Consider the following 113298-nt stretch of genomic DNA (forward strand, 5'->3'; position numbering starts at 1 on the left):
ATGGCGAAATTGGGGATCAGGGACATACCTTGGAGTTACCTGCGCTGATGTTTCACGTTATCCACAAGATGCGGGCGGCCGTGCGAAAAATCAACGTCTGCGCGGCCCGCATTGCACCTTCCATGAAAAAGGCCAGCGCAAGGCTGGCCCGGGCAGTGGCTGGAGAGCACGTTTTTACTCGGCCGCACGCGCTCTGCGGCGGCGTGTGGCAATCGCCAATGCGCCCAGGGCGGCAGACAGCGTTGCCAGCGCACCGGCGCCCAGGGTGGGTACGGGCGCGGCGCCATTGACGGGTGGCACGGCCCCCTGCGCGATGATGCTGGTTTGCGCGGTGTTGTTGAGGAGCGCAGCGTCCACCTCACCGGTCACACCCGTCACGACCGCATCCACGCTGTAGGTACCCGGTGCCGAAACGGTCACGGGGATGTTCAGTGGCCCTATGCTGCCGCCAGGGGCAATCGGGCCGCCTGCAGTGGCCAGGTTGCAGGTCACCTGCTGGGGCGTTGCCGCCGTACAGCCAGCAGGCAGGCTGGCGCCCGCCGTCACCTGCACGTTGGTGGGCAGGGTGACGGTGAGCGTGCCATCAGCCACATCGCCAGCAGCGCCGTTGTTGGCGACCTGTACCGCCAGCACCTGGGGGGTGCCCACGCCAAAGGGTGCTGCAGGCCCGCTGATGGCCGGTACGGCGTCCGGCGCCAGGGCCAGCGCGGTGATGCTGGTCTGGGCCGTGTTGTTGAGCAAGGCGGCGCCGGTCTCGCCGGTCACGCCCGCCACGGTCACATCCACGTTGTAGGTGCCGGGGGCCGAAACAGTGACGGGAATGCTCAGCGGCCCCAGGGTGGCGCCAGGGGCAACCGGGCCCATGCCTGCGGCAGCCAGGTCGCAATTGACCTGCTGTGGCGATACGGCAGTACAGGCGGCTGGCAGGCCGTTGCCGGCCTGCACATTGGCGGGCAGGTTGATGGTGAGCGTGCCGTCGGCCACATTGCCGCTGCCGCCCTGGTTGGACAGGTTGACGGCCAGTGTCTGTGGTGTGCCTACATAGAAGGGGGCGGCCGGTCCGCTGACGGCGGGAACGGCATCGGGCGCCAGCGGCTTGGGGCAGCCTGCGACGGTCTGCGGCAGGCCCCAGCGGCTGGTGACGCCTGCGGGCAATGCGATATTGCCCCGTGCAAATCCAATGTTGGCAACCAGCGCTTCGTCTGGATTGGCAATGCGGGTGAGCGATGGGTTGTTTGCCTCGTGAGCGATCCACATGGCACCATCCGGCCCACGCCGCACATGGCCGCCGCCCCGAATATCCCCGGTAACGCCGACGGATTCTTCACTGGCCTTGATCGTCGCAGCATCCCCGGTGCTCACGTCATAACGGTACAACTGGCCCGGGTAGATGTTCGATACGTACAGGTATTTGCCGCTGGGCGAAAAATCGGCTGCATACGCCGAGCCTGTGGTGCCTGCGTGCCAGCTGGCGATTTCGGTGGCCTGGCCGGTTTGCGCATTGAAGCGCATGGTCCGGACGATGTTGCTGGAGTTTGAACCCTGAACACTGGTTGCAACAGCGAACTGTGTCAGATCCTTGTTGAAATAGATGCTACCAAAGAGGTTGCCGACGTCTTCCGACAATGTGGAGACCACCGGAGCGCCCACAGGCCCGTTGCTGTCAAACAGTTGTGCAACCAGGTTTCGGGTGCCATAGCTGGTCGTCATCACCCAATAGCCGGTGCCGTCGCTATTGGGCACGGCAGAAAGGGTTTCGTTGCTGGAAATGCCGCCGGGAACGGTGATGTTCTTGCTCGTCACCGCGCCCAAGCCGCCATTGGCGGTCATATCCACTATCGAGTACAGCAGGGTGCCAGGAATGCCAGCAGCCGCCCCCGAAGTAGCGACCACGAAGTATTTGCCCGGTACATCTGGTGCGGCAAAGGCCACCACCACCTGTACAGCGCTCAGGTTGCCAGTGATGCCGCTGCCATTGGCCATGACTACCTGGTTGCGGTTGTAGACACTGCCTTCACCGACCCAGAACTGCAAGGTGCCATTGGCGTCAGTTACGACGGTGGAGCCTTCCTGCACGTTGGACACGGTAGCCGGACTGGCCGTGATGGTGGGCAGCGCAGTGCCGGACACGCCAAAATCCATTGCGATCTTGTTGCCGGCAAACCAGTATCGTTCTGTTGCGCGCACCTGAGTAGGTGTGCAGTTTTGTAAGGGGTTGGTGCCGGTTTGGGCCCAGGCCTGGGTGGCAGCCACGCCCAGCAAGGCCAGCGGCAGGACTTTTTGCAAAAATTTCATGGATTCCTCTCCGTTTTTCGTGAGCCGACCACCATGCGTCTTGAAAACGCTATTTGTGCGATCGCTTACTTATTGAGTAAATTTATTTCTAAATAATTTTATGTTAATAATTAATTTCATAAAATTAATTAACAATTCTTATAAATAGGACCGAATGACAAAAGCATCCACGCGGTTCAAGTCGCCATGCACCTACGCGGGCAGGGGCCTCGTGGGCTGGCCGATAATTGATGAAGTTGCCTTATGCATGCATGCCGGTTCCGGTCATGCAGCCTGTCTGTCCTGTGAACCGCTCCTTGTCCCCTGAACACCTCCACCCCGCTGCTGCTGCGCCGTTTTCCGAGCGCGACTTTCGTGATGCGCTGGGTCGCTTTGCCACCGGCGTGGCGGTGGTGACGGCGCTGGCGCCCGACGGCGCGAAGGTGGGGCTGACGATCAGTTCGTTCAACTCGGCATCGCTGGCGCCGCCCCTGGTGCTGTGGAGCCTGATGAAGACGGCCACCTCGATGCCGGTGTTCGAGGCCGTGAGCCACTATGTGGTGAATGTGCTGGGCGCGCCGCAAAAGGAGCTGGCGCTGCAGTTCAGCCGCAAGGGCGTGGACCGCTGGGCGGGGGTGGACTGGCAGCAGGGCGCCAGCGGCCTGCCTGTGCTCGATGGCGCGATTGCCACGTTTGAATGCAGAAGCCGCAGCCGCCACGATGCAGGCGACCATGTGATTCTGGTGGGCGAAGTCGAGCACTGCAGCTACCGGACCGGCGTGGCGCCGCTGCTCTACCATGGCGGGCAGTTCTATACCGAGCAGCTGCTCTGACGGTTCCGCATCTAGGCATTTCAAAAACAAAACCCGTAGGCGGTAACCGCTGCGGGTTTTGGTGTTTTTGGCCTCTGACGCTTTACCAGTAGGCACTATGTGCTATTGAAACGATAGTTATTTTTCGACAAAGGCGCGTTCGACGACGAAGTCGCCAGGGGTGGAGGTGTTGCCTTCCTTGAAGCCGCGCGATTCGAGCAGTTCCTTGAGTTCGGCCAGCATGGCAGGGCTGCCGCAGAGCATGACGCGGTCGGTGTCGGGGTTCAACTCGGGCAGGCCGATGTTTTGGGGGAAGGTGCCGGCATTGATCTGGTTGGAGATGCGGCCCTGGTTGCGGAAAGGCTCGCGCGTGACCGTGGGGTAGTAGATCAGCTTGTCCTTGACGATTTCGCCCAGGAATTCGTGGTTGGGCAGGTCTTCCTCCAGCAGCTGCTGGTAGGCGAGCTCCTGCACCTGGCGCACGCCGTGCACGACGACCACTTTCTCGAAGCGCTCATAGGTTTCGGGATCGCGCGCCACCGACAGCCAGGGTGCCAGGCCCGTGCCGGTGCCGATCAGGTACAGGTTCTTGCCGGGCAGCAGGTAATCCACCAGCAGGGTGCCGGTAGGCTTCTTGCCGACGATGATGGTGTCGCCCACCTGGATGTGCTGCAGCTTGCTGGTGAGCGGGCCGTTGTCCACCTTGATCGACAGGAACTCCAGGTGCTCTTCATAGTTGGGGCTGGCGATGGAGTAGGCGCGCAGCAGGTTCTTGCCGTCGACCTTGAGGCCGATCATGGTGAAGTGGCCGCTGGAGAAGCGCAGCGCCGGGTCGCGCGTGGTGGTGAAGGAAAAGAGGCGATCGGTCCAGTGGTGGACGGAGAGGACACGTTCTTCGAGAAAAGCGCTCATGACAATGCAGGTTCAAAAATGGCTGCTGCAAAGGGCGCGAAGATGGCGCTGCGGCAGTCTGGGTTGGTCTTGGAGCATGCGGAAGATCTTCTGGCGCCATTGCTGAGGATCGGAACACGCCCTGCTATATCTATAAACGCTATTGTTCACTATTCATACAACTTAAACGTCATATGGGCATATCGTCGTGTTCATATCAGGGGCTTCACCGCTCTGGGCGCGGGTCGCGCGTGGCCGCTTGACTGTGGAATTTTCCGCACACCCCGCCGCTGGTCCGCACTTGCGGCGAAAATAGCCCGCCAAAGGCGTGCCCGGCTTTGTGGGGTGGCGCAGGACCGGTTCTTTGAGTTCAGGAGACTTATCCCATGACAACCCGTTTGGCAATGCGTGCTGTGGCCTGGTCCGCAGCCCTGGTGTGTTCGGCTGGTGCCCATGCAGAAGGCACCATCAAGATCGGCGAGATCAACAGCTACAAGAACCAGCCTGCGTTTCTGGAGCCCTACAAGCGCGGCATGGAGCTGGCGATTGACGAGGTGAACCAGGCGGGCGGCGTGGGCGGCAAGAAGCTGCAGCTGATCACCCGTGACGACAACGCCAACCCCGGCGATACCGTGCGCGTGGCCGAAGAGCTGATCGCACGCGAGAAGGTCGACGTGCTGGCGGGTGGCTTTCTGTCGAACACCGGCATGGCGCTGACCGATTTTGCCAAGCAGAAGAAGTTCTTCTACCTGGCCACCGAGCCGCTCACCGACAAGATGGTGTGGAGCAATGGCAATGCCTATACCTTCCGCCTGCGGCCATCGACCTATATGCAGGTGTCGATGCTGGTGGAAGAGGCCTTGAAGCTGAAGAAGAAGCGCTGGGCACTGGTCTACCCCAACTACGAATACGGCCAGTCGTCGGTCGCCACCTTCAAGGCCAAGATGAAGGCGGCGCAGCCCGATATCGAATTCGTGACCGAACAGGCCACGGTGCAGGGCAAGGTCGACGCGGGCAGCGTGGTGCAGGCGCTGGCCGACGCCAAGCCCGACGCCATCTTCAACGTGCTGTTTGCCACCGACCTGACCAAGTTCGTGCGCGAAGGCAATACGCGCGGCCTGTTCAAGGACCGCCCGGTGGTGAGCGTGCTGAGCGGCGAGCCCGAGTACCTGGATGCCTTGAAGAGCGAAACGCCCGATGGCTGGATTGTGACGGGCTACCCGGTGCACACGCTCAAGACGCCCGAGCACAAGGCTTTCTTCGACGCCTACCAGGCCAGGTACAAGGATTACCCGCGCCAGGGATCGGTGGTGGGCTATGCGGGCATCAAGTCGCTGGCCGAAGGTATCAGGAAGGCGGGCAGCACCGAGACCGAGGCGCTGGTCAAGGCCTTCGAGGGGCTGGAAGTGGTTTCGCCCTTTGGCAAGATCACCTGGCGCGCCCAGGATCACCAGTCGACCATGGGCGCCTACGTGGGCCGGCTCAAGAAAGTGAAGGGCAAGGGCGAACTGGTGGACTATGTGTACCGCGATGGCAAGGATTACCTGCCTTCGGACGAAGAGGTGAAAAAGCTGCGGCCGAATCCATGAAGCACTTCCTGTGCCGCTGCGCGGCGGCGCTTCCTCGCTGTTTCGCAGATCGTGAAATATCCTCTCCCTGTGGCGCTGCACGCGCTCCAGCCCCTGCTGTGCGATATGGCGTGGCTGGGAAGCGGGTGGCATGAGCTTTTCCGGCCTGTTGGTTCAATTGCTGGGTGGTCTGGCTGGGGCCTCGTCGCTGTTTCTGGTGGCGGCGGGCCTGTCGCTGATCTTTGGCGTGTGCCGCATCGTCAACTTCGCCCATGGCTCGTTCTACATGGTGGGGCTGTATGCCGCCTATGCCATTGCCGAGGCGCTGCTGCCGCTGGCAACCTGGGGCGAAGGCTGGGCGTTCTGGCTGTCTATTCCGCTCGCTGCCCTCGGGGTGGGGCTGCTGGGTGCGGTGGTGGAGGTGGTGCTGCTGCGCCGCATCTACAAGGCGCCAGAGCTTTTTCAGCTGCTGGCCACGTTTGCGCTGGTGCTGGTCATCAAGGACGCGGTGCTGTGGCTGTGCGGGCCCGATGAGCTGCTGGGTCCGCGTGCGCCGGGCCTGGGCGGCGCGGTCGATATCCTGGGTCGGGCCTTTCCTTCTTATGACCTATTTTTGATAGCGGCTGGGCCAATGGTACTGGGTGCTACCTGGCTTTTATTGCACAAGACGCGCTTTGGCATGCTGGTGCGCGCCGCCACCCAGGACCGGGAGATGGTGGGCGCGCTGGGCGTGCGTCAGGCCTGGCTGTTCACCGCAGTGTTTGCCTTGGGCGCGGCGCTGGCGGGCCTGGGCGGCGCGCTGCAACTGCCGCGCGAGCCCGCCACGCTGGAGCTGGATCTGCAGACCATCGGCTCAGCCTTCGTGGTGGTGGTGGTGGGCGGCATGGGATCGCTGACGGGTGCCTTTGTGGCCGCGCTTCTGGTGTCAGTGGTCAAGGCCGTTTGCGTGTGGCTGGGCGTGGTACAGATTGCCGGGGTGAATGTCGCCTTTCCGCAGCTGACCCTGATGGTGGATTTTCTGGTGATGGCCGTGGTGCTGGTGGTGCGGCCCTGGGGCCTGTTTGGCAAGCCGCAGGCGGCTAGCCGCGTGCAGGGCCTGCGCGAGCGACCCCTGCACCCGCTGCAGCCGGCGTTCTGGGCTGCGGGTGGGGTATTGTTGCTGGGTCTGCTGGCGCTGCCGTGGGTGGTGGGAGCCGATTCGTACACGCTGGTGCTCCTGGTCGATCTGCTGATTGCCGCCCTGTTTGCCGTGAGCCTGCATTTCCTCATGGGCCCGGCGGGCCTGCACTCGTTTGGCCACGCGGCCTACTTTGGCCTGGGGGCCTATGGCGCGGCCCTGCTGCTGTCGGCGCTGCATTTGCCCATGGAACTGGCGCTGCTGCTGGCGCCCCTGGCCGCTGCCGCAGGCGGCCTGCTGTTTGGCTGGTTTGCCGTGCGGCTGACCGGGGTGTACTTTTCCATGCTGACCCTGGCCTTTGCGCAGATCACCTGGGCCACCACCTTCCAGTGGGATTCCGTCACCGGCGGCAGCAATGGCATGACGGGCGTGTGGCCCGCCGCCTGGCTGGAAGACAAGCGCTGGTTCTACCTGCTGACGCTGGCGCTGGTGGCCGCAGGCGTGCTGTGGCTGTGGCGCGTGCTGTATGCCCCGCTGGGCTATGCGCTGCGGGCCGGGCGCGATTCACCGCTGCGGGCCGAGGCGATTGGCATTCCGGTTGCCAAGGTGCAATGGCTGGGCTTTGTGCTGGCTGCGGGCGTGGCCGGTCTGGCGGGCGCGCTGTTTGCTTTTTCCAAGGGCAGCATCTCGCCGGAAACCATGTCGGTGGCCAAATCCGTTGATGGGCTGGTGATGGTGCTGCTCGGCGGTGTGCAGACCCTGGTGGGCCCGGTGGTGGGCGCGTTCAGCTTCACGTGGCTGCACGATGTGCTGGCCCGCAATACCGACTACTGGCGCGCGGCGCTGGGCGGCGTGATTTTGCTGCTGGTGCTGATCTTCCCGCAGGGCATTGCAGGCTACGCGGCGCAGTGGAGCGCCTGGTGGAAAGCGCGGAGCGAGGCCACGCTTCGCTAGCGCGAGGCAAGGCTTGCCAGCGCCAGATTGGCGATGGCCGCCGCCGCTGGCGTGGCCCGGCCATGGGCCACCTGGGCGAACAGCTCGGTAGCCATCTGCCCCACGCAACGGCCCGCTTGCCATACGGGCATGGAAAGCGGCAGCAAGGTGATGTTCTGCTGCGCCTGCGCCATGAAGGGATCGGCCGAGGCGACGCGCTCCACGCGCCATTGCGCATCCACATGCAGGGCGTCGGCGGCTGCGGGCTCCACTGGGATGACATCTGTCAATTGCAGCATCTGGTAGCGGGCAGGGTGCGCTGTTTGGTCCAGCGCGGCGCGCAGCATGCTTTGCACACATTCCGCCACCGCCGGTGTGGGCTGGATGGCATTGTGCAGAAATGCAAAGCCGGCCTGCGCCTCATCCGTGCTGTGCCATAGGCCTGCGCCTGTATCGCCGCGCTGCTGCACGCGCGCACTGTTGCCGCAGCCGATCTGGCCCAGTGCATTGATGGCAATCAAGCCTGCATCGGCCTGGGGGTGGGCAGCCAGCACCTGATCGACGGCTGCCTGGGGGTGCAGGCCGGTGGCCAGCAGGGCGAGCACACGCTGGTTCAGCGGCTCCTGGTGGATGGCGCCGGGGCGGTTGGGCAGGCGGTGCCCGGTGACCAGGCCCACGCCGTCGCGCCCCGGCAGAAACTGCATGAGCGGCTCGGGCCGCTCTGGCCCGCTGGTGATGACTGCGGCGTGCGTGGCTGCCAGCCATGCAGGCGGAATCTGCAGCGCCGTGATGCCGCCTTGCTGGCCCCAGCAGTGGTGCGCCTGGCCAGCCGCGTCAATGACCGCAAATACCGCAAAGCCGCCGATCTCGCCCCGGCCCAGCAGTTCCGCCGCGATTACCGCCTGCCGCACGGCGGCGCCCGCCTGTGGCCCGTGGGCCGCGATTCCTAAGGTCATTCCACCCCTGCCATGGTGTGTACAAAGCGCAGATCATCGCAAAGAACGGCGGGGCTGAACAGCAGGCGCTGCCCTTAGAACGTGTTTACATGCGCCGAGGCCAGAAAAAACGCCCTGGGCGTATGGCCGCAGGGCGCTGGTGGTGGCTTGGGAATGGATCGCTGTCAGAGGCGCCTCAGGCGCCGCAGGCCTTGCTGCCCTTGGCGGCGTGCATGCCCTTGGCCTTGGCGTCGGCCTCGCTCATGTATTCGCCATTCTTCGTAGTGCCGTAGTAGCGGTCGCCCTGGCAGTGGTAGACCTTGGTGTTGTTGTTGGCCCAGACCTTGCCTGCGCCGCCGCCGGGGGCTGCGGTCTTGGCGGGCGCCGGTACTGCTCCTGCCTTGGGAGCGGCTGCCGCAGGTGCAGCCGCTGCTGGCGCTGCTTTTGCCGCTGCTGCGGGTGCAGCGCTGGCGCCACCGCTCTTGTCAATGCCTTTGTGGCCCTTGCATGCGCCCTTGGAGGTTTCTGCCTGCACGCTGGTGCCATCCTTGCACAGGAAGGTCTGCATGGCTGCAGCGGGTTTGGCGGCGGCAGCGGGCGCCGCAGCGGCGGCCGGGGTTTGTGCAAAGGCGGCGGCGGTGCCGCACAGGGCGACGGTGGCGATCCAAGCTTTCCATGTATTGCGCATAAAGCACTCCTGTTATCGGTGTGAAGGCTGTTGACTGCCAGGTGCTGGACAATTGCCGCACCCAAAGGCTATGCCATGCTGCGCCTGTGGCGTGCAAAAAACAAGTGCAGGCGAGATGTGCGCCGACAGGCGGCTGTCACTTGTTTGCAGTTGGCGACACGGCGGCAGGTGTGGCAAGGCCGGGATACAGGGTCTGCAGCCCCTGCTGCAGGCATTCGCCCAGCAGCAGTTGCAGCGATTGCAGGTGGGCGCTGCGGGTGGCATCGGCCATGGGCGCATCCTTTTCCTGCGCGCCGATGGCCGCCCACAGCGCCTGCCACTGGCTGGCATGGGCCTGCACGGCAGCCTGCACGGCGTCGTTCCACTGTGCGGGTGCGCCGGGGCTGGTATAGCGGCCACGCCCCCGGCCAAAATGCGATATCACCACGTACTTGAGCAGTGCCTGGCTGGCCAGCGCCGTCAGATAGTCGGGCGACAGGCGAAAGCGTTGTTCCTCCTGGTCAAACACCTTGTTGGCACCCCAGGCAGCGCCGGCAAAGGTGATGGCGCCCACCAGTGCGCCCACCAGTGCGCCTGCGCCCAGCGTCATGCCGCCGGCCACCATGTCGGCGCCCAGGCCGGTGGCAGCGCCCGCCGTGACTGCGCCCCACAGACTGGCGCTTTGCGGGTCGATGGGGGTGCTGATCTTGAGCTGGTCCTTGAGCTGCTGCTGGATCTGGCTGGCGGCCTGGCCGTCGAGATGATGCAGCGCAAGCAGGGTTTGCGTGCTGGCAATGTCGGCCTGCTGCAGAGACTGCGTGAGCCGCTGCATGGCAGCAGCCTGCTGCGGGTTGATGGCGTCGTCGGCGGCGGGTTTGCCGCGCACCGCCTGGGTGACCTGGGTCAAGGTATTGCCGAGCTTGCCCCAGGCGCGCTGCCACAGCTTGCTGTCTTCGGCCTCGGCCACTTCCTGCGCGGCTGCGGCATGCAGCAATTGTTCGGCCAGCGCCTGCAGGCTGGCGGATTCGCGCTGCCGCTGGGCGCTGGCGCGCTCGTGCAGCAGGCGCAGGTACGCGGGTTGCTTGGCATCGGGCAGCAGCGGTGTGATTCGCTCCAGCACCTGCTTTTCGTGCCACCAGCTGCGGGTGAAGGCGTCCAATACCTGCACGCCTTTGACGGTGCCTGCAAACTCGGCCGTCGCCGCGCGCCAGCGCTGCAGGTCGGCGGCCGTCTGCGCGGCAGAGGTGTCGCTACCGATCTGGTTGAGCAGCACCAGCACGGGTTTGTCCATCCACTGCAGGATACGCATTTCACTGGCCCAGTAGCCGGCGTCCTGCGGGTCCTCGGCAGCGTTCACCAGGTAGAGCATCACATCGGCATGGTCGCGCGCGGCCAGTAGGGCGCGCTGGCTCATGTAGAAGGGCTTGTCGCGCCAGCGGTCCCACACATTCGACAGGAACCAGCCCAGCGGATTGCCTTGCTGGCGCAGGCGGTTGTAGAGGCGCAGAGAATCGCCAAAGCCCGGTGTGTCCCACAGCCACAGCGTATCGCCCTGGGCCGTGCGCTGCAGCAGGTAGCGCTGCGATTCACTGGTGACGTGGGCGGCATCCTGGATTTCGCCCACATCGCCCTCCACCAGCGTGCGGGCGAGCGTGGTCTTGCCGATGTTGGTGTGCGACAGCAGGCACCACTGGATGGATTGATCGTTGTTGGTGGAGGAGGGCGTTGCGGTATCTGCGGTCATGGATGAATACTACAAAATCAGGAGCTGGTGGCGCTGATCAGGTGTGCGGTAAAGCCATTCTGCCTTGCGAAATCTTGCCACAGGGCTTCGCGCTCCTGCAGACGCCGGGGCGCGCCGCTGTTGCGCGCGGCGAAGTCGGCGGTCCACAGCCACAGCTGGCTGCTGCTGCCATGCCGCCGGTGCAGTTGGGCCAGCAACTCTGCGTGGATTTCGGCCTCGGGCGTGGCGGCCAGGTTGACCAGCAGCACCGTCTGGGCGGGCGCAGCCGTGCCCATGTCGGGCAGCGCAGCGCCATAGGCGAGGCCGGGGCGCCAGGTGATGCCGGCCCCTGCGCCGTAAAGCGTGGCGGCATGGTGCTCCACGGCAACCTTGCGCTGGGGGGTGATTTCCATGCTGTAGGGCACGATCACCAGTTGCGTGGCCAGGCCGCCAAAATCGCGCTGCAGGCTGGCAAAGTAGGGCTGGTTCAGCGGCAATGCCATGTGGCTGGCCAGCCAGCGCCCGCGCAGGCCCTGCCACAGCGCCAGCAAGAGGCGCGGCACGATCACCAGCACGGCCAGCAGCGCGGTATAGGCCCAGACCCAGCGCTCGCCAACGCCCATGGTTGGCAGCTGCGCCCCGGTGGCCGCTGGGCGGTCATTGCTCACCCAGCCCTGCAGGGGCTGGATATCGGACAGGCTCCAGGGGCTGGTCAGCTGCAGCCACTGTGTGGGGGCAAACAGGGCGTTCAGCCATTGCTGCACCTGGGCGGCAGACAGGAAGGTACTCTCCCAACCCACCTGGTATTCCCGTGTCAGCCCGGTGATCCACAGCGATGCGAGCGCCCCTGCGGCCATGGCCGCCGCACCCAGGTGCAGCCACAGCAGCCACTGCGCATGGCGCGCGGGCCGGCTGATCTGCCACCAGTTGCGCTCAAAGGCCAGCGCCATCCGGCGCAGGGTGGTGCCGCGCAGCCCCGGCATGGCCTTGCCACGCAGGCGCTGCAGCCAGCCGGGCGGGCCGTCGCCGGGCTTGCCACTGTCTGCAGGGGCGCTTTGGGCGGGTTGCAGAACCGCGGTGGCCTGGCGGCGCGGCCGGGCCAGGCGCAGCGCGCCGTGCAGCACCGTCCACAGATACACCAGCAGATTCCACAGCACGATGCCCAGGAGCGAGAGCGACAGCAGATCGACCCGGTGCGGATCGGTGATGCGGTGGCTGACGAAACCCGCCACCAGCGCCCCGATCAGGATGGCGGCAGGCGCCCAGCGCGCCATGGCGGGAGGCGCCTGCCACAACTGCCGTACATCGGCGGGCAGGTTGCTGGCGGCAATGATGCGCGCTGCCCGCGTCTGCAGGAACTGCCCGAACGCGGCCTGGCCGGCCCTGCCTTCGGTGGCGGGCTGGCCCAGCGCATGCAGCACCTCCTGCGTGATGGCCTCGCGCCGTGCGGCATCGGGCAGGGCGTCGCTTGGGGCAGCGGTTTCCATGGCGTGGGCAAAAACGATGTCGCGAACGGCGTCAGCTTTCATGGGGCTATTGTGGCATCGGGAAAACCTGCAAGGTTTTCGCCTTTGCGCTGTGGTATCAACGATGGTTAACCCAGCCATTTCCACCAAAGAGAGAGACAAAGGATGACGACCATGCAATTTGCGCCCATGCCCGATGCGGACGGTTTTTTTGGCGACTATGGCGGCCAGCTGGTGCCGCCGCATCTGAAGCAGGCGATGGACGACATCTCCCAGGCCTACGACAAGATCGTGCAGCGCCAGGATTTTCAGGATGAGCTGCAGCACCTGTTCCAGGATTACGTGGGCCGGCCCAGCCCCATCTTCCACGCCCGGCGCCTGTCCGAGCAGCTGGGCGGCGCGCAGATTCACTTGAAGCGCGAAGACCTCAACCACACCGGCGCCCACAAGATCAACCATTGCCTGGGCGAGGCGCTGCTGGCCAGGTTCATGGGCAAGACCAAGGTGATTGCCGAAACCGGCGCGGGCCAGCATGGCGTGGCGCTGGCCACCGCCTGCGCGCTGGTCGGTATTCCATGCGAAATCCACATGGGGCAGGTCGATATCGAAAAAGAGCACCCCAACGTCACCAAGATGCGTATCCTGGGCTGCAAGCTGGTGGCGGTGACGCGTGGGCAGGCCACCTTGAAGGACGCGGTGGACAGCGCGTTTGAAGAGTACCTGAAGGACCCGACCAACTTTCTGTATGCGATCGGCTCGGTCGTCGGCCCGCACCCCTTTCCCAAGATGGTGCGCGATTTCCAGTCGATTGTGGGCCGCGAGGCGCGCGAGCAGTTCCAGGCGAGGCACGGCAGGCTGCCTGACTACGTGACAGCCTGCGTGGGCGGAGGCTCCAACGCCATGGGCATCTTCACGGCGTTCCTCAATGACGCAGGCGTGAAGCTTGTCGGTGTGGAGCCCGCAGGCGAGGGCGTGGACAGGCCCGGCAAGCATGCTGCCACCCTGTCGGTGGGCAAGCCTGGCGAAATCCACGGCATGAAATGCTATGTGCTGGAAAACGCCGACGGCTCGCCTGCTGCCGTGCACAGCATTGCCTCGGGGTTGGATTACCCGGGTGTGGGGCCGCAGCACAGCTACCTCAAGGACATCGGCCGTGTCGACTACCAGGCGGTGGACGACAAGGAGTGCCTGAACGCCTTCATGACACTCTCGCGCGTCGAAGGCATCATTCCTGCACTGGAAAGCTCCCACGCGGTGGCCTGGGCCATGCGCATGGCGCCCACGCTGGGCAAGGGCGCGAACATTCTGGTCAACCTGTCCGGGCGGGGCGACAAGGACGCGGACTACGTCGCCCAGAAGCTGGGGTTGTAATGGCGGCAGCGCAGGGCGCTGTATACAGAACACCGATGATGGGGAGCCGAAAGGCTCCCTTTTTTCATGGTCCGTCTGTCGCGGACGCTACAGCAAATACACAAGAGGTATTTGGATATGTGAAATTAGTATTTGTATTATGCATACTGAAGGCTTCAAAATTCAGTTTTTGCATTCAACACGATGGAACTCCGTCAGCTCGAGGCTTTTGCGGCCGTGATCTCCACCGGCAGCGTGACTGCCGCAGGGCGCCTGCTGGGCCGCTCACAGCCCGCCATCAGCCGCCTGGTGCAGGAGCTGGAGCAGGAGATTGGCTACGCGCTCTTCAGCCGCAACGGCCCGCGTGTCACGCCTACCGAGCAGGGCTTTCTGCTGTATGAGGACGTCGCCCATGCGCTGCAGAGCCTGCAGCACATCCGCCAGCGCGCCAGCGAGATCGCGCAGGGCAGCCAGCGGCCCCTGAACCTTCTGGCCACGCCAGCCCTGGCTGCCGGCCTGGTGCCGCAAGCGCTGGCGCAGATGGGGGCAGAAGCTGCAGACAGCATCTCGCACATCCGGGTGCGCAGCGCTTCGCCCGAGCAGGTGGCGCACGGCGTGCTCACCGGTGCGGCCCAGATGGGCGTGAGCAGCCTGCCGCTCGAGCATCGCGGCCTGCAGGTGCACTGGATCGGCCGTGCCGCCTGCGTGGCGGTGCTCCCGCAGGGCGACCCGCTGGCAGACCTGGAGGTGGTGCCGCTGGCAGCCCTGGCCGACCGCCGGCTCATCACCATGACCAACCCCTACCGCTTGCGCGGCCGGCTGGACGATGCCTTTGCGGCAGCGCGCCCGGGCGCGCAGCGCGGCAAGACCCAGTTCATGGAAACCAATGCCTCGGTCAACGCCATTGCTGCCGTGCGTGCCGGCCTGGGCGTATCGGTGCTGGAGCCGGTCACTGCGCTGGGCCTGCCGCTGCAAGGCGTGGTGGTGCGCCCGCTCGATACCGAGATTCCCTTTCTCTTCGGCGTGGTCACCCAGCAGGCCGCGCCCTGCACACCGGCGATGGATGCGCTCTGCCAGACCCTGACCGATGTGGCGCAGCGCCTGCTGCCGGGTTTTGTATTGCACGACGCGCGCGACCATGCAGCGCTATTGGAAGAAATGCTGCCGCCCGGCCAGCTGCCAGCGCCTGCCGCCCAAGAATCCTCTGAGAACCACGAATGACACACGACACCATACTGCCGCCCCAGGGGCTGGACGCGCTCGAAGCCCGGGTGCACCAGGACCTGGCCTGGCTTGACCTGCCCGCCAAGGACTGGGTGCCCGAGACCATGCTGAACGGCGAGCCCGTGCTGCCGGTGGCCATCATCGGCGGCGGCATGTCCGGCATGGCTGCCTGCGCGGCGCTGCGCTTCATGGGCGTGCAGGCCGAGATTTTCGACCAGTCGCCTGCAGGCTTTGAAGGCCCTTGGGCCACCACGGCGCGCATGGAAACCCTGCGCTCGCCCAAGCAGCTCACCGGCCCGGCGCTGGGCAAGCCTTCGCTCACCTTCCGCGCCTGGTTCGAGTCGCAGTTCGGGCTGGAGGCCTGGGATGCGCTCGACAAGATTCCGCGCCTGCAGTGGATGGACTACCTGCGCTGGTTCCGCAAGGTGTTGGCGCTGCCCGTGCACAACGCGCACCGCGTGCTGGCCGTGCGCCCGCGCGGTGATGGCGTGGTGCAGCTCGATCTGCACAGCCCCGAAGGTGAGCGCACTGTGTTTGCCCGCCACGTGGTGCTGGCCACCGGGCGCGACGGCCTGGGCGGTGCCTACGTGCCCGCGTTCGCAGGCGACCTGCCGCGCGAGCGCTGGGCGCATTCGTCCGACACGATGGACTACCACCAGCTCGCTGGCAAGCGCGTGGGCGTGGTGGGGGCGGGTGCCTCGGCCATGGACAGCGCCGCCACGGCGCTGGAGAGCGGCGCAGCCAGTGTGGAGCTGCTGATCCGCCGCAGCGACATTCCGCGCGTGAATAAGGGCAAGGGTGCGGGCAGTCCCGGCCTTACCCACGGCCACCTGCGCCTGCCAGACGCATGGAAATGGAAGATTCGCCACTACATCAATGTGCAGCAGGTGCCTCCGCCACGCGGCAGCACGCTGCGCGTGTCCCGCAACGCCCATGCCCATTTCAACCTGGGTACGGCCATTGAGCGCATGGAGTGGACGGGCGAGGAGATTCGCGTGCATACCTCCAAGGGGGTGTTCCACCTGGATTTCGTGATCTTCTCCACCGGTTTTCGCATCGACTGGACGTCGCGCAGCGAATTTGCGCCCTTTGCCGCCCATGTGCGCAACTGGAGCGACCGTTTCGAGCACCCGCAAGGGGAAGACGACCAGGAACTGGCCGACTCGCCCGACCTGGGGCCCGCCTTCGAGCTGCAACCCAAAACGCCAGGCGCCTGCCCGGGTCTGGAGCGCATCCACGCGTTCTCTTACCCTGCTGCGCTCACGCACGGCACCGTCTCGGGAGATATTCCGGCCATCAGCGTGGGCGCAGAGCGCCTCGCGCAAGGCATTGCGAGCACGCTCTACGCCGAGGATGTGGAGTGGCACTTCGAAAAGCTGCAGGCTTTCAGTGAGCCGGAGGTGTTTGGCGACGAGTGGACGGCCGCACTGCCGCCCGCGCAGCGCACCGTGGAAGAGAGCACGTCATGATCGGCTGGCTGCTGCGCCGTGTTGCGCAGGCCCTGGTGGTGGTGCTGTTGATGACGGTGATCGTCTTTGTGGGCCTGCACGCCATCGGCAACCCGGTGGACATCCTCATCGGCCAGGATGTGGATCAGGTCGAGCGCGCGCGCATCATTGCCGAGCTGGGGTTTGACCAGCCGCTGTGGCGCCAGTACCTGGGCTTTCTGAATGGTGCGCTGCACGGCAACCTGGGCGCGAGCTTCGTCTACAACGTGCCGGCCATCCAACTCATCCTGCAGCGCTTGCCCGCCACGCTGGAGCTGGCCATTGCGGCGCTGATACTGGCCGTGCTGCTGGGCGTGCCGCTGGGTCTCTTCGCCGGGCTGTATCCGGAGAACTGGTTTTCCAAATCCATCATGGCGGGCAGCATCGTGGGCTTTTCGCTGCCCACGTTCTGGGTCGGCCTGATGCTGATCATGACCTTCAGCGTGTCGCTGGGCATGCTGCCGTCCAGCGGGCGTGGCCAGACCGTGGAATTTCTGGGCGCACAGTGGTCGTTCCTCACGCTCGATGGCCTGCGTCACATGCTGCTGCCGGCCATCAACCTGTCGCTGTTCAAGATTTCGCTGGTGATCCGCCTCACACGGGCTGGCGTGCGCGAAGTGCTGCCGCAGGACTGGGTGAAGTTTGCGCGCGCCAAGGGCCTCTCGCCGATGCGTGTGGTGGGCATGCACGTGCTGCGCAACACACTGATTCCGCTGGTGACGGTGTTGGGCCTGGAGCTGGGCTCCACCATCGCCTTCGCCGTGGTCACCGAAAGCATCTTTTCCTGGCCCGGGGCTGGCAAGCTCATTCTCGACAGCATCAACGCACTGGACCGCCCCGTGATCGTTTCCTACCTCGTGGTGGTGGTGTGCCTCTTCGTCACGCTCAACCTGATCGTAGACATCCTCTACAAGGTGCTCGACCCGCGCGTGCGCCTGGAGACCGCCGCATGAGCCACAGTGCCAACCTCACTTCTGCTGCCGCCCCCGTGCGCCAGCCCTCGCCATGGCGCGAGCACATGGCCGATTTCATGGCATCGCGCCTGGCGGTCTTCGGCCTGGTGGTAGCCGTGGTGCTGATTCTGGCTGCGCTCGTGGCGCCCTGGATCACTCCGCAGAACCCCTATGACCTGCAGCAGCTCGATGTGCTCGATGCTCGCCTGCCACCGGGGTCGCCCAACGGCCTGGACACCTTCCGCTACATGCTGGGCACCGACGGCCAGGGACGCGATCTGTATTCCGCCATTCTGTACGGCCTGCGCATCAGCCTGATGGTGGGCGTGGGCTCCGCGCTCATCGCGGGCGTGGTGGGCACGCTGCTGGGCCTGCTGGCTGCGTATGCCGGTGGGCGAACCGACACCATCATCATGCGGCTGGTCGACCTGATCCTCTCCTTCCCCTCCATCCTGGTGGCGATGATGATCCTGGCCTACCTTGGCAAGGGCGTGGGGAACGTGGTGCTCACGCTGGTGATCCTGGAGTGGGCCTACTACGCCCGCACGGCACGCGGCCAGGCGCTGGTGGAGCGCAGGCGCGAATATGTCGAAGCCGCGCGCTGCCAGGACATTCCCGGCTGGCGCATCATGGTGCGCCACATCCTGCCCAACTGCCTGCCGCCGCTGATCGTCATCGGCACGCTGCAGATTGCCCGCGCCATCACGCTGGAGGCCACGCTGAGCTTTCTGGGCCTGGGCGTGCCGGTGACCGAGCCCTCGCTCGGCCTGCTCATCTCCAACGGCTACCAGTTCATGCTGTCGGGCCAGTACTGGATCAGCTTCTATCCGGGCATTGCCCTGCTGGTCACCATCGTCGCCATCAACCTGGTGGGCGACCGCCTGCGCGACGTGCTCAACCCGAGGAACACACGATGAGCAGCACGCCCACCCTGCAGGTGCGCAACCTGCGCACCGAATTCGACACCCGCGCAGGTGTACTGCGCGCGGTGAACGATGTGTCGTTCACGCTGGAGCGTGGCCGTATCCTGGGCCTTGTGGGCGAGTCCGGCTCGGGCAAGTCCGTAACGGGCTTTTCCATCATGGGCCTGGTCGATGCCCCGGGCCGCGTGAGCGGTGGCGAGGTGCTCTTCCAGGGCCGCGACATCTCCAGGCTGCCCGCACGCGAGCTGCGCGCCCTGCAGGGCAACCGCATCGCGATGATCTTTCAGGACCCGATGATGACGCTCAACCCCGTGTTGCGCGTGGACACGCAGATGATCGAGGCCGTGCGCGCCCATACCAGCGTGAGCCGGGCGCAGGCCCGCGAGCGCGCCCGCGAGACGCTGGCCATGATGGGCATTCCCAGCCCCGATGAGCGCCTGCAGGCCTACCCGCACCAGCTCTCGGGCGGCATGCGCCAGCGCGTGGCCATTGCGATTGCCATGCTGCACCGGCCGGATCTGATCATCGCGGACGAGCCCACCACGGCGCTGGATGTGACCATTCAGGCGCAGATACTCTCCGAAGTGCAGAAGCTCGCGCGCCAGCACGGCACCTCGCTGATCTGGATCACGCACGATCTGTCGGTGGTGGCGGGCCTTGCCGACGAAGTGGCTGTGATGTACGCAGGCCGCATTGTCGAGCAGGGCGATGTGGACGCGGTGCTCGACCGGCCCCTGCACCCTTACACCGCAGGCCTCATCGGCAGCCTGCCTGCCAACAACCGGCGCGGCACACGCCTGCAGCAGATTCCCGGCATGACCCCCAACCTGCTGCATCTGCCAGCGGGCTGTGCATTCGCCGCCCGCTGCGCACGCGCCACTGGTGCCTGCACGGTGCAGCCCGAGCAGACCGAACCGGTCGCAGGCCGCCTGGTGCGGTGCTTTCATCCGGCGCTGGAGCAGCACGCATGAGTACTTCTGTGACGAATTCCCCAATCCCAGTCACCACGCCCGTGGTGGAGCTGCGCCAGATCAGCAAGCGCTTTGGCGAGCAGCCACCGGGCCTGGCAGGCCGTGTGCTGCAAGGCCTGGGGCTGGAAAAACCCCATCCCGTGACGCGTGCGGTCGACCATGTCGACCTCATCGTGCGCCCTGGCGAAGTGGTGGGCCTGGTCGGTGAATCGGGTTGCGGCAAATCCACGCTGGGCCGCATTGCGGCGGGCCTGCTGCCTGCTTCGGATGGCGAAGTGCTGTTCGATGGCAAGCCGATCGGCAGCATGAGTGCCCAGGAGCGCCACGCGGTGCGCCTGAAGATCCAGATGATTTTTCAGGACCCCTACGCCAGCCTCAACCCGCGCCTGCGTGTGGACGAGATCGTGGGCGAGGGCGCGCGCATCCACGGACTGGTGGACAAGGCGGGCTTTGATGACTACGTGTGCGCGCAGATGGAGCGCGCCGGGCTCGACCCGGCCCTGCGCAGCCGCTATCCGCACCAGTTCAGCGGCGGCCAGCGCCAGCGCATCGGCATTGCACGCGCGCTGGCCGTGCAGCCCACCATGCTGGTGTGCGACGAGGCCGTGGCCGCGCTGGATGTGTCGATCCAGGCGCAGATCCTGAACCTGTTCATGGACCTGCGCGAGCAGCTGCATCTCACCTATCTGTTCATCAGCCACGACCTGGGCGTGGTCGAGCACATCTCCGACCGCGTGGTGGTGATGTACCTTGGCCGTGTGATCGAGTCGGCGCCTGTCGAAGAACTCTTTGCGCGGCCCAACCATCCGTACACCCAGGCCCTGCTGGCGGAGGTGCCCAACATGAATGCACGGCATCGCACCTATTCGGCCATCCAGGGAGAAATCCCCAGCCCGCTCAACCCGCCCGGTGGCTGCCACTTTCACCCCCGCTGCCCGCGCGCCATGGCGCGCTGCAAGGTGGAGGCACCGCAGCTCAAGGGCATTGCCATCCAGCACCTGAGCGCCTGCCACCTCAACGACGCGGCCTGAAGGCCGCCTGCAGCGCCCATCGCCATTCCGTTCCACACCGCCAACGCCTTTTTCCGATTTCAACAGGAGCCCGCCATGAAACGCATCGTCCTCTCCTCCCTCACCGCTGCCTTGCTGTCTGCAGGCCTGGCCGTCCATGCACAGACCCTGAACATCGGCTTTGCCGACCCGGTCTCGTCGATGGACCCGCAACTCAACAACCACGCAGGCGACCGCTCGGTGGACCTGCACTTCTGGGATCTGCTGGTGCAGAACAACCACAACAAGCTGCAGCCGGGCCTGGCCGCCAGCTGGAAGAACCTCGACCCCAAGACCTGGGAGTTCAAGCTGCGCACCGATGTGAAATGGCAGGACGGCAAGCCTTTCACCGCCGATGACGTGATCTTCTCCTACCAGCGCGCGCGCTCCGTGCCCGGCAGCGTGGCCACGTTCGCGGGCTACCTGCGCACCGTCGAATCGGTGACTGCCAAGGATGCGCACACACTCATCATCAAGACCAACATTCCCAATCCCGATCTGCCGCTGAACCTGGCTTCCGTGCACATCGTGAGCAAGCATGTGGGCGAGAAGGCCTCCACCGAAGACTACAACTCCGGCAAGGCAATGGTGGGCTCAGGCCCGTACAAATGGGTCTCCTACACACCGGGCGACCGCGTCGTGATGCAGCGCAGCGAAAGCTACTGGGGCGACAAGCCCCAGTGGGAAAAGGTGAACTACCGCTACATCAACAACGCCGCATCGCGCACCGCTGCGCTGCTGGCGGGCGATGTGGATGTGATCGACAAGGTCTCCGTCTCTGACCTGGCACGCCTCAAGAGCGCGCCCAATGTCACGGTCTACCCTTACGACGGCTTGCGCGTGATGCTGCTGCAGCCAAGCTTCAACCAGGCGCCCAACCCCTTCATCACCGACAACGCGGGCAAGCCCCTGGCCAAGAACCCGCTGCTCGACCAGCGCGTGCGCCAGGCTCTGAACCTGGCCATCAACCGCGGCGCCATCGTGGACCGTATCCTGCAGGATGCTGCCACCGAAGCCAACCAGTGGATGCCCAAGAACACCTATGGCTACAACCCGGATATCAAGAACATCCCGTTCGATGCCGCGCGCGCCAAAAAGCTGCTGGCCGATGCCGGTTTCCCCGAGGGCTTCAAGCTCACCATGCATGTGCCCAACGACCGCTATCCGCAAGGCCCGGAAACCGCGCAGGTGGTGGCGCAGTTCTGGACGCGCATCGGCGTGAAGACCCAGGTGGAGGTGGTGCCATGGGCGGTGTATTCCGGCCGCGCCAACAAGAACGAGTACGCCATGAGCATGCTCGCCTGGGGAAATGGCACGGGCGAGGCCAGCTATGCGCTGGTGAATGTGCTGGCTTCGGTGGACATCAAGAAGGGCCTGGGCGCCTCGAACTGGGGCCACTACAGCAACCCCGCTGTGGACAAGGCGCTCACCGACTCCACCGAGGAATTCGACACGGCCAAGCGCGAGGCGATCCTGCGCCAGTCGGCCAAGACCGTCTCTGACGATGTGGGCATCATTCCGCTCTTCCACTACCGCAACATCTGGGCGGCGAAGAAAGGTCTGAAGGTCACGCCGGTGAGCAGCGACCGCACCACGGCTGCCATGGTCACCAAGGCAGACAAGTGATGCCTGCGCTGCAAGTCACGGTAGACGAGGCCGATGGCCTCATCGATCTGCCCCGGCGCATTGCGGTGCGGCACGCAGTGCCTGGCGAAGCGGTGGAGATCTCCGCCGAAACATTGCGCAGCGGCGTGCTGTGGCGCGCGAGCGCCATTTTTCTGGCGGGTGCCGACGGCACGGTCGATCTCGCGCGCGATGCGCCGCAATCGGGCAGCTATGCGGGCGCGGACGGCATGGGCCTGATCTGGTCGCAAAGCCCGGTGGATTCCAGCAGCCGCGAGCTGTTCAACCAGCCTGTGGCCGAGCCGCTGGTCACGCAGCTCATGGCCCGCACCGCTGGGGCGCAGGCACAGGCGATGTTCATCCAGCAGCTCGCCGGGCCGGGGGTGAGGCGCCGCGAGGTGCATGAAGAAGGCCTGGTGGGCACGCTGTACCTGCCTGCGGGTCCTGGGCCGCATCCGGCGGTGCTGATCCTCAACGGCTCGGGCGGCGGCATCAACGAGCCGCGTGCGGCGCTGTACGCATCGCACGGCTATGCGGCCTTGGCGCTCGCGTACTTCAAGGCGCCGGGTCTGTCGGATTACATCTCCAACACGCCGCTGGAATACTTTCAGCGCGGCTTGCAATGGCTGCGCCGCACGGTGCGGCCCGCGCACGATTTTGTGGCGCTGAGCGGCCAGTCGCGTGGCGGTGAGCTGGTACTGCTGCTGGGTGCAACCTTCCCGCAGGAGGTTTCGGCCGTTGTGGGCTACGTGCCCAGTGCCTTTGTGCACAGCGGCCAGAATGCCTGCGACCCGAAGATCGGCCGTGAGGGCCCGACATGGCTTTTGGGTGGCAAGCCGCTCACGCACCTGTGGGAGAACAACCGCAGTGCCAGCTGGGCACCGTACGACGATGGCCCCGAGCCGCGCCGCCATGACCTGGCCATGCGCACCGCGCTGCAGGACCCGGAGGCGCTGGCGCGTGCACGTATCCGCGTCGAAGACATCGCAGGGCCGGTGATGCTGCTGTCGGGCACCGACGACGGCTCCTGGCCTTCGAGCATCTACGCAGGCATCGTGCGCGACAAGCTCGCCGAGGTGCAGCACCCGCACGATGTGCAGTGGCTGGATTTCGAGCGCGCCGGCCACGCGATTCTCTTTCCCTATGTGCCGACCACGCAGCTGGTCTACGCCCACCCGGTGTCGGGCAAGGTCAGTACCGGCGGCGGCAACCCGGCCGACAACGCGCATGCCGATGCCGCGTCGTGGCAAGGGGTGCTCCGTTTTCTCGAACGCGCGGTGCAGGCACGTGCCAATGTTGCCCATGCATCAGCCATCCACTCATAAATCCAAGGAGTCCTGTATGACCACCCCTGTCTCCGATGACCTGATCGACCGGCTGGTTGGCCTGGTGCCGGGCAGCCGTACCTATGCGGCGCGCCACCAGCGCGAGAAGGTTGCCGCAGCCACCCAGGGCAGCTACAACGCGCTGTTCGATCCGGCACTGCCCGATCTCACACTCACCGAGCGCTTGCTGGTGGCGCTGTACGCCAGCCGCCTGACGCCTGCGCCCGAACTGGCCGCGCATTACCTGGAGCGCCTGCAGCAGGCGCAGGCCGATGCCGCACTCATCCAGGTGGCCGAGGCCGGCGAGCCGCAAGACGCCGAGCGCCTGAACCAGCCGCGACTGGCCGCCATCCTCTCCTTCACCCGCACGTTGATCGAAAAGCCGGTGGAAGGCGACAAGGCCGCCTTGCTGGCTTTGCCTGCAGCGGGCATCAGCACACCCGCCGTGGTGGCGCTGTCGCAGATGATTGCCTTTCTTTCCTACCAGGTGCGGCTCGTTGCCGGCCTCAAAGCCATGAAAGCATCCGAGGAGGCACACGCATGAGCACGCCCGCAACTTTCCAACCCGCCACGGTCATCCGCTCCCACGGCTTCACCAACGAGTCGCTCGAATGGAAGGCCTGGCTCGATGTGGTCCAACTGGGCGAGGCCACGCCCGATCAGATGGCGGTTCTGGAAGAAAGCCATCCCAAGGCCAAGACCTCGGACTACTACCTCTTTCTGGTGCACCAGCCCCGCATCCTGCGCGAGCGCTCCACCGCTTTCAACGCCATCATGTATGCGCCGGGGGGCCTTTCGCGCGCTGAGCGCGAGCTGGGTGCCACGGTGGTCTCGCGTATCAATGGCTGCGTGTACTGCGGCTCGGTGCATGCACAGCGCTTTGAGCAATTGGCCAAGCGCAGCGACACCATTGCGCAGGTGTTCGAGCAACCTGAGACCGCAGGCACTACAGCCCGCGAAAAAGCGATCGTGCAGTTCTCCATCAAGATCACCGAGCAGCCCGCCGCGCTGGATGCGGGAGACATCGATGCACTCCAGGCTGAAGGTCTGAACGAGGGCGAGATTCTTGACCTGCTGCATTCCGACGCCATCTTCGCCTGGGCCAACCGCCTGATGCTGAACCTGGGCGAGCCGCTGCTGCCCGCCTGAAGCGCATTTTTGACAGCGTGATTATCCAGCCGCGCTGAGCAAGGCGCGTCGGTACTGGATGGCCTCGGCCACGTGGGCGGGCGAGACCGCTGTCGATTGCGCCAGATCGGCAATCGAGCGGGCCACACGCAGCGCGCGGTGTACGCCGCGCGCCGACCACCCCAGTTTGGCTGCCGCATTCTGCAGCAATTGCAGTGCGGCGGGCTCGGCCTGGGCGTGTGCATCGAGCGCCTGACCCTGTAGTTGCTGATTGGGCGTGCCTTGCCGGGCAATTGCCATGGCGCGGGCAGCAGCCACCCGTTCGCGGATGGCGGCCGAGGGCTCGCCGGGCGGGGCTGTCAATAGTTCATCCGCAGGCAGCGGCGTCACCTCGATATGCAGGTCGATGCGGTCCAGCAGAGGGCCACTGATGCGGGATTGGTAGCGGCTGACCTGATCGGGCGTGCAGCGGCAGGCGCGCTGGCGCGAGCCGCGAAAGCCGCACGGGCAGGGGTTCATCGCGGCAATCAGTGTGAACCGGGCTGGAAAGCTGGCCTGCTGTGCAGCACGGGCAATGGTGATGTGGCCTGTCTCCAGCGGCTCGCGCAGGGCTTCGAGCGCGGCGCGCGGAAACTCCGCAAACTCATCCAGGAAAAGAATTCCATGGTGCGCGAGCGAAATGGCGCCGGGTTTGGGCGGGCTGCCGCCGCCCACCAGGGCGACTGCGCTGGCGGTATGGTGCGGTGCCATCGTGGTGCGCTGGCCCCAGTGGCGTGCATCAAAACGGCCCACCAGGCTGTGCAAGGCGGCGTTTTCCAGGGCTTCGGCAACCTGCAGCGGCGGCAGCAGTCCGGCAAAGCGCTGGGCCAGCATGGATTTGCCCGCGCCGGGAGACCCGAGCATCAGCACATTGTGTCCGCCGCTCGCTGCAATCTCAAGGGCGCGCTTGCTGGCCGCCTGGCCTTTGACGTCACGCATGTCGAAGGCGTCCGCATCGGGCCGCTGGGTCTGCGGGGGCACGCGGCTCCACTGGCTGCGGGCTGCGTCTTCCGTGCTGGCACTGGCCGGGGCAAAGTGCTGCACCACATCGAGCAGGTGTTCTGCGCGGTAGACCTCGGCGTCCGGAACCAGGGCAGCTTCTTCCGCACTGCCCGGCGGCAGCACCTGGCGCACCTGCTGGCCGCGCTGGTGCAGATCCATGCTGGCGGCCAGGGCTCCGCGCACCGGGCGCAGCGCGCCGGACAGCGACAGCTCGCCAGCAAATTCATAGTGGGCGAGCTGGCTGGCATCGATCACGCCCGAAGCTGCGAGAATGCCGACGGCAATTGCGAGATCGAATCGGCCCGATTCCTTGGGCAGATCGGCAGGCGCGAGGTTGACGGTGATGCGCTTGTTGTGCGGAAACTCCAGCCCGCTGTTCTGCAGCGCCGAGCGCACGCGCTCGCGAGCCTCCTTTACTTCCAAGTCAGCCAGACCCACCAGCGTGAAGCTGGGCAGGCCATTGGCCAGATGCACTTCGACAGAGACGGTGTGGGCGGTCAAACCCACCAGTGCACGGCTGTGCACCACGGCGAGACTCATGCGGATCATCCTTTGCACCAAATTGGTGCGATTGCCTGCTTCTGAGACGGACAGGGCTGCTTTCAGCATGGCGAAAGCCGTTATTTCGGGCAAGCAGCAGCCGCCAGGAGGCGTGGATGCGTCGCCCGGGCGATACAGGCGGTAGCCAACTGCCTGCCGGAAGGCGCCACACTTTCAAAAACCATAGCGCACAGCGCTTTCTGGATCAGCACGAGGCGGTGATGAACTTTGAAGCTGGCACGCTCTGTGCATTGCATCGGCCATACGAGATCAACAATAAGGAGTGTGGCAATGGCTGAAAGCAAGCGGGGATGGGCGGTATGGATCGGGGCTGTGTGCATGGTGCTGCCGATGGCGGCCAGTGCGCAGCTGACGGCCAATGTGGGTCTGACGACCAACTACAAGTTCCGTGGACAGGATCAAAAGACATCGAGCGCCCGCTGGGTCAAGCCGGCGCTGCAGGGAGGGGTGGATTACACGTTCGGCGAATCCGGTTTCTACGTGGGCAACTGGAATTCGACCGTGCAATGGCTGGACGGCAACCGGGTGGAAATGGATTTCTACGGTGGCTACAAGTTCAAGGCGGCCGATGTGGATTGGGACGTGGGTCTGCTGACCTATGTGTACCCCGGCAATACCACCGGCAACACGACCGAACTGTATGGCGCTGGTACCTATGGCCCGGTGACGGTCAAGTACTCGCACACCGTGTCGAAGGATTACTTCGGCTGGGCGGGCAACAAGATCGATGGATCGATGAAAGGCCGCAACACCGGCTACCTGAATGTGGCGTTTGCGCAGGAGGTGGCGCCCAAGACTACGCTGAAGGTGTCTGTGGGCTACACGCGGTTTTCCAGCGATATCAAGGATCTGGGCGTGCCCAATTACCTGGATTACAGCGTGGGCGGCAGCTATGACCTGGGAGACGGCCTGTCGCTCAGCGCCGCCTGGGTGGGTGCCAACAAGACCGGTGATTTCGGGTTTGTGAACAAGGGCCGTGCGATTGTCAGCCTGGCCAAGACGTTTTGATGCTGCACCGCTGCAGCGCATGAGAAGGAGTAGCTATGAACATGAAACTGGTAGTGGCGGTGATCAAGCCCTTCAAGCTCGATGAAGTGCGAGAAGCACTGTCCGACATTGGGGTGCAAGGCATCACGGTCAGCGAAGTCAAGGGCTTTGGCCGCCAGAAGGGCCACACCGAGCTGTACCGCGGCGCCGAGTACGTGGTTGATTTCTTGCCCAAGGTCAAGCTGGAAATCGCGGTTGGCGAAGACCTGGTGGACCGGGTGATCGAAGCGATTGAAAACGCGGCGCGCACCGGCAAGATCGGCGACGGCAAGATCTTTGTGTCGACGCTGGAGCAGGTGGTGCGCATCCGTACTGGTGAAACCGGAACGAATGCGCTCTGAAAGATAGCAATCTGTGCTTGAAGGAAAAAAGCGCTAGAGGCCAACTTATCTAAAAGGTGTGAATAACATGCGACGACTACTTTCTCTGGCAGGGGCAGCGGCAGCGGCGGTTGCCGCTGGCAGCGCCATGGCAGCCGATGCGGCGCCTGCACTCAACAGCGGCGATACGGCGTGGATGCTGACATCCACCATGCTGGTGATCCTGATGGTGATCCCGGGCCTGGCGCTGTTCTACGGCGGCCTGGTGCGCAGCAAGAACATGCTGTCGGTGCTGGCGCAGGTGTTTGTGATCTTTTCGCTGATCACGGTGCTGTGGGCGGTGTACGGCTACTCGCTCGCCTTTGCGGGAGAAGGCAACTTTTTCGGCGGCTTCGACAAGGCCTTCCTTGCGGGCATCAAGCCCGACACCTTGTCGACGGCGCTGGCCACCATTCCAGAGTTCGTGTTCGTCTCGTTCCAGTCCACCTTCGCTGCCATCACCGTGGCGCTGATCGTGGGTGCATTCGCCGAGCGCATCAAGTTCTCTGCCGTTCTCCTGTTCTCGGTGCTGTGGTTCACCTTCAGCTACATCCCCATGGCGCACATGGTGTGGGGCGGCGGCCTGCTGGCCAAGGACGGGGCGCTCGACTTTGCTGGCGGCACCGTGGTGCACATCAACGCGGCCGTTGCTGGTCTGGTGGGTTCGTACATGGTGGGCAAGCGCATCGGCTTTGGTCGCGAAGCGCTGGCACCGCACAGCCTGACGCTGACCATGGTGGGTGCATCGCTGCTGTGGGTGGGTTGGTTCGGCTTCAACGCAGGCTCGGCGGGAGCCGCCAACGGCATTGCCGGCCTGGCGTTCATCAACACTATTCTGGCCACGGGCGCCGCAGCGATGGGCTGGATTGCCGCCGAAGCACTGCACAAGGGCAAGGCCTCGATGCTGGGCGCCGCATCGGGCGCAGTGGCCGGGCTGGTCTGCATCACGCCTGCTGCGGGTCTGGTGGGGCCCATGGGCTCGATCATCATGGGCGCCATCGCCGGGCCGCTGTGCCTGTGGGGCGTGTCGGGACTCAAGCGCATGCTCAAGGCCGACGACACCTGCGACGTGTTCGGCGTGCACGGCGTGGGCGGTATTCTGGGCGCGATCCTGACGGGGGTGTTCTGTGCGTCCAGCCTGGGTGGCGTGGAGCCGGAAGGCTACAACATGGCCCACCAGGTGTGGGTCCAGGTCAAGAGCGTGCTGATGACCCTGGCGTGGTCTGGCGTGGTGGCAGCGGTGTCGTTTGCCGTCTGCAAGTACACCATCGGGCTGCGGGTGTCGGAAGAGGCCGAGCGCGAAGGCCTGGACATCAGCACGCACGGCGAGGTGGCCTACAGCCGCTGATCGTTCCACATACTCCTTGGGAGGCTGGACGGGCGAAGAGCCCGACCGGCCTTTTTTTACTTGCGCTGCTCTGCAGCTGTGCGCGGCACCGTGCTGTGCAAGGCGTTTATTCCGTTGCGACGGTAGCTGCGATTGCAGGCTCGGGCCACAGGGCCAGGCCTCCTGCCAGGCTGAAGGCCTGGTGGTGTCCCAGGCGTCGCAGCGCACGGGCGGCCTGGGCGCTGCGGTTGCCGCTGCGGCAGTAGAACACCACGGGCGTCTCGGCAGGCAGTGCCAGCCATTGGGGCAGTGCATTGAGCAGGCCGGACAGCGGCACCGCCTGGACGCGGTCGTCTCGCTCCAGCCCGGGTGCGCTGCCCAGCTGCTGCTCATAGGGTTCGCGCACATCGACCAGCAGCGGCGGGGTGCCTGCCTGCCGCAATGCCTGGGCCTGCTCCATGGGCAGCTCGACATGCGTCGACTGCGTACAGGCATCCACGCGGGCGCCGCAGGCCATGGTCTGGTACGCGGTAGGCGCCAGGTCGTGCTCCAGCGCCTCCTTGGCAGCGGCAAAGGCTGCTGCATCCAATTGGCCCTGCAATACGCCGGCCAGCAGCGGCTGGGCCGTGCACTCCACCCCCAGCGTGCAGGCAAAACGGTCTTCGTAGTCATGCCCAGGCAGCAGCAGCGTGTGCGGGCCAACGGCCTGCTCCAGCGTGCGCAGCGAGCCAGCGTAGGCGAGTGGCTCGCTCTGGGCAAAGTCGCTGCGGCCCAAGGCGCCGGGCATCACGGTATCGCCCACGAAGGCAAGGCGCAATACGTCACCTTCGTGCAGCAGGTACGCGGTGGAATCGGCTGTGTGCCCCGGCAGCGCCAGGCGCGTGAGGCGGTGGGCACCCAGCGCGATCTGCGCAGCGCCCTCGGGCCAGCCCAGCGCATCTGTGGCGCCTTCCGCCTGCAACTGGTGTGGCAAGGCTGCGCGCAGCTCGGGTGCGGAGGATTGGTGGTCGCCGTGGCTGTGGGTGTCGACAACCGCAGCCACCGTGAATTCCCGGCAGCGCACCCATTGGGCAAGGCGGTCCACCAGCTCGGGCAGCGGATCGATCACCACGCAGCGCTGGCTGGCGGCGTCGGCCAGCAGGTAGCAGCAGGCGCCATCGACGACAAAGCGCGTCAGCAGGGGAACTGCACCGTGTTCAGTGGCCTGCGGGGCCTCCATGATGCAGTTGGTGCGCAGTGCGGCGCCACAGGCGCGGATGCGGGCACAGGCTTCGTCGATCATCGCGGTGGAGTCTGCTGCGCCGAAGGACATGCGCACGGCGGCGGCCGTCTGCCATGCGGGCAGGCCCATGGCTTCGAGCACATAGCTGGGCTGCGCCTTGGATGCGCTGCAGGCCGAACCTCCGCTCACGCGCAGACCTGCGGCGTCAAACAGATCAAGCAGCAGCTTGGAGCTGAGCCCCGGCACCGCAAAATTCAGCGTGGTGGGCAGGCACAGCGCGGGTGGTGCGTTGAACACCAGGCCGGCAAACGCCTCGTTCAAGGCCAAGGCCAGCCGGCTGCGGTGATCGGCCAGTGTGGCGGCATCGGCAAAGGTGGCGCCATCCTGCAGCGCCTGCAGCACTGCACCCAGCGCGGCGATGCCGGCCATGTTCTCGGTGCCAGCACGCAGTGCGCCTTCCTGGCCACCACCGGCCAGCAGCGGGGTGAATGGCGCGCCTTCACGCACATAGAGCATGCCCACGCCCTTGGGCGCATAGAGCTTGTGGCCGGAGAAGGGCGCGTAGTCGATGCCGCGCTCCAAAGGTTTGAGCGCCAGCTTGCCCAGTGCCTGCACACCATCCACCAGCCACAGTGCGGGGCTGCCCAGCATTGCGCCTGCAATACCGTCCAGGTCGCTGACCACACCTGTCTCGTTGTTGGCTGCCATGGTGCAGACCAGGCCTGCAGTGGGCGCTTGCGCGCGCAGCCAGTCCAGGTCATGGCGTCCATCCGTGCCCACCGGAATGGCCTCGATCGGCAGGTGCAGGCCCAGCACCGCATTCCAGTGCTTGAGTGCCTCGGGTACGGCCTTGTGTTCGGTGGCGCCATACAGCAATTGCAGCGCAGTCGTGTCGCCGGCATCCTTGCGCTGGCGCAGGGCAGTCAGGGCCGACAGCACGGCGGTCTGGATGCCCTCGGTCGCACCGCTGGTGAACAGCAGCTGTCCGGTGGGCACACCCAGCACGCGGCGTGCGGCAGCGCGCACTTCGTCCAGCAGTGCGCGGGCCTTGAGTCCGCTGCCGTGGATGCTGCTGGGGTTGCCGTAGGCATCGCCCATCACGGCCATGGCGGCGGCGCGGGCCTGTGGGAGGACGGGGGTGGTGGCGTTGGCGTCGAGGTAGATTTCCATACGCAAATTGTCGGGCCGAGGCCAGGGCATACGTATGCAAATTCAGCTGTTTGTGGCACTATATTTGGAAACATATTCCAATAATCATGCAAAAGATAAAACTGGATTCCATTGATCGCAAGCTGCTGGAGTTGCTGCAGGCTGACGCCGAGATCCAGGTCGCCGATCTGGCGGCCCAGGTGGGTCTGTCGGCCACGCCATGCTGGCGCCGTGTCCAGCGGCTCAAGGAGGCCGGTGTCATCAAGCGTCAGGTGGTGCTGGTGGACCGCGACAAGGTGAATGTGGGCGTCACCGTGTTCGTTGCGGTGCGCACCAGCACGCACAGCCAGGAATGGTTCGAGCGTTTTCGGGGTGCGGTGCAGGCCATTCCCGAGGTGGTGGAGTTCTACCGCATGAGCGGCGATGTGGATTACCTGCTGCGCGTGGTGGTGCCCGACATTGCCGCCTATGACAAGGTCTACAAGCGGCTGATTGCCGACACCCAGCTGTTCGATGTGTCGTCCAGCTTTGCGATGGAGGAGCTGAAGTTCACCACCGCGCTGCCGCTGTCCTATATTCCCTGAACGCGTGCGGTGGCACAGAAAATGCAAGGCAGGCCCATGTTTCTCGTTTTTTCCGAAGGAAAGCCATGATCTGGCATACCGTGATCAGCCAGCCGTTTGCGTTGGGAGAATCACCTTTCTGGCAGGCCAGTGGTGGTGTGCTGTATGGGGTGGACGTGGCGGGCAGAAAGCTGTGGCGCACCATGCCCGGATCGGGCTACCTTGACCGCTGGGACATGCCCGCCGAGCCCGGTTGCATTGCCCCGGCCCGCAGCGGCGGCGCGCTCGACGGCTGGATCGTGGTGCTGCGCGACCGCATCTGCCGCGCCACGGACTGGGGCGGCACCTTGCACGACATTGCCCGCCTGCCTATCGACCCGGCCACCGAGCGTGGCAACGATGGCCGTTGCGATGCACAGGGCCGCCTGTGGGTGGGCACCATCCACGAGCCAGCCAGCGGCGCGCGCCAACCGGTGGGGGCGCTGTACTGTGTGGATGCCAGCGGAGGCACCACAACGGTGCGCAAGGTGCTGGGCGGTGTGGCCAACGCCAATGGCCTGGCGTGGTCGCCCGACCGACGCACCATGTACTGGGCCGATACGCCCACGCACACCGTCAGGCGCTATGCCTGCGACGTGAATGGCAACCCGCAAGGAGAAGGGGACGTATTCATCCAATTCGACGGCAAACCCGAAGGCTGGACGCCAGGCGAGCCCGGCTACGGCGGGCGGCCCGACGGCGCTGCGGTAGATGTGGATGGCAACTACTGGTGCGCCATGTACGAAGGCGGGCGTGTGCTGCAGATATCGCCGCGTGGCGACATCCTGGCCAGCCACACCACGCCCATGCTCTGCCCCACCATGCCCTGCTTTGGCGGCAGTGACGGCCGCACGCTCTACCTGACATCGGCCCGCCATGGCCGCAGCCCGCAGGAGCTGGCCCAGCTGCCGCTGTCGGGCTGCGTGTTTGCCATGCGCGTGGGCGTGGCCGGGTTGCCTACGCAGCCTTGGCGCGAGCTGGAGCACGGGTTTTAGAGCGGCTAACACAACCCTTGATACGTCGTTGCTTCGCCTTGTCGTACGTCTGTACTGCCTGCGGCTTCGCGCCTCGTCTCAACCGCAAATCTGCGATTTGCTGGGTTGTGTTAGCGGCTCTTAGGCCTATTTCCGCCGCAACGCTTTCTTGAGCGGGCGACAGCCCTTGCAACTGCGGCTACCATCGGGCCATGGACCAAGCTGTGGCTGCCTCTCATCACCCCACCGTGCTCGACTGGCAGGAGCGCGTTCGATCTGCCCATGCCCACAAGGCGCCGCTGCGCATACGTGGGGGCGGCAGCAAGGATTTTTATGGCGTTCGCCTGGGTGGCGAACTGCTGGATACGCGCAGCTACAGCGGCATCGTCAGCTACGAGCCGAGCGAGCTGGTCGTCACCGTGCGCAGCGGCACGCCGCTGGCCGAGCTGGAACAGGTGCTGGCCGAACGTGGCCAGTGCCTCGCATTCGAGCCCCCGCACCTGGGCGTCGGTGTCACGCAGGCTACAGTGGGCGGCATGGTGGCGGCAGGCCTGTCGGGGCCCGCGCGTGTGTCGGCAGGTGCCGTGCGCGACTACATCCTCGGCCTGTCCATGATCAACGGCGTGGGCGAGCACCTCACCTTTGGCGGCCAGGTGATGAAGAACGTGGCGGGCTACGACGTATCGCGCCTCATGGCAGGTGCCTGGGGCACGCTCGGCCTGCTCACCGACATCAGCATCAAGGTGCTGCCCATGCAGCGGGCCCAGGCCACCTTGTATTACGAATGCAGCCAGCAGCAGGCCATCGACATGCTGGCGGGCTGGCGCGCGCAGCCGCTGCCCATCAACGCCAGCCTGTGGCAGTCGGGCGGCAGCAGCGACAGTGGCCACCTGCTGGTGCGCCTGCGCGGCGCCATGGCTGCCGTCGAGGCGGCGCTCAGCCACATGGGCGGCACCATGCTCGACCATGCCCAGGCCGATGGCGCCTGGCTGGCATGCCGCGAGCAGCAGTTGCCCTGGTTCACGCAGATGGAAGCCGACCACGCGCTGTGGCGGCTGTCGGTTCCGGCCACCACCCCGGCGCTGCCCTGCACCGAACAGGCCATTCAACCGCTGATGGAGTGGGGCGGCGCGCTGCGCTGGGTGCAGGCGCCCATGCAGCATGCCGCTGCCTTGCACGCCATGGCCGCCAGTGTGGGCGGCAGCGCGGTGTGCTTTCGGCCCGGCGAGGCCGTGCGCTGGGCGTCGTCCGACGATTTTGGCTATACGCCCGCTTCCCCGGCGCTGCGCCAGGTGCAGCAGCGTCTCAAGCAGGCGTTTGACCCGAACGGCATCTTCAACCCCGGCCGCCTGGGCGACTGGGCCATCAGCTGAATCCGCTAATCCAGGTACCCCTGCACCATGCAAACCCAATTAGCCCCCGAGTTCAAGAACACCCCCGAAGGCCAGGAGGCCGAAGCCATCCTGCGCAAGTGCGTGCACTGCGGCTTCTGCACCGCCACCTGCCCCACCTACCAATTGCTGGGCGACGAGCTGGACGGCCCGCGTGGCCGCATCTACCTGATCAAGCAGGTGCTCGAAGGCCAGGAGCCCACCCGCAAGACGCAGGAGCACCTGGACAGGTGCCTGACCTGCCGCAACTGCGAATCCACCTGCCCCAGCGGCGTGCAATACGGAAAGCTGCTGGACATCGGCCGCCACATCGTCGATGATAAGGTGGAGCGCCCGCTGGGCGAGCGCGCCGCCCGCTGGGCGCTGCGCACAGGCATGACATCGAAGGCCTTTGGCGCAGCAGTGGCGTTGGGCCGCATTGCCAGGCCGCTGCTGCCCGGCGGCTTGAAGGACAAGCTGCCCAAGGCACCGAGCGCGGGCCGCTGGCCGTCGCGCGAGCATGAACGCAAGGTGATGATGCTGGCCGGTTGCGTGCAGCCTGCCATGTTGCCCAACATCAATGCTGCCACCGCGCGCGTGCTCGATGCCGTGGGCATCCAGACGCTGGTGACGCCCGCCGCCAAATGCTGCGGCGCGGTGCAGCAGCACCTGAGCGACCCGCAGGGGGCGCTGGAGCAGGCGCGCGCCAATATCGACGCCTGGTGGCCCTGGGTGGCCAAAAAGCAGATCGAAGCCATCATCAGCACGGCTTCGGGCTGCGGTGTCATGGTCAAGGACTACGGCCATCTGCTGCGCCATGACGGGGAATACGCCGAGCGCGCCGCCACCATCAGCGCACTGGCGCGCGACCTGAGCGAGCTGCTGCCCGCCATGCTGCCGGAGCTGGAGCAGCGCCTCCAGGGCAGGCTGCAGGTGCCCGATGCCCCGCTGGCCTACCATCCGCCCTGCACGCTGCAGCACGGCCAGAAGCTGCGCGGTGGTGTCGAATCCAGCCTGCGGGCCCTGGGATTCGATATTCGCGTCTCGCGTGTCGAATCGCACCTGTGCTGTGGCTCGGCGGGCACCTACTCGCTGCTGCAGCCCGAAATTTCGCACCAGCTGCGCGATCGCAAGATCAATACCCTGAACGAGGCCTGCAGCCAGGAAACACCGCCCGCAGCCATTCTGTCGGCCAACATCGGCTGCATCACCCATCTGCAGGCAGGCACCGAGGTGCCGGTGCGCCACTGGATCGAGGTGATCGACGATGCGCTGCAGGCGGCGCAGCCCGCTCGCTAACCAGTAATCGTACCTGCTATCGCCAACTGCGGCGCGGCGCAAGCGCCCGGCGCGCTATTGCCGGTCAACCGCCAGGGCCATGCCGTCCTTGCGCGGATCGGAGGCGCCGCAGAGCCGCCCGTCCGGCAGGCGCAGGATGCACTGCGCGCCGCCAAAATCGCTGCGCCCGCCCAGTTCGCCCTCGTTGCCCGGCTCGCGGTAGCCTGCTGCGCGCAGGGCGGCGGTGACTGCTTTTGGCGTGCCTGCCTCCACGGCCAGCACACGCTGCCCCTCCAGCCGCCAGCGTGGCCGGTTCAGCGCAGCCTGCGGGGCTTCGCCGCCCGCCAGCATGCGGGTGAGCAATTGCACCTGGCCTTGCGGCTGCATGGCGCCGCCCACCACGCCGATGACGGCGAGGAACTGGCCGTTACGGGTCACTGCGCCCGGCACCACCGTGTGGTAGGGTCGCTTGCCCGGCGCAGGCCCGTTGATGTGACCGGGCTGCGCAAAGCCATGGCCCCGGTTTTGCAGTACAAAACCGCCTTCGGCCACGGCAAGGCCGGAGCCAAAGCGTTTGAAGATGCTGCTCATCAAGGTGATGGCAAAACCATCGCCATCGACCACGGTGGTACAGACGGTGTTGCCCGCCGGGTCGGCCACGGTCTGCTTGGCATATTCCATGGCCGCTTCCATGGCCTGCACCATGCGCACGGCGTCTTCAGGCTGGTCGGCCTGTGGTGGCTGGCTCTCCAGGGCCTGCAGGGCATGGAGCACGGCCACGCCATGGGTGTTGGGCGGGCATTCATGCACCTGGGCGCCGCAGAAATCGGCGCTGACCGGAGTGCAGAAGTGGCCATGGTGCGCCGCAAAATCGGCAGCAACCAGCACGCCGCCGTGGTGCTGCATGGCGCGCTCGGCGGCCAGGGGAATGTGCCCCTCGTAGAAGGCGCTGGGCCCCTGCGCGGCGATCTCGCCCAGCAACCGGGCCAGTGCGGGGTTCTCAAAACGCTCACCGGCCTTCGGAGGGTGCTGCGCGCGGTAGAGTGCGGCGCTGGCAGGGTCGCTGGCGATCACCTGCTGAAACAGGGCCCACTCGCGCGCGGCCACGGGCGCCACCGCAAAGCCGTCGCGCGCAGCATTCACGGCTGCATCGAACAGACTGGCCCAGGGGCGCTTGCCATAGCGTTGGTGCAGATCCCACCAGCCCTGTACGGCGCCGGGCGTGGTGACGGAGAGCGGATGGCGCTCGGGAATCTTCTGGCCGGGCAGGGCCTCGACCCTTGCCGCAGTCAGGCCGAGCGGCGCGCGACCCGTGCCGTTGTAGCTGATGGGTGCCTGCCCTGGGGGCACCAGCATGGCAAGCAGGTCGCCGCCCACGCCGGTGGCCATGGGCTCGACCACGCCAAGTACCGCATCGGCGGCAATGGCGGCATCCACCGCCGAGCCACCTGCCAGCAACTGGGCCTGTGCGGCCTGTGCGGCCAGCGGGTGGCCGGTCGCCACCATGGCGCCGCTGCCCACCACACCCAGCAATGGTTCGCCTGCCATCTCAGGCGCCCCAGAGCGCCACGGCGGTGAACACGGCGGCAATCAGGCCCAGCACCACGGGGATGAGCAGGGCGCGGGCCAGCTCCAGCACATTGACCCGCGCAAACCCGGCTACGGCGATCAGTGACGACCAGGCGATCAAGGTGCCGCCGCCCGTCCATACCGCGCCCATCTGGCCCAGGGCCGCCAGGGCAGAGACATCCATGCCCGAGGCCGGGCCCAGCGCGCCCGACAGGGTGCCGGTCAGCGGCAGTCCCGCGAAGCCGGAGCCGTCGATCCCGGTGATCATGCCCATGATCAGCACACCAAACGACACCAGCAACTGGCTGTCGGGAATCAGGTGCTGGCTCGCCTTGACCAACTCGAACAGCAGGTCAGGCACCGGCTGGCCCGGAGCAATGCCCAGGATGGGGCCTGCGGTCTCGTGCGAACCGATGAAGAAGAAACCGGCAATCGGCAGCACCGCGCCCATGGCCTTGAAGGCAAAGACGAAGCCGTCGGTGATGTGGTCGGCCGCGGTATCGAGCATCTTGCGAAAGCCATTGCGCGCCGTGGTGGCCCAGATCATCAGCAAGGCCGCCACGCCGCCGATCAGCATGGCGGCATCGCCGCCTTTGAGGTCAGGCGCGCCCTGGATGAACTTGGGGCCGAGCATGACCAGAATCACGATGAGGAAGGCGAGCGGCGTGACGACCGCAAACAGCTTGGAGGCGCCCTCGGTGCTCTTGGTCTTCTTGAGGGCTGCTTCCAGCTCCGAATTGGTGCCCAGGTCGTCGTCGTGCGCCGTGCCCTGGGCGATTTCGGCCTTGTTGAAGGTGCCGCCGCCTTCTACCTGGGCGTTGATGCCGACGGGGTTCAGCTCCCAGCGCTCCAGCAAGGCGTTGTTGCCCGGCACGATGTATTTGCGGATCTTGAAGTACGACAGGAAGAGGGCAATCATGCCCACCACCCAGGACAGCAGCAGCGCCTTGTCGCCCACAGCCACCGCGCTGATGCCGCCTGCGGCCTTGGCGCTGATGCCGGGCGCCACGCCAATCACATAGTCGGACGACAGCGCCATGCCCTGGCCTGCAATGGCGATGGCCATGGCCCCCGCTATGGGTGGCAGGCCTGCGGCAATGGCAGCGGGCAGCAGCACGGCGGCCACCAGCGGCACGGCAGGGGTGGGCCAGAAGAACAGCGAGATCAGGTAGGTGACCAGCGCCAGGATGAAATACGCCGTGTGGCCGTTTTTCATGACGGCGCGAAACGGCTTGACCATTCGGATGTCCGAGCCCAGGTCCTTGAGGGAGTTGAGCAACGCCGTCATCAGCGCAATGATCAGGAAGATGTTGAACAGCTCCTTGGCTGCAACCATGCTGGCACTGAAAATGCTACCAATGCCGGTGATGGCACTGCCGCTCCAGGCAAAGGCCACCACGATGGTGGCAATCAGCGAAGGCACCACCACGTTTGCGCGGAAGGCCATGGTAAGAATGATGACCAGCACCCCGGCCAGATAGGCCCAGTGCGCGGCACCGATTGAAACTGACGGATCCATCGTGGCTACTCCTTGGTATGATTCAACAGCCAATTTGTATACTAAATACAAAAAAGCAAAATATCATCAGGGAATACCAGATATGTTGCGCCGCATCATTTAATTAACCCGGGTTTAAAAGCAATTTTCCATATGATTCGTATACAAAACTGGATGATGGGAACAATACTTCATTCCATCTGAAGCCTCGTCTACGTCATGCTTTGTGGTCGGGTTGAAAAATTTATCATTTAAATTTTGTTTAAAAACAATGTGCTTTTTCGCCGGGTGAGCAAGCTTAGATAGGGTGGGGTTATTGGCGTAGCTGTAGTTCTTGTATTCGTACATTGGATACACTAGGGTTAACACTAGGCATGCAAGGACACTGCGCTATGAAATCCGTATCCCTTCCCGTCAACTCCCGCGAAGCCGCCATGCAACAGCTGACGGCTGTGGTGCAGCCTGTGCTGCCTGCCTCGCTGTCGCTGCTCTCGCGCATCGAGTCCGCTTTCGTCAACTGGCAGGCCAAGCGCCTGGCCGAGATGCCTGCCGAGCGCCTGTGGGCACAGGCCATGCAGGACACCCGCTCGTTCGCAGAAATCCGCCGTTCTGCACGTTGATACGACGAGCGCCTTGCGCGGGTTTCTGAATCTTCGTCAAAACGCGGCGCTTGAGTTGTATCCAAAGCCGGTGGAGTAGCGCCTGGGCATGTAAACTGGTGCGCGGCCCCAGCTTCGGCGGTGGCGCGCTGCCGGTGTATCCTGCCGGGCGCGTGCGCCGTGTTGCCCGCCACCGGCCTGCCATGGCGGATGCACTCTTGCCTGCCCTACCAGGGCTGGCAGGGGCTGGGGAATACCACGTATCGATCGGACCGACTTTCATGCCCATTGCCACCGGAGACAAAAAAACAGGACTCAACCACTCGCCGCTGACCCAGCAACTGGTGGAAGCGCTGCGCGAGAAGATCATGTCGGGTGAGCTGGCCTCGGGCGAGCGCCTGGTGGAGGAGCGCCTGTCGGAGGAGTTTGCGGTATCGCGCATGCCGGTGCGCGAAGCGCTGCGCCAACTGGCCTCCAGCGGCCTCGTGATCATCGAGCCGCGCCGGGGCGCCTCGGTGGCTAAGTTCCATGGCGATCTACTGCGCGAACTGGTGGAAGTGCGCGCCACGCTCGAAGCGCTCAATGCGCGCCTGGCCGCCAAGCGCCATGACCCCCAGCAGATTGCCGAGCTGGAAGCGCTGCTCGCCGAAGGCGTGAAAAATGCCCATTCCGGCGACGACGAGGTGCTGGCCACGCTGAACCAGAAGTTTCACTCCGCGCTGGGCAAGGTGGCGGCCAATTCGGTGCTGCAGGAAGTGATGCTGTCCCTGCGCGACCGCACCGCCGTGCTGTTTGCACCGCGCAGCCGCGAACGTGCGCCGCAGAACTGGGAAGAGCATGCCGCTATCCTGCGCGCGGTGATCAAGGGCGATCCCGAGCTGGCGGGCCTGCTGGCCGCGCGCCATATCTACAACGCGGCGGGCATTGAGCCTTGATATGGTTTTGTAGAGCAACCGGGCCTTGGTGCCCACCCAGAGCGCGCTAGGCGCTCTTTTTTTGATAGTTCTGGTGGTTTTGGTAGGCAAGACCGGCCAGCGCGATGTCTTCCAGACCCACGCCCACGGCCTTGTAGAGGCGAATGCCCGCACCGCCGCGCGCGCCGGCATGCTTGCCGCAGACGATATCGCCCAGTTCCACCACCTTGCTGGCCACCTGCAGCGCTGGGTCTGCAAGCACCAGGTCGCCCGCCTCGGCCAGCGCCTGCTTTTTCCATTCCACTGCGATCTGCGACGCGCGCGCCAGGGCGGCGTCGTCGAGTTCGCGCGTATGCGGCAGGCTGGAGCCAATCGCCGCCACAAAAGCGCCTTCTGCGATGCGCTGCCCGGCAAACAGCGGGTCTTTGGAGCGCGAGGCGGTGACGACGATCTCGGCGTCGGCCACGCCATCGGTATCGCGCACGCGGGTGACCTGGGCACCGGTGAGGTGCGCCAGGCGCTCAGCCAGGTCGTCTGCTGCGTAAGGATCGAACACTGCTATGCGCCGCAGCCCCAGGCGGCGCACCAGCTGCTGCGCGTGGGCCATGCCCTGTACACCCGCCCCGCACAGAAACAGCTGCTGCGGCTGGGCAGGGGCCAGATGCTCTGCCGCCAGCACCGTGGTTGCCGCCGTGCGCAGGCGGGTGATGGCATTGGCCTCCATCGTGGCAAGCGGCGCGCCGGTCTCGGTGGAGAACAGCAGGATCACAAAATTGAACTGGCCAGCGATCGTGGTGTAGACCTTGGCGCCGGTCATGCCCAGCGAGGGAATCACCGCCCCCAGCGTAGAGAGCTTGACGCCTCCGGCATCGGTGCGTTCGCGCGCCTGCATCGCAGCCTCGCCCTTGCCAAAGGCGGTAAAGGCGGTGCGCATGGCGGCAAGGGCTTCATCGGCGGACACCAGCGTGTCCACCATGGCGTCGGTAATGTGCAGCATGGTGTGTGTGGTTCAGAGTGGGAAAGGAGAGGTGGGGCGGGCTGGCGCTTTGAAGCGCGTTCCTAGAGCCAGACCTTGAGCAGGATGACGCAGGCGCTCATCGCCGCCGTACCCAGCAGCCATTGGCGGATGGCGGTCTTGGAGACATGGCGCGCCAGCCGGTTGGATGCGAAAAAGCCCACCAGCATCCATGGCAGCAGCACGGCAAAGTACCACCACTCCTGCGCGCCCATCTTGCCAACCCAGGCGAGGGCAGTGATGGAGACGATGGTGCCTGCGAAGAACACCACGCCCAGCGTGGAGCGCATGGTGGGTGGCGCAAGGTGCTGCATGGCAATGGCAAACGGCGGGCCACCGGCTGCAGTGATCGTGCCCATGATGCCGCTGGCGACCCCGGCAATCGACAGGTTGACCGTTGTGGGTTGTACCCGCCAGCCGATGGTGCTGAGGGCGACTGCTATCAAAATGAGAACGGCAAACAAGATGGATAGGGCACCGGGGCTGAAATACACCAAAAGGCCCGTCGCCGCAAAGGTGCCGATGACGCGGCCTGCCAGCGTGGCAGCCGCTACATGGCCGTTGAGCGCGTTGCGCTCGCGCAGGTAGGCCAGCAGGGCCAGCGGCGCGCCCACGGCCAGCAATGGGCCGGGCACCAGCTCCGGAAAGAAGAGGGCAGCCAGCGGCGCGCAGAACATGGCGTAGCCCAGGCCGCCCACGCCCTGCATGGCGGCGCCGGCCAGCACCATCAGGCCCATGGCCAGGTAGCGGCCTGCGCCCAACTGCTCGGCAAAGCTTGCCCAGGCCATCATGCGGGCAACTGCCAGCTCACGCTGATGTCGCCATTCACAAAGGTCTGGCAGGCCAGACGGTGGCCTTGGGCGAACTGCTCTTCGGTGAAGTGCTTGCGCTCCTTGGGTTTGACGGCATCGGTGTTGGCCAGGCCTTCGACAATCCTGCATTTGCAGGTGCCGCACAGGCCACCACCGCATTTGAAGGGGATGCCGCCTTTTTCGCGCAGCGATACGCGCAGCAGGTTGCTGTTGTCCGGGGCCTCGACGGCCTTGTTGTCGTTGGTGACGAAGGTGATGGTGGGCATGTGTGGATTCCGGCAGTCAGGCAGAAGCTGCGGCTTGCGGCAGGGGGACGGAGATCAGCTGGGCGTCGAGCGAGCCGAAGTTGCACAGGTGCTGCAACTCGGCGTGCGCCTGCGCAAGCGTGTCAAAACGCTCCAGAAACTTGGAAGGCACGGCGTTGACGGTGCCCGAGGCATCCTCTTCAATCACCTGCACCTTGGTCTCTCGCAGGAGCCTGCCGAGCACGAACTGGGCCAGCACGCGGCCATAGAACTGGTAGTTCCAGGCTTCCAGCAATTCAATGTCGGCGCTCGGCACGGTGCGGTACTGGCCGGGCTTGCTGGTGAGGATGACAAACATGGTGCGGGCTCCTCGGGTCAGGCGGCGGATACGGCTGCTGCGGCAGCCGGTGGGAGTTGCTCCAGCTCCAGGTCGTGTTCCAGCCACAACTGGCAAGCCAGGCGGTAGCCCTGGTCCAGACGGTCGCCGAGCTGCTTCTTCTCTTTCCAGTTCGGAGGCGGCAGGTTTTCGGCGCCCGCAATGATCCTGCAGGCGCAGGTGGCGCACTTGCCCATGCCGCACTGGTAGGCCAGATGCGGGTATGGGTACTGCTTGATGCCTGCGCGCACCACCAGGTTGGAGCCTGCCTTGACCTCGTCCTGGAAGGTCTGGCCGTTCTTGTGAAACGTGATCAGGGGCATGAGGATATCCTTCATAGTTCTATTGCGTATACTGTATACAAAAAAGAAACTCAAAGCACTAGGGATAACGCGAGTGAGGCGTTGGAATGCGGGTTCTGACGGAAGCGTTTCCTATCCGCTCTATAGGGTGGAGATGCGGAATCCTGAGGGGGAGACGCCGATGAATTTCATGTGATACCCAGGGAAACTACCAGGGTGAGAAATGCCGGCAAACAGTTGACCTAGTATGTTGTATACAGTATTCTAACTCCGTCGCCTGGCTCGGTTTGATTCAGCGACGCACCCACCCATCCACAGAGGAGTCGCCATGACGAACAAACTGCTGAACCGCGAAGAATTCCGCGCCGCACTGGAAAACGCCATCAAGGGCAAGAGCGCTAACAAGGCCCCTTTCAGCGTGGCCTGGGCTACCGGTCGCCTGAGCCGTGAGCATCTGGCTCGCTGGGCCGAAAACCACTACCACTACGTCGGCCCGTTTGCCGATTACCTGGGCTACCTGTATGCCCGCACGCCAGACCACATGACCGAGGCCAAGGACTTCCTGCTGGCCAACATGTATGAAGAGGAAATTGGCGGCGACCGCCACACCGATCTGCTGATCCGCTTTGCCGAGGCCTGCGGCACCACCCGCGAGCGCGTGGTCAACCCCGACAACATGTCTCCCACCACCCGAGGCCTGCAGTCGTGGTGCTATGCCGTGGCGATGCGCGAAGACCCCGTGGTGGCGGTGGCGGGCCTCGTGGTCGGCCTCGAATCGCAGGTGCCGTCCATCTACCGCAAGCAGACCCCGACGCTGCGCGAGAAATATGGCTTCTCCGACGAGGATGTCGAGTTCTTCGACCTGCACATCGTCTCGGACGAAATCCATGGCGAACGCGGTTACCAGATCGTGCTGGAGCACGCCAATACGCCGGAGCTGCAAGCCAAGTGCCTGCGCATCTGCGAAATCGGCGCCCAGATGCGCCTGCTCTACACCACGGCGCTCTACCACGACTATGTGGCCAAGGATCTGCAGATTCCTGCAGAAGAGCTGCTGGCTGCCTGATTTGCCTCTTTCTCCATCTGGCCCCCTGCCGGCCGCGCAGAGCCTGCGTGTGCGCGGCGGATGGAGAGAAGGCATGCAGGCCACCGGCGGGCCCAGGCCCGCATTCCACTACTTTCAGCCCGCTGCTCGCAGTGGCCCACTTCTCCACATCACCCAAAAACAACCACCATGGCTGACACAGTCCACACGTTTTTGAACTACATCGACGGCGCCTGGGTGCCTTGCCTTCTGGGCAGCACCTTTGACAACCTCAACCCTGCCGATACCCGTGATGTGGCCGGCCGTTTTCAGGCTTCGGGCCCCGCCGACGCCGAAGCTGCCGTTCAGGCTGCGCAAAAGGCCTTTGATGGCTGGCGCAGGACGCCCATTGGCAAGCGCGCCAAGATCCTGGGCGACGCGGCAGCCTACCTGGAGCAGAACGCCGTGCAGTTCGCCAAGGACCTGACGCGCGAGGAAGGCAAGCAGTTTGCCCAGGCCAAGGATGAGTTTCTGCGCAGCGCGCAGACCTTCCGCTTCTACGCCACCGAAGGCCAGACCTACGGCGGCGAGACCTACCCGCAGGACGACCCGAACATGCATGTGTTCAGCCACCGCGAGCCGCTGGGCGTGGTCACGGTTATCTCACCTTGGAACTTTCCCGCTTCGATTCCTGCGCGCAAGCTGGCTCCGGCGCTGATCACCGGCAATACCGTGGTGTTCAAGCCTTCGTCCGATGCGCCACTCTCGGGCATCCGCCTGGTGGAAGCGCTGGAGAAGGCGGGCATTCCTGCAGGCGTGGTCAACTGCGTCACCGGGCGCGCTGGCGAGGTGGGGCCGGTCATCACCAATTCCAGCAATATCCGTGCGATCTCGTTCACCGGCTCGACCACGGCGGGCGCGCAGATCCACCGCACCGTGCACCTGACGACCCGTCTGCAGATGGAGCTGGGCGGCAAGAACCCGCTGCTCGTGATGGAAGACGCCGATCTGGACCTGGCTGTGGACCTGGCGGTCAAGGGCGGCTTCTCGCTCACCGGCCAGGCCTGCACCGGCACCAGCCGCATTCTGGTGGTGCCCAGCGTCAAGGCGGCTTTTACCGAAAAGCTGCTCGCCCGCGTGGCGGCGCTCAAGATCGGTGACGGCATGGAGTCGGGCATGGACCTGGGGCCGCTGGCGACCGAAAAGCAGTTGCAGACCGTGCTCCGGTACATCGCCATCGGCAAGGGCGAGGCGCGCCTGCTGTGCGGCGGCGAGCGCCTGACAGGCCCGGCGTTCGAGCATGGCTACTACGTCTCACCCGCCGTGTTCACCGATGTGAAGAACAGCATGCGCATCGCCCAGGAAGAAATCTTCGGCCCGGTGCTGGCCATCATCGAAGTGGCTGATTTCGACGAAGCCCTGGCTACTGCCAATGACACCGAATACGGCCTGTCGGCCAGCATCGTGACGAACAACCCGCGCTACATGCACGTGTTCACGAACGAGATCCAGTCCGGCACCGTCAAGATCAACCGCACCACCACCGGCAACCTGGTGAATGCGCCCTTTGGCGGGCTGAAGAACTCCAGCACATCGACCTTCCGCGAGTCGGGCCGTGCCGGGCTGGAGTTCTTCACCCAGGTCAAGACTGTGTACCGCGGCGTCTGAGCGGCGTGACAGGCATCCCAAGAAAAGGAATACACCCATGAAATCCGCACTGAAACTCGAACTGGAAGAAGCCCGCGTGATGGCCCGCGCCGCCCTGGCCAAGGCCCAGGAGATCGGCGTGCCCGAGTCCGTCTGCATCACCGATGAAGGCGGCTTTCCGCTGGTGCTCGAACGCATGGACGGCGCCCGCGTCACCGGCCCGCAGATTGCCTGGAACAAGGCCTTCACCGCCGCCGGCCACAAGCGCTCGACGCATCTGTTCAACACGGCCCCCAACGGCCCCGCCCTGCCAGGCAACGAAGCCTTCGGCATTCAGTGGAGCTTTGAAGGCAAGTTTGCGGTCTTTGTCGGGGGCTATCCCATCGTCGTCAACGGCGAAGTGATCGGCGGCGTGGGCCTGTCGGGTGGCAACGGCGAGCAGGACACGGCCTGCGGCGTGGCGGCCTTGCAGGCGTTGCGCGAACATCTGGGCGCCGCTGCCGACGTGGTGGTGCAGGCTGATATCAAGAAGTGAGCCAATGGCGCTTGCCAGTTGGGCGCCAGAGCCATATTGAACCAATGGAGCGCGGGGTGTGCAATGAACTACCACGTACTGTGGCTGCAGACGCAGCAATCGTTTGAGGTGGGCGCGGACGAGTCGGTGCTGGACGCCGCCACGCGCCAGGGTGTGAACCTGCCGCACGACTGCACCTTTGGCGGCTGCGGCACCTGCCGCATGAAGGTGGAAGAGGGCCGTTTTGCCTATGCCGACGGCGAATTGCCGCTGGCCATGGGGGAGGAAGAGCATGCGCAGGGCTACGCACTGGCCTGCCAGGCGCGTGCGCAGTCGGATCTGGTCATCAGCGTGGAAACGGGCCCGGCCTGCTCGCCGCCTACCGCGCTGCGCGCCACGGTGGCCGAGCTGCGCATGCACACGCCCGACATCTACCACCTGGTGCTCGACCTTCCCGAGGGCCATGGTGTGCAGTATGCGGCGGGCCAGTACCTCAACATCTGTCTGGCCGATGGCGAGCACCGCAGCTTTTCGATGGCGACGCCGCCGCAGGGTAACCGCGTTACCCTGCAGATCCGCAAGATTGCGGGCGGCCGCTTTACCGAAGGCGTGCTGGCCAGCGCCCAGCCCGGCGATGTGTTCGATGTGGAGCTGCCGCACGGCACCTTCTGCCACCATGCGAGCGACTACCAGCCCATGGTGTTTGCCGCCACCGGCACCGGTTTTGCGCCGATCAAGGCCATACTGGAGTCGCTGCTGGACGATGAGGACTGCCCGCCGATCCATTTCTACTGGGGCATGCGCTGCGAAGCCGATCTGTACCTGCTGGATGAAATCGAAGCCTGGGCGGGCCGCCTGTATGAGTTCACGTTTGTGCCCGTGCTCTCGCGGGCATCGGACCGCTGGACGGGCCGCCGGGGCTATGTGCAGGACGCGATTGCCGAAGATTTTGGCGACCTGTCCGAGCATTCGATCTACCTGTGCGGATCGCCCCACATGATCGCCGACGCCAAGGCCGTGGTGGCGCTGTCGGGGGCTGCCATGGACAAGATCTACAGCGACAGCTTCATCTTCCAGAACGAAGCGGCCACGGTGGCTGAAATGAACGAGGAGTGAGCATGGATCTGGAGCTGAATGGCAAATCCGCACTGGTATGGGGCGGCAGCAAGGGCATGGGCTACGCTGCGGCGCGCCGCCTTGCGATGGAAGGGGCAGATGTGGTGATCGCCGCGCGCACCGAGGTCACCTTGCAGGGCGCTGCGCAGGCGCTGTCGCAGGATTGCGGCCGCACCGTGCGCTACGTGGTGGCCGACATCACCAGCAACGCCGGGCGTGAAGCCGCGCTGGCCGCCTGCCCGCAACCCGACATTCTGGTGAACAACTCCGATGGCTACCCGCCCGGGGATTTTCGCGAATGGACGCAGGAGACCTGGCACCAGGCGCTGGACATGATGATGGTCGGCCCCATCGACATGATCCGCCGCGTGGTCGATGGCATGCAGGAGCGCCGCTATGGCCGCATCATCAACATCGTCTCGCGCAGCGTGAAGGTGGCGCATGCGGAGCTGGGCCTGTCCAACGGCGCGCGTTCGGGCCTGGTGGGCTTTGTGGCGGGTCTGGCGCGCCAGACGGTGCGCCACAATGTCACCATCAACAACGTGCTGCCCGGTGCATTCGATACCGATGCCCAGGCGCGCCACATCGACAAGCTCGCCAGGCAGACCGGAAAACCAGCGGACGAGGTGCGCAGGAGCCGCGAAGCCGGCAACCCCGCAGGCCGCTTTGGCAGGCCCGACGAGGTGGGCGCGCTGATTGCCTACCTCGCATCTGCCCATACCGGGTACATCACCGGCCAGAGCTGGCTGATCGACGGCGGAGAGTACCCGGGCACGTACTGACGAGGCCGGTGGTCCGCTGGTGGGTCGCCACAAACCCCTCTCAAGTTTGCAGCTGCTTACTTGGTGACAATGGTGATTCGTTATACTTGCAGTACTGCCTTGGGTGACCGAGGCGTTTTGCTTTAGAACGTGTTTACGATCTTATACCGGTGCAGCCGCTGATGGCGGGTCTGCACTTTTTTCTGTGCAAGCCCTGTTGATATGACCGAACCGACCTCCAACACCCCTTCTGATGCCTCCGCACCGGCGCAAGCAGCTCCGGCAGCGCCCGCAGCGGGCGGTGATAAGCGTCACCAGGGCCAGCCCAAGCAGGAGCGCCGCGAGCCGCGCGCCGAGCGCCCCGCAGGCGGCAAGCAACTGCTCAACTCCGCCATGGCCGATGCGCTGCGCGCTGCCACCAAGGGCCATGCCCTCGAAGTGGCCGAAGCGCCTGCAGAGGCCGAAGCTGCCGCGCCCGCCGCTCGCCAGGAGCGTGCCGCAGGCGAGCGCCCTGCGCGCACCGGCCAACGCCCCGAGCAGCCACGCCGCAGCAACAAGCCCGGCAACGGTGCCCGCCGCGATGGCGCAGGCCAGGGCCCCCGTGGCCCACGCCGCGATGCGGCCCCTGCTGCGCCCAAGGCGCCTCCCCGTCCACGCCACCCCGTGGTTGAAAAGCTGGCTGGCATGTACCCGGCGCTTTTTGGCGACCAGCCGCTGCCGCTCAAGCGCGGCATCTTCCAGGACTTGATGGCCGCCCACCCCGACGCGTTCGACAAAAACGAGCTGAAGGTGGCGCTGGGCCTGCACACGCGCTCCACGCGCTACCTGAACGCCGTGGCCATGGGTCAGCCGCGCCACGATCTGCAAGGCAATGTGGTGGAAGCCATGGCGCCCGAGCACGTGTTCCACGCGCTGGTCGAGGCTTTCCGCCGCCGCAAGCCGCGTGACGGTGAAGACCTGCAGGTCAAGCTGCGCCGCCGCATGGGCATGGCCTACATCGCCTCCAACCTGTCGCGCGATGCCTTCCTGGAGCGTGTGCAGGTGAAGGACGAAGCCACCCAGGCTCTGCTTGGCGCTGCCATGCAGGAAGTGGCAGAATTCGATGCCAAGGCCGAGGCGCTGGCCACCGCCCACGCTGCCAGCGGCAAGAGCGTGGCCGAGTTTGCCGACATGTACGGCATGCACCCGGCCGCTGCCGAGCGCCACCTGCAACGCGCTGCCCAGATCAAGGCTATCGCCGCGGCACCTGCTGCAGCACCGGCAGCCCCTGTAGCCGCCGAGGCCGCAGACGACGGCGAAGCCGCTGCCGAGTAAGCAGCACACACAATAGACGGCAAACCGTCTATTGCTCCCAAAATAATAGCTGCTGGTGCTCTACCAATGAGCACCAGCAGCTATTTTCATATCAAAAACATGCTTGATGCAGCGGCCGCCGCTGCGTACACTGGCAGGAACCAGGAGAAGCCTATGTCCCCCACCCCCTCCCGTCGCCGTTGGCTGCGCAAGTTCTGGGGCGCGGTATGCGTGGTTGCTGGCCTCGTCAGCATCGCGGCAGGCCTGGAATCGGTGATTCTGGAATAGAGGCCAGATACAGGGCGCTTTCGCGCCTTGTGCCTTGTGTTTTGTCTCAGCGGGCCGACAGCGCCCGCTCAATCGCCGCCTGCAGCCTGGCGGGCTTGGTCATCGGTGCAAAGCGCTGCACCGTGCGGCCATCGCGCCCCACCAGAAACTTGGTGAAGTTCCACAGAATGCGGCCACCCAGCAACCCCGGCGCCTGGGTCTTGAGCCAGGCAAACAGCGCATCGGTGTGCGGGCCATTCACTTCCACCTTTGCCAGGCTGGGAAAGCTGGTTGCAAAGCGTGCCTCGCAAAACTGCGCAATCTCGGCATTGCTGCCCGGTGCCTGTGCGCCAAACTGGTTGCACGGCACACCCAATACCTGCAGGCCCTGGGCGCCGTATTGCTGCTGCAGCGCCTCCAGCCCTGCCAACTGCGGCGTGAAGCCGCAGGCCGTGGCGGTGTTGACGACCAGCAGGACCTGGTTCTGGTAGCGCGACAGCGGCACCGGCTGCGCGCTGGCGTCATACAGAACAAAATCTTTGACGGTGTGGGTGTTGCTGGTCATGCCTGCATGTTAAGGCAGCTTGGATTCAATGGCTGCAATCAGCGATGCCGACAGCACCAGCGCGCCGCCCAGCAGCAGGCGGCCCGAGAGCACGGTGCCTTCGATCAGCACGTTTGACGCGCTGGCAAACACCACCTCGGACAGCATCACCACCGCCGCCGTCGTGGCCGCCAGGCGCGAAGCGCCGTATTGCAGCGTCCAGTTGCTGAGCATGATGAGCACGGCCACCACCAGCACCATCAGCGGCCAGCCCCATTGCAGCGCGGGCAGCGGCGAAATGCGGCCCAGGTAGAGGCCCAGGAGCGACATCAGCCCGGCCGCGATCACGCCGCCAAAGAACATGGCGAGCATGCGCGCCTCGCCCGGTACTCTGTACTGGCTGCGCAGGACGACATTGGTTCCGGCAAAGGTAAAGCCGCCGGCAATGGCCAGCAGATCGGGCAGCGAGAGGTTGGCCGTCAGGCTCGCCCAGGTGGCGCCGGGCGGAATCATCACGATCAGCACGCCGCTGAAGGCGAGGATGAGGCGCAGGATGGAATACTTGTTGGGCTTTTCGCCCAGAAAGTACCAGGCCAGCAGGACCGACCAGGCGGGCATCAGATAGAACAGCAGCACCACGCGCACCACATCGCCCGTGGTGGCTGCCCAGTTGAACAGCACATTGGTGGTGCCCGAGGTGAAGGCGAGCAGTAGCAGCAAGGGGTGGCGCCGCGCAATGCCCGCCGCATGGGGCTTGAGCAGCAGCAAGCCGCAGAACAGGATGAGATACACCAGCGCCGTGCCCAGCACCGGGTGCACGCCCAGCGCCTGCAATTGGCGGAAGGGCCACCAGATCGTGCCCCAGATCAGGGCGTTGGTCATCAGGGCGAGAAAAGGCAGCGCGGTTTGCATGAAAAACGGTGCTTGCGCCCGTCTGTCAAGCGCTATAAGCTATATATTTTGTAGTAATGAATGGCCCGTAGCCATGGTATGGCTGAGCTTGGCAACGCCTGCGGCCTGTCGCTTGCCGTCTCCCGTCTGCTAGTGGCAGTGGTCGTTGCGGGCAATATCAAGCAGCCGCTCGACCTCTTGTGCGTGCTGCTTGCAATTATGCCGGTGCCACAGGCCGATCAGCCACATGATGCCCGCTACCAGCAGGCCGAAGCAGGTGATGGCGCCATAGGCCGACATGCCCAGCTTGGTGAACAGGCTGTAGACCACGCCCAGCGCCAGGATGCAGGCCTGCTCGTTGAAGTTCTGCACGGCAATCGAACGGCCCGAGCCCATCAGGTTGTGGCCGCGGTGCTGCAGCAGGGCATTCATCGGAACCACCAGGAAGCCACCCAGGCCGCCCAGCACGATGAGGAAGGGCACGGCCAGCCAGATGTTGTGGATGAAGTTCATGCACACCACCAGCAGTCCCATGGCGATGCCCAGCGGGATGACCTTGGTGGCGCCATCGAGTTTCATGCGCATCGATGCCAGCACTGCGCCCACGGCCGTGCCAATGGCGACCACGCCCACCAGCGCCGACGCCTTGGTGGTGCTGTAGCCCAGCGCCACGGCGCTCCAGGCCAGCACGATGTAGCGCAGGTTGCCGGAAACCCCCCAGAACAAGGTGGTGGTGGCGAGCGAGATCTGGCCGAGCTTGTCTCTCCACAGGCGACCATTGCACTGCCAGAAGTCCGGCAGCAGGTCCATGATGTTGGAGGCCATGCTGCGCGATGCATCCTGGCGCAGCGGCACCAGCTCCGTGTTGGTGCGCGGAATGCGGGTGTTGAACCAGGCGGCGATGGCGTACAGAAGGCCGATCACGCAGATGGCCGCTTCCGACGGCGTGTCGATGGGGGTATCGATCAGCGGCAGATCGAACGACAGCAGCCAGCTCGACACCTGTACACCCACCAGTTGCCCGCCCAGCAGCACGCCCAGGATGATGGAGGTGATCGTCAGCCCCTCGATCCAGCCATTGGCGCGCACCAGCTGGCTGGGGGGCAGCAGCTCGGTCAGGATGCCGTACTTGGCAGGGGAGTAGGCGGCCGCTCCCAGGCCCACCACGGCATAGGCCATCAGCGGATGGGAGCCGAACAGCATCAGAAAGCACCCCACCACCTTGATGGCGTTGCTGACGAACATGACCTTGCCCTTGGGATACGCATCAGCAAATGCACCCACAAAAGGCGCCAGCACCACGTAGAACAGGGCAAACATGGGCACCAGGGCGGCGCGCTGCCACTCGGGAGCGCCGGCATTGATCAACAGGTCAACCGCCGCCACGAACAGTGCATTGTCGGCCAGCGAGCTGAAAAACTGCGCCGACATGATGGTGTAGAAACCGCGCTTCATTCGATAGGAGAAAGATAAGGTGGGCTAATGGCGCGAGAAATATATGCAAGCTGCGGGCAAGCAGGCGTGGTTATAGCACGCAGGGTGGCCGGCAAGGTGCCAGAATATCAAGGCGTTTTCACTTAGATCCGCTAACACAACCCTTGTATGTCGTTGCCACATCGGGAGTGCCAGCCTTGTCGCCGGCCTCGCGCCCCGTCCCAACCGCAGATCTGCGATCTGCCCGCTTGTGTCAGCGGACGATTGCTTCGCACCGCTGCAGGGCACCGGTGACAACGCCCCTGAGGTATTCCATTGTCTTGTTGTGAGTCTTCTCCATGCCGCGTCCCATTCTAGCCACCATTCATACTGCTGCTGTGCAACATAACCTGGAGCGCGCCAGGCAGGCCGCACATGACGCAAGATTATGGTGCGTGGTGAAAGCGAACGCTTACGGCCATGGTATTGAAAACGTGTTTGAGGGCATGCGCGCTGCTGACGGCTTCGCGCTTCTGGAGCCTTCGGAGGCTGAACGCATCCGCAATCTGGGCTGGCGCGGGCCGATTCTGCTGCTCGAAGGCGTTTTCGACGCGCGCGATCTGGAACTGTGCTCGCGCCTGAACCTGTGGCACGCCGTGCACTGCGACCAGCAGATCGACTGGCTGGCCGCCCACAAGACGCAGCAGCCGCACCGTGTCTTCCTCAAGATGAACTCGGGCATGAACCGCCTGGGCTTCACGCCCGAGCGCTACCGCTCGGCCTGGGCACGCCTCAATGCGCTGCCCCAGGTGGACGAAATCTCGTTCATGACCCATTTCAGCGATGCCGATTCCGCCAAGGGCATCGGCCCCCAGCTCGCGGTGTTTGAGGAGACCACCCGCGATCTGCCCGGCGAGCGCTCCATCTGCAACAGCGCCGCCATGCTGCGCTATCCCGACATGCCTGCCCAGGCACGCGGCGACTGGGTGCGCGGCGGCATTTTGCTGTACGGCAGCGCGCCGGACTTTCCCGAAAAAACCGTGGATGACTGGGGCCTGCAGCCAACGATGACGCTGTCGGCCAAGGTGATCGGGGTGCAGAACCTCCAGCCGGGTGACACCGTGGGCTATGGCTCGCGCTTTACCGCCGAGCAGCCCATGCGCATCGGCGTTGTCGCCTGCGGCTATGCCGACGGCTATCCGCGCCACTGCGGCACCGGCACGCCGGTGCTGGTGAATGGCCAGCGCTCGCGCCTCGTGGGCCGTGTCAGCATGGACATGATCACGGTGGACCTGACGGGCATTGCCGATGCGGGCTTGGGCAGCGAGGTCACGATGTGGGGCCGGGCGTCGAATGGCACCGTGCTGTCCATCGACGAAGTGGCGCAGGCGGCAGGCACCGTGGGCTACGAGCTGATGTGTGCGGTGGCACCGCGCGTGCCGATGGTGGTCGACAGTCGCTAAGCCCTATCCATCCGAGTCGTAAAGCTGCCTGATGCCCTGTCAATGGGCGCCGGCAGCTATTTTTTCGATAGCTATTGGGTTTTTTGGCTGCATTCGGGTTTTCCCTGGCTGCAGCAGGGTTAGTGCAGAGATGTGCCGTTTAACGTACAGTTTTGTACGGATAAACCATTTGTCGACCTATGAGCACCCGAGAACGCCAACCCCGCAGCGACGCGCTGGCCCACCGCAGCCGGCTGCTGGAAGCGGCCCTGCACGTATTCACCGAGCAGGGCGTGACCGTGGCGCTGGATGTGGTGGCCGAGCGCGCTGGCGTCAGCCGCACCACGCTCTACCGCAATTTTGCGGACCGTACCGCTCTGATCGGGGCGCTGCTGTGGCATATCGTGGACCGCCTGGACGAAAAGTCCCGGCGGCTGCAGGCCAGTGAAGGCGACGGCGCGCTGTTCGAGTTTCTGCGCCTGTGGGCGCGCGAAGCGGTGCTGACCGTGCCGGTGACCGATTACTGGCGCTCGCTGCCGCAGGACAACCCGCTGGTGCAGGATCTGCGCGAACGCCTGCTGGGCGTGCTCGAGCCGCTGCTCTCGCGCGCCGTGCAGGCGGGCCTGTGCCGGGCCGATCTGCAGCCAACCGACCTGCTGCTGATCGTGGGCATGTTCAGCGCCGCGCGGCGCGGCCAGACGCCGCAGGAGCGCCTGGCGCTGAGCGACCGTGCCTGGCTCCTGATCACCGAAGGGCTGCGGCCCGCCACGCAAGAGGCGCGCTAGCCATGCAATACCGTTATGTGGAGCAGCCCCCTGACTGGGAAGAGCACGAGCGTCCTGCGATGCCCGGCTCTCCTGCGCGCCTGCAGCATACGCTGGCGCGGCGTCTGGCCTATGTGGCAGTCGGCCTGTTTGTAGGCCTCGTGGGAGGGTTGGGCAATGGGCTGGTGACTGCCAACCTCACGGCCATTCAGGGCCAGTTGGGGCTCACGCAGGTCGAGGCCGCCTGGCTGCCCGCCGCCTACGTGATGGTGAACGTGACAGCCAATCTGCTGGTCTTCAAATCGCGCCAGCAGCTGGGCCTGCGCGTTTTTGCCGAATGGGGGCTGGGCATCTATGCTGTACTGGCGCTGGCCCACGTGTTTGTCGAGGGCTACACCATGTCGCTGGTGGTGCGGGGTGTGAGCGGCTTTGCCGGTGCCACCACCACGTCGCTCGCCGTGATGTATGTGATGCAGGGCCTGCCGGTGGCGCGCATTCCGGCGGCGCTGATTCTGGCGATGAACATGTCGTCGGTGGCGGTGCCTCTGGCCTGGGTGCTTTCGCCAGCGCTGGCCACCATCAACCCCTGGCCCCACCTCTATGCCTTTGAAGCGGGCCTGGCCCTGCTGGCGTTTGCGGCGGTGGTGCTGCTCAAGCTGCCCAAGGGCATGCAGATCCATGTGTTCGAGCCGCTTGATCTGCTGACCTTCGCCCTGGTGGCGCCCGCCGTGGCCCTGCTGTGCGCGGTGCTGGCCCAGGGCGTGAATGCCTGGTGGCTGAATGCGCCCTGGCTGGCCTATGCCTTGATTGCATCGATCGTGCTGTTCACGCTGGCGGGTATTCTGGAGTACAGCCGGCGCACGCCGTTGATCCAGCTGCGCTGGCTGCTGCATCCTTCCACATTGATGTTCATGGCCGGTGCGCTCTTGATGCGCTTCATGATTTCGGAGCAGAACTACGGCGTTGTCGGCCTGCTGCGGGCCATGGGCCTCACCCCGGATCAACTCCAGCCCCTGTATGGCGTGATTCTGGCGGGCATGCTGGTGGGGGTGGTCGCCGGGGCGCTTACCTTCAGCGCCGACACCATCCTGCCGCAGATTCTGGTGTCCATCCTGCTGATCTGCATTGGCGGCTACCTGGATCTGCACTCCACCAGCCAAAGCCGCCCGCACGATTTCTTCTTCAGCCAGTTCCTGGTGTCCTGCGCTGCTGCACTGTTCATGGGGCCGCTGATGATGATCGGCTTCAAGCATGCCATGAGCCAGGGCGCAGACCACATGATCACCTTCATCGTGCTGTTCTCCGTCACCCAGAGCGTGGGTGGGCTGATGGGCGCTGCCCTGCTGGGCACCATCCAGCAGGCGCGCGCCCAGGTGTATACCCAGGCCATTGCGCGTGAGATGCCTGCCACCGACGCGCAGGTCAACCAGCGCCTGGCCCAAACCCAGGCCAGCTACAGCAAGCTCATCACCGACCCCGTGCAGCGCAATGCCCAAAGCCGTGCGCAGCTGGCCCAGACCGTCAGGCGAGAAGCAGCCGTGCTGGCCTTCAACGACGTATTCCGCGTGATTGGCACCATGGCGCTCAGCTTTCTGGGCTGGGCCCTTTACCGGGCGCTTCGCCTGCGCTTTCTGGCCTGGCTGGGCCGCCGCCGCGCGGCGCGGGCTGCCGCCGAGGCCTCCTTTTGAATCCGTCCGTCCAAAGCAAATAAAACAATGACAAATCCTGTATCTACACCCTCTACCCCATCGGCAGCCCCTGCCGCTCCTGCTCCTGCCGCACCTGTGGCGGCACCTTCCCCCACCGCCAAGCTGATCCGTCCCAGCTTCAAGGCCATCGGCCTGATGCTGCTGGTGGCAGCAGTTGGTATCCTGTTGGTGCTCTGGGCTTGGAAGCTGCCGCCTTTTGCCTCAGCCACCATGCGCACCGACAACGCTTACGTGCGGGGCCAGATCACCGTGCTGGCACCGCAGGTGAGTGGCTATGTGAGTGAAGTGAACGTGGCCGATTTCGGCCATGTGAAGCAGGGCGATGTGCTGCTGCGCATCGACGACCGCATCTACCAGGAGAAGGTGGCACAGGCCCGGGCACAGCTCGACAATGCCCGTGCGCAGCTGGCCAATTCCGACCAGACCCAGGCGCAGAACCGCGCCAACCTGGGCGCGCGCAAGGCCAGCCTGTCTGCGGTCGCGGCAGAGTCGCGCCGCGCCGCCGCCGATCTGCAGCGCGTGGAAGAGCTGGCCGCCAAGGGCTCGGTGTCGCTGCGCGAGCGCGACCAGTCGCGTGCCACTTCGCAGCTGGCCAAGGCCAATGTGGAAAAGGCCGAGGCCGACATCCATATCGGCGAGCAATCCATCAAATCCACCCAGGTGGCGCGTGCCAGCCTGGAGGCGCAGGTCAAGGCCGCCGAAGCCCAGCTGGGCCTGGCCCAGATCGACCTGGACAACACCGTGGTGCGTGCGCCGCGCGATGGACAGGTGAGCGAGTCGTCGGTGCGTACCGGCCAGTACGTGGCGGCGGGCTCGCAGCTGCTGTTCCTGGTGCCCGACAAGCTATGGGTGGTGGCCAATTTCAAGGAAACGCAGACCGCGCACATGCATGTCGGCCAGCGCGCCAGCTTCACGGTCGATGCCTTGGAGGGCAGCAAGTTGAATGGCTACATCGAACAGATTGCACCCGCAACGGGTTCGGAGTTCAGCGTGATCAAGGCCGACAACGCTTCGGGCAACTTCATCAAGATCGTGCAGCGCCTGCCCATCCGCATTGCGATCGACGCCGATCAGGAGCTGGCCGCGCGCCTGCGTCCGGGCATGTCGGTGGAGGTATCCGTCGACACCCGTGCCGCCGAACAGGCTGCAAAGGACAATGCTGCAAGAACAGGAGCGGCAAAGTGATCAGCAGCAAGCGCAGGCTCTTCTTTTCAAGCACCCTCCTAGCTGCAGCCTTGCTCAGCGGCTGCGCGCCTGCACTGCGCCAGGCGCCGCCAGACAGCCGTGCAGACCTGCCCACCCACTGGGTCTACCAGGGCGAAGGCGACCAGGGCACATCCACCCCCATTGCAGCGCAGTGGTGGCAGGCGCTGGGCGATGCCGAGTTGAACCGCCATGTGGAGGCAGCGCTGGCTCGCAACGCCAACCTGCAGGTGGCCGGTACGCGCGTTGCAGGGGCGCGCGCACAGTTGCTGGCGGCCGATGCCGCGCTGCTGCCCAGCCTCAACCTGGGTGCTGGCGCGGGGGTGACGCACACCTTGACGCCCGTGGGCATCACCACCTCGCGCAGCCTGCAGCCGCAACTGCAGGCGAGCTGGGAGCCTGATCTGTGGGGGCGCCTTGCGGACAGGTCCAGCGCCTCCGATCTGCAGTACCGTGCCACCCAGGCCGACCGCGACGCCGTGGCACTGACGGTGGCCGCCACCACGGCGCAGACTTATGTGGACCTGCTGGCGCGCGAAGCCCAATTGGCCCAGACCCGCCAAACCCTGCACACCCGACGCCAGGCCCTGCAGCTGGCGCAGGACCAGGAATCGGTCGGCTACATCTCCAAGCTGCAGGTAACGCAGGCGCAGGCCGAGATGGAATCGGTGCAGCAGCAGATTCCCGCGCTGGAGCTGGCCATTGCGCGCCAGTTCAATGCCTTGCAACTGCTGACTGGCGATGTGCCTGCGCGGCGTGATACGGCGCAGGCCGCTGGCCAAGCGTTTGCTGCACTAGCGGTGCCTGCGGTACCGGCCAGCCTCCCATCCGAGCTGCTGCGCCGCCGGCCTGACCTGGTGCAGGCGGAACTGGCCCTGGCCGCCAGCGATGCCAATCTACGCGCCAGCCGCGCAGCCTACCTGCCACAGGTCAGCCTCAGCGCCAGTGCGGGGCGCCTGTTTGTCAACGCCCTGGGCTACAACCCGATCAATGTCTGGAGCCTGGGCGCCAGTGCGCTCGCCCCATTGTTCGATGGGGGGCGGCTCGACGCGCAGTACGGCACGGCCACCGCCCAGCGCGACCAGGCCGCCTACGCCTACCGGGGCGCGGTTCTGTCAGCCCTTGGCGATGTGGAAAACGCGCTGGTGGGCGTGGAGCGGCTGGATGTGCAATTGCAGACGGCCGAGCGCCGCCGTGCCGTGCTGGCGCAGACCTATGGCTATGCCAAGGACCGCTATGACGCAGGCTACGCGTCGTACCTGGAGCAGATTGATGCCCAGCGCAACCTGTTTCAGGCGGAGATCGAGGTCATCAACCTGCGCCAAAGCCAATTGGACAACCTGATTGCCCTGTACCGCGCACTGGGCGGCGGCTGGTCGGCTGCGCAGGTGTTGCCTGAGGACCCCGGCGCACATTAAACAGCGCTTAAAGCCTGCGTGACTGGTCAGATTCAGCGTTGCGCCAAATCCTCAGCATTGCAAGCAATCTGTGATCGGAAGACTGCTTGAAGGTCAGGTACTCTGCTGTCGTTCCATAATGCGCAATGCCCCATTCTTGGGCGTTCTTGCAGACCACGAAGGCGCGCTGTTGCGCCTGAGCAAGCGCCTGGCATTGCATTCATGTCCGAGACCGTTGTTTTGCGAGGGCCCGAGCGGCCCGATCTGTTGCGCCACGAAGTGCTGGCCGACCTGTTTGAAGCCACCGCCTATGCCCACCCGGAAGCCACGGCGCTGATCGCTGGCGGCCAGCAACTGAGCTATGCACAGCTCGATGCAGACGCCAGCCGCGCCGCGCATCGCCTGATCGAGGCGGGAATCGGCCCTGGCGACATGGTGGGTCTGTGGCTGCCGCGCGGCATTGCGCTGCTCACCCTGCAGCTGGCCATCGCCAAGACCGGGGCTGCCTGGCTGCCGTTCGACAGTGAAACCCCACCGGAGCGCATTGCCACCTGCCTGGACGACGCCCAGGCCAAAGCGCTATTGATTGCAGAGCAGACACCGCGCGACGGGCTTGTGCAAGCAGGTGTTCTGGCCCAGATGCTGGATGACGCGCAACTGCTGGCGCCGCTGCCCGGCGGCACCGTGCTGCGCCGCCGCAGCCATGCGCAGCCAGGCGACCCGGCCTATGTCATCTACACCAGTGGCTCGACGGGCAAGCCCAAAGGCATTGCCATCACGCAGGGCAGCATCTGCCACTTTCTGCGCAGCGAAAACGCCCGCCTGGGCGTGCGCCTGGGCGACAAGGTCTACCAAGGTTTCTCGGTCGCGTTCGACATGTCGTTCGAGGAAATCTGGATCAGCTACCTGGTGGGCGCCACCTTGTGGATCGCGCCGCGCGAGATTGCGGGTGACCCCGAAGCCCTGCCCCGGGCGCTGATCGAGCAGCAGGTGACAGTGCTGCATGCTGTGCCCACGCTGCTGGCCTTGTTTGCCCACGACGTGCCCAACCTGCGCATCATCAACCTGGGCGGCGAAATGTGCCCCGAGGCGCTGGTGGCGCGCTGGGCGCAGTCTGGCACCGGGTCGCCGCGCCAGATGTTTAACACCTATGGGCCGACCGAGGCCACGGTGTCGGCGAGCCTTGCCGAGTTGAAGGCGGGCGAGCCCGTCACCATTGGCACGCCCCTGCCCAACTACAGCATGGTGGTGGTGCAGGTGATCGATGCGGACAGCTTTCCTGCAGGCACGGCGCCCACCCTGGTGGGCCTGCCAGCGGGCGAGACCGGCGAGCTGTGCATCACCGGCCCCGGCGTGGCGGCGGGCTATTTGGGCCGCCCCGAGCTGACGGCCGAGAAGTTTCTGGACAACCCCTGGCCCGCCGGGCCGCACGACACGCGCCTGTACCGCACAGGCGATCTGGCGCGCATTGACGAACACGGCCAGATGCAATGCCTGGGCCGGGCCGATGACCAGGTCAAAATCCGGGGCTTTCGCGTGGAGCTGGGTGAGATCGAAGCCGTACTGGCCCAGCAGCCGGGCGTAGGTACTACGGCGGTGTTGCTGCGCCGCGATGAAGGCATGGACCAGCTTGTCGCCTTCTATGTGCCTACGGATGTGCCGGGCACCACGGCGCCGCCGACGCACACCGCCTTGCGCAATGCCCTGGCTGAGCGCCTGCCGCCCTACATGGTGCCCGCGCGCTTCGAGGCGCTGGCAGAGATGCCGCGGCTGACCTCCGGCAAGATCGACCGCAAGGCACTCAAGGCCATGGAGCTGGCGGCAGCGGTGAACAGCACCGATTCCGACACCGCCCAGACGCCTGCGGAAGAAGTGCTGTTTGCTGCGCTCGCCAAGCTGTTCCCGGGCCAGCCGGTACGCCGGTCGCTGGATTTCTTCAGCGATCTGGGCGGCCACTCCCTGTTTGCCGCGCGGCTGACATCGCAGCTGCGCGCCGACCCGCGCTTTGCGCAGGCCACGGTCAGCACCATCTACCAGCAGCGCCAGGTTGGCCGCATCGCCGACGCCTTGCAGGCTGCCATGGCAGACGAGAGCGCTCCTGCAGCCGAGCGGCCTTTTCGCACGCACTCTGCGCTGCGCCGCTGGCGCTGCGGCGCGGCGCAGGCGGCGGCCATACCGTTTCTGGTCCTGATCAAGATGGCGCAGTGGCTTGCACCGTTCTTCACCTATCACTTCTTCACCGGTGATGAAAATGATTCGGTGCCGTATGCCATTGCCATCTCGGTGCTGGCGTTCGCCATTGCCACGGTGCTGGAGTTTGCCGTGGCCTGGGCGGGCAAATGGCTGGTGGCTGGCCGCCTCAAGGCGGGGCGCTATCCGCTGTGGGGGCTGACATACTTCCGCTGGTGGTTTGCCGACCGGCTGGTGGAGGCCGTGCCAGTGGCGATGATCACTGGCTCCTCACTCTTTCCCTTATGGTTGCGCGCGCTGGGCGCCAGAGTGGGCAAAGAGGTGGTGCTGGGTTCGCTCACGGTGCGTGCGCCCGATCTGCTGGCCATTGGCGACGGTGCCAGCGTGGGCAATGCCGTCAACCTGGAAAACGCCCGCGTCGAAGGCGGCTGGCTGCTGCTGGGCCGTATCGACATCGGTGCCAACGCCTGCATTGGCTCCTACGTGGTGCTGGAAGGCAACACCCGCCTGGGCGACTGGGCGCACCTGGAAGGGCAGTCTGCCCTGACTGATGGACAGGCACAACCCGCGCGCACCGTGTGGGCAGGCTCGCCTGCGCAGCATGTATCGGCTTTTGACGAAACGGCCATGCCCGAGCGCATCTCGCCCAGCGCGGCCTGGCGCAGCTGGGAGATGCTGGTATTTGCCATGGGCGGGTTGCTGATTGCCACCCTGTTCTTCATGCCGGTGTTCCCCACCTTCCTGCTGATCGACTGGCTGGATGTGGATTCAATCTCGGTACGCCCGTTGATCGAAGACGGCACAGTCGATGCGCTGGGCGCCTTCATCCTGCGCTTCTTCAAGTTCTTCGTGCTGGCGTTGCCCGCCAGCCTGGTGCTGGTGGTCTGCACCATGCTGGTGGCCGCGCTGATCCGCTACCTGCTGCTGCCCCGGCTGCGGCCGGGCACCTGGTCGGTGCACAGCAAGCGCTACCTGGGCAAGTGGCTCACCAACCAGATCCAGGAGGCCAGCCTGGGCACCTTGCACGGCATCTACGCCACCGTATATTCAGCCAATTGGTACCGCATGCTGGGGGCCAAGGTGGGCAAGCGCACCGAACTGTCCACCGCCCTGGGCGTGGTGCCCGACATGCTGACCCTGGGGGATGAATGCTTTGTGGCCGACGCGGTGATGCTGGGCGACGAGCGCATCGACGGCGGCTATATGACGGTGCAGCCTACGGTGGTGTCGCGCCGCAGCTTCATCGGCAACGGCGCCTATGTACCCGATGGCTCCACCATTCCTGAAGGCGTGCTGATCGGTGTGATGTCGGCCGTGCCGCGCAACGCCGACATGCAGGACGGCCAGACCTGGATCGGCTCGCCTGCGATGAACCTGCCCGCCCGCGAAGTGGTGCAGGGCTACCCCGACCACCTGACCTTTGCACCGTCGCGCAAGCGCATCCTGGGGCGGGGCCTGGTCGAGGCCTTCCGCATCGGCGCGCCGCACGCCCTGGTGATTGCGGCAGGCTACGCCATCGTGCTCGATGCCATGCCGCTCGCGTCTGCAGGCCGCTGGGGCGCGGTGGTGGTGGATCTGGCAATGGCCGGCATCGTGTTTGGCATGGGGGCATTCCTTGCGGTGGCCTTGTTCAAATGGTTGCTGGTAGGGCGCTACAGCAAAAAGGCAGTGCCGATGTGGACGCCCTTTGTCTGGTTGTCCGAAGCGGCAACCAGCATGTATGAAGGTATCGCCATCCCCAATTTCCTGCGTTACCTGCGCGGCACACCCTGGCTCAATCTGGCCATGAACGCCATGGGCAGCAGGATCGCCACGAGCGCCTATCTGGACACGACCGACATCACCGAGCACGATTGCGTGACCGTGGGAGCGCACAGCGAGCTGAACGCGCTTGCGTGCCCGCAGACCCATTTGTTTGAAGACCGGGTGATGAAGATCGACCATGTAGTCATCGGCGAGCGTGTGACGATTGGCGCACGCTGCACCGTGCTGTACAGCGCCCAGGTGGGTGATGGCGTGCAGCTCGGGCCCATGACCCTGGTGATGAAGGGCGAAAACCTGCCAGCGGGCACCCGCTGGCACGGCGCTCCTGCAGCGCCATGGCGGGCCTGAACGTGGTGCAGCAGGCGGTATCGCTGCCTGCTGCCTGTGAGGGCGCGGCTCAGGTATTTGCGGTGTCCCTGGCGCCCGCTGCGGGGCCGCCAGCAACCCTGCGGAAAAGCCTGCGCCATGCAGTACACCAGTCCATCTGCGGCACGCTGGCGGAGGTACTGCAGTGCGATGCGCGACAGTTGTCTGTGCAGCGCGTGTCCGGCCAGGCGCCGGTGCTAGAGTTGGGTGGCCAAACGCATGCTGCCATTCGCCTCTCGGTCGCCTATGCCGGTGCGTCTGCACTGTGGGCATGGTCGGATCGAGCTGCCATGGGCGTGGACGTGCAGGCGGTGCCCGCCGATGCAGACGGCGATGACGCCGAATGGCACGCTGTGGCACGGCAGTTCATCGGGCCTGCTGCACAAGCACTGGCACCGCTGCAGGGCACGGCCTTGCGCGCTGCCTTTGCCCAACAGTGGGCGCAGCTGGAGGCGCGGCTCAAATGTGCGGGCCTGCCGCTTGCGGAGGCGGATGCGCGCCCTGCCGGCTGGGATGCCGGCGTGCAGTGCGCGCCACTGCCCTGGCCTGCTGCTTGGGGTGCTGCTGCAGCGGCCCTGGCCTGGCATTTCTGAGCAGCCCCGTCCAGCAGCCGCGCTGCTACACTGCGGGCGTCTTCACTCCCTCCCTCAAACCATTGGCTGCCACACCCAAACGCCGCCCCGGCCGCAACGCTCGGCGCTATTCGAGCTGGTGGGCGCTGCGCATGCAGCCCCAGCGCATGGCAGCTGCCTTGCAGCAAAAGCACTGGCTGCGCATGCATGGCTTGTGCATGGGCTTGCTGGTACTGCTGGTGATGTGGGTGGTAACCGCCGCCATGCTGAAGGCGGGGGTGGAATCGATGGCGGTGCGTTACGCCGTCAGCCTGGGCGTGGGTTATGCCGTGTACCTGGCGGTACTGCGGCTGTGGGCGGCCTATCTGGTGCGCAACGCCTACGAGCGCAGGCGCGAAGAGTCTTCGGTAGACGGCCCGGATGTTCTTGATGGGTTCCCTGATTTGCACCACCACCATGGCCCGGCCGATGTGCAGGCGGGTGGCGGCGGCGATTTTGGCGGCGGTGGCGCATCGGGCAACTGGAGCAGCGCGGCAGATGTGCCCCAGGGCGGCAGCGGCTCCTGGGTCGACAGCGTGGACATTGGCGATATCGGCGGTGGTGATGAAGGCATCGTGATCGTGCCGATCCTGGCCGTCTTTGCGGGCCTGGTGCTGGCCTTTTTTGGCCTCGGTGCCCTGCTGTGGCTGTACTTTGGGGTGGACGTGCTGCTGACCGTGGCAGTCGAGCTGGCTTTTTCGATGATGACGGCGCGCGCGCTGGTGCGTGTGGAGCGCGCGGGCTGGCTGGCCTCTGCGGTGAAGCTGACCTGGAAGCCGTTGCTGGGCGCCCTGGTATGTGCAGTTGCCGTGGGTGCGCTGGCCGACTGGTGGGTGCCCGAGGCTGACACCTTGCGCGAGGTGGTCGCCCATATCCGGGGCCCGCGTTGAGGGGCTGGCTTCGTCCATATGGATACAACCAAAGGTTTGTTGGTAACCAGCGGTTTCGCTGCCATAGTATGGGTTTGGTTTTGGTATGAATAAAAAGGAATCTGTGATGTATCCCACCACATTCTTGCAGCGTCGTTCGGCCCTGACCCGGGCGGCATCGGCACTGGCGGTCGCCGGAGCGCTTGCGGCCATGGCGCTGCCCGCTCAGGCGTCCACCTTCCGCTGGACGCGCTCTGCCGATCTGTCGTCCTGGGACATCCATGCGCAGAATGTCGGTGTGAACAATTCGGTGCACCGTGCCGTGTACGAGGCTCTGGTCGAATACAACAGCCAGACCCAGAAGCCAGAGCCGTCGCTGGCTGCCAAATGGGAGCGCATCAACCCCAAGCAGCTGCGCGTCACCTTGCGCGAAGGCGTCACCTTCAGCGACGGATCGCCATTGACGGCCGATGACGTCAAGTTTTCGCTGGAGCGCGCCAAGGCCAAGACCTCGGGCTTCGTGGTCTACACGCAGGGCATCGACCGCGTGGAAGTGGTGAACCCGACCACCGTCGATATCTTCTCGGACGTACCCAACCCGGTGCTGGTGAACCAGCTGACCGAGCTGCGCATCATGAGCAAGCCCTGGGCAGAGAAAAACAACTCCACCGTGCCCAAGGACATCAAGGCCAAGGATGAGAACTATGCCCACCGCCATGCGCTGGGTACCGGGCCCCTGGTGCTCGATTCGTGGTCGCCCGATTCACGCCTGGTGCTCAAGGCCAACCCCCACTGGTGGGGCAAGGGCAAGTACCCCACCAATGTGACCGAGGCGGTGTACACGCCCATCAAATCGGATGCCACGCGCACGGCAGCACTGTTGTCGGGCGAAGTCGATTTCATCATCGACCCGAGCATGAACGATCTGCAGCGCATCAAGCAGGCGCCCAACCTGCAGGTGCTCGAATCGGCGGCAGACCGCACCATGTTCCTGGGGATGGACCAGTACCGCGATGAGCTGGAGCACTCCAGCGTCAAGGGCAAGAACCCGTTCAAGGATGTGCGCGTGCGCCAGGCGCTCTACCAGGCGATTGACATGGGCACCATCCAGCGCGTGGTGATGCGCGGCCTCGCCCAGCCCACCGGCACCTTGATCGCCCACCACGTGAACGGCTGGACCCCGCAGGTCGACAAGCGCCTGGCGTTCAACCCGGAGGCATCGAAGAAGCTGCTCGCGCAGGCGGGCTACCCCGATGGCTTCGAAGTCGAATTCTCGTGCCCTGCGGGCCGTTACCCGAGCGACGAGGCGCTGTGCCAGGCCATCAGCGCGCAATGGGCAAAGGTGGGTGTCAAGGCCAAGCTGCGCACGCAGCCGTTTGCCACCTATTTCCCGATGATCCAGCGCTACGAGGCCAGCGTCTACCTGCTGGGCTGGTCGGTACCCACATTTGATGCCTACTACAGCCTGCAGGCGCTGATCCGCTCGCCAGGCGGCGGCGGTGACGGCAACTTCAACCTGGGCCGTGCATCCAACCCGCAGCAGGATGCGATGATCGAGCGGGTCAAGACCGAAACCGATCTGAAGCTGCGCAACCAGTTGATCGAAAAAGTGCTCCTGAACGAACACCAGGCCATCTCGCACATCCCACTGTTCAACCTGATCACGCCCTGGGCCACGGCCAAGAAAGTGCAGATTCCGACGCGCGCGGACAACTATATTGACTGGCGTGCACTGAAGGTCAATTGACCGGCATCTGGTTAAGCTGGCTACGGGCTTGGAGGTTTTGGGGCGTGCACAGACGCCACCCAGATTCGCCAAGCCCCATTTTTTTTCAGCTCACCCCACAGTCCGCCCATAATCAGCGCATGCCATCCATGCACCGCCGCTCTCTCCTGCTCTGTCTGGCCGCCGCCGCGCTGGCGGGCTGTGCGTCTGATGGGCCGGGTTTTCAGCGAACGCCCGATGACGAGGCGCTCGCCAGTCTGCCCCTCAAGGTGCTGATGGTTCAGGGCTTTGCCGATGTGCACCGGGCATTGGCGGCGCGGCTCATCATTCCCACGCAGATCCAGACCGAGACGGGTTACGGCACCATTCCGGCCATCGCACTGGCCATGGCACCGTATCTGCAGGAAGGCGCATCCGTGGATGTGGTGGTGGCGCCCATTGCGGTGCTGGAGCAATTGCGGGCCCAGAGCCTGCTGCGCCGAGGCAGCATCGTGCCCGTGGTGCAGACGCCGCTGGCAGCCGTCATGCAGGCGGGGCGCGCGGCGCCTCCATTGCAGAGCGAGCAGGATGTGCGCGCCCTGTTGCAATCGGCGAGGACAGTGGCCTATCCTTCGTCAGAAGGCAGCGCCTTCATTGAGCAACAGTTGCTGCCCCAACTGGGCATGGCGGATACCGTACTGCCCAAGAGCATCAAGGTGTTTGGCCCCCAGGTGGCGCAATTGGTGGCACGGGGCGATGCCGAACTGGGCCTGCAATTGCGCAGCGAGCTGCAGCAGTCAGGCGGTATTCGCATCGTCGGTGATCTGCCAGCGCCACTGGCCTATGCTGCCGTGTATGGCGCGGCGGTTGCGGTGCACGCACCCAGCGCAGCCGGTGCGCAGGCGCTGGCCCGCTTCTACCAGCGCGAAGCCGCGCTGCACGACTGGACAGGAACGGGCTGGGAGTCGCCTGCAGCAGGGCGCCAGGAGCGTTGATCGGCTTATCGGTCGGGTGTTGAAAACTGTTGCTCTGATCTCATTCACCCGCCACCAGACGTCCGGCTCAAGCCAGCGCCCGCTGCACCGCAGGCCGGGCCTTGACGCGCTCGAAATGCGCCGCCACGCGCGGGAACTCCTGGATATCGACGCCGTCGCTTTTAAGCCAACCGGCCATGGTGAAGAGGTAAGGGTCGGCGACGGAGTACTCGTCGCCCAAAACCCAGGTCTGGTCGCCCAGGTAGTGTTGCTCGATGAGGGTGAAGGCATCGCGCATGTTCTGCGGCACCTTGGCCTGCATGGCCTTGTGGGCGGCCTCATCGTCTGCCCAGCGTGCTGCGCGGGGGCGGTGGGCGTGGTTGATATGCACGGTCGAGGCGAGAAAGCTGTTGAATTCCTGCATATGCGCGAGGCGGTAGGGGTCGTTCAGCGGCGCCAGCTTGGCCTGCGGGTGGGTTTGCGCCACGTACAGAAGCAGCGCCAGGGTTTCCGACAGCACGCCCTGAGGCGTGCGCAGCGCAGGCACGCGGCCCTTGGGGTTGATGGCCAGATAGGCGGCGCTGCGCTGCTCGCCTTCGGCCATGTTCAGCCGCTTGGCTTCAAAGTTGGCGCCAGCTTCGTGCAGCGCAATCAGCACGGCCTGGGCGCAGGTGCCGGGGGCGTAGTACAGGGTCAGAGGGGCGCTCATCACAATCTCCTTGGATAAAAATTGGTAGCCGGCGCCTGTCCACCAAGCGCCATCAGCTATGGTTTTGATACTAAACCACAGCAGCAAACCAGGGTGTCGCGTGCCGCACCTCGGGCACGTATACCATTGGCAGCAGTATCAGCAATCGCGGTGACATGGCCAAAGACAAATCGATTTATACCTGCAACGAATGCGGCGGCACGAGCCCGCGCTGGCTGGGCAAGTGCCCGAGCTGCGGTGCCTGGAACAGCCTGGTGGAGACGGCGGCCGAGCCCGCCGGTGGCGGCAAGAACCGCCTCAGCCAGACCGGGCGCACCGGTTATGCCGGCCAGGCCCAGGCGGTCACCCCGCTGTCGGCGATCGAGGCCACGGACGTGGCACGCACGCCCAGCGGCATCAGCGAGCTGGACCGGGTGCTGGGCGGCGGCATTGTCGAAGGCGGCGTGGTGCTGATCGGCGGCGATCCGGGCATCGGCAAATCCACCTTGCTGCTGCAGGCGGTGGATGCGCTGCAGCGCGAGGGCTTGCCCGCGCTGTATGTGACGGGGGAGGAGAGCGGCTCCCAGGTGGCGTTGCGCTCGCGCCGGCTGGGGCTCGACAACAGCCAGGTCAATGTGCTCTCTGAAATCCAGCTGGAAAAGATACTGGCCACTTGCGAGAGCACGCAGCCCGCCGTGGTGGTGATCGACTCGATCCAGACCATGTACTCCGACCAGCTCAGCTCGGCCCCGGGCTCGGTGGCCCAGGTGCGCGAATGCGCGGCGCACCTCACGCGCATGGCCAAGAGCACCGGCATTGCCGTCATTCTGGTGGGCCATGTGACCAAGGAAGGGGCGCTGGCCGGCCCGCGCGTGCTGGAGCACATGGTCGATACCGTGCTGTATTTCGAGGGCGACACGCACAGCAGCTTCCGCCTCGTGCGCGCCATCAAGAACCGCTTTGGCGCGGTCAACGAGATCGGCGTGTTTGCGATGACGGAAAAAGGCCTCAAGGGCGTCTCCAACCCGAGCGCCATCTTCCTGTCGCACCACAGCGATCCGGTACCCGGCAGCTGCGTGCTGGTCACCCTGGAAGGCTCGCGCCCGCTGCTGGTCGAGATTCAGGCACTGGTCGATGCCGCTGGCCCCAGTCCGCGCCGCCTCTCGGTAGGTCTGGACCGCGACCGGCTCGCCATGCTGCTGGCCGTGCTCAACCGCCATGCTGGCGTGGCCTGCGCTGATCAGGATGTGTTCGTCAACGCCGTTGGCGGCGTACGCATTGGCGAGCCCGCGGCTGACCTGGCGGTGATGCTCGCCATTACCAGCAGCCTGCGCGGCAAGGCGCTGCCCAAGGGATTCATTGCATTTGGCGAAGTGGGCCTTGCAGGCGAAGTGCGCCCCGCCACACGCGGGCAGGAGCGCCTGAAGGAAGCGGCCAAACTGGGCTTTACCGTCGCCGTCGTCCCCAAGGCCAATGCACCCAAGAAGCCGATCGAGGGGCTGACCATCCATGCGGTGGAACGGGTGGACGATGCGATGCAGATTGTGCGGGGGCTGGAGTAACGGACGAGGGGCAGGGATCATGAAACCGTGATTCAGCAATCCGGGCAAGGGCAGCAGCAGCTCTGGCCTGCAGCAGCGATTCCTGCTTCCCCGAACAAAAAGCGCAGTTTGCGCTTTTTTATTCTGTATTGTTGCCGCCTGCCGCCTGCCGCCTGCCGCATGGGTGTATAGGTTCTCCGCCAAAAAATATCTAAAGCCAGATAAAACCAGTCGCCATAGAGGTGCAGGCCTGCTTGAAAACCAAGGGTAAATCACAACAAATATTTTATAAATTGCCAATAAAAATAATTTAATTAGCAATTTTTAAATGCGCCCAATCTCAGCTTTTCAAAAATTGACAAATTTTGTTTAAAATCTATATTAATTGGGTTGATTAATATGGATTACACGAATATTCAGTCGCTGATCTATTAATTAATAGCAATAATCAACCTCACGTGCCTGCAAAAAACGGGCCGGGAGGATTTTTATGTCTATATACAAGATCGAAGCAAGAATAGATCAAGAAAAAAAGCGGCGCCGGTTGGGATTGCTATTCGGCCGCTGGTTTCTGACAGGTGGTTTATTGGTAGGCTCCATGGCCACTGCGTCGGCCGCAACCGTCAACATGGTATCCAATGTCAGCGGCGCGCCTACCGTCGTGGCGTTTACCCCTTACACCTATACCTTCACCGTTGCCAACAATGGCCCCGGCGCTGCCACCAATGCGCAGTTTTCTGCCGTGTTGCAGAATATGTTCAATGTCTCGGTAACAGGGGTTACTGCTGCGGGGGGCGCCACCTGCCCGGCAGTGGGTGCTATTACGGCGACGGGCACTGGCGTGAGCGCCGTCGTGCCCAGTATGCCCAACGCCAGCTCTTGTACCATCACGGTCAGCGGCAACTTCTCACAGGCACAGACGGTACAGGTCTCGGCCAACATTCAGCCAGGTGCGGGCGATACCGAAGCCACCCCGGCAGATAACACATCGGTCAACAACTTTCCCACCGTCAGCAATGCCACGGTTGATGTATCGTCCACCGTGGTCATCAACACCCCGCCCAATCTGCCTGGCGGGTTTTATGCCTATGGGGTGCCCATCCAGTTCACCACCACGCATACCAACAATTCGGGTATCGACATCCAGGCGCCCGCCAGCGCACAGTTCGGAAGCGGCATATCCCTTGGGCCTGTCAACTATATTCCTCTGCCAACCACAGGTATTGTCACCACGTTCCTGTCTTGTACCGCATCGGATGGCAGTGCCTGCCCGGCCAATACATCAACCACCCAAACTGTTACAGGAACCTGGGGGACCCCCGCAGGCGGCTCGTCTGCGGTTCCCTATTTGGGCGCCACCAATGCCCCCAGCCCTTCTGTCTGGAAGGCGGGCGTTACCTATACCGTGGTCTCTACCGCCATCATTACGCCAGCCCAGTGTGCAGATAGCGCCATTTTTAATGCGCGGGGCGACAACGGCATTACTGTATTGGTAGATTCAAACCCGGGGAACGACCAACCAACTGCCGCGTTCACCATGGACCCGGCGCAGACCGACCCTTGTGTAGTAGCCAATGCCCCTGTCAATGTCAGTAAAACCATTGTCAATGCGCCTGCGGGCAATGTGCTCAATGCCAATGGGCAAACCATTACCTACCACTACCATGTAGACCGCCCTGCCACTGGAGACCCGGTGATGGATGCGCTTCCACTCAACTACCATCTAGAGGACTTCGTGCAAGCCTTTGGCAATGCACTTGTCAGCCCTGTGACAACGCCGCAGGGTTGGCAAGTGACTGTGCCTAGTGTGGTGGTGGGGGCCTGCACGGGCACCGGAGGGGTGGTGTGCCCCTGGGCGAACGGCGCCATAATCCCCACAACAACGAATCTAGGTGCCAATGTACCTGCCCAGAACCTGGATATGGCCCCGGGCTTTACGCTGGCGGTAGGGCAAGGCCTGGATTTTGAACTGACCTTTACCTTTGCCAATTTTGACCAGGCGGCCTGCCTCCACAGGGCAGGTGGGGCTGCTACGAATTTTTTCACTGTGGCCACCACCGCGCCCCTACCACCAGGGTATGACCGTTGGGGATCGGTCGGCGGGAGTACCAGTGTGACGGCCTTCCTGAGCCCCATCGCACCTGCCTGCCGCAATATGGCGGCCTCCAAAGTGGTGAGCAGCGGCACCGTCCATGCGGGCGAGCCGGTGAGCTTTCAACTGGATGCGGCCAACGTAACAGGCTCCGCTTACCCGTGGCTGTTTGATCCAGGGCGGGTCACCGCCACCGATGTGGTGCTGACCGACGTGCTGCCTTCCACCTTTACAGCTACTGCCGTGAGCTGCTCCATTGTCAACCCTGGCACCCCCGCAACCGAGACGGTGCTGCCTGCATCCGTAGGCCTGGGCAATATCGTCAATGGCACTTTCAGCGTCACCATTCCCAGTATTGCCGGAGACGGCCTGGTGCGCTGCATGGTGACGGGTGTGGATCTGTTCCATGGCAGCCAAACCAATACGGCCGAAGTCAAGCCGGGCGCCAGTGGCTCATGGGTGGATATTGTGCCTACCAACAACCAGGGCACGGCCAACTACCAGGTGAGTGCCTCCCAGCTGGTGGTGACCAAGGTCGTGAGCGGCAATACCGCTGGCTACACGCCAGGCACTACTTTCCCGATCGATGTTGCCTGTACCCGCAATGGCGTGGTGCTGCCCGTGCAAAGCGTCAATGTGCTGCCGGGCACCCCCGTGGTGGTGAACGTTCCGCCCACCAATACCACTGAGTCCGCCGTCTGCACCGTGACAGAGGGCACGGTGCCGGCCGCCAATGGTTTTGCCTGGAATGCGCCGGTCTACAGCCCTGCGCAGACCCAGCCTACGCTGGATATTGCGCAGACTTTCAACGCCACCATCACCAATGTGCTGGTAGGGATTGCCACCCCCCAGCCTGATACTGGCAATGGGAACGCCGGCACGCCAATCACCCCGATCAATGTGCTGACCAACGACACGACGGACGGCCAGCCTTCGACACCGACAAATTCGACGCTGACGGTGGTAACCCCTGCCTCCAACCCTGGTGTGGTGCTCGATCCGGCAACGGGCATGGTCACCACCACCGCGGCCGTGCCACCCGGCACCTATACCATCACCTACCAGCTGTGCGATACGGGCACGCCTGTCGCCTGCGCCACCTCGACGGTGACGGTCACGATTGCAGGTGGGGTCAATCCGCAGCCAGACACGGGCTCGGGCACGGCAGGTACGCCGATCACGCCGGTCAACACACTGGCCAACGACACGACCGACGGCCAGCCTTCAACGCCGACGAACTCGACGCTGACGGTGGTAACACCTGCCTCTGACCCCGGTGTGGTGCTCAACCCGGCAACGGGCATGGTCACCACGACGGCTGCTGTGCCCCCAGGCACCTACACCATCACCTACCAGCTGTGCGACAAGCTGACGCCCCCCGTGTGTGCCACCACCACGGTAACCGTGACGATTGCAGGCGGGGTCAATCCGCAGCCAGACACGGGCTCGGGCACGGCAGGCACGCCGATCACGCCGGTCAATGTGCTGGCCAATGACACGACGGACGGCCAGCCTTCGACGCCGACGAACTCGACGCTGACGGTGGTAACTCCAGCCTCCAATCCTGGTGTGGTGCTTGATCCGGCAACGGGCATGGTCACCACGACGGCTGCCACTCCTGCAGGTACCTATACCATCACCTACCAGTTGTGCGACAAGCTGACGCCTCCCGTGTGCGCCACCACCACGGTAACCGTGACAATTGCAGGCGGGGTCAATCCGCAGCCAGACACGGGCTCGGGCACGGCAGGCACGCCGATCACGCCGGTCAATGTGCTGGCCAATGACACGACGGACGGCCAGCCTTCGACGCCGACGAACTCGACGCTGACGGTGGTAACTCCAGCCTCCAATCCTGGTGTGGTGCTCAACCCGGCAACGGGCATGGTCACCACGACGGCTGCTGTGCCCCCAGGCACCTACACCATCACCTACCAGCTGTGCGACAAGCTGACGCCCCCCGTGTGCGCCACCACCACGGCAACCGTGACAATTGCAGGCGGGGTCAGCCCTCAGGCAGACACGGGCTCGGGCACGGCAGGCACGCCGATCACGCCGGTCAATGTGCTGGGCAATGACACGACGAACGGCCAGCCTTCGACGTTGACAAACTCGACGCTGGCGGTGGTAACACCAGCCTCCAACCCAGGTGTGGTGCTCGACCCGGCAACGGGTAAGGTGACCACGACGGCCACGGTTCCACCCGGCACCTACACCATCACCTACAAGCTGTGCGACAAGGCCACGCCCCCCGTGTGCGCCACCACCACGGTAACCGTGACGATTGCAGGCGGGGTCAATCCGCAGGCAGACACGGCTTCGGGTACGGCAGGCACGCCGATCACGCCGGTCAATGTGCTGGGCAATGACACGACGGACGGTCAACCTTCGACGCCGACGAACTCGACGCTGACGGTAGTAACGCCTGCCTCTGATCCGGGCGTGGTGCTGGATCCGGCCACCGGCATGGTTACCACGACGGCAACGGTTCCTGCGGGTACCTATACCATCACTTACCAGCTGTGCAACAAGGCTACGCCTGCTGTGTGCGCCACCGCCACGGTGACGGTAACGGTAGCGGAGAAGGGCGCAGGAAAGGCAACGAATGTGCCAACCCTCTCCGAGTACGGCCTGATGATCATGGGCGGCTTGCTGATGGTGTTCGGTATGCCATATATGCGGCGCCGTCGCAAATAAAATCTGCCGAGAAAATCCGCTGATTGAAAGGCCAGTCTCTCGACTGGCCTTCTTCATTTCGGGCCATGGCTTCGTTCACCCATGTTGTGAATTCTTTGCTTCAGGCCATGGATTTTTTGTTGCAGCGTACTGTGCAATGCAGCCGCGTCCAGGGGGAGTCTGGCATGCCCCGGATCACGCGATGGCTGCGCGCTTTGCGCAGTGCATTGCCCGTGTGATCATGTGCTAGGCCAGCCGCCCCTGCGGCCACAGGTGCGCAGGATCGTTGTACCCGGGCGTTGACGGGTGGCCCGGGCTGACCAGCCCGTTGATGAGACGTTCGTCTTCCACCGTTACCTGGTAGTCCAGCGCGGGCAGGTAGTCCTGCCACTGCTGCAGGGTGCGCGGGCCGGCGATGACGGCGCTGATGGCCTGGTGGGCCAGCACCCAGGCGGTGGCAAACTGTGCGGCGCTGATGCCTTGCTGCTGGGCGTGTTGCTGCACCTGCTGCGCAATCAGCAGCGAATCGGGGCGGAACTCGGTCTGCATGATGCGCGTATCGTTGCGGCCGGCACGGCTGTCCTTGGGCGGCTCCATGCCCGGCTGGTACTTGCCGCTGAGCACGCCGCGCGCAATCGGGCTGAAGGGCACGACGCCGATGCCGAAATGCTGGCATGCGGGCAGGATGTCGGTCTCGGGCATGCGGTTGAGCAGGTTGTAGTACGGCTGGCACACCACGGGCGGCGGCAGGCCGATCTGGCGGGCGATGAACACGGCCTCTGCAATGCGCCAGCCGCGGAAGTTGGAGATGCCCCAGTAGAGAATCTTGCCGCTGTCGATCAGGTGCTTGAGGGCGTACAGGGGCTCTTCCAGGTTCAGCCCTGCGCGGTCGCGGTGCAGGTAGAGGATGTCGATGCGGTCGGTCTGCAGGCGCTGCAGGCTGGCCTCGACTTCGCGCAGCATCCAGGCGCGCGAGTAGTAGCCCTGGTTGGGCCCGTTGCCCATGGCGTTGCCCAGCTTGGTGGCCAGTACCCAGTCATCGCGCTGGCCTTGCAGCAGGCGGCCCACCATGCTTTCGGAGGCGCCCTTGCTGTAGATGTCGGCCGTGTCGATGAAATTGACGCCGCGCTCGCGTGCATCGGCCACGATGGCAGCGGCCTCCTGCGCATCGGTCTGGTCGGCAAACATCATGGTGCCCAGGCACAGGGCAGAGACCTGAAGCGGGCTGGCGCCGAGTTGGCGGTAGTGCATGGCAATCCCTTTGGCAAATGGTGGGACTATCGTAGTCATGCACGGCGCCCCTGTCTGTCGCTTGGGGTGTGCAGGCAGTACGTCTCAGAACGTGTTCACGATCTCCTCGCGCCGCGACCGTGCTGCGTAGAGATCGTAAACACGTTCTCAGTCGAGGCCGCTGTCTTCCTCCGCGCCATCTTCGTCTTCGTCCTTTTCCAGCTGGCTGCGGGTCTGCAACTGCTGGCGGATGGCGTCGGTGCCCTGCACGAAGCGGTCCACCGGCACGGTGGGCGCCATGCGCCACTGTGGCGGCAGAAGGTTGGACATGTAGAGGCCATCTCCCAGGCGCTTTTGCGATTGCCATTGCAGGCCCAGCTTGGCGCCCACGCCCAGCACCAGCAGGCTCAGCATGGCAATGGCAAGCGTGCGGCTGCCCACCTGGGTTGCCGCGCGCAGGTGGAACCACAGCACGACCACCAGCAAGGCGACGGCCACGCTGGAGTCAAACCGCGACAGCAGCGGTATCGACAATGCAAATGCGCTGGCTGACAGCAGCTTGCCCACCAGCGCCGTAGCCACCATGCCGACCGAGGCGATGCAGACATGGCGCCAGAATGCGGTGGATCCCGTGAACAGCTTGCCCATCAGCGACCAGAGAAGAGACCACACCAGCAGGCCGCCAAACAGCCACAGCAGCATGGATGGCAGCTGGCGTGCCATGGTTCCGGTCTCGGTGGCGCCCAGCCAGGTCTCCAGGGCTGCCAGCAGGGCAAGCGCCACCAGCGCAAAGGCCGTGAGCACGCCTTGCGCGCGCGAGAAGGGCCGCCAGCGCTGTGTGGGCGCCAATGGCTGCGCCGTGGTGCGCAGCGCCAGTTGCACGCCGCGGCCCAACACAAGGCGGGTGCCCGGCGTCCAGGTGCAGCGCTCCCCCGCGCTGTAATGGCGCTTGCCCAGCCAGATGCCGTTGACACTGTCGAGCACTTCGATTTCGTACTGTCCATCACCGTTGCGGTGCAGGCGCACATGTTCGGGTGCGATGCTGGCGTCGGTCAGCACCAGATCGGCGGTGGCCGCGCGGCCAATGGTGCAGGGCCAGGCAAACACCGGCAGCGCAAGCGCCAGGCGGTGACCGCGTTCCACCAGCTCCAGCACGGCGCCTTCGGGCGGCGCTGCAGCGGGCTGCGCGGGGGCTGCGGCATCCAGGGCCGCCATTTCGGTGTCGGGCGCAACTTCGGTCAGCTCGGGGTAGTCGTGTTCGCTCATCGCGCGCTCTCGCTGGAAAAACCTTGCAGGAAATGGCTGGCCAGGCGCTGGGCGTTGTCAAAGTTGACGGCGCTCACGTTCAGCCTGCCCAGCACGCCTTGGCGCGGCTGGTCCACCGAGACGGCCAGCACGGTCAGGTCGTACAGGCCGCTGAACTTGCGGTAGGCCGACATGCAGACCACGGCGCGCAGCGGCAGCCTGGCGTCGCCCGCGACAAAGTCTTCGCGGCATTCAAAGCCGGTGCGCACGCGGTTGCCGCGCTTGCGCATGGGTTCGTTGGCAAAGCTCTGGCTGTAGGTGTTGGCAAACTGCCAGGGGTTGAGGCGCGGGGCGTCGTAGGCCTCGTAGCGCAGCCCCAGGCCGCCCACATCGCCGTCGCCGGTGAAGACTTCGCTGTCGATGCGGCACTGGCTGCGCTCGAAGTCGAACAGCGATTCGCTGCGCCGCTCGCGGCCATCGCCCCAGCAGCGCGCCAGGCTCTCCGATGGCACGGGCACGCGGTAAGGGCCGTAGCGTTCGGTGCGCGCTGGGCCTGCCAGCAGCCGGTCGGTCAGGGCCTGCTGGTGTTCGGTGAGCTGGCGGGTCAGCTCGGCATGCAGCGCGCCTTTGACGGGTTCTGCACTGCGGCTGCGCGCGAGCAGTTGTTCGACAAATTCCACCGGTACCAGAAAGCTGACCTGCTCGGCGCCCAGGCGCTTGGCCACGTTCACGCCCACCACGCGGCCCTGGGTGTCGATGGCGGGGCCGCCGCTCATGCCCGGGTTGAGCGTGCCGCCAAAGAAGATGCGGGGGTAGAAGCTGCGCTGCACCAGGCCGTTGTAGGTGCCTTCTGTGATGGCGAAGCCCACATCCAGGGGGTTGCCCAGCGAGAAGATGCGCTCGCCGCCATTGAGCGGGTTGTTGGCGGGCCGCAGCGCGAGGGCGCCGTGGTGGGGGGCGTCGCCGTCCTTGTCTGCCTTGGCAATGCGCAGCAGGGCGAGGTCGTGCAGGGCATCCACGGCCAGCAGTTGCACGGGCGCTTCCTTGCCATCGACGGCCACGAGCACGGCCCGGTGACGCTCGGGCTCCAATGCCAGCTGGCTGATCACGTGGTAGTTGGTGATGAGCAGGCCATCGGCGGATACGAAAAAGCCCGATCCGGTGCTGCTTTGCGTGTTGGTCTGGCGCCGCAGGGTGCGGATCTGCACAAGCTTGTCTCGCGCGGCCATGTAGGCCTGCTGGGCGTCGGGCGAGGGCGGCGGCAACGGTGCGTCAGCGACCGAAACGGCCGGGCGAGACGGTGGCTGGGCGGTTGCTGCGTCCGCAGGCGCAGTCTGCGGGTGGGCGGCGGTAGGGGCCGGTTGCGCGGTGCCGGCCAGCGGCGTGGCGGCTTCGGCTTGCGGCTGCGCCATGGCGGGGCCTGCCAGCAGCGCAGCCAGTATGCCGGCCAGGCAGGTGATTCGGGTCAAGGATGTCATGGTTCGGGGCGTTCCCAGTCGGCAATCGGGCCGCGGCATGGTTGCAGCATCGGGTGGCATTGCGGGTCGGTGGTGTGGCGCCATTGTTCCCAGAGCGCCGGGTTGCGTGCCTGCAGCTTGCGCAGCAGGTGTTCCCATTCGTAGGCCATCTGGCCGCTGGTGACGGCAATGGGTGCCACCCCAGAGTTGGGGCCGAGCTTGCTGCTGTCAAAACGGTAGCCGCGCTCGGTGGCCTGCTGCTGCACGGCCCACAGGTAGGCGTCGATCGCCAGTTGCGGCGTGGCGTGGGCTTTGAACCGGTCCAACTGGGGATGGTTGCGATAGCCTTTGGTGAGGCCATGGAGCACATGGCGCGCGAGCAGGCCTTCGCGCCACAGCGCAACCAGGCCCTGCGGATCAAGGTACCGGGGGTGCACAGACCAAAGACGCATGGGTGAATGCTATCAAAATAAAAGTGCCTGCGCGCATGGTGCGGGCGTCAGTGGCTGAAATTGCTTCAAAACCACTGTGTGCCACGGCTTCAGCTGCGCAGTTTGTAGGCCTCGGTCACGCCGTGTTCGATGGCGTCGCTGATCAGGTTGCCCAGGCCGCTCCAGGCAATCTGTATGCCCAGGCACAGCAGGATGAAGGCCGAGATGCGCAGGAAGACGATGGTGCCGGTCTCGCCCAGCGGCTTGAGCAGCTTGTCCGCATAGCGGTTGCATACCAGCAGGATGACACCCACCACAATGCTGCCGACTGTGGCGCCGATGACGTTGACGACGGTGAGCGCTGGCGAGCTGCGGTCCAGCAGGCTGACACCGATGGTGATGGTGGCGGCCAGGCTGCCTGGCCCATAGGTGAGGGGAAAGGTCAGCGGGTAGAAGGCGCGGCGGCGGGCCATCTCGGGGGTGAAGGCCTCGGCCAGCTTTTCGGTCCGGCCTTCGGAGGAGTTGGTGTTGATCATGTTCCAGCCGATCACTGCCACCAGAAGGCCCCCGCCCAGGCGCACGATGTCGATCGACAGGCCGAACATTTCCAGCATGTACGAGCCGATCAGCATGAAGAAGATGATCAGCAAGGTGACATTGATGGCGATGCGCGTGGCAATGGCGCGCCGGGTTTCGTGCGATGCGCCCTCGGTCAGGGTCAGAAAGATCGCAGACACGCTGACCGGGTTGAGGATGGGCAGCATGGTGGCGACCACCAGCAGAAAACTCTTGCTGAAGGCGGCAAAGGCGATGGCGAAACTCAGAGACATGAAAGCGGTTCAAAAAGATATAGCGCGCAAGCATGCCAGCCAAAGCCTGCGTGCGCCAGAGGCAGATACCGGGTTGTAAGGGCAAACCAGGGTGCGTGTGTTGCTGGGGGCGGAAATATACATCAGGTGCTCCGCGTGGTCGGTGTCGCCATTCATTGCGTGGCACCGACTTCAATTGGCCCCTGGCGTTGGCACTGCCCGCCCGGCAGTGGACAATAGCGCCCCATGAACTGGAGAAACATACTGATTCCCATTGGTTTGGTGGTGCTGCTGGGGGCTGCTTACCAAAATTACAAATGGATGGGGGTGCTGGCCGTGGGCGGCGGCATCGTGATGTGGCTGATGCTGCATTTCACCCGCTTGATGACCATCATGAAGCGCGCTTCCGAGCGCCCGCTGGGCTATGTGGCCAGTGCCGTCATGCTCAACGCCAAGCTCAAGCCCCAGATGTCGCTGGTACACGTGGTGGCGATGACACGCTCGCTTGGTTTGCGTCAGTCCAAGGACCTGGAGCAGCCCGAAGTCTTTTTGTGGCGTGACAACACGGACTCGACCGTGACCTGTGAATTTGTGGGTGGACGGCTGCGCAAATGGACGCTGGAGCGTCCTGCAGTGGCGGAGCCCGCACCCATTGCAGGCCCCGGCAACCTGGATTGAGGATACGGAATTTGTAACAAAAGGGCCTTGCCAGTGCCCGGCGCGGGGTAGGCGGCTGCCTTGGTCAGGGACTTCGGGGGGTAGGCAATCCCTCATATTGTGTAAAGCGGGCTCCCGTCCACGTAAAATCTCAGCCCAGCATGAAGACGGGTGCCAGATACCGGGCCGCCCGTCTCGCACAATCATCGATCGTTGCCAGGGCAAAGGGGCGCCTGGCAAGCACAGGAAAGTTTGAACACCATGACGCAGGCAGTTGTTGAGTTGCTGGCCAAAGATCTGAACGCGCAGGGCGGCGTGTTCTGTCCCAATCCCAAGGCGGAGATGAAGCTGTGGAACGGCCACCCCCGCATCTTTCTGGATGTGGGCCACTCCGGCGAGGCCAAGTGCCCGTACTGCGGCACCGTGTATCGACTCAAGGCAGGCGAAACCTTCCACGGCGGCCATTGAGTGACAAACTCTCCATTGGGCGGTGCTGCAGCTTCCCGCAAGCTGACGCTGACCATTGGCATCCTGACGCTGAACGAGGAAGACAACATCAAGGCCTGCATCAGCAGCGCCTCGTTTGCAGACCAGGTGATCGTGGTGGACAGCGGCAGTACGGACCGCACCACCGCCATCGCCTGCGAGCAGGGAGCCCAGGTCTACCGCTATGACGACTGGCAGGGCTTTGCCGTGCAGCGCAACCGTCTGCTCGCGCATGCCACGGGCGACTACGTCTTCTTTCTGGACGCGGATGAAGTCATTTCGCCCGCGTTCCGCGAAGAACTGCAGGCCATCGTGCAATCGGGCACCGAAGCCATCTGGATGGTGCGCTGGCGCATGGTGGCCTTTGGCAAGGAACTGAAGTACCTGCGCTCCACCGCCAAGGTCGAGCGCCTGTTCTGGCGTGGCCTGCTGCGCGAGTACACCGGCGTGGTGCACGAGGAGGCGCAGCTCTCGCGTGGCGATGTGCCGCGCCATCTGATGAAGACGCCGCTGCTGCATTACTCGCGCAATACCGTGCATTCCAGCCTGGAAAAACTCACCCAGTACGCCATGCTGGGCGCTGCCAAGCGTGCGCAGGAAGGCGCGCGTGGCGGCATCTGGCGGGGCATGGCCTCGTCGGTGGCGATGTTTCTGCGCCTCTATATCCTGCATTTCGGCTTTCTGTGCGGCGGCGCGGGCTTTCTGTACTGCGTGTTCGTCGCGCTGGAGAGCTTTTTCCGCTATGTGGCGCTGGCCTACGACCGACCCTACCTGAGCGGAGACGTACGCCGATGACGCGCGCGGCGGCCGTGCCGCCTGCATCCACGCTGGCCTTGCGGACCAGCCAGCTGGCCGCTTTTCTGGTGCCGGGCGTAGCGCTGTCCGTGCCGTCGGGCTATTCGGTCGGGGCTGCGGTGCTGGCACTGGCTGCGCTGGTGTTCGTGCGCCAGTGGTGGGGCCAGCCCTGGGACCGGCGGGCCGCGCTGCTGGGCAGCCTGATTGCCGTCATGGGCGTGCTGTGGTCAATGAGTTTTGACGGCTGGTCGCTCAAGCCGCGCAATGACCAGTTCTACAAGTACCTGTTCGCCATTGCCGGCCTGGGCTTCCTGCAGCTGTATGCGCCCAAGGTGCGCCCGCTGGGCTGGGGCATGCTGGCCGGTGCCCTGGGTGCAGGCCTGGTGGCCGCCTGGCAGGCGGGATGGACCGATGCGCACCGGGCCAATGGCTTTACCAATGCAATCCAGTTCAGCGGTCTGGCGCTCATTCTGGCACTGGGCTGCTGCTTTGGCGTATTGCTGCTGTGGCGCTCGCTGGCGGCCTGGCAGCGCGCGCTGGGGCTGGTGTGCAGCCTGTTCGGCCTGCTGGCGGTTGTTCTGTCAGATACGCGCGGCAGCTGGATCGTGCTGCCCGTGGTGCTGCTGGTGGGGGCGCTGATGCTGTGGCGCTGCGGCCTGCGCAAACCCGTGGGCCTGGGGCTGGTGGCTGCAGTCATCGGCATTGGCGCTCTGGTGGCCGTCAAGGGCGCAGAGATGGCGCAGCGCTATCACACGGCAGTGACCGAGGTGGAGCAGTACCAGGAGCAGCACCAGGGCGCCGCACAGACCTCGGTGGGCCAGCGGCTGGCGCACTGGCAGCTGGCCTGGGATATGGGGCGCGCCAAGCCGCTGACCGGCTGGGGTTTGCAGGGCTATATCGATGAAAAGGAGCGCCGCGTGCAGGCGGGCCGTGCCAGCGCCTCCGTGCTGGGCTACGACCATGCGCACAACGAGGTGCTGGACATGTTTGCCAAGCGCGGGCTCGTTGGCGTGGTGCTGCTTCTGGTTTTCTACGCAGTGCCGCTGGCCATCTTCTGGCCCACGCGGCGGCGAATGGCCCAGTGCCCTGGCACGCCGATGGATCGCCAGATTCTTTACCTGCGCATGCTGGGCACGATGGTGCCACTGTGCTACATGGGTTTCGGCCTGACCCAGGTCTTCTTTGCGCACAACAGCGGGCACATGTTCTATGTGTACATGCTGGTGGTGCTGCTGGGCGCGTTGATAGGGCGTGAGCGCGCACTATCTGTGGTGTGCAGTACCACAAGACCCTGAAGACAATTCCTTCAAGGTGCAATCGCCTGCGCCGCAAAGTGCGCGGCAGGCTCCACCAGTTGCATCTGCGCGGTGATCAGCGGCAGATCGCGCGAGCCGGGCGTGGTGGCCTTCACCAGCGAATACAGGGTGGCCGTTGCCAGCTCCAGGGCCTGGGGCAAGGTTTTTCCGTCCACCAGCCGGCCCAGCAGGGTGGCGGCAAACACGTCGCCCATGCCATTGGGCAGCGGATGCAGATCGATGCGGGGCGTGGTCACCAGCCAGGCGCCTGCGCCGTTGACGGCCAGCGTGCCCAGCTGGTCGGCGGCAATATCGGGGGTGGCCAGGCTGGTGATGATGATGGTGTCCGGCCCTCGGCCACGCAACTGGCGGGCCACGGCCACGGCTTCATCGATGCTGGCGAGTTTGGAGCCCGTCAATAGCTCGAATTCAAACTGGTTGGGCGTGATGATGTTGGCAAACGGAATGGCCTGGTCGCGCAGGAAATTGGGGATGGCCGGGTTCACGAACAGGCCGCGCCCGACATCGCCCATCACCGGATCGCACAGGTAGCGCAGTTGGGGGTTGGCGTGCCGGATGTCGCCCACGGCATCGAGAATGACGCTGCCGGTTTCCGCATTGCCCAGGTAGCCCGACAGCACCGCGCCCACCTTGTGCAGCACGCCGCGCTCGCGCAGGCCGGTCAGGATGCTCTGGATGTGCTCTGCGCTCAGGATCTGGCCGCGAAACTGGCCGTAGCCCGTGTGGTTGGAGAACAGCACCGTGTGCACCTGCAGCACCTCAAAGCCCAGGCGCTGCAGTGCGAACACCGCCGCCGAGTTGCCCACATAGCCCCAGGCCACGTGGGATTGGATGGACAGGATGATGGGTTTGGCAGGGGTGCTCACGGCGGCAATCCTTGTAAAAAAGAGAGCGCCTATTGTCCGCCAGCGGCGCGCCATTCGTCTTGCAGATGCTGCAAAAGCTGCGCGGCGGGCAGGGCGCGCGCCTGCGCCACGCCTTGCCCGGCCCAAAGCGACAGGTATTGCGCATCGCCCGCTGCGCCCGCCAGCTTGCGCAGCGCGCCTGTCAGCGCGTTCTGCACCGGGTAGGCTGGAATATCGGTTTCATCAGGCTCCAGCGCGCTGATCATGGCGTTGCGGACGCCACGTGCCGGGCGGCCCGAGATGGTGCGCGTGGTGACGGTGTCCGTCGCGTGGGCTCCGGCCAGTGCGGCGCGGTATGCGGCGTTGATGGCCGATTCCGGGCAGACGAGGAAGGCCGTGCCCATTTGCACGGCCTGCGCGCCCAGCGCAAGTGCAGCGGCAATGCCCGCGCCATCCATGATGCCGCCAGCCGCAATCACCGGCACTTGCAACTGCAGCACGCAATCGCGTACCAGCGGCAGTGTGGCGACCATCGATGAGGCGTAGTCGGCCAGGAAGGTGCCACGGTGGCCACCGGCTTCGAGGCCGCTGGCGATCACTGCATCAGCGCCCACGGCTTGCCAGGCGAGCGCTTCGGCTACCGTGGTGGCGGTGCCCCACACGGCAATGCCTGCGGCATGCAGGCGCTGCACCTGCGCTGCCTCCAGAATTCCGAAGGTGAAGCTGGCCACGGCGGGGCGCAGCTCGATCAGGGTGTCCAGCTGCTGCGCAAATTCCTCGCACCACTGCGCGGGCAGCGCGGGCTCGGCGCCAAAGCGGGCGTAGAGCGGAGCGAGGCGTTGCATGGCGCGCTGCACCTGCGCGGGATCGGGCGTGGGTGTGGCCTGAACGAACAGATTCATCGCAAAGGGCCGCTGCGTGTGGGCACGCACGGCGGCTGCGGCCTCGCGCATGGCCTGGGGCGAGCGCATGCCGCAGCCGAGCGAGCCCAGCCCGCCGCCCGCAGATACGGCCGCCGCTAGCGCCGCGCTGTCGGCCCCGGTCATCGGGCCCTGTACCACGGGCAGCAGCAGATCCAGTTGTTGCATCAGAGCAGTTGGCATGGCGTCATCCTTCAAGGTCAAAACGAGCGCTAGCGCGCATCCGGCGCGCGGTGTGATTTCAAAACAGATAGCAATTGCTGCACCGCCGGTGTGCGGTAGCCACTGCGGGTGATGAACATGGTGGTGCAGGGGGCCAGCGGCAAGGTAGTGATGGGCAAGGGGTCGCGTTGCAGGTCGAGCACAGCCTGTGGAGCCACGGCTACCGCGCTGCCAGCGGCCACGCTTGCGAGAATGGCGTAGTACGAATGCAGCTGCAGCACCTGCGCGGGCGGCGCACCACGCGTCTTTTGCATCCAGTCCTCGCCAATGCGGCGGTAGGTGCAGCCATCGGTGAAGGCGGCCAGGGTCGACGGAGCGTCGCGCTCCGTGCTGCCGGCGGGCAGCAGCAGGCGCAGCGGCTCTTCGTACAGGGGCTCCAGCGTCAGCGGCAGTGGCTCGCCCAGGTCGGGGGCCGGCCAGGCCACCAGGGCGGCGTCCAGTTCGTGGTCCAGCAACTGCTCCACCAGTTGGCGCGAGGGTGCGGTGGACAGCACCAGTTGTACATCGGGATGGCTGCGGTGGAACTGCGCCAGCGGCTGCGGCAGACGCACGGCAGCGGTGCTTTCCATCGAGCCCAGGCGCAGGCGGCCGCTCGGAGCATCGGCGCGCAGGTTCTGTTCCGCCTCTTCGGCCAGCGACAGCAACTGCCCGGCGTAGCGCTGCAGGCGCAGGCCTTCGGGGGTCAGCACCATGCGCCGGGCCTCGCGCACAAAGAGCGGCACGCCCAGCGACTCTTCCAGCTGCTGGATGCGTGTCGTCACATTGGACTGCACGCGCCCTAGTTGCTGCGCGGCACGCGTGATGCTGCCCGCTTCGGCAACCTGCAGAAAAATGGAGAGCGAGGCAAGATCGAGCATGGATGGTAAAAATATCTATCTTTTTATGGAATGGTAATTTATCATTTAATCTCAAAAAAAGATAGATAAAGCCATGTCCATCTCTGCACCCGCATCTTCTGCCGTGTCTTCGGCATCGGTATCCACTGCTTCGGCCTTGAGCCAGCGGCCCTGGCTGGTGGCCATTGCCGGCATGATCGCCATGGCGTCGGCCATGGGCATAGGGCGTTTTGCCTTCACGCCGCTGCTGCCGATGATGCTGCACGATGGCACGGTGACCCTCACCCAGGGCAGCTGGCTGGCGATGAGCAACTATATCGGCTACTTCGTGGGCTCACTCGTGTGCATGGCACTGCCCTGGGTGGCCAAAGGCGTGGTGCAGCGCTGGCATCCGGCGCGCATGGTGCGTTGGGGGCTGTTTTTCACCGCAGTGCTGACGGCGGCCATCGCGCTGCAATGGCCTGACGCCTGGGCCAGTCTGCGGTTTGTATCGGGTGTGGCAAGTGCCGTGGTGTTCCTCAACATCACCTTGTGGTGCATGTCGCAGCTGGCGCATCTGGGCAGGCCTGCGCTGGGCGGGTTGGTGTTCTGCGGGCCGGGCCTGGGCATTCTGGTGACGGGTCTGGCCACCAGCGGCATGGTGACGGCGGGCTGGCATGCGGTCAGTGGCTGGCTGGTGTTTGCACTGCTGGCCGGACTCTTCTGGCTGCTCGTGCTGCCCGTGGTGCGGGGCGCGCTGGCGCCGCTGCCCGCCGCGCAGCCGGGTGCAGCGGTGGCGCCTGCAGCGGAAGGGCCGCTTGACCGTGCCCTGCTTACCGCAGCCTACAGCTTTGCAGGGCTGGGCTATATCGTTACCGCGACTTATCTGCCGGTGATTGCCCGTGGCGCGTTGCCACAAGGCTCTGTCTGGCCCGATCTGTTCTGGCCCATGTTCGGCGGTGGTGTAGCGCTGGGTGCCTACCTGTCGACCCACATGCCAATGCGGTGGGACAGGCGCAAGCTGCTGATGGCGGGCTATGGCACCCAGGCGCTGTCGATTGTCATCAGCTTTGTATGGCCCACGCCGGTTGGCTTTGCGCTGGGCAGTATTTTGCTGGGGCTGCCGTTTACCACCATCACCTTCTTTGCGCTGCAGGAGGCGCGGCGCATATGGCCCGCTGCCATCAGCAGCTTTCCAGGCCTGCTTACCGCCGCCTATGGCCTGGGGCAGATCGTGGGCCCGCCCATGGTGGCTTACATGCTCGCCCACACCGCCAATACCCAGACCGGCTTTGCCTATGGGCTGGCGGTGGCCGCCGGCGCGTTGGTGCTGGGCATGCTGCTGTATGCCTGGATGATGGTGCGCCATCCGCAGCGCAGTGTGTGACGGACGTTCTGGCTATTCCACGTGGCTGGCGCGGCCTTGTCTTGGCAGCCAAATGCGTTGTTTGCGCTTCACTGACAAGCACTGGCAGCTATCAAAAGCAGAGTTGATGGGTTTTGGTAACCGGGGTGTAACCTTGGGGTAAACTCCGGTGCGCAAACGTTTGCGTCATGCAAACATGCGGCTTCTTGCGGTAACTGCCGTGGTTGCAATTTTGCAGAGCCGCATTTGCATACCTATTTTTCTGGAGACTCTCATGCGCTTTTCCCGCCGTACCCTGACTGCCGCGCTGGCCCTGGCTGCCGTGGCTGGTTTCTCCCACAACGCTGCTGCGGCTGACAAGCCCAAGGTGGCGCTGGTGATGAAGTCGCTGGCCAACGAATTCTTCCGCACGATGGAAGATGGCGCCAAGGCGCACCAGAAGGCGCATGCTTCCGAATACACCCTGCTGGCCAACGGCATCAAGGACGAGACCGACACGGCAGCCCAGATCAAGATGGTCGAGCAGATGGTGGCCCAGCGTGTCAATGCCATCGTGATTGCACCGGCCGACTCCAAGGCGCTGGTGCCTACGCTCAAGGCCGCCGCCGACAAGGGCGTGCTGGTGATCAACATCGACAACAAGCTGGACGCCGATGCCTTGAAGAGCAAGGACCTGAGCGTGCCTTTTGTCGGCCCCGACAACCGTGCCGGCGCCAAGCTGGTGGGCGATTTCCTCGGCAAGCAGCTCAAATCCGGCGACAAGGTGGGCATTGTGGAAGGCGTGTCGACCACCTTCAATGCGCAGCAGCGCACCCTGGGCTTCCAGGACGCGATGAAGGCCGCTGGCATCAATGTGGTGAGCGTGCAGTCGGGCCAGTGGGAAATCGACAAGGGCAACACTGTGGCAGCCGGCATGCTGCGCGAGAACCCCGACCTCAAGGCGATTCTGGCCGGCAACGACAGCATGGCGCTGGGCGTGGTTGCAGCCGTCAAGGCCTCGGGCCGCACCGGCAAGGTGGATGTGGTGGGTTACGACAACATCGCCGCCATCAAGCCCATGCTCAAGGACGGCCGCGTGCTGGCCACTGCCGACCAGTTTGCCGCCAAGCAGGCCGTGTTCGGCATCGAGATTGCATTGAAGGCCCTGGCCGAGAAGAAAAAGCAGAACGACATGCCTGCCGAGGTGAAGACCGATGTGGTGCTGGTCACCAAGGACACCAAATAAACGCTGCGCAAACGGTACAACGGCCATGAATGCGATGGAGAACCCGGGCACGCCGCGCGTGCGCCTGCAAGACATTGGCAAAGCCTATTCCGGCACCACCGTGCTGCAGGGAGTGAGCCTCAATCTGCATGCGGGCGAAGTGCTGGCGCTGACCGGCGAGAACGGGGCGGGCAAGAGTACCTTGTCCAAGATCCTGTGCGGTCTGACCGATCCGTCGCAAGGCAGCATGCAGCTCGATGGCCAGCCCTTTGCCCCTGCATCACGCCGCGATGCCGAGCACCATGGCGTGCGCATGGTGATGCAGGAGCTGGGCCTGATCCCGACCCTGTCGGTGGCGGAAAACCTGCTGCTGGGCCGCCTGCCCCACCATATGGGCTGGCTGGACCACGCTGCCATGCGCGACCTGGCCGTGGAGCAACTGGCCAAGATCGGCATGACTGGCATTGACCCGGACACGCCGGTGTCGCAGCTGGGCATCGGCCAGCAGCAAATGGTGGAGATTGCCCGCAACCTGCGGGACGGCACGCGTGTGCTGGTGCTCGACGAGCCCACCGCCATGCTTACGCCCAAGGAAACCGAGCACCTGTTCGAGCAGATTGCGCTGCTCAAGGCGCGCGGTGTGGCGCTGGTCTATGTGTCCCACCGGCTCGAAGAGCTGCAGCGCATTGCCGACCGTGTGGCGGTGCTGCGCGATGGCCGTCTGGTGGACGTGCGCCCCATGGCCGGTGTGCAGGAGCATGAGCTGGTGGAACGCATGGTGGGCCACGCCGTGCAGGACAACGAAGGCCGCCCGCGCCGTGCGCGTGGCGCGCTGCGCCTGTCGGCCAGAAACATGCAGCGCGGCAGGCTGGTGCGTGGCGTGAGCCTCGATCTGTATGCGGGCGAGATCATGGGCCTGGCTGGCCTCGTGGGCTCGGGCCGTACCGAACTGGCGCGCCTGCTGTTCGGTGCCGACCGTGCCGATGCAGGCGAGATCACCGTGCATGCCAGGCCAGAGGACGGGGCTGGCGTGCGCACGTCTACAAGCGTCACGCCCAACTGGCGCAATCCGGTCGATGCCATCCGTGCGGGCATCGGGCTGGTGACAGAGGACCGCAAGTCGCAGGGACTGCTGCTGTCGCAATCCATACGCGCCAACACCACGCTCGCAGGCATGCGCAAGGTGGCTCGCGCAGGCTGGCTGCAGCGTGCGCAGGAGAGCGCAGTGGCGCAGCACTTCATCGAGCGGCTGCGCATCCGTTCGCGCGGGCCGGAGCAGGCCGTCTCCACCTTGAGTGGCGGCAATCAGCAGAAGGTGGTGTTTGCCCGCTGGCTGCACCAGCCCTGCGATGTGCTGCTGCTGGACGAACCCACACGCGGCGTGGATGTGGGCGCGCGCGCCGATATCTACCACGAGGTGGACCGCATGTGCGACGACGGCAAGGCCGTGCTGATGGTGTCGAGCGATCTGCGGGAGCTGATGGCCATGTGCGACCGCATCGGTGTGATGCACAACGGCCAGCTGGTGGCCGTGTTTGAACGTGGCGAGTGGACGGACCAGCAACTGCTGGCCGCAGCATTTGGCAATACCGGCACCGCCGACGCAACCCTGGCGGCGTGAGCCGCTGCATTGATTGATCTAGATAGAGCAGGCGAGGACGAGAAGCCATGACAACACAACCCAACGCGCAGCAAGGCGGAGCCGCTGGGGCGGCTGCACCCGCAGGCTTCATGCAGGCCAGGGGCACCTATGTGGGCCTGCTGGTGGTGCTGGTCGGCATGATCGCGCTGTTCAGCTTCCTCTCCGAGTATTTCTGGAGCAAGGAAACCTTTGTCACCATCGCCAATGAAATCCCTGCGCTTGCGGTGATGGCGGTGGGCATGACCTTTGTGCTGATCCTGGCGGGCATCGACCTGTCGGTGGGGTCGGTGCTGGCGCTGTCGGCGGCGGTGGCTGCGCAGGCCATCCTGGTGTGGGGGCTGGGCCCCTGGACCGCAGGCCTGCTGGGGTTGATCACCGGCCTGCTGTGCGGCGCGGTGACGGGCGCCGTGTCGGTGGCCTGGCGGCTGCCGAGCTTCATCGTGTCGCTGGGCATGCTGGAGGCGCTGCGCGGTGGCGCCTATCTGGTGACCGATTCGCGCACCCAGTATGTCGGGGACGCGATCTCCGGCCTGGCCGCGCCCATTGTCGACGGCGTTTCCGCAGCCTTTCTGATCGCGCTGGCAATTGTCGTCCTTGGCCAGATCGTGCTGACGCGCACGGTGTTCGGCCGCTACGTGATCGGCATCGGCACCAATGAAGAAGCCATGCATCTGGCCGGCATCGACCCGCGCCCGATCCGCATCATCGTGTTTGCGCTGACCGGCCTGCTCGCGGGCTTGGCAGGCCTGATGCAGTCTGCGCGGCTGGAGGCCGCCGACCCGAATGCAGGCACCGGCATGGAGCTGCAGGTGATCGCCGCCGTGGTGATTGGCGGCACCAGTCTGATGGGAGGCCGTGGCTCGGTGATCGCCACGTTCTTTGGCGTGCTCATCATTGCCGTGCTCGAAGCGGGCCTGGCCCAGGTAGGCGCAAGCGAGCCGGCCAAGCGCATCATCACCGGCGCGGTGATCGTGGTGGCAGTGATCATTGACACCGTGCGCCAGCGCCGTGCGGCGCGCCGCGCGTGATCGGGCGGCGATGACAAGCATCAAGGACGTCGCACGCGTTGCCGGGGTGTCGGTCACCACGGTGTCGCATGTGCTCAACAAGACGCGCGCCGTCCTGCCCAGCACGCAGGAGCGCGTGCTGGACGCGGTGCAGAGCCTGGGATACGTGCCCAGCGCCGTGGCACGCAGCCTCAAGATGAACGCCACGCACACCATCGGCATGCTGGTGCCCAACAACTCCAACCCCTATTTCGCGGAGTTGGTGCGTGCAGTGGAAGACGCCTGCTTTGCCGCAGGCTATGCGCTTTTGCTGTGCAACACCGATGACAATGCCGACCGCCAGAAGGTCTACCTGGATGTGCTGTCGCAAAAGCGGGTGGATGGCCTTATCGTGGCCTCGACCAGCGACGACGAGACCATGTCGCGCCATCTGGCGCAGACCGCCATGCCGATGGTGCTGATCGACCGCGCGATTGCCGGGCTGGAGCGCCCCTGCGTGCAGACCGACCATGTGCAGGGAGGCTTGCTGGCGACCGAATACCTGGTGGGCCTGGGCCACCAGCGCATTGCCTGCATTGGCGGGCCAGAGCATCTGCTTTCCAGCGCGCAGCGCGTGCAGGGCTGGCGCCAGGCGCTGCAACGGATGGGGCACGGCACGGACCTGCTGGTGCATGCCGATTTCAGCGTCAACGGCGGCTATCTGGCCATGCAGACCTTGCTGCAGGGCCCGGCCGCCGCACGGCCCTCGGCGGTGCTGGCCTGCAACGACCTGATGGCCATGGGTGCTCTGCGGGCGGTGCATGAATACGGCTTGCAGGTGCCGCAGGACGTGGCGGTGGTGGGTTACGACGATATCGAACTGGCCAGCTACACGCAGCCGCCGCTCAGCACGGTGGCGCAACCCGTCAAGGCCATGGCGCACCAGGCGCTGGCATTGCTGCGGGAGGATATGCAGGCAGGCAAGCTGGCGCAGCGGCAGTCTTCGGCCACCGTGCAGATGCTGGCGCCCGCCCTGGTCAAACGGGCGAGCAGCAAGTCTGCGGGCCATCGTGCAATGCAAACTTTGGGTGGAGGAATGGTGTGAGCGCACCGATTTTGAGCCAGGCGCCGCGCATCGTGGTGCTGGGCAGTCTGAACATGGACCTGGTGCTGCGCGTGCCGCACATGCCCCGCGCGGGAGAAACCATGCTGGGCCAATCGCTCGCGCAGGTACCCGGTGGCAAGGGCGGCAACCAGGCGGTCAGCTGTGCGCGCCAGGGCGCGGCGGTGACGCTGCTGTCGTGCGTGGGCGAAGATGCCTATGCCGAGCAACTGCTGGCGGGCCTGGGGGCAGACCATATCGACGTGCAGCATGTACAGCGCACTGCGCTGGCAGGAACGGGCGTGGCCGTCATCAGCGTGGACGATGCGGCGCAGAACCAGATCGTGGTGGTGCCCGGCGCCAATGAGCTGCTGCGGGTGCCGCAGGCCCTGCTGCAGGCGCAACTGCAGAGCGCAGATTATGTGGTGCTGCAGCTGGAGACGCCTCTGGCCGAGGTGGAGCAGGCGCTGCGCCTGGCCCGCCAGATGGGCTGCAGAACGGCATTCAACCCATCACCCATGCAGCCTTTGCCAGACCACTGGTGGCCGATGGTGGACTTGCTGGTGGTCAACGAAAGCGAAGCGGCGCAGCTGTGTGGCCAGCCGGTGGATACCCCCCAGGCCGCCGCTGCTGCTGCACGCCAGCTGCAGGGCCGTGGCGTGGCGCAGGTGGTGGTGACGCTGGGCGCCCTTGGCGCCGTGGCGTGTGATGCGGCCATTGCCAATGATGATGGCACGGAGGCAAGCCCAGGCGTTGCACACTGGCACGAGGCGGCGCAGGTGCAGGCGGTGGATACCACGGCCGCCGGAGATACCTTTCTGGGCGCACTCACCGTGCAACTGGCGCGCGGTCTGGGCCTGAACGAAGCCACCCAATGGGCCATGCGTGCGGCCAGCATTTGCGTGACCCGTGCGGGTGCGCAGCCATCCATTCCTTATTTTGCCGAAGTCGATACCTTGACCGGCGCGACCCGTTGGAGTCTCGTATGAAGCGCAGCCCCTTGCTCAATATCGAGCTGTCCCAGGTCATTGCCGGCATGGGCCATGGCGATGTACTGGTGATTGGCGATGCCGGCCTGCCGGTGCCGCCCGGCGTGCGCCGCATCGACCTGGCAGTGGCCCAGGGCGTGCCAACGGTCGCGCAGGTGCTCGCTGCCGTTCTGAGTGAGCTGCAGGTGGAGCGCGCCGTGGTGGCGAGCGAATGCCTGTCTGCCAATGAGGGCAGCGGCGCCAAGGGTGCGTTGCCCGACTGGTATGCCAGCCAGGGCGACCGGCTGCCAGCCGCGCCGCAATCCATCTCGCACGAGGATTTCAAGGCCTTGACGGCCCGGGCTGTGGCCGTGGTGCGCACGGGCGAGTTCACGCCCTATGCCAATGTGGCACTGGTATCGGGCGTGGTTTTCTAGAGCTTGGTAGCGGGCCCGCTGGTAGGCACCCGCGCTGCCATGGGCGCCAGCGGCAGGCGCAGCACGAACACCGCGCCACCGCCTTCGCGGGCTTCGCAGTGCACATGGCCGTCGTGCCGCTCGGCAATCGAGCGCACCAGCGCCAAGCCCAGACCTACGCCGCCATGGCGCTCGCTGGCGCCGGGCATGCGGTAGAAGGGCTCGAAAATGCGGTCGCGCTGGTCTTCGGGAACACCGGGGCCGCGGTCTGCGACCCGGATTTCCGCATAGGCGCCCTGCTTGCCCAGGAAGAGGGTAATCGGCCCCTGCGTGTAGCGGCGGGCATTTTCCAGCAGGTTGCGAATGGCGCGGCGCAGCAGTTTGGCAATGCCGCGCACTTCGATGTCTGCATCGGCATGCACGTCGAGCTCGGCGTCGATGCGGGCGCATTCTTCGGCGCACAGGCCCATCAGATCGATCAGCTCGGGCGTGCCCACGTCGGCCTCGCGCGCATCCAGCCGGCTGGCCAGCAGGATTTCGTCCACCAGCTGGTCCAACTCGGCAATATTGCGCTGGATTTCCTGCTTGAACGTGGGCGAAGGCTTGTCGCCCATCAACTCCACCCCCATGCGGATGCGGGTGAGCGGGCTGCGCAGCTCATGCGATGAGTTGGCCAGCAGTGATTTGTGCGACTGCACCAGGGTTTCGATACGCGCCGCTGCGGCATTGAACTGCTGGGCCAGCTCGCCCACCTCGTCGTTGCCACGCACATCGACGCGCACCGACAGGTCGCCGTCGCCAAACTGTTTGACACCATTGCGCAGGCGCTCCAGCCGCCCCATCAGGCGGCGGATGATGGGGAACACACCGACGATCACGACGACACCGATGAGGCCCAGCATCCACAGGAAACCGAATGGCGGCTTGACCCAGAACCACCAGGGGCCCAGGTTGGGCGGTGGCCGGTGCGGGCCGCCCCGGTCACTGCGGCGCTGCAGTTCCATCTCGAAGCTGCGGCCCGCGTCGTCTTCGATCAGGTACAGCACCTTGTCGCCAGGCTCGCCCGGCTGGCGTACGGCTTCGCCGTGCAGCAGCACCGAGCCGTCTGGGCCCCGGATGTACAGCTCGCGCGCAGGCGGCTGCATGGGGGTTGCGTTCTTTTCCGCCGCTACCTGCCAGGCCCAGCCGATCACCAGAATCAGCACCGCCACGCCGCCGACCACGGTGAGCCAGATGCGGAGGTAGAGCCGTTCGGCGAAGTACTTGTACAACTGCATTTCTATGAAGAGGCTTCTGGCGCCTGATGGATGAGCGCTATCTGCTATTGATTTTGTAGTCTAGTCCTGCTGCTTGGCAAACACGTAGCCCACACCGCGCACCGTGAGGATGCGGCGCGGGTTTTTCGCGTCGGCTTCGATGGCGGCCCGGATGCGGCCCATGTGCACGTCGATGGAGCGGTCAAAGGCCTCGAGTTCGCGCCCGCGCACGGCTTCCATGATCTGGTCGCGCGAGAGCACGCGGCCCGCACGTTCGGCCAGGGTGACGAGCAGGTCAAACTGGTAGCTGGTGAGGTCGGCCGGTTTGCTGCCCACGGTCACGGTGCGCGCATCGCGGTCGATCTCCAGGCTGCCAAAGCGCAGTATCTGGGCGGGCTGGGCGGCGGCAGCGCCTCCGTCGCCCCGGCGGCGCAGGATGGCGCGGATGCGGGCAAGCAGCTCGCGCGGCTCAAACGGCTTGGGCAGGTAGTCGTCGGCGCCCACTTCCAGGCCGATCACGCGGTCCATCGGGTCTCCCTTGGCGGTCAGCATCAGGATGGGCACCTGGGCGGCCGGGCTGCTCAAGGTGCGGATGCGGCGGCAGACTTCCAGGCCGTCGATATCGGGCAGCATCAGGTCGAGGATGACGAGGTCGGCTGGCTGGCCGCTGGCGGGCTCTTGCAGCGCCTGGAGGCCGCTGGCGCCATCCGCCATGTGTGTGACCTGCAGGCCCGACTGGTTCAGATACTCGGTCACCATATTGGCCAGGCGCTCGTCATCTTCGATCATCAACAGTTGGTGGGTATGCATGGCAGTCATGGTGGTGGGCGGGCGGGCCCGCGGATTTCAACAGTGGAACATGCTGGCACGCCGCCATGGCGCAGGCTTGTCCCGTCCGTAAAGTTTGGTAAACCGGCTCTCTGTGGCTCCTACTGGTTTTCGGGCGGCGCGCTGTGCGCCGCATGCACGCGCGAGGCAAGCCACACCAGCACCAGCACCGGCAAGCCCAGAAGCGCGGTTGAGACAAAAAATTGTGCATAGCCGAAATGGTCGACATACAGCCCGGAGAAACCGGCGATCCATTTTGGCAGCAGCACCATCATCGAGCTGAACAGCGCGTACTGCGTGGCCGAGTAGTTCACGTTGGTCAGGCTTGAAAGATAGGCGATGAACGCCGCCGACGCAATGCCACCGGCCAGATTGTCGGCCGAAACCACAACGACCAGGCCCGTCAGATCGTGGCCGCGCGTGCTGAGCCAGGCAAACAGCAGGTTGCTGGCGGCCGACAGTACGGCCCCGAGCATCAGCACCCGCATCACGCCAATGCGCATGCTGATGATGCCGCCGACAAAGGCGCCCACCAGGGTCATGATCACGCCGAACACTTTGCTGACCGAGGCCACTTCGGCTTCGGTGTAGCCCATGTCCACATAGAAAGGATTGGCCATGATGCCCATCACCACATCCGAGATGCGGTAGACGGCAATCAGCGCGAGGATCAGAGCCGCGTGCCATCCGTAGCGCTGCAGAAAGTCGGCAAACGGTGCCACCAGGGTCGATTGCAGCCACTCCCGGGCATTGCGCGCGGCAGGCAGGGCCTTGGCCTGCGGCTCGGGTGACAGCAGCACGGTGAGCACGCCCACGGCCATCGAAGCTGCCATCACGCAGTAGGCCATGCGCCAGGCCTGCGGCTGGTAGTCTCCGGCACCGGACTGCAGGGCGGCTGCGACCAGCCACAGCACGCCAGCCCCGGCCCAGATCATGGCGATGCGGTAACCCGTCTGGTAAGTGGCCGCCAGCGCAGCCTGCTTGTCGCTGCTGGCCGATTCAATGCGGTAGGCATCGAGCGCGATATCCTGCGTGGCCGAGCCAAAGGCCGTCAGAACGGCAAAGGCCACCATGGTGTTCAGGTGCTGCTGCGGATCGGTGAAGGCCATGCCCAGAATGCCTCCCATCACCATGCACTGCGCCAGCAGCAGCCAGCTGCGGCGTCGGCCCAGCAGCCGGTACAGGCCGGGCAGTGGCAGGCGGTCCACCAGAGGCGACCAGACCCACTTGAAGGCGTACGCCAGACCCACCCAGCTGATGAAGCCGATGGTGGCGCGCTCGATACCGGCCTTGCGCAGCCAGAACGACAGGGTGCCCATCACCAGCAGGAACGGCAGCCCGGCGCTGAAACCCAGGGCCAGCATGCGCAGGCTGGCTGGCTCGGTGTAGACGCGGAATGTCTCGCCCCAGGAGCGGCGAGCGGGTGTGTCGGTAGAGGTTGCGGAATCCGCCATGGATAAGCTGTGCCAAAACGTGGTGCGATTGTGACAAACCGAAGGCGTTGCGGGCGTTTTCCTGGGGAAAACGCCCCGCATGTGCCCCGCTTGCGTCCACCGCACCTGAATCAATTGCGGCGCAACGCTGTGCGGGGCCGCAGACTGCTGCCAATATACGCTGTTTGGACAGTGCTTTTGGCGGCCGCTGGTTGTGGGGCGTGGCGGGTAAGATAGGCATTCTTCTCAGCCGCATCGCCATGTCGGATCCGCACCTGCATTCACCGCTGCTTGCCCCGGATTACTCTGTGCGCCACTACAGCGGCGAACAGCAGGCGCACAGCCACGGCCATGTGCAGCTGCTGTATGCGCTGGCAGGGCGCATGGAGCTGGAGGTGGACGGCAAGGCTGCCTATGTGGATACGGCCAGTGGTGTGGTCATTCCCGCCGGGGCCACGCATGCCTACCTGGCCCAGCATGGCAGTGCGATTGCCGTGGTGGATGCTCCGGTGCAGGCGGGCCTGGCCCAGTTGCGCCGCTTTGCTGCACCCACGGCGGCGTGGCTGGGCACGCATGCCTCGCAAGGCACCATGGCCGAAGCCTATCTCGCCTGGGTGCTGCAGTCGCCCGTGCTGCTGCAGCGCCGCGCGCTCGATGTGCAGGCCATCGCCAAAGCGGTGCAGGCCGATCTGGCGGCTGACTGGCCGACTGCGCGGCTTGCGGCGCTCGCGCACCTGAGCGCACAGCGCTTTCATGTGCGCTGGCAGGAGTTGACCAGCCGCACGCCCCAGCAATGGCTGCGCGATCTGCGCCTGGATGCCGCAAGCCGCGCCCTGGCCGCTGGCGAGCCGCTGGAGACCACGGCCCTGCGCTGCGGCTACAGCAGTGCCAGCGCGCTGGCCTATGCGCTCAAGCGCGACCGTGGCGTGGGCAGCCGCAGCCTGCGCAGGCAAGCGTCTTCAAGCCGATGATTTCTATCTTTTTGATAGCTGATCGCGCTTGTTGAAAGGGCGCTGAAGCCATTCTTGATGCAAAAACCCGGTGCAAGCGTCTCTCGACATTTGCAGGCCGATTGCAGGCGCACCATAGCGGTATGAATCCTTCTGCCATGTCCTCCTCTTCGTCTGCGGCTGTTTCTTCGTTGAAGGCAGGCCCTGGCGTGCCATCTTCGTCGGTGCAAGGCATTGCGCTGGTGGCGCTGGCCGGGGTGCTGTGGGGCACCAGTGGTACGGCCCAGTACCTGGGCGCTGCAGGCCTTTCGCCTTTCTGGGTGGGGGCGGCGCAGCTGGCGGCGGCCAGTGTGTTTTTGGGACTGGCCCTGTGGTGGGCGCTGCGGCGCAGGCCTGGCAGTCTGGTACTGCGCCCGCGCGCTGCAGGGCTGCGCTGGTCATGGTTTTTCTGGGCATCGCTTGGCATTGGCGGCTACAGCGTGTTCTTCTACGAAGGGCTGCAGTTGGCGGGTGTGGGTGTGGGCACGGCAGTCGCCATAGGCAGCAGCCCGATCTGGGCGGGCCTCTTGCAGGCGCTGGTGCTGCGCGCGCCATTGTCTGCACTCTGGTGGCTAGGCACGTTGGTGAGCGTGGCGGGCGGCGCCGCCATGGTGCTGGGCAAGGGCGCCGGTGGCAGTGCTTCGTGGCAGGGTTTGGTGATGTGCCTGCTGGCGGGGCTGTCTTACGCCGGCTATGCGCTCATCAACAAGCGCCTGGTGAGCCACATGGCGCCCAAGGTGGTGAACTTCTATGTGTTCACGGGCGCTGCGCTGATGGCAGCCCCCGTGGCCTGGGTGCAGGCAGGCCTGCCGCAGTGGAGCCTGCCCTCCGTGCTCGTCGTCATCTACCTGGGGGCGGTGGTCTCGGGCATTGCGCACATGCTGTTTTCGATTGGCTTGCGCCATATCTCCGGGCCCACGGGGGTGGCGCTGAGCTTGATTGAGCCTGTTGCCGCTTTCGTTCTGGCGGTGTGGGTGGTGGGCGAGCACCAGCCGCTGGTGGCCTGGCTGGGGTTGGCGGGCGTGCTGGTGGGCCTGTTGGTGGTGGTGCGGGCCGAGATGGCGGTGGCTGCGCCTTCTGCCGTTTGATGGAGCAGGCATTGGCAAGGGCGTTCTCTCTCGACGGCCTTCTTGCCTGCTTTCATAATAGGAGCCATGCACCTCACCAACGCATTCCTTTCCGCTCTGCACCCACCCCGGCGCCTGCTGCAAGGGCTGGCCATGGGTGCTGCAATGCTCGTCATGGCCACACCCGTAGTGGCGCAGGTGGAGGTCGGCAAGTCGTCGGCCATGCGCAACCTGGTGCCTGCCGAGACGCTGGAGCAGGCTGCCGTTCAGCAGTACGGTGAACTGCTTGCGCAGGCCCGGCAGCAAGGCGCGCTGGCGCAGCCCGGCAATGCGCAGCTGCAGCGTCTGCAGACGATTGCGCAGCGGCTGATTCCGCAGGCGCTGGCATGGAACGACCGTGCCAAGGGCTGGAAGTGGGAGGTCAACCTGATTGGCAGCAAGCAGATCAACGCTTTTTGCATGCCTGGCGGCAAGATCGTTTTCTTCACCGGCCTGATCGACCAGCTGCAGCTGACCGACGACGAAATCGCCATGGTGATGGGCCACGAGATGGCGCATGCGCTGCGCGAGCATTCCCGCGAACAACTGGCCAAGACACAGGCCACCGACCTGGGCATCCGCTTGGGGGCGGCGATTTTCGGGCTGGGCGACATGGGTACCGCCGCTGCCAACCTGGGTGGTAAGCTGCTCACGCTCAAATTCAGCCGCTCGGATGAATCGGACGCCGATCTGGTGGGGCTGGAGATGGCTGCGCGCGCAGGCTACAACCCACAGGCATCCGTTACCCTGTGGGAGAAGATGGGCCAGGCCAACGGCGGCGGTGGCATCGGCTTTTTGTCCACCCACCCCACGGGCCCGGATCGCATCGCCAAGCTGCAGGCCAATGTGCCCAAGGTGGCAGGCCTGTACGAACAGGCGCGCAAGCGCTGACAGCCGCCATGCGATGGCCGGCGGCAACCCCCGTGCTGGCGCTGGCTGCTGCTGTTGCACTGCCGTCAACTGCCCATGCCGGGGATCCAAAGCCCCCATTGCGGCCGGGGCGCTACACCTTTGAACACCGCTTTGCCGAGCAGCCCAACCTGCTGCATGCCAAGGTGCTGGTCATCATCCGCAAGCGAACCATCCAGGTGATCAACACGCAGGCGCACCCGCCTTTTCCCAAGGGCATGATCGCGCAGGGCCCGCTGGTGTGGAACCGGCCGACCGGGCAGTGGATCATTGGCGCGGGAGCGGGCGACCGTACAGCGACCGAAGTAGGCGGCTGCAGCGACGGGCCCGAGGTGGTTGATCTGGTGAAAAGGATCTATTGGACCTGCTGACCATGGAAAACCAGTCGCTATTATTTATGTAGCTGGAGGCGCTTTACTCTAAAGCGCTGATGCCACTTTTGATCAGGTCCCAGACACATACGGATTCATCTTGCGCTCGCGGCCAAATGTGCTCTCGGGCCCGTGGCCGGGGATGAAAACCGTCTGATCGCCCATCGGCCACAGGCGCTGGGTGATGGAGTCGATCAGTTGTTGGTGGTTGCCCTGGGGGAAATCCGTGCGGCCAATGCTGCCGGCAAACAGCACATCGCCCACAAAGCAGCGATCGATCTGCGGCGCATGGAAGACAACATGGCCGGGAGTATGGCCCGGGCAGTGGCGTACGTTCAGGGTTTCCTGGCCAATCGTTACCGTATCGCCGTCGTGCAGCCAGCGCGTCGGCGTGAAAGGCTGCACGGGTGGAAAACCGAACATCTGGCTTTGCTGGGGCAAGCCGTCAATCCAGAACTGGTCGCCTTCCTGCGGGCCGATGATGGGCAGCTGCATTTTTTCGGCCAGCTCGCCCGTGCCGCCTGCATGGTCGATATGCGCATGGGTCAGCCAGATGGCTTTGAGCGTCAGCCCCAGGCGTTCGATTTCCCAGCCGATCTGCTCCAGATCACCGCCCGGGTCGATGACGGCGGCCTCCATGGTCTGGTCGCACCACACCAGCGAACAGTTTTGCTGGAACTGGGTGACGGGAACGGTGTGGTAGTGGAGCATGGCAGGCAGAGGTGGTGAAGGGCAGGGCGTATTATCGGCGCTCTGCCCATGCGCGCACTCAAGCCTGCTGTCGCAACGTATCGCGATAGGCGAGCAGCCGCAGTGCGTTGATCACCACCAGCAGCGTCGATCCCTCATGCACCGCCACGGCGGCGCCGATACCCAGGCCCATGATGGTGGCAGGCACCAGAAACGCCACGATGCCCAGGCTGACAAAAACGTTCTGGCGGATCACCCCGCGCGTGTGGCGGCTCAGCCCCACGGCAAACGGCAGGTGGCGCAGGTCGTCGGCCATGAGCGCCACATCGGCGGTCTCCAGGGCAACGTCCGAGCCCGCCGCGCCCATGGCAATCCCGACTGAGGCATTCGCCATGGCCGGCGCGTCGTTCACGCCGTCGCCCACCATGGCCACAGGGGCTTGCGCGCGCAGCTTGCGAATGGCGCTCACCTTGTCTTCGGGCATCAGGTTGCCCCAGGCTTCGTCCAGCCCTACATCCCTGGCCACGGCTTGGGCCACCGTGGTGTGGTCGCCCGAGATCATGACCATGCGGGTGATGCCCAGCTCCCGCAATTGCTGGAGTGCCTCGCGGGCTCCAGCGCGCGGCGTGTCCATCAGCCCGATGACGCCCAGATCGCGGCTGCCGCGCCGCACGACCATGGTGGTGCGGCCCGCTTCGCGCAACTGCGCGACGGCGGCGGCAGCTGGCGTGCCCAGCGGGCCGGTGTCGCCGCTGCCAAACATTTCGGCCTTGCCGATCCATACTGTTTCGCCTGCGATGGTCGCGACCACGCCTTGCCCCGTGAGGCTGCGCAAATCGGTGGCTGCAGGCAACTCCACGCCGGTTTCGAGGCGTTCGCGCCCATCGCGCACGATGGCTGCCGCCAGCGGATGGTCGCTCAGCGCCTCGACAGCCACAGCCACCGACAGCAACTCCTGCGGATCAATACCGTCCCCTGGAACCACATCGGTGATGCGGGGGCGGCCTTCGGTGAGCGTGCCGGTCTTGTCGAAAGCCATGGCCTGCAGAGCGCCCAATTCCTCAAGCGGCGCGCCGCCCTTGATCAAGACGCCGCTGCGCGCGGCGCGGGCAATGCCCGAGAGCACGGCGCTGGGCGTGGCGATGGCCAGCGCGCAGGGGCTGGCTGCGACGAGCACGGCCATCGATCGGTAAAAGCTGTCGCGGAACGGCTCATCCACCACCACCCAGGCAAACAACAGCACGACTGCCAGCAGCAGCACGAGCGGAACGAAGATGCGCTCGAATCTGTCGGTAAAGCGCTGCGTGGCGGACTGGCGGGTTTCCGCCTCGCTCACAAGGCGCACCACGCGGGCCAGCGCAGAGTCGCCCGAGCGGCGCGTGACCTCGATCTCGATCGCGCCAGCGCCGTTGATGGTGCCGGCAAACACCCGTGATGCCGCGTCGACCCCCGCATCGGGCCGCGAGCGGGCCAGCGCGATGTCGGGCACCGGCCGCTTGTCCACCGGGATGCTCTCCCCCGTGACAGGTGCCTGGTTGATGCTGGAAGTGCCCAGCACCACAAACCCGTCGGCGGGCAGGCGCTCATTGGGGCGCACCAGCACGACGTCGCCCGGGATCAGCTGCTCGACGGGGATCTCCACGGGCTGTCCGTCGCGGCGAACCACTGCCGTGGTGGGGGCCAGCTCGGCCAGTGCCTCGATGGCACGTTTGGCGCGGCCCATGGCGTAGTGCTCAAGCGCATGCCCCAGGCTGAACAGAAACAGCAGCAGCGCCCCTTCGCCCCATGAGCCCAGCGCCGCTGCTCCCGCCGCGGCCACCAGCATCAGGGTGTCGATTTCGAAGCGCTTTTTACGCAGATTGCCAATGGCCTCGCGCAAGGTGAAAAAGCCGCCAAAAAAGTAGGCTGCTACGTAACATGCCAGCGGCAGCCATGGCGGAGCGCCTGCCACCCACTTGCCAACAGCTGCGCCTGCTGCGAGCAGCAGCCCGCAGATCAGCGCAAAGGCCATTTCGGTATTTGCGCCAAACAGCCCTGCGTGGCTGTGCCCGTCATCCTTGCCAGCTTCGGTATGGCGATGGCCGGGGCTGCCGTGGCCTGGGTCAACGGCTGGGACAGTGGACTGCTCGGTGTTGATTGGTTTGTCGTCCATGGAGGTCGCTTTCCTTCAATGCTTAGCGGATCAGCCTGCAGCGGGCTTGCCACATTGATCGCAGAATCGCGCGCCTGCAGACAGCCCGGCGCCACACTGGAGGCAGGCGGCAGGCCCCAAGGACTGGCCACATTGCGGGCAGAAGCGCGTACCGGCCGCCACCGCGGTGCGGCAGCCGGGGCAGGTGCTGGCGGCTGGTGCCGACCCGCCCGAAGGGGTGTAGTAAGGCCTTGCGCCATGACCGCCACCGTGGTGCCCGCCATAGCCGTGGGATTGAAAAAGCCGACTCAGTATTCCCATGATGATTTCTCCTGTTGCTACACCATTCACTGACGCGTTGGTTGCCGCCGCACGGGCTGGATAACGTCAGTTATATAGCTTCAAGAGCCGGGCAGGTGGCCCTGGTTCCATTCATGACCCAAATGTAATCTGTGCGTCATGTGTTCAGCGGGTGGGCATGCACAGGCGGCCGCATGCCAGGCCGGTGTTGGGGCTTTGGGGTATCTGGGCCACCTTGTTGCTGTGTCTTGCGCTGGAATAAGGCATAGGCACAGACGCGCATAGCCCAAACAGGGCGATCATGCTACAACCCGTGTGAAATGCGCCTGCGCGCCATGAATGCAACACGATAGGAGATGAGCCATGTCCAGCAACGAGAGCCCGGCCTCCGTGGGAGGAGGTGCCCTGCCAGGTGATGTCCCGCGCGATGGCGCCCAACCCAGTGCCGCCCAACGCATTGGCGTCCTGAAGGAAACCTTTCCGCTGGAAAAGCGTGTGGCCACCGTGCCCGAGGTGGTGGAAAAGCTCACCAAGCTGGGCTTTGGCGTCTGCATTGAAGCGGGCGCGGGTGAAGCCGCCCACTGCAGCGACGACGCCTACCGTGCGGCCGGGGCTGAAGTGCTGCCCGATGCGGCCTCCGTCTGGGCCGCAGCCGACGTCATTTTCAAGGTGCGCCCGCCCAGCAGCGAAGAAGTGGCGCAGATGCGCGCAGGGCAGATATTGATCGACTTCATCTGGCCCGCGCAGAATCCCGAGCTGATGGAGCAGCTGGCTGCCAGAAAGGCGACGGTGCTGGCCATCGACTGCCTGCCGCGCACCCTCTCGCGTGCGCAGAAGATGGACGCGCTGACGTCGATGGCTGGGGTTTCGGGCTACCGGGCCGTGGTGGAGGCGGCCAACGCCTTTGGCCGCTATTTCAATGGTCAGATCACGGCGGCAGGCAAGGTGCCACCGGCCAAGGTCTTCATCGCGGGCGCCGGTGTGGCGGGTCTCGCGGCCATTGGCACGGCAGCCAATCTGGGCGCCATCGTGCGCGCCAACGACACGCGCGCCGAGGTGGCCGATCAGGTCAAATCACTGGGCGGCGAGTTTGTGGCGGTGGATTACGAGGAAGAAGGCTCGGGTGGCGGCGGCTATGCCAAGGTGATGAGCGAAGGCTTCCAGGCCGCGCAGCGCAAGATGTATGCCCAGCAGGCCAGGGACGCCGACATCATCATCACCACCGCCTTGATCCCGGGCAAGCCCGCGCCCAAGCTCATCACGGCCGAGATGGTGCAGAGCATGAAGCCCGGCAGCGTGATCGTCGACATGGCGGCAGAGCAGGGCGGCAATTGCGAGCTGACGGTGCCCGGCCAGGCCGTGGTGCGCCATGGCGTCACCATCATTGGCTATACCGATCTTGCCTCGCGGCTGGCCAAGCAGTCGTCCACCCTGTACGCCACCAATTTGCTGCGCCTGACCGAAGAGCTGTGCAAGGCCAAGGACGGCGTGGCGGTGGTCAATATGCAGGACGACGCGATCCGGGGCTTGACCGTCATCAAGGACGGCACTATCACCTGGCCCGCACCGCCACTCCCGCAGGCTCTGGCCCCCGCGCCCAAGGCCGCGGCGCCCGTGGCCGAGAAAAAGAGCGGACATGGTCATGGCGCGGGCGCGCCCATGTCCGCCAAGGCACTGGTCATCCTCTTTGCCGTGGCGGCTGTTCTGTTCTGGCTGATCGGTGCCTATGCGCCGGCGGCCTTCCTGGGGCATTTCACGGTGTTCGTGCTCGCCTGCTTCATCGGCTACATGGTGGTGTGGAACGTGACGCCAGCCCTGCACACGCCGCTGATGAGCGTGACCAACGCCATCTCCAGCATCATCGCCATCGGGGCGCTGGTGCAGATCGCACCACCCGAGGCTGGCGCGAACGGACGGCCTGACGGGCTGATCATGTGGCTGGCCTTTGCTGCGCTCGTATTGACGGCAGTCAACATGTTTGGGGGCTTTGCCGTGACCCGCCGCATGCTCGCCATGTTCCGCAAGTAACAACGACAACAACAAGAAGGAAGACGAACATGTCCCAAAGCATGGCTACGGTGGCCTATCTCGGTGCCGCCATTCTCTTTGTCCTCAGCCTGGGTGGCCTGTCCAACCCGGAGACTTCGCGGCGCGGCAACCTGTTTGGCATGATCGGCATGGCGCTGGCGGTGCTGGCCACGGTCTTCGGCCCACGGGTCAGCCCCTCGGGCATCGCCTGGATCGTGATCGCACTGGTCATCGGCGGGGGTATCGGCCTCTATGCAGCCAAGGTCGTGAAGATGACCCAGATGCCCGAGCTGGTGGCGCTGATGCACAGCCTGGTGGGCCTGGCGGCCTGTCTGGTGGGCTATGCCAGCTATGTCGATACATCCGTTCAGTTCACAGGTGCGGAAAAGGCGATCCACGAGGTGGAAATTTACGTCGGCATCCTGATTGGTGCGGTTACCTTTTCGGGCTCGCTCATCGCCTTTGGCAAGCTCAATGGCCGTATCGGCGGCAAGCCGCTCTTGCTGCCGGGGCGCCACTGGCTCAACCTGGTCGCGCTCCTGCTGGTGATCTGGCTGGGCCAACGGTTCCTGGGCGCCCACGATGTGCAGGCGGGCATGCTGCCGCTGGTGGTGATGACGGTCATTGCGCTGCTGTTTGGCGTGCACATGGTGATGGCCATCGGCGGCGCCGACATGCCGGTGGTGGTGTCCATGCTCAACAGCTATTCGGGCTGGGCGGCGGCGGCCACCGGCTTCATGCTCAGCAACGACCTGCTGATCGTCACCGGTGCGCTGGTGGGCTCGTCCGGCGCTATCTTGAGCTACATCATGTGCCAGGCGATGAACCGCAACTTCATCAGCGTGATCGCGGGTGGTTTTGGCTCTGGCGCAGGTGCGCCAGCCAAGAAGGGCGATGCGGCCGAGCCGCAGGGCGAAGTGGTGCCGGTGACAGCGGCCGATACGGCCGAGTTGCTGCGCGAGGCCAAGAGCGTGGTCATCGTGCCCGGCTATGGCATGGCGGTGGCACAGGCGCAGCACACGGTCAATGAGATCGTCAAGACGCTGCGCGAGCGCGGTGTCAACGTGCGCTTTGCCATCCACCCTGTGGCGGGCCGCATGCCGGGCCACATGAACGTGTTGCTGGCCGAGGCCAAGGTGCCCTACGACATCGTGCTGGAGATGGACGAGATCAACGAGGACTTTCCGGACACCGACGTGGCGATGGTGATTGGCGCCAACGACATCGTGAACCCCGCTGCGCAGGACGATCCGGCCAGCCCCATCGCCGGCATGCCGGTGCTGGAGGTGTGGAAGGCACGCCATTCCATCGTGATGAAGCGCTCCATGGCATCGGGCTACGCCGGTGTAGACAACCCGTTGTTCTACAAGGAAAACAACCGCATGCTCTTTGGCGATGCGAAGAAGATGCTCGATGAAGTGCTGGCAGCACTACGGGCGTGAGGGGGCTCTGAAAAAAGGAGCGATTGGCGCTTGGTGGTTATCCCATTCAAGCCAAAACAGCTTGAATCGGGCTGGTGCAAGGCGCCAACTGCTCTCTTTTTTGCGAGAACCTGGTTGGCAGGGGCTTCCACATTCAGCCCCTGCGCACGTCACGCTGCGCTTGCTTTCGCCGCCTGCGACAGCTGCACGAATTCATGGAAGCCGTTCAGGTAGGCGCCCAGATTTTTGCGGGTCGCTTCATCGGTCAACGCTCCTTCGGCGCTGAAAGCATTCTGCGCGCGCGACACCAGCACCGAGCCGCCGCTGTACAGCGTAACGCCCAGCAGCTTGAGCGTGGGCAGCCAGGCGGCCTGGGAGGAGACGGTGCCAAATCCGCTCATCGAGGCGCCGATGATCCCCGTGGGCCGCTTGGCAAAGATGGCCCTCATGTCTGCGCGCGAGAGCCAGTCGATGCCATTCTTGAAGACACCGGGCACACCGTTGTTGTATTCGGGGGTCACCATCAGCAGGGCGTCGGCCTTCAGAATCTGTGCCTTCAATTGCAGCACGGCGGCGGGGATGCCTTCGCCCGCTTCCGTGTCGCCGTCATACAGCGGAATGCCGTGCAGCGTTGCCACTTCGATCTCCATGCCCTGGGGCGCCATGGATTGCGCGGCGCGGGCGAGCGCCGTGTTGAAGGACGCATGGCGCAGGCTGCCTGACAGCGCGAGCACCCGGCATGCGTTGCGGATATCGGGCGTCTCGCGCAGTGCCTCGCTCAGCTGGTCGATCAACTGTGTCCATTCGGGCGCATCCTGCAGCTTTTTCTCGCGGATGAACTGCGCTTGCGCCTCGTCCCAGAAGGGAGCGTCGGCCAGCAGCGTGTCATTGGGCAGCGGGCGGTGCTGTGCGAGGAAGGCGGCAATGGCCTCAGGCGAATTGGGAAGGCCCAATTGCGCAAACAGATCATGAAAACGGAAGAAGTTATCGGACATGAAGATCGCTCCTGATGGCGGAAGGAAGGGGGCGGCAGTGCGCGTGGGTGCGATGGCGGGCCTTGCGGGGCAAGCTGGCCAGGCAGGCCGCTGCAACGGAATGCAGCATTCCGGCGGGGCCTGCCACCTACCGGATTACAGCTTGTACTCGTAGTCGATGGTGATGGGCGCGTGGTCGGAGAACTTCTGGTCCTTGTAGATATGTTCACGGCGCGCCAGGGCTGCGATGGCGGGAGTGGCCAGGTGGTAGTCCAGACGCCATCCCACATTGTTGGCATAAGCCTGGCCTCGGTTGCTCCACCAGGTGTAGCAGGCATCGGTGGTATCGGGCTGGAGCACGCGGTAGACATCCACCAGGCCGCCGGCCTCGGTCTCCTTTTCCAGGATCTGTGTCATCCAGGCGCGCTCTTCGGGCAGAAAGCCGCTGTTCTTCTGGTTGCTGCGCCAGTTCTTGATGTCTGCATTGGTGTGGGCGATGTTCACATCTCCGCACAGGATGAAGTCGCGCTCGGCCTTGAGGCGCATCAAGTGCGGATGCAGCTCGGCCAGAAAGCGGTACTTGGCGGCCTGGCGCTCCTCGCCCGAGCTGCCGCTTGGAAAGTAGCAGCTGATGATGGAGAACTTGCGCTGCGGGGTGTCAAAGCGCAGTTCCACATAGCGGCCTTCGGCATCGAACTCACCCGGAGAGAAGCCGATCACGACGTCGCTGGGCTCGTGCCGGGTGTAGACGCCAACACCGGAGTAGCCCTTTTTCTGCGCAAACTGAAAGTACCCGCGCATCTCGTCGATGATCTCGAACTTGTCCAGCATATCCGCTTGCTGTGCCTTGACTTCCTGCACGCAAATACAATCGGGCCGGGTCGCTTCGATCCAGGGAATCACACCCTTGGTGGCGGCAGAGCGGATGCCGTTGAGGTTGAGGCTGGTTAATTTGAACAAGGATTGGGTCATGGCAGAGAGTCTCCCACAGTCGGGTGAAGCGGCACAGATGGTGCAGGATTTGGCGCAGGATTTTGTACGCTTCGCCGTCGATGCGGGCGTGCTGCGGTTTGGAGAATTCAAAACCAAGGCCGGCCGCATGAGCCCGTATTTCTTCAACGCAGGGCTGTTTGACGACGGCGCCAAAATGGCGCAACTGTCCGAATTCTATGCAAAAGCGATCCTCGCGAGCGGCATCGAGTTCGACATGGTGTTCGGCCCGGCCTACAAGGGCATTCCGCTGGCTGCCACGGTGGCGGTGGAGCTGGCGCGCCAGGGCAGGAACGTGCCCTTTGCCTACAACCGCAAGGAAGCCAAGGACCATGGCGAAGGCGGCTCGCTGGTGGGCGCTCCGCTCAAAGGCAAGGTATTGATCATTGACGACGTGATGAGCGCGGGCACCGCCGCCCGGGAATCCATTGCGCTGATCAGGGGCGCCGGTGCCACGCCACATGCCATGGCCATTGCACTCGACCGGCAGGAAAAGGCCACCGAGAACGGGCAGGACGTGCCCCATAGCGCCGTGCAGTATGTACGCGATCACCTCGGCCTGAAGGTTGCCACCATCGCCAGGCTCGAAGACCTGCTGGCCTTCCTTGCCCAGGGAGACGCGGCCCAAGAGATGCGTGAACACCACACTCGCGTGCTGGCTTACCGACGGCAGTATGGCGTGCGCGATTGATGTTTAGAATGCCATAGCTTGTTTCGTTTTGAAGAGGTATATGGATGCGTAAGGTGGCTTGTGTCGTGGCTATCGCTTCGGTGATGACTGTCTTCACCAGCGCCTGCTATGCGCAAAATACCGCTGCGGTGTACAGCTGTGTGGATGCCATGGGACGCCGCCTGACGGCTGACCGTCCCATTGCCGCCTGCGCAGACCGGGAGCAGCGCGTCACCATGCCGGGCGGCGCGGTGCGCACCATCGGCCCCACGTATTCCGAACGCGAAAAGGCAGAGCAGGCCGCGCAGAACCGCAAGGAAGCGGAAGAGCGTTACCGCGCCAGCGATGGCAAACGCCGCGAACGCGCGCTGGCCGTGCGGTTTCCGAACAAGGCGGCCCACGACGCCGAACGCGCAGAGGCCGTTGAGACCCTGATGACACAGATCAAGGTTGTGCAGGACCGCAAGGTGTCCCTATTGGAAGATCGCAAGAAGATCGATGGGGAAATGGAGTTCTACAAGAAGGACCCCGGCAAAGCACCGCCATCGCTGCAGTCACGCCTCAAGTACAACCGCGAAGACATCAAAGAGGTGGACGAGCAGGTGGCCTCGATCAATGAAGAAATCAAGCGCACCAACCAGCGCTTCGACGAAGAGGCCCAGACGCTCAAGCAGTATTGGGTGTCCGCACCCGCCAGCAAGTAAGCAGAAGGCAGAGACTTCCATGAAAGCACTGGCCCCGGGCCTCGCTCAGGCAGAAGACGGTATTGTGCGTTGCGCCTGGTGCATGGCCACCCCGCACTACCAGCACTACCACGACCACGAATGGGGCTTTGCGGTGCATGACGACCGCCGGCTGTTCGAGAAAATCTGCCTGGAGGGCTTTCAGGCGGGCCTGAGCTGGCTCACCATCCTGAACAAGCGGGAAGGCTTCCGCGCCGGATTTGCCAACTTTGATGCCGAACAGATCGCCCGCTTTGGCGAGCCGGACATCCTGCGCCTGCTGGCCGATCCGGGCATCGTGCGCCACCGTGGCAAGATCGAGGCAGTGATCAACAATGCCCAGCGGCTGCTGGAGCTCAAGGGCGAATTCGGCAGCTTTGACGCCTATCTGTGGCAGTTCGCACCCGCTGCCAGCAGCAGGCCCCCACGCGTGACCCTCGAATCCGTGCGCGAGATGGGTGTTCCCCCCCAGGCGCATGCGCTGTCAAAGGACTTGAAGAAACGCGGCTGGAAGTTCGTGGGTCCCACCACCATGTATGCTTTCATGCAGGCCATGGGCATGGTCAACGACCATCTGCACGGCTGCCATACCCTGCAGGCCAGGGCGTAGGCCTAGTCGCCAAGCTCACTGACCAGCAGCGAATAGCGCTGCAGCGACACATAGCGCCCCTCGCGCCTGGTGCAATCGCGCAGCAGGCCTTCCAGCGTGAACCCGGCCTGTCGCAGCAGGCGGCTGGAGGCGGTGTTGTCCGGCTCCACATAGGCCACCACGCTGTGCAAGGCCAGACGGCGAAAGGCGCCTGGCAACCATTGGCGCAGTGCGTTTTTCATGATGCCCTGGCCCCAGTGGCCGGGGTGCAGCCAGTAGCCCAGCTCGGCGCTGTCGCCATCGTCATCGCGGTCATACAGGCCTATGCCGCCAATGGCTTGTGCGCCGCTCGCACCCATGCAGATGGCTTGCCACCAGCCTTCGCCGTCCGCCCCCAGTTGGCGGTACCAATCGAGCTGTTCGCGCGCAATGGCGTGTGCATCGGTGTGGCGGGTCTCCAGCCCGTAGAACTGCGTGACGCGGGCATCGCCCATGGCCTGCGCCAGCACGGGCAGGTCGGGCTCGCGAAAATCACGGAAAGCGAGGGGAGCGGTTGCAGTCTGCATGCGGACAGCCTAGCACCGTTGCAGGGTGCGCTGCACCGCAAAGGGCAGTCAGGCATCCATGAAACAAGGTGTCAGCACATGTGGGTTTTGCGCTGATAGCTCTTGTTTTGATAGCAATCCCTACTGCATGGCATGCCAGCGCATGGGTTGGGTGGCGCTGACTTCCTGAATCCCCAGCAGCGCCGCATTGCGCTGCAGCAGTGCTTCAAACTGATCGCGGCTTGCGGCAATCTGGTCCGTGGCACCGTCCCAGTAATCGGCGGCGATCTGCGCTGCGGTGAAATCGCTGTGCGCAAACTTCTGCACAATATTGCGCAGCTTGTCGAGGTTGATGCTGTGGATGTCGGTCATGGCAAGCCTCCTGTGCATGTACCGAGTGTGGCGCAAATGGCCGGACTGTCAATGGGCATAAATCACCAAGTCAGGACGGGCGGGCCGCCCGCAGCAAACGCACCGCCAGCAAGGCCGCCGCCCAGGCAATGCCGCCGATCCACAGCGGCACCGTTACGTAGCTGCTGGCGCGCGCCCATTGCGCAAACGCGTCAAGCCCGTGCAGGGGCCAGAGGGCGAGAACAAAGCCGAATAGCCACCACAGCAGGGCGAAGGCAGAAAAGAGCAGGGTGGTGGCAGGCACCAGCCGCTTTCTGGCCCACAGCAGGGCGGCCACCACCAGCACCACAGACAGGGCCACGGCTGCAGGCCACCACAGTGCCACCGGCAAAAAGAAAAGAGACAGCGTATTCATGGCTCGGCTCTGGCAACGGCGCCTATTCCTTCTGGCACAGCATCTCGTCTGCCAGGCTGCCTGCGACCACGCGCATGTTCCTGCCCTGGTGGGCCTGCACAGCCCAGGTGTCGCTCAGGTCCTCGGGCACCAGGTCCTTGTCGTTGACCAGTTCGGGGTGCTTGATCTCGGAGCGGTCCTGCTTGACGACCTTGGGTACGATCAAGGTGATGGTGTTGCCTTCGATGCGCCAGTTGCCCTCGCCCTGCACGACAAAGCTGTATTTCTGCTTGGTGCTGGGCATGTCGTAGACCAGATAGGCCTGGGCCTTGAGCGTGCCGTCGGGGTTGAACTGGTCGGTATAGGTGAAGTGGGCGCTGTCCTCCCCCATCTTGATCTGGAAATTGCACTCCCACACGCCGTGCAGGCTGGCGGGGCTGATGCTGCCGCTGCCTGCCGCAGGTGCCTGAGGCGCGGCTTTGCCGCTGGTGGATGGCTTGGGTGCGCTGCTGCTTTGTGGCGCTGGCGCGGTTTCTTCCTTCTTCTTGCCAAAGGGCCACAGGCTGGAGCAGCCGGCCAGCGCCGGAATCAACAGCAGACACAGGGTGGAGCGGAGCAGAGATTGGTATTGCATGGCCCGCACTCTAGCAAATCCGGCTGCGCCCCTGTGTCAGCCATTTCAGCCAACACACGCGGTCACCGGTGATCACCGATGATCGCGAGGGGCGGTGGGTCAGCCCGCCAGGGTCGGGTAGTCGGTGTAGCCCTTTTCGCCACCGCCGTAGTAGGTGCTGGTGTCGCCCTCGTTGAGCGCGGCCTGCTTGCGCAGGCGATCCACCAGATCGGGGTTGGCAATGAAGGCCTTGCCAAAGGCCACCATGTCGGCCTCCTGGCTGGCCACCACCTCCTGGGCCATGGCGCGGGTGTAGCTGTTGTTCACCATCCACGCTGCCTTGCCACCAGCCTGGCGGTAGGCTGCCTTGAAATCCACATAGTCGAACGGGCGGCCTTCCACTTCGCGCGGGCCGCCGGTGGCGCCCTCGATCACATGGATATACGCCAGCCCCAGCGGCGCGAGCTGGCGCACCAGGTATTCGAACAGCGACTGCGGATCGCTGTCTTCAATACCGTTGGCAGGGGTGACGGGCGAGAGGCGGATGCCGACCTTGCCCCTGCCGACGGCATCGACCACGGCGCGCACCACCTCCAGCGTCAGGCGGCAACGGTTTTCGATGGAGCCGCCGTAGTCGTCGGTGCGTGCATTGGCGCCGGTCTTCAGGAACTGGTCGAGCAGGTAACCATTGGCGGCATGGATTTCTACGCCGTCAAAGCCAGCCGATTGCACCGCGTTGCGGGCAGCGACGGCATAGCTGTGCACGATCCCGGGCAGTTCTGCGGCATCGAGCGCGCGCGGCACGGACGTGGGCACGAACTGGCCCTGGCCCGTGGCGTGGTCGATCAGGTAGGTCTTGGTCTTGGCCACGATGGCCGAAGGCGCCACCGGCGGCTGGTTGCCCGGCTGCAGGCTGTTGTGCGACACGCGGCCCAC

101 protein-coding genes (1 of these 101 only partly in view) are annotated in these 113298 nt (G+C 64.8%); 61 read left to right on the forward strand and 40 right to left on the reverse strand.

Features of this window, described 5'->3' with window-relative positions; translation table 11 throughout:
• Nucleotides 1–174: 174 nt before the first annotated feature.
• On the reverse strand, nucleotides 175–2295 hold the full coding sequence (locus ACH2DG_RS11945) for an IPTL-CTERM sorting domain-containing protein (RefSeq protein WP_395026350.1): 2121 nt from the start codon (nucleotides 2293–2295) through the stop codon (nucleotides 175–177).
• 266 nt (nucleotides 2296–2561) lie between these two features.
• Here ACH2DG_RS11945 and ACH2DG_RS11950 point away from each other — a divergent pair, with 266 nt between their 5' ends.
• Nucleotides 2562–3107, forward strand: a complete 546-nt coding sequence (locus ACH2DG_RS11950) for a flavin reductase family protein (protein ID WP_395026351.1) — start codon at nucleotides 2562–2564, stop codon at nucleotides 3105–3107.
• A gap of 117 nt (nucleotides 3108–3224) precedes the next feature.
• Here the strand turns inward: ACH2DG_RS11950 and ACH2DG_RS11955 are convergent, their stop codons facing one another.
• The gene (locus ACH2DG_RS11955; protein ID WP_395026352.1) at nucleotides 3225–3998 is read right to left on the reverse strand and encodes a ferredoxin--NADP reductase; all 774 of its coding nucleotides are present in this window, start codon (nucleotides 3996–3998) and stop codon (nucleotides 3225–3227) included.
• 365 nt (nucleotides 3999–4363) lie between these two features.
• Here ACH2DG_RS11955 and ACH2DG_RS11960 point away from each other — a divergent pair, with 365 nt between their 5' ends.
• Nucleotides 4364–5566: an ABC transporter substrate-binding protein gene (locus tag ACH2DG_RS11960; RefSeq protein ID WP_395026353.1), complete on the forward strand. Its 1203-nt coding sequence runs from the start codon at nucleotides 4364–4366 to the stop codon at nucleotides 5564–5566.
• 130 nt (nucleotides 5567–5696) lie between these two features.
• A complete protein-coding gene (locus tag ACH2DG_RS11965; protein WP_395026355.1) occupies nucleotides 5697–7616 on the forward strand; it encodes an ABC transporter permease in 1920 nt (639 codons plus the stop codon).
• On the opposite strand, the gene ACH2DG_RS11970 is transcribed toward ACH2DG_RS11965, so the two are convergent.
• The 4 genes from ACH2DG_RS11970 to ACH2DG_RS11985 form a co-directional block, all read right to left on the reverse strand.
• Complete coding sequence (locus ACH2DG_RS11970; protein ID WP_395026356.1) at nucleotides 7613–8551, reverse strand: DUF6963 family protein; 939 nt, start codon at nucleotides 8549–8551, stop codon at nucleotides 7613–7615. The two genes, ACH2DG_RS11965 and ACH2DG_RS11970, sit on opposite strands and share 4 nt — an antisense overlap.
• Nucleotides 8552–8726: 175 nt before the next feature.
• Nucleotides 8727–9218: a hypothetical protein gene (locus ACH2DG_RS11975; protein ID WP_395026357.1), complete on the reverse strand. Its 492-nt coding sequence runs from the start codon at nucleotides 9216–9218 to the stop codon at nucleotides 8727–8729.
• Nucleotides 9219–9354: 136 nt separating this feature from the next.
• Nucleotides 9355–10941, reverse strand: coding sequence for a DUF3482 domain-containing protein (locus ACH2DG_RS11980; RefSeq protein ID WP_395026359.1), 1587 nt, complete (start codon nucleotides 10939–10941; stop codon nucleotides 9355–9357).
• 17 nt (nucleotides 10942–10958) lie between these two features.
• Complete coding sequence (locus ACH2DG_RS11985; RefSeq protein WP_395026361.1) at nucleotides 10959–12449, reverse strand: DUF2868 domain-containing protein; 1491 nt, start codon at nucleotides 12447–12449, stop codon at nucleotides 10959–10961.
• Nucleotides 12450–12551: 102 nt separating this feature from the next.
• Between ACH2DG_RS11985 and trpB the strand changes: the two genes are divergently transcribed.
• The 11 genes from trpB to ACH2DG_RS12040 all read left to right on the forward strand — a co-directional run bounded on the left by trpB (nucleotide 12552) and on the right by ACH2DG_RS12040 (nucleotide 24440).
• A complete protein-coding gene (gene trpB / locus ACH2DG_RS11990) occupies nucleotides 12552–13757 on the forward strand; it encodes a tryptophan synthase subunit beta (protein ID WP_395026362.1) in 1206 nt (401 codons plus the stop codon).
• A 183-nt stretch (nucleotides 13758–13940) separates the two neighbouring features.
• Complete coding sequence (locus ACH2DG_RS11995; RefSeq protein ID WP_395026364.1) at nucleotides 13941–14957, forward strand: LysR family transcriptional regulator; 1017 nt, start codon at nucleotides 13941–13943, stop codon at nucleotides 14955–14957.
• Nucleotides 14954–16429 carry an NAD(P)-binding domain-containing protein gene (locus tag ACH2DG_RS12000; RefSeq protein ID WP_395026366.1) on the forward strand — a complete coding sequence of 492 codons (1476 nt, stop codon included), beginning with the start codon at nucleotides 14954–14956 and terminating at the stop codon, nucleotides 16427–16429. Before ACH2DG_RS11995 ends, ACH2DG_RS12000 begins: the two co-directional genes overlap by 4 nt.
• Nucleotides 16426–17400 carry an ABC transporter permease gene (locus ACH2DG_RS12005; RefSeq protein WP_395026368.1) on the forward strand — a complete coding sequence of 325 codons (975 nt, stop codon included), beginning with the start codon at nucleotides 16426–16428 and terminating at the stop codon, nucleotides 17398–17400. The genes ACH2DG_RS12000 and ACH2DG_RS12005 overlap by 4 nt, the downstream gene beginning before the upstream one ends.
• A complete protein-coding gene (locus ACH2DG_RS12010) occupies nucleotides 17397–18317 on the forward strand; it encodes an ABC transporter permease (protein ID WP_395026369.1) in 921 nt (306 codons plus the stop codon). The genes ACH2DG_RS12005 and ACH2DG_RS12010 overlap by 4 nt, the downstream gene beginning before the upstream one ends.
• Nucleotides 18314–19294: an ABC transporter ATP-binding protein gene (locus tag ACH2DG_RS12015; RefSeq protein WP_395026370.1), complete on the forward strand. Its 981-nt coding sequence runs from the start codon at nucleotides 18314–18316 to the stop codon at nucleotides 19292–19294. The genes ACH2DG_RS12010 and ACH2DG_RS12015 overlap by 4 nt, the downstream gene beginning before the upstream one ends.
• Entirely contained in the window at nucleotides 19291–20325 is a 1035-nt protein-coding gene (locus ACH2DG_RS12020; protein WP_395026372.1) for an ABC transporter ATP-binding protein, read from the forward strand. The genes ACH2DG_RS12015 and ACH2DG_RS12020 overlap by 4 nt, the downstream gene beginning before the upstream one ends.
• Before the next feature lie 75 nt (nucleotides 20326–20400).
• Nucleotides 20401–21969 (forward strand): ABC transporter substrate-binding protein, encoded by a 1569-nt coding sequence (locus ACH2DG_RS12025; RefSeq protein WP_395026373.1) that lies wholly within the window; start codon nucleotides 20401–20403, stop codon nucleotides 21967–21969.
• Complete coding sequence (locus ACH2DG_RS12030) at nucleotides 21969–23291, forward strand: acyl-CoA thioester hydrolase/BAAT C-terminal domain-containing protein (RefSeq protein WP_395026374.1); 1323 nt, start codon at nucleotides 21969–21971, stop codon at nucleotides 23289–23291. Before ACH2DG_RS12025 ends, ACH2DG_RS12030 begins: the two co-directional genes overlap by 1 nt.
• A gap of 16 nt (nucleotides 23292–23307) precedes the next feature.
• A complete protein-coding gene (locus tag ACH2DG_RS12035; protein WP_395026376.1) occupies nucleotides 23308–23835 on the forward strand; it encodes a CMD domain protein in 528 nt (175 codons plus the stop codon).
• Nucleotides 23832–24440, forward strand: coding sequence for a peroxidase-related enzyme (locus ACH2DG_RS12040; RefSeq protein ID WP_395026378.1), 609 nt, complete (start codon nucleotides 23832–23834; stop codon nucleotides 24438–24440). Before ACH2DG_RS12035 ends, ACH2DG_RS12040 begins: the two co-directional genes overlap by 4 nt.
• A gap of 21 nt (nucleotides 24441–24461) precedes the next feature.
• Here ACH2DG_RS12040 and ACH2DG_RS12045 read toward each other — a convergent pair whose 3' ends face one another.
• Nucleotides 24462–26000: a YifB family Mg chelatase-like AAA ATPase gene (locus ACH2DG_RS12045; RefSeq protein WP_395026379.1), complete on the reverse strand. Its 1539-nt coding sequence runs from the start codon at nucleotides 25998–26000 to the stop codon at nucleotides 24462–24464.
• Nucleotides 26001–26339: 339 nt separating this feature from the next.
• Between ACH2DG_RS12045 and ACH2DG_RS12050 the strand changes: the two genes are divergently transcribed.
• The 3 genes from ACH2DG_RS12050 (at nucleotide 26340) to ACH2DG_RS12060 (ending at nucleotide 28775) form a co-directional block, all read left to right on the forward strand.
• A complete protein-coding gene (locus tag ACH2DG_RS12050; RefSeq protein WP_395026492.1) occupies nucleotides 26340–27029 on the forward strand; it encodes a TorF family putative porin in 690 nt (229 codons plus the stop codon).
• A gap of 41 nt (nucleotides 27030–27070) precedes the next feature.
• Nucleotides 27071–27409 carry a P-II family nitrogen regulator gene (locus ACH2DG_RS12055; RefSeq protein ID WP_395026494.1) on the forward strand — a complete coding sequence of 113 codons (339 nt, stop codon included), beginning with the start codon at nucleotides 27071–27073 and terminating at the stop codon, nucleotides 27407–27409.
• Between the two features lie 67 nt (nucleotides 27410–27476).
• Nucleotides 27477–28775 carry an ammonium transporter gene (locus ACH2DG_RS12060; protein WP_395026380.1) on the forward strand — a complete coding sequence of 433 codons (1299 nt, stop codon included), beginning with the start codon at nucleotides 27477–27479 and terminating at the stop codon, nucleotides 28773–28775.
• Between the two features lie 106 nt (nucleotides 28776–28881).
• Here the strand turns inward: ACH2DG_RS12060 and ACH2DG_RS12065 are convergent, their stop codons facing one another.
• The gene (locus tag ACH2DG_RS12065; RefSeq protein WP_395026382.1) at nucleotides 28882–31146 is read right to left on the reverse strand and encodes an aminotransferase class V-fold PLP-dependent enzyme; all 2265 of its coding nucleotides are present in this window, start codon (nucleotides 31144–31146) and stop codon (nucleotides 28882–28884) included.
• Between the two features lie 86 nt (nucleotides 31147–31232).
• Between ACH2DG_RS12065 and ACH2DG_RS12070 the strand changes: the two genes are divergently transcribed.
• From ACH2DG_RS12070 to glcF, 4 genes are all read left to right on the forward strand, one after another.
• Complete coding sequence (locus ACH2DG_RS12070) at nucleotides 31233–31709, forward strand: Lrp/AsnC family transcriptional regulator (protein ID WP_184704961.1); 477 nt, start codon at nucleotides 31233–31235, stop codon at nucleotides 31707–31709.
• A 65-nt stretch (nucleotides 31710–31774) separates the two neighbouring features.
• The gene (locus ACH2DG_RS12075; RefSeq protein WP_395026383.1) at nucleotides 31775–32722 is read left to right on the forward strand and encodes an SMP-30/gluconolactonase/LRE family protein; all 948 of its coding nucleotides are present in this window, start codon (nucleotides 31775–31777) and stop codon (nucleotides 32720–32722) included.
• A gap of 191 nt (nucleotides 32723–32913) precedes the next feature.
• Nucleotides 32914–34074 (forward strand): glycolate oxidase subunit GlcE, encoded by a 1161-nt coding sequence (gene glcE / locus ACH2DG_RS12080; protein ID WP_395026384.1) that lies wholly within the window; start codon nucleotides 32914–32916, stop codon nucleotides 34072–34074.
• 27 nt (nucleotides 34075–34101) lie between these two features.
• Nucleotides 34102–35370 carry a glycolate oxidase subunit GlcF gene (glcF, locus tag ACH2DG_RS12085; RefSeq protein WP_395026385.1) on the forward strand — a complete coding sequence of 423 codons (1269 nt, stop codon included), beginning with the start codon at nucleotides 34102–34104 and terminating at the stop codon, nucleotides 35368–35370.
• Between the two features lie 54 nt (nucleotides 35371–35424).
• On the opposite strand, the gene ACH2DG_RS12090 is transcribed toward glcF, so the two are convergent.
• The gene (locus tag ACH2DG_RS12090) at nucleotides 35425–36897 is read right to left on the reverse strand and encodes a gamma-glutamyltransferase family protein (protein ID WP_395026387.1); all 1473 of its coding nucleotides are present in this window, start codon (nucleotides 36895–36897) and stop codon (nucleotides 35425–35427) included.
• A gap of 1 nt (nucleotide 36898) precedes the next feature.
• Nucleotides 36899–38437, reverse strand: coding sequence for a hypothetical protein (locus ACH2DG_RS12095; RefSeq protein ID WP_395026388.1), 1539 nt, complete (start codon nucleotides 38435–38437; stop codon nucleotides 36899–36901).
• 371 nt (nucleotides 38438–38808) lie between these two features.
• On the opposite strand from ACH2DG_RS12095, the gene ACH2DG_RS12100 reads away from it, so the two are divergent.
• Together ACH2DG_RS12100 and ACH2DG_RS12105 are read left to right on the forward strand one after the other, a co-directional pair.
• Nucleotides 38809–39036, forward strand: coding sequence for a hypothetical protein (locus ACH2DG_RS12100; protein WP_395026389.1), 228 nt, complete (start codon nucleotides 38809–38811; stop codon nucleotides 39034–39036).
• A gap of 260 nt (nucleotides 39037–39296) precedes the next feature.
• On the forward strand, nucleotides 39297–39950 hold the full coding sequence (locus tag ACH2DG_RS12105) for a GntR family transcriptional regulator (protein ID WP_395026391.1): 654 nt from the start codon (nucleotides 39297–39299) through the stop codon (nucleotides 39948–39950).
• Nucleotides 39951–39996: 46 nt separating this feature from the next.
• Here ACH2DG_RS12105 and ACH2DG_RS12110 read toward each other — a convergent pair whose 3' ends face one another.
• The 5 genes from ACH2DG_RS12110 to ACH2DG_RS12130 form a co-directional block, all read right to left on the reverse strand.
• Complete coding sequence (locus tag ACH2DG_RS12110; RefSeq protein ID WP_395026392.1) at nucleotides 39997–40926, reverse strand: ornithine cyclodeaminase family protein; 930 nt, start codon at nucleotides 40924–40926, stop codon at nucleotides 39997–39999.
• 62 nt (nucleotides 40927–40988) lie between these two features.
• Complete coding sequence (locus ACH2DG_RS12115) at nucleotides 40989–41735, reverse strand: TSUP family transporter (RefSeq protein ID WP_395026393.1); 747 nt, start codon at nucleotides 41733–41735, stop codon at nucleotides 40989–40991.
• Nucleotides 41732–42022: a 2Fe-2S iron-sulfur cluster-binding protein gene (locus ACH2DG_RS12120; protein WP_184704942.1), complete on the reverse strand. Its 291-nt coding sequence runs from the start codon at nucleotides 42020–42022 to the stop codon at nucleotides 41732–41734. The genes ACH2DG_RS12115 and ACH2DG_RS12120 overlap by 4 nt, the downstream gene beginning before the upstream one ends.
• A gap of 16 nt (nucleotides 42023–42038) precedes the next feature.
• Nucleotides 42039–42359: a ferredoxin gene (locus tag ACH2DG_RS12125; RefSeq protein WP_184704940.1), complete on the reverse strand. Its 321-nt coding sequence runs from the start codon at nucleotides 42357–42359 to the stop codon at nucleotides 42039–42041.
• Nucleotides 42360–42376: 17 nt separating this feature from the next.
• Nucleotides 42377–42700, reverse strand: a complete 324-nt coding sequence (locus tag ACH2DG_RS12130; protein ID WP_395026394.1) for a 2Fe-2S iron-sulfur cluster-binding protein — start codon at nucleotides 42698–42700, stop codon at nucleotides 42377–42379.
• Between the two features lie 307 nt (nucleotides 42701–43007).
• Here ACH2DG_RS12130 and ACH2DG_RS12135 point away from each other — a divergent pair, with 307 nt between their 5' ends.
• From ACH2DG_RS12135 to ACH2DG_RS12160, 6 genes are all read left to right on the forward strand, one after another.
• On the forward strand, nucleotides 43008–43745 hold the full coding sequence (locus tag ACH2DG_RS12135) for a TenA family transcriptional regulator (RefSeq protein WP_395026395.1): 738 nt from the start codon (nucleotides 43008–43010) through the stop codon (nucleotides 43743–43745).
• 168 nt (nucleotides 43746–43913) lie between these two features.
• A complete protein-coding gene (locus ACH2DG_RS12140) occupies nucleotides 43914–45371 on the forward strand; it encodes an aldehyde dehydrogenase family protein (protein ID WP_395026396.1) in 1458 nt (485 codons plus the stop codon).
• 37 nt (nucleotides 45372–45408) lie between these two features.
• Nucleotides 45409–45885 (forward strand): heme-binding protein, encoded by a 477-nt coding sequence (locus ACH2DG_RS12145; protein WP_184704932.1) that lies wholly within the window; start codon nucleotides 45409–45411, stop codon nucleotides 45883–45885.
• Between the two features lie 63 nt (nucleotides 45886–45948).
• Nucleotides 45949–46980: a 2Fe-2S iron-sulfur cluster-binding protein gene (locus tag ACH2DG_RS12150; RefSeq protein ID WP_395026398.1), complete on the forward strand. Its 1032-nt coding sequence runs from the start codon at nucleotides 45949–45951 to the stop codon at nucleotides 46978–46980.
• Between the two features lie 2 nt (nucleotides 46981–46982).
• Nucleotides 46983–47762: an SDR family oxidoreductase gene (locus tag ACH2DG_RS12155; RefSeq protein ID WP_395026400.1), complete on the forward strand. Its 780-nt coding sequence runs from the start codon at nucleotides 46983–46985 to the stop codon at nucleotides 47760–47762.
• A 201-nt stretch (nucleotides 47763–47963) separates the two neighbouring features.
• Nucleotides 47964–49055, forward strand: a complete 1092-nt coding sequence (locus ACH2DG_RS12160; protein WP_395026401.1) for a ProQ/FINO family protein — start codon at nucleotides 47964–47966, stop codon at nucleotides 49053–49055.
• Nucleotides 49056–49368: 313 nt separating this feature from the next.
• On the opposite strand, the gene ACH2DG_RS12165 is transcribed toward ACH2DG_RS12160, so the two are convergent.
• The 3 genes from ACH2DG_RS12165 to lplT all read right to left on the reverse strand — a co-directional run bounded on the left by ACH2DG_RS12165 (nucleotide 49369) and on the right by lplT (nucleotide 52191).
• Nucleotides 49369–49866: a glutathione peroxidase gene (locus ACH2DG_RS12165; RefSeq protein WP_395026403.1), complete on the reverse strand. Its 498-nt coding sequence runs from the start codon at nucleotides 49864–49866 to the stop codon at nucleotides 49369–49371.
• A gap of 9 nt (nucleotides 49867–49875) precedes the next feature.
• Nucleotides 49876–50757: a DMT family transporter gene (locus ACH2DG_RS12170; RefSeq protein WP_395026405.1), complete on the reverse strand. Its 882-nt coding sequence runs from the start codon at nucleotides 50755–50757 to the stop codon at nucleotides 49876–49878.
• A gap of 129 nt (nucleotides 50758–50886) precedes the next feature.
• A complete protein-coding gene (gene lplT, locus ACH2DG_RS12175) occupies nucleotides 50887–52191 on the reverse strand; it encodes a lysophospholipid transporter LplT (protein WP_395026406.1) in 1305 nt (434 codons plus the stop codon).
• Between the two features lie 317 nt (nucleotides 52192–52508).
• Between lplT and alr the strand changes: the two genes are divergently transcribed.
• From alr to ACH2DG_RS12225, 10 genes are all read left to right on the forward strand, one after another.
• Nucleotides 52509–53612, forward strand: a complete 1104-nt coding sequence (gene alr, locus ACH2DG_RS12180; protein ID WP_395026408.1) for an alanine racemase — start codon at nucleotides 52509–52511, stop codon at nucleotides 53610–53612.
• A gap of 179 nt (nucleotides 53613–53791) precedes the next feature.
• On the forward strand, nucleotides 53792–54376 hold the full coding sequence (locus ACH2DG_RS12185; protein WP_395026409.1) for a TetR/AcrR family transcriptional regulator: 585 nt from the start codon (nucleotides 53792–53794) through the stop codon (nucleotides 54374–54376).
• 2 nt (nucleotides 54377–54378) lie between these two features.
• Nucleotides 54379–56043 (forward strand): MFS transporter, encoded by a 1665-nt coding sequence (locus tag ACH2DG_RS12190; protein WP_395026410.1) that lies wholly within the window; start codon nucleotides 54379–54381, stop codon nucleotides 56041–56043.
• Nucleotides 56044–56070: 27 nt separating this feature from the next.
• Nucleotides 56071–57249, forward strand: coding sequence for an HlyD family secretion protein (locus tag ACH2DG_RS12195; protein WP_395026412.1), 1179 nt, complete (start codon nucleotides 56071–56073; stop codon nucleotides 57247–57249).
• A complete protein-coding gene (locus ACH2DG_RS12200) occupies nucleotides 57246–58685 on the forward strand; it encodes an efflux transporter outer membrane subunit (RefSeq protein WP_395026413.1) in 1440 nt (479 codons plus the stop codon). The genes ACH2DG_RS12195 and ACH2DG_RS12200 overlap by 4 nt, the downstream gene beginning before the upstream one ends.
• 201 nt (nucleotides 58686–58886) lie before the next feature.
• Nucleotides 58887–62966: a Pls/PosA family non-ribosomal peptide synthetase gene (locus ACH2DG_RS12205; RefSeq protein ID WP_395026414.1), complete on the forward strand. Its 4080-nt coding sequence runs from the start codon at nucleotides 58887–58889 to the stop codon at nucleotides 62964–62966.
• Nucleotides 62954–63577, forward strand: a complete 624-nt coding sequence (locus ACH2DG_RS12210; RefSeq protein ID WP_395026415.1) for a hypothetical protein — start codon at nucleotides 62954–62956, stop codon at nucleotides 63575–63577. Before ACH2DG_RS12205 ends, ACH2DG_RS12210 begins: the two co-directional genes overlap by 13 nt.
• A gap of 62 nt (nucleotides 63578–63639) precedes the next feature.
• The gene (locus ACH2DG_RS12215; RefSeq protein WP_395026416.1) at nucleotides 63640–64485 is read left to right on the forward strand and encodes a hypothetical protein; all 846 of its coding nucleotides are present in this window, start codon (nucleotides 63640–63642) and stop codon (nucleotides 64483–64485) included.
• A gap of 190 nt (nucleotides 64486–64675) precedes the next feature.
• Nucleotides 64676–66211: an ABC transporter substrate-binding protein gene (locus ACH2DG_RS12220; protein ID WP_395026496.1), complete on the forward strand. Its 1536-nt coding sequence runs from the start codon at nucleotides 64676–64678 to the stop codon at nucleotides 66209–66211.
• Nucleotides 66212–66330: 119 nt separating this feature from the next.
• Nucleotides 66331–67164, forward strand: a complete 834-nt coding sequence (locus ACH2DG_RS12225) for a substrate-binding domain-containing protein (RefSeq protein WP_395026417.1) — start codon at nucleotides 66331–66333, stop codon at nucleotides 67162–67164.
• Between the two features lie 67 nt (nucleotides 67165–67231).
• Here the strand turns inward: ACH2DG_RS12225 and ACH2DG_RS12230 are convergent, their stop codons facing one another.
• Entirely contained in the window at nucleotides 67232–67852 is a 621-nt protein-coding gene (locus ACH2DG_RS12230) for a glutathione S-transferase family protein (protein WP_395026418.1), read from the reverse strand.
• Between the two features lie 155 nt (nucleotides 67853–68007).
• Between ACH2DG_RS12230 and radA the strand changes: the two genes are divergently transcribed.
• Nucleotides 68008–69393, forward strand: a complete 1386-nt coding sequence (radA, locus tag ACH2DG_RS12235) for a DNA repair protein RadA (RefSeq protein ID WP_395026419.1) — start codon at nucleotides 68008–68010, stop codon at nucleotides 69391–69393.
• Between the two features lie 577 nt (nucleotides 69394–69970).
• Nucleotides 69971–74161, forward strand: coding sequence for an IPTL-CTERM sorting domain-containing protein (locus ACH2DG_RS12240; RefSeq protein ID WP_395026421.1), 4191 nt, complete (start codon nucleotides 69971–69973; stop codon nucleotides 74159–74161).
• 225 nt (nucleotides 74162–74386) lie between these two features.
• On the opposite strand, the gene ACH2DG_RS12245 is transcribed toward ACH2DG_RS12240, so the two are convergent.
• The 5 genes from ACH2DG_RS12245 to ACH2DG_RS12265 all read right to left on the reverse strand — a co-directional run bounded on the left by ACH2DG_RS12245 (nucleotide 74387) and on the right by ACH2DG_RS12265 (nucleotide 79333).
• The gene (locus tag ACH2DG_RS12245) at nucleotides 74387–75391 is read right to left on the reverse strand and encodes an aldo/keto reductase (protein WP_395026423.1); all 1005 of its coding nucleotides are present in this window, start codon (nucleotides 75389–75391) and stop codon (nucleotides 74387–74389) included.
• 147 nt (nucleotides 75392–75538) lie between these two features.
• Nucleotides 75539–76636: an FHA domain-containing protein gene (locus ACH2DG_RS12250; RefSeq protein ID WP_395026425.1), complete on the reverse strand. Its 1098-nt coding sequence runs from the start codon at nucleotides 76634–76636 to the stop codon at nucleotides 75539–75541.
• Nucleotides 76633–78093, reverse strand: a complete 1461-nt coding sequence (locus tag ACH2DG_RS12255; RefSeq protein ID WP_395026428.1) for a trypsin-like peptidase domain-containing protein — start codon at nucleotides 78091–78093, stop codon at nucleotides 76633–76635. Before ACH2DG_RS12255 ends, ACH2DG_RS12250 begins: the two co-directional genes overlap by 4 nt.
• A complete protein-coding gene (locus ACH2DG_RS12260; RefSeq protein WP_395026429.1) occupies nucleotides 78090–78524 on the reverse strand; it encodes a pyrimidine dimer DNA glycosylase/endonuclease V in 435 nt (144 codons plus the stop codon). Before ACH2DG_RS12260 ends, ACH2DG_RS12255 begins: the two co-directional genes overlap by 4 nt.
• Nucleotides 78525–78613: 89 nt before the next feature.
• Nucleotides 78614–79333 (reverse strand): MarC family protein, encoded by a 720-nt coding sequence (locus tag ACH2DG_RS12265; protein ID WP_224151021.1) that lies wholly within the window; start codon nucleotides 79331–79333, stop codon nucleotides 78614–78616.
• A 225-nt stretch (nucleotides 79334–79558) separates the two neighbouring features.
• On the opposite strand from ACH2DG_RS12265, the gene ACH2DG_RS12270 reads away from it, so the two are divergent.
• The 4 genes from ACH2DG_RS12270 to ACH2DG_RS12285 all read left to right on the forward strand — a co-directional run bounded on the left by ACH2DG_RS12270 (nucleotide 79559) and on the right by ACH2DG_RS12285 (nucleotide 82545).
• On the forward strand, nucleotides 79559–79990 hold the full coding sequence (locus ACH2DG_RS12270) for a glycerate kinase (protein ID WP_395026430.1): 432 nt from the start codon (nucleotides 79559–79561) through the stop codon (nucleotides 79988–79990).
• Nucleotides 79991–80230: 240 nt separating this feature from the next.
• Nucleotides 80231–80437: a zinc-finger domain-containing protein gene (locus tag ACH2DG_RS12275; RefSeq protein WP_395026431.1), complete on the forward strand. Its 207-nt coding sequence runs from the start codon at nucleotides 80231–80233 to the stop codon at nucleotides 80435–80437.
• Nucleotides 80438–81250, forward strand: a complete 813-nt coding sequence (locus ACH2DG_RS12280) for a glycosyltransferase family 2 protein (RefSeq protein WP_395026432.1) — start codon at nucleotides 80438–80440, stop codon at nucleotides 81248–81250.
• Complete coding sequence (locus tag ACH2DG_RS12285; protein ID WP_395026434.1) at nucleotides 81247–82545, forward strand: O-antigen ligase family protein; 1299 nt, start codon at nucleotides 81247–81249, stop codon at nucleotides 82543–82545. The genes ACH2DG_RS12280 and ACH2DG_RS12285 overlap by 4 nt, the downstream gene beginning before the upstream one ends.
• An 11-nt stretch (nucleotides 82546–82556) precedes the next feature.
• Here the strand turns inward: ACH2DG_RS12285 and pdxY are convergent, their stop codons facing one another.
• Genes pdxY through ACH2DG_RS12300 form a run of 3 tightly spaced genes read right to left on the reverse strand, consistent with a single transcriptional unit; the run spans nucleotide 82557 to nucleotide 85410 of the window.
• A complete protein-coding gene (pdxY, locus tag ACH2DG_RS12290; RefSeq protein ID WP_395026435.1) occupies nucleotides 82557–83432 on the reverse strand; it encodes a pyridoxal kinase PdxY in 876 nt (291 codons plus the stop codon).
• 29 nt (nucleotides 83433–83461) lie between these two features.
• Nucleotides 83462–84514, reverse strand: coding sequence for an NAD(P)H-dependent flavin oxidoreductase (locus ACH2DG_RS12295; protein ID WP_395026436.1), 1053 nt, complete (start codon nucleotides 84512–84514; stop codon nucleotides 83462–83464).
• Between the two features lie 29 nt (nucleotides 84515–84543).
• Nucleotides 84544–85410, reverse strand: a complete 867-nt coding sequence (locus ACH2DG_RS12300) for a LysR family transcriptional regulator (protein ID WP_395026437.1) — start codon at nucleotides 85408–85410, stop codon at nucleotides 84544–84546.
• A 73-nt stretch (nucleotides 85411–85483) separates the two neighbouring features.
• Between ACH2DG_RS12300 and ACH2DG_RS12305 the strand changes: the two genes are divergently transcribed.
• From ACH2DG_RS12305 to rbsD, 7 genes are all read left to right on the forward strand, one after another.
• Nucleotides 85484–86755: a YbfB/YjiJ family MFS transporter gene (locus ACH2DG_RS12305; RefSeq protein ID WP_395026438.1), complete on the forward strand. Its 1272-nt coding sequence runs from the start codon at nucleotides 85484–85486 to the stop codon at nucleotides 86753–86755.
• A gap of 253 nt (nucleotides 86756–87008) precedes the next feature.
• Complete coding sequence (locus ACH2DG_RS12310) at nucleotides 87009–87959, forward strand: sugar ABC transporter substrate-binding protein (protein WP_395026440.1); 951 nt, start codon at nucleotides 87009–87011, stop codon at nucleotides 87957–87959.
• Between the two features lie 25 nt (nucleotides 87960–87984).
• Entirely contained in the window at nucleotides 87985–89559 is a 1575-nt protein-coding gene (locus ACH2DG_RS12315; protein WP_395026441.1) for a sugar ABC transporter ATP-binding protein, read from the forward strand.
• A gap of 110 nt (nucleotides 89560–89669) precedes the next feature.
• The gene (locus tag ACH2DG_RS12320) at nucleotides 89670–90608 is read left to right on the forward strand and encodes an ABC transporter permease (RefSeq protein WP_395026497.1); all 939 of its coding nucleotides are present in this window, start codon (nucleotides 89670–89672) and stop codon (nucleotides 90606–90608) included.
• A gap of 10 nt (nucleotides 90609–90618) precedes the next feature.
• Nucleotides 90619–91671 carry a LacI family DNA-binding transcriptional regulator gene (locus tag ACH2DG_RS12325; protein WP_395026442.1) on the forward strand — a complete coding sequence of 351 codons (1053 nt, stop codon included), beginning with the start codon at nucleotides 90619–90621 and terminating at the stop codon, nucleotides 91669–91671.
• A complete protein-coding gene (gene rbsK, locus ACH2DG_RS12330; RefSeq protein ID WP_395026444.1) occupies nucleotides 91668–92657 on the forward strand; it encodes a ribokinase in 990 nt (329 codons plus the stop codon). Before ACH2DG_RS12325 ends, rbsK begins: the two co-directional genes overlap by 4 nt.
• Entirely contained in the window at nucleotides 92654–93073 is a 420-nt protein-coding gene (rbsD, locus tag ACH2DG_RS12335) for a D-ribose pyranase (RefSeq protein ID WP_395026445.1), read from the forward strand. The genes rbsK and rbsD overlap by 4 nt, the downstream gene beginning before the upstream one ends.
• Here rbsD and ACH2DG_RS12340 read toward each other — a convergent pair.
• From ACH2DG_RS12340 to ACH2DG_RS12350, 3 genes are all read right to left on the reverse strand, one after another.
• Complete coding sequence (locus ACH2DG_RS12340) at nucleotides 93070–94329, reverse strand: sensor histidine kinase (protein WP_395026446.1); 1260 nt, start codon at nucleotides 94327–94329, stop codon at nucleotides 93070–93072. The two genes, rbsD and ACH2DG_RS12340, sit on opposite strands and share 4 nt — an antisense overlap.
• A 60-nt stretch (nucleotides 94330–94389) precedes the next feature.
• Nucleotides 94390–95118 (reverse strand): response regulator, encoded by a 729-nt coding sequence (locus ACH2DG_RS12345; RefSeq protein ID WP_395026448.1) that lies wholly within the window; start codon nucleotides 95116–95118, stop codon nucleotides 94390–94392.
• A gap of 119 nt (nucleotides 95119–95237) precedes the next feature.
• Nucleotides 95238–96590, reverse strand: a complete 1353-nt coding sequence (locus tag ACH2DG_RS12350) for an AmpG family muropeptide MFS transporter (RefSeq protein ID WP_395026449.1) — start codon at nucleotides 96588–96590, stop codon at nucleotides 95238–95240.
• A gap of 239 nt (nucleotides 96591–96829) precedes the next feature.
• Here ACH2DG_RS12350 and ACH2DG_RS12355 point away from each other — a divergent pair, with 239 nt between their 5' ends.
• The 4 genes from ACH2DG_RS12355 to ACH2DG_RS12370 all read left to right on the forward strand — a co-directional run bounded on the left by ACH2DG_RS12355 (nucleotide 96830) and on the right by ACH2DG_RS12370 (nucleotide 99944).
• Nucleotides 96830–97540: a helix-turn-helix domain-containing protein gene (locus ACH2DG_RS12355; protein ID WP_395026450.1), complete on the forward strand. Its 711-nt coding sequence runs from the start codon at nucleotides 96830–96832 to the stop codon at nucleotides 97538–97540.
• Between the two features lie 137 nt (nucleotides 97541–97677).
• Nucleotides 97678–98646, forward strand: a complete 969-nt coding sequence (locus ACH2DG_RS12360) for a DMT family transporter (protein WP_395026452.1) — start codon at nucleotides 97678–97680, stop codon at nucleotides 98644–98646.
• Between the two features lie 66 nt (nucleotides 98647–98712).
• A complete protein-coding gene (locus ACH2DG_RS12365; RefSeq protein WP_395026454.1) occupies nucleotides 98713–99555 on the forward strand; it encodes a M48 family metallopeptidase in 843 nt (280 codons plus the stop codon).
• A gap of 8 nt (nucleotides 99556–99563) precedes the next feature.
• On the forward strand, nucleotides 99564–99944 hold the full coding sequence (locus ACH2DG_RS12370) for a hypothetical protein (RefSeq protein ID WP_395026455.1): 381 nt from the start codon (nucleotides 99564–99566) through the stop codon (nucleotides 99942–99944).
• 72 nt (nucleotides 99945–100016) lie between these two features.
• Here the strand turns inward: ACH2DG_RS12370 and ACH2DG_RS12375 are convergent, their stop codons facing one another.
• Genes ACH2DG_RS12375 through ACH2DG_RS12385 form a run of 3 tightly spaced genes read right to left on the reverse strand, consistent with a single transcriptional unit; the run spans nucleotide 100017 to nucleotide 103086 of the window.
• A complete protein-coding gene (locus ACH2DG_RS12375) occupies nucleotides 100017–100655 on the reverse strand; it encodes an MBL fold metallo-hydrolase (RefSeq protein ID WP_395026456.1) in 639 nt (212 codons plus the stop codon).
• A 58-nt stretch (nucleotides 100656–100713) separates the two neighbouring features.
• On the reverse strand, nucleotides 100714–102786 hold the full coding sequence (locus ACH2DG_RS12380; protein WP_395026458.1) for a heavy metal translocating P-type ATPase: 2073 nt from the start codon (nucleotides 102784–102786) through the stop codon (nucleotides 100714–100716).
• 30 nt (nucleotides 102787–102816) lie between these two features.
• Nucleotides 102817–103086, reverse strand: coding sequence for a zinc ribbon domain-containing protein (locus ACH2DG_RS12385; protein WP_395026459.1), 270 nt, complete (start codon nucleotides 103084–103086; stop codon nucleotides 102817–102819).
• A gap of 342 nt (nucleotides 103087–103428) precedes the next feature.
• Here ACH2DG_RS12385 and ACH2DG_RS12390 point away from each other — a divergent pair, with 342 nt between their 5' ends.
• Both ACH2DG_RS12390 and pntB read left to right on the forward strand, forming a co-directional pair.
• Nucleotides 103429–105093, forward strand: coding sequence for a Re/Si-specific NAD(P)(+) transhydrogenase subunit alpha (locus tag ACH2DG_RS12390; protein ID WP_395026460.1), 1665 nt, complete (start codon nucleotides 103429–103431; stop codon nucleotides 105091–105093).
• A 29-nt stretch (nucleotides 105094–105122) separates the two neighbouring features.
• A complete protein-coding gene (gene pntB / locus ACH2DG_RS12395) occupies nucleotides 105123–106535 on the forward strand; it encodes a Re/Si-specific NAD(P)(+) transhydrogenase subunit beta (protein ID WP_224151043.1) in 1413 nt (470 codons plus the stop codon).
• Between the two features lie 149 nt (nucleotides 106536–106684).
• Here the strand turns inward: pntB and ACH2DG_RS12400 are convergent, their stop codons facing one another.
• Nucleotides 106685–107509 (reverse strand): DUF2789 family protein, encoded by an 825-nt coding sequence (locus ACH2DG_RS12400; RefSeq protein ID WP_395026462.1) that lies wholly within the window; start codon nucleotides 107507–107509, stop codon nucleotides 106685–106687.
• Nucleotides 107510–107644: 135 nt separating this feature from the next.
• On the reverse strand, nucleotides 107645–108448 hold the full coding sequence (locus ACH2DG_RS12405) for an exodeoxyribonuclease III (protein ID WP_224152560.1): 804 nt from the start codon (nucleotides 108446–108448) through the stop codon (nucleotides 107645–107647).
• Between the two features lie 10 nt (nucleotides 108449–108458).
• On the opposite strand from ACH2DG_RS12405, the gene pyrE reads away from it, so the two are divergent.
• The 3 genes from pyrE (at nucleotide 108459) to ACH2DG_RS12420 (ending at nucleotide 110480) form a co-directional block, all read left to right on the forward strand.
• Nucleotides 108459–109169 (forward strand): orotate phosphoribosyltransferase, encoded by a 711-nt coding sequence (pyrE, locus tag ACH2DG_RS12410; RefSeq protein WP_395026463.1) that lies wholly within the window; start codon nucleotides 108459–108461, stop codon nucleotides 109167–109169.
• Between the two features lie 65 nt (nucleotides 109170–109234).
• A complete protein-coding gene (locus ACH2DG_RS12415) occupies nucleotides 109235–109852 on the forward strand; it encodes a DUF4124 domain-containing protein (protein ID WP_395026464.1) in 618 nt (205 codons plus the stop codon).
• Between the two features lie 19 nt (nucleotides 109853–109871).
• Nucleotides 109872–110480, forward strand: a complete 609-nt coding sequence (locus tag ACH2DG_RS12420; protein ID WP_395026465.1) for a DNA-3-methyladenine glycosylase I — start codon at nucleotides 109872–109874, stop codon at nucleotides 110478–110480.
• Between the two features lie 2 nt (nucleotides 110481–110482).
• On the opposite strand, the gene ACH2DG_RS12425 is transcribed toward ACH2DG_RS12420, so the two are convergent.
• From ACH2DG_RS12425 to ACH2DG_RS12445, 5 genes are all read right to left on the reverse strand, one after another.
• Nucleotides 110483–111025 carry a GNAT family N-acetyltransferase gene (locus tag ACH2DG_RS12425; RefSeq protein WP_395026466.1) on the reverse strand — a complete coding sequence of 181 codons (543 nt, stop codon included), beginning with the start codon at nucleotides 111023–111025 and terminating at the stop codon, nucleotides 110483–110485.
• Nucleotides 111026–111145: 120 nt separating this feature from the next.
• Complete coding sequence (locus ACH2DG_RS12430) at nucleotides 111146–111376, reverse strand: hypothetical protein (protein WP_224151049.1); 231 nt, start codon at nucleotides 111374–111376, stop codon at nucleotides 111146–111148.
• 70 nt (nucleotides 111377–111446) lie between these two features.
• The gene (locus tag ACH2DG_RS12435) at nucleotides 111447–111770 is read right to left on the reverse strand and encodes a hypothetical protein (protein WP_395026468.1); all 324 of its coding nucleotides are present in this window, start codon (nucleotides 111768–111770) and stop codon (nucleotides 111447–111449) included.
• Between the two features lie 22 nt (nucleotides 111771–111792).
• Nucleotides 111793–112383, reverse strand: a complete 591-nt coding sequence (locus ACH2DG_RS12440; protein WP_395026470.1) for a hypothetical protein — start codon at nucleotides 112381–112383, stop codon at nucleotides 111793–111795.
• A gap of 99 nt (nucleotides 112384–112482) precedes the next feature.
• Nucleotides 112483–113298: the 3' portion of an alkene reductase gene (locus ACH2DG_RS12445; protein ID WP_395026471.1), read on the reverse strand. Its footprint extends 315 nt past the window's final position; 816 of the gene's 1131 nt are visible here — the last part of the coding sequence; its start codon lies off the right edge, out of view; it ends in the stop codon at nucleotides 112483–112485.

The sequence above is a fragment of the Comamonas odontotermitis genome (genome assembly GCF_040396735.1).
Taxonomy (GTDB): Bacteria; Pseudomonadota; Gammaproteobacteria; order Burkholderiales; family Burkholderiaceae_C; genus Comamonas; species Comamonas odontotermitis_C.

Coding starts and splice junctions, on each gene's coding strand:
- ACH2DG_RS11945 (WP_395026350.1), bottom strand. CDS start 2,295: ATGAAATTTTTGCAAAAAGTCCTGCCGCTGGCCTTGCTGGGCGTGGCT.
- ACH2DG_RS11950 (WP_395026351.1), top strand. CDS start 2,562: ATGCAGCCTGTCTGTCCTGTGAACCGCTCCTTGTCCCCTGAACACCTC.
- ACH2DG_RS11955 (WP_395026352.1), bottom strand. CDS start 3,998: ATGAGCGCTTTTCTCGAAGAACGTGTCCTCTCCGTCCACCACTGGACC.
- ACH2DG_RS11960 (WP_395026353.1), top strand. CDS start 4,364: ATGACAACCCGTTTGGCAATGCGTGCTGTGGCCTGGTCCGCAGCCCTG.
- ACH2DG_RS11965 (WP_395026355.1), top strand. CDS start 5,697: ATGAGCTTTTCCGGCCTGTTGGTTCAATTGCTGGGTGGTCTGGCTGGG.
- ACH2DG_RS11970 (WP_395026356.1), bottom strand. CDS start 8,551: ATGACCTTAGGAATCGCGGCCCACGGGCCACAGGCGGGCGCCGCCGTG.
- ACH2DG_RS11975 (WP_395026357.1), bottom strand. CDS start 9,218: ATGCGCAATACATGGAAAGCTTGGATCGCCACCGTCGCCCTGTGCGGC.
- ACH2DG_RS11980 (WP_395026359.1), bottom strand. CDS start 10,941: ATGACCGCAGATACCGCAACGCCCTCCTCCACCAACAACGATCAATCC.
- ACH2DG_RS11985 (WP_395026361.1), bottom strand. CDS start 12,449: ATGAAAGCTGACGCCGTTCGCGACATCGTTTTTGCCCACGCCATGGAA.
- trpB (WP_395026362.1), top strand. CDS start 12,552: ATGACGACCATGCAATTTGCGCCCATGCCCGATGCGGACGGTTTTTTT.
- ACH2DG_RS11995 (WP_395026364.1), top strand. CDS start 13,941: ATGGAACTCCGTCAGCTCGAGGCTTTTGCGGCCGTGATCTCCACCGGC.
- ACH2DG_RS12000 (WP_395026366.1), top strand. CDS start 14,954: ATGACACACGACACCATACTGCCGCCCCAGGGGCTGGACGCGCTCGAA.
- ACH2DG_RS12005 (WP_395026368.1), top strand. CDS start 16,426: ATGATCGGCTGGCTGCTGCGCCGTGTTGCGCAGGCCCTGGTGGTGGTG.
- ACH2DG_RS12010 (WP_395026369.1), top strand. CDS start 17,397: ATGAGCCACAGTGCCAACCTCACTTCTGCTGCCGCCCCCGTGCGCCAG.
- ACH2DG_RS12015 (WP_395026370.1), top strand. CDS start 18,314: ATGAGCAGCACGCCCACCCTGCAGGTGCGCAACCTGCGCACCGAATTC.
- ACH2DG_RS12020 (WP_395026372.1), top strand. CDS start 19,291: ATGAGTACTTCTGTGACGAATTCCCCAATCCCAGTCACCACGCCCGTG.
- ACH2DG_RS12025 (WP_395026373.1), top strand. CDS start 20,401: ATGAAACGCATCGTCCTCTCCTCCCTCACCGCTGCCTTGCTGTCTGCA.
- ACH2DG_RS12030 (WP_395026374.1), top strand. CDS start 21,969: ATGCCTGCGCTGCAAGTCACGGTAGACGAGGCCGATGGCCTCATCGAT.
- ACH2DG_RS12035 (WP_395026376.1), top strand. CDS start 23,308: ATGACCACCCCTGTCTCCGATGACCTGATCGACCGGCTGGTTGGCCTG.
- ACH2DG_RS12040 (WP_395026378.1), top strand. CDS start 23,832: ATGAGCACGCCCGCAACTTTCCAACCCGCCACGGTCATCCGCTCCCAC.
- ACH2DG_RS12045 (WP_395026379.1), bottom strand. CDS start 26,000: ATGAGTCTCGCCGTGGTGCACAGCCGTGCACTGGTGGGTTTGACCGCC.
- ACH2DG_RS12050 (WP_395026492.1), top strand. CDS start 26,340: ATGGTGCTGCCGATGGCGGCCAGTGCGCAGCTGACGGCCAATGTGGGT.
- ACH2DG_RS12055 (WP_395026494.1), top strand. CDS start 27,071: ATGAAACTGGTAGTGGCGGTGATCAAGCCCTTCAAGCTCGATGAAGTG.
- ACH2DG_RS12060 (WP_395026380.1), top strand. CDS start 27,477: ATGCGACGACTACTTTCTCTGGCAGGGGCAGCGGCAGCGGCGGTTGCC.
- ACH2DG_RS12065 (WP_395026382.1), bottom strand. CDS start 31,146: ATGGAAATCTACCTCGACGCCAACGCCACCACCCCCGTCCTCCCACAG.
- ACH2DG_RS12070 (WP_184704961.1), top strand. CDS start 31,233: ATGCAAAAGATAAAACTGGATTCCATTGATCGCAAGCTGCTGGAGTTG.
- ACH2DG_RS12075 (WP_395026383.1), top strand. CDS start 31,775: ATGATCTGGCATACCGTGATCAGCCAGCCGTTTGCGTTGGGAGAATCA.
- glcE (WP_395026384.1), top strand. CDS start 32,914: ATGGACCAAGCTGTGGCTGCCTCTCATCACCCCACCGTGCTCGACTGG.
- glcF (WP_395026385.1), top strand. CDS start 34,102: ATGCAAACCCAATTAGCCCCCGAGTTCAAGAACACCCCCGAAGGCCAG.
- ACH2DG_RS12090 (WP_395026387.1), bottom strand. CDS start 36,897: ATGGCAGGCGAACCATTGCTGGGTGTGGTGGGCAGCGGCGCCATGGTG.
- ACH2DG_RS12095 (WP_395026388.1), bottom strand. CDS start 38,437: ATGGATCCGTCAGTTTCAATCGGTGCCGCGCACTGGGCCTATCTGGCC.
- ACH2DG_RS12100 (WP_395026389.1), top strand. CDS start 38,809: ATGAAATCCGTATCCCTTCCCGTCAACTCCCGCGAAGCCGCCATGCAA.
- ACH2DG_RS12105 (WP_395026391.1), top strand. CDS start 39,297: ATGCCCATTGCCACCGGAGACAAAAAAACAGGACTCAACCACTCGCCG.
- ACH2DG_RS12110 (WP_395026392.1), bottom strand. CDS start 40,926: ATGCTGCACATTACCGACGCCATGGTGGACACGCTGGTGTCCGCCGAT.
- ACH2DG_RS12115 (WP_395026393.1), bottom strand. CDS start 41,735: ATGATGGCCTGGGCAAGCTTTGCCGAGCAGTTGGGCGCAGGCCGCTAC.
- ACH2DG_RS12120 (WP_184704942.1), bottom strand. CDS start 42,022: ATGCCCACCATCACCTTCGTCACCAACGACAACAAGGCCGTCGAGGCC.
- ACH2DG_RS12125 (WP_184704940.1), bottom strand. CDS start 42,359: ATGTTTGTCATCCTCACCAGCAAGCCCGGCCAGTACCGCACCGTGCCG.
- ACH2DG_RS12130 (WP_395026394.1), bottom strand. CDS start 42,700: ATGCCCCTGATCACGTTTCACAAGAACGGCCAGACCTTCCAGGACGAG.
- ACH2DG_RS12135 (WP_395026395.1), top strand. CDS start 43,008: ATGACGAACAAACTGCTGAACCGCGAAGAATTCCGCGCCGCACTGGAA.
- ACH2DG_RS12140 (WP_395026396.1), top strand. CDS start 43,914: ATGGCTGACACAGTCCACACGTTTTTGAACTACATCGACGGCGCCTGG.
- ACH2DG_RS12145 (WP_184704932.1), top strand. CDS start 45,409: ATGAAATCCGCACTGAAACTCGAACTGGAAGAAGCCCGCGTGATGGCC.
- ACH2DG_RS12150 (WP_395026398.1), top strand. CDS start 45,949: ATGAACTACCACGTACTGTGGCTGCAGACGCAGCAATCGTTTGAGGTG.
- ACH2DG_RS12155 (WP_395026400.1), top strand. CDS start 46,983: ATGGATCTGGAGCTGAATGGCAAATCCGCACTGGTATGGGGCGGCAGC.
- ACH2DG_RS12160 (WP_395026401.1), top strand. CDS start 47,964: ATGACCGAACCGACCTCCAACACCCCTTCTGATGCCTCCGCACCGGCG.
- ACH2DG_RS12165 (WP_395026403.1), bottom strand. CDS start 49,866: ATGACCAGCAACACCCACACCGTCAAAGATTTTGTTCTGTATGACGCC.
- ACH2DG_RS12170 (WP_395026405.1), bottom strand. CDS start 50,757: ATGCAAACCGCGCTGCCTTTTCTCGCCCTGATGACCAACGCCCTGATC.
- lplT (WP_395026406.1), bottom strand. CDS start 52,191: ATGAAGCGCGGTTTCTACACCATCATGTCGGCGCAGTTTTTCAGCTCG.
- alr (WP_395026408.1), top strand. CDS start 52,509: ATGCCGCGTCCCATTCTAGCCACCATTCATACTGCTGCTGTGCAACAT.
- ACH2DG_RS12185 (WP_395026409.1), top strand. CDS start 53,792: ATGAGCACCCGAGAACGCCAACCCCGCAGCGACGCGCTGGCCCACCGC.
- ACH2DG_RS12190 (WP_395026410.1), top strand. CDS start 54,379: ATGCAATACCGTTATGTGGAGCAGCCCCCTGACTGGGAAGAGCACGAG.
- ACH2DG_RS12195 (WP_395026412.1), top strand. CDS start 56,071: ATGACAAATCCTGTATCTACACCCTCTACCCCATCGGCAGCCCCTGCC.
- ACH2DG_RS12205 (WP_395026414.1), top strand. CDS start 58,887: ATGTCCGAGACCGTTGTTTTGCGAGGGCCCGAGCGGCCCGATCTGTTG.
- ACH2DG_RS12210 (WP_395026415.1), top strand. CDS start 62,954: ATGGCGGGCCTGAACGTGGTGCAGCAGGCGGTATCGCTGCCTGCTGCC.
- ACH2DG_RS12220 (WP_395026496.1), top strand. CDS start 64,676: ATGGCGCTGCCCGCTCAGGCGTCCACCTTCCGCTGGACGCGCTCTGCC.
- ACH2DG_RS12225 (WP_395026417.1), top strand. CDS start 66,331: ATGCCATCCATGCACCGCCGCTCTCTCCTGCTCTGTCTGGCCGCCGCC.
- ACH2DG_RS12230 (WP_395026418.1), bottom strand. CDS start 67,852: ATGAGCGCCCCTCTGACCCTGTACTACGCCCCCGGCACCTGCGCCCAG.
- radA (WP_395026419.1), top strand. CDS start 68,008: ATGGCCAAAGACAAATCGATTTATACCTGCAACGAATGCGGCGGCACG.
- ACH2DG_RS12240 (WP_395026421.1), top strand. CDS start 69,971: ATGGCCACTGCGTCGGCCGCAACCGTCAACATGGTATCCAATGTCAGC.
- ACH2DG_RS12245 (WP_395026423.1), bottom strand. CDS start 75,391: ATGCACTACCGCCAACTCGGCGCCAGCCCGCTTCAGGTCTCTGCCCTG.
- ACH2DG_RS12250 (WP_395026425.1), bottom strand. CDS start 76,636: ATGAGCGAACACGACTACCCCGAGCTGACCGAAGTTGCGCCCGACACC.
- ACH2DG_RS12255 (WP_395026428.1), bottom strand. CDS start 78,093: ATGACATCCTTGACCCGAATCACCTGCCTGGCCGGCATACTGGCTGCG.
- ACH2DG_RS12260 (WP_395026429.1), bottom strand. CDS start 78,524: ATGCGTCTTTGGTCTGTGCACCCCCGGTACCTTGATCCGCAGGGCCTG.
- ACH2DG_RS12265 (WP_224151021.1), bottom strand. CDS start 79,333: ATGTCTCTGAGTTTCGCCATCGCCTTTGCCGCCTTCAGCAAGAGTTTT.
- ACH2DG_RS12270 (WP_395026430.1), top strand. CDS start 79,559: ATGAACTGGAGAAACATACTGATTCCCATTGGTTTGGTGGTGCTGCTG.
- ACH2DG_RS12275 (WP_395026431.1), top strand. CDS start 80,231: ATGACGCAGGCAGTTGTTGAGTTGCTGGCCAAAGATCTGAACGCGCAG.
- ACH2DG_RS12285 (WP_395026434.1), top strand. CDS start 81,247: ATGACGCGCGCGGCGGCCGTGCCGCCTGCATCCACGCTGGCCTTGCGG.
- ACH2DG_RS12295 (WP_395026436.1), bottom strand. CDS start 84,514: ATGCCAACTGCTCTGATGCAACAACTGGATCTGCTGCTGCCCGTGGTA.
- ACH2DG_RS12300 (WP_395026437.1), bottom strand. CDS start 85,410: ATGCTCGATCTTGCCTCGCTCTCCATTTTTCTGCAGGTTGCCGAAGCG.
- ACH2DG_RS12305 (WP_395026438.1), top strand. CDS start 85,484: ATGTCCATCTCTGCACCCGCATCTTCTGCCGTGTCTTCGGCATCGGTA.
- ACH2DG_RS12310 (WP_395026440.1), top strand. CDS start 87,009: ATGCGCTTTTCCCGCCGTACCCTGACTGCCGCGCTGGCCCTGGCTGCC.
- ACH2DG_RS12315 (WP_395026441.1), top strand. CDS start 87,985: ATGAATGCGATGGAGAACCCGGGCACGCCGCGCGTGCGCCTGCAAGAC.
- ACH2DG_RS12320 (WP_395026497.1), top strand. CDS start 89,670: ATGCAGGCCAGGGGCACCTATGTGGGCCTGCTGGTGGTGCTGGTCGGC.
- ACH2DG_RS12325 (WP_395026442.1), top strand. CDS start 90,619: ATGACAAGCATCAAGGACGTCGCACGCGTTGCCGGGGTGTCGGTCACC.
- rbsD (WP_395026445.1), top strand. CDS start 92,654: ATGAAGCGCAGCCCCTTGCTCAATATCGAGCTGTCCCAGGTCATTGCC.
- ACH2DG_RS12340 (WP_395026446.1), bottom strand. CDS start 94,329: ATGCAGTTGTACAAGTACTTCGCCGAACGGCTCTACCTCCGCATCTGG.
- ACH2DG_RS12345 (WP_395026448.1), bottom strand. CDS start 95,118: ATGCATACCCACCAACTGTTGATGATCGAAGATGACGAGCGCCTGGCC.
- ACH2DG_RS12350 (WP_395026449.1), bottom strand. CDS start 96,590: ATGGCGGATTCCGCAACCTCTACCGACACACCCGCTCGCCGCTCCTGG.
- ACH2DG_RS12355 (WP_395026450.1), top strand. CDS start 96,830: ATGTCGGATCCGCACCTGCATTCACCGCTGCTTGCCCCGGATTACTCT.
- ACH2DG_RS12360 (WP_395026452.1), top strand. CDS start 97,678: ATGTCCTCCTCTTCGTCTGCGGCTGTTTCTTCGTTGAAGGCAGGCCCT.
- ACH2DG_RS12365 (WP_395026454.1), top strand. CDS start 98,713: ATGCACCTCACCAACGCATTCCTTTCCGCTCTGCACCCACCCCGGCGC.
- ACH2DG_RS12370 (WP_395026455.1), top strand. CDS start 99,564: ATGCGATGGCCGGCGGCAACCCCCGTGCTGGCGCTGGCTGCTGCTGTT.
- ACH2DG_RS12375 (WP_395026456.1), bottom strand. CDS start 100,655: ATGCTCCACTACCACACCGTTCCCGTCACCCAGTTCCAGCAAAACTGT.
- ACH2DG_RS12380 (WP_395026458.1), bottom strand. CDS start 102,786: ATGGACGACAAACCAATCAACACCGAGCAGTCCACTGTCCCAGCCGTT.
- ACH2DG_RS12385 (WP_395026459.1), bottom strand. CDS start 103,086: ATGGGAATACTGAGTCGGCTTTTTCAATCCCACGGCTATGGCGGGCAC.
- ACH2DG_RS12390 (WP_395026460.1), top strand. CDS start 103,429: ATGTCCAGCAACGAGAGCCCGGCCTCCGTGGGAGGAGGTGCCCTGCCA.
- pntB (WP_224151043.1), top strand. CDS start 105,123: ATGTCCCAAAGCATGGCTACGGTGGCCTATCTCGGTGCCGCCATTCTC.
- ACH2DG_RS12400 (WP_395026462.1), bottom strand. CDS start 107,509: ATGTCCGATAACTTCTTCCGTTTTCATGATCTGTTTGCGCAATTGGGC.
- pyrE (WP_395026463.1), top strand. CDS start 108,459: ATGGCAGAGAGTCTCCCACAGTCGGGTGAAGCGGCACAGATGGTGCAG.
- ACH2DG_RS12420 (WP_395026465.1), top strand. CDS start 109,872: ATGAAAGCACTGGCCCCGGGCCTCGCTCAGGCAGAAGACGGTATTGTG.
- ACH2DG_RS12425 (WP_395026466.1), bottom strand. CDS start 111,025: ATGCAGACTGCAACCGCTCCCCTCGCTTTCCGTGATTTTCGCGAGCCC.
- ACH2DG_RS12430 (WP_224151049.1), bottom strand. CDS start 111,376: ATGACCGACATCCACAGCATCAACCTCGACAAGCTGCGCAATATTGTG.
- ACH2DG_RS12435 (WP_395026468.1), bottom strand. CDS start 111,770: ATGAATACGCTGTCTCTTTTCTTTTTGCCGGTGGCACTGTGGTGGCCT.
- ACH2DG_RS12440 (WP_395026470.1), bottom strand. CDS start 112,383: ATGCAATACCAATCTCTGCTCCGCTCCACCCTGTGTCTGCTGTTGATT.